At 59.8% G+C, this 114617-nt stretch carries 106 protein-coding genes and 1 tRNA gene (1 of these 107 only partly in view); 40 read left to right on the top strand and 67 right to left on the bottom strand.

Features of this window, described 5'->3' with window-relative positions:
• Window positions 1-65: the 5' end (the start) of a LysR family transcriptional regulator gene (locus DOU54_RS02640; RefSeq protein ID WP_004437488.1), read on the bottom strand. Its footprint begins 835 nt before the window's first position; only the first 65 of its 900 coding nucleotides appear in the window; its start codon is at window positions 63-65; its stop codon lies beyond the left edge, outside the window.
• 119 nt (window positions 66-184) lie between these two features.
• Here DOU54_RS02640 and DOU54_RS02635 point away from each other — a divergent pair, with 119 nt between their 5' ends.
• From DOU54_RS02635 to DOU54_RS02610, 6 genes are all read left to right on the top strand, one after another.
• Window positions 185-1117, top strand: coding sequence for a ring-cleaving dioxygenase (locus tag DOU54_RS02635; RefSeq protein WP_113730469.1), 933 nt, complete (start codon window positions 185-187; stop codon window positions 1115-1117).
• A gap of 140 nt (window positions 1118-1257) precedes the next feature.
• Window positions 1258-1947: a hydrolase gene (locus DOU54_RS02630; RefSeq protein ID WP_113730467.1), complete on the top strand. Its 690-nt coding sequence runs from the start codon at window positions 1258-1260 to the stop codon at window positions 1945-1947.
• A gap of 73 nt (window positions 1948-2020) precedes the next feature.
• A complete protein-coding gene (locus DOU54_RS02625; RefSeq protein ID WP_113730465.1) occupies window positions 2021-2311 on the top strand; it encodes a XapX domain-containing protein in 291 nt (96 codons plus the stop codon).
• Window positions 2311-4293, top strand: coding sequence for an amidohydrolase (locus DOU54_RS02620; protein ID WP_113730464.1), 1983 nt, complete (start codon window positions 2311-2313; stop codon window positions 4291-4293). The genes DOU54_RS02625 and DOU54_RS02620 overlap by 1 nt, the downstream gene beginning before the upstream one ends.
• A gap of 204 nt (window positions 4294-4497) precedes the next feature.
• The gene (locus DOU54_RS02615) at window positions 4498-4938 is read left to right on the top strand and encodes a DoxX family protein (protein ID WP_113730462.1); all 441 of its coding nucleotides are present in this window, start codon (window positions 4498-4500) and stop codon (window positions 4936-4938) included.
• Window positions 4935-6533, top strand: coding sequence for an MFS transporter (locus DOU54_RS02610; protein WP_113730460.1), 1599 nt, complete (start codon window positions 4935-4937; stop codon window positions 6531-6533). The genes DOU54_RS02615 and DOU54_RS02610 overlap by 4 nt, the downstream gene beginning before the upstream one ends.
• 49 nt (window positions 6534-6582) lie before the next feature.
• Here DOU54_RS02610 and DOU54_RS02605 read toward each other — a convergent pair whose 3' ends face one another.
• Both DOU54_RS02605 and DOU54_RS02600 read right to left on the bottom strand, forming a co-directional pair.
• Window positions 6583-7365, bottom strand: a complete 783-nt coding sequence (locus DOU54_RS02605; RefSeq protein ID WP_100911321.1) for a pyrroline-5-carboxylate reductase — start codon at window positions 7363-7365, stop codon at window positions 6583-6585.
• 119 nt (window positions 7366-7484) lie between these two features.
• Window positions 7485-8336: a LysR family transcriptional regulator gene (locus DOU54_RS02600; RefSeq protein ID WP_004437510.1), complete on the bottom strand. Its 852-nt coding sequence runs from the start codon at window positions 8334-8336 to the stop codon at window positions 7485-7487.
• Window positions 8337-8507: 171 nt separating this feature from the next.
• On the opposite strand from DOU54_RS02600, the gene DOU54_RS02595 reads away from it, so the two are divergent.
• Entirely contained in the window at window positions 8508-9986 is a 1479-nt protein-coding gene (locus DOU54_RS02595) for an MFS transporter (RefSeq protein ID WP_502695896.1), read from the top strand.
• Between the two features lie 8 nt (window positions 9987-9994).
• Here DOU54_RS02595 and DOU54_RS02590 read toward each other — a convergent pair whose 3' ends face one another.
• Both DOU54_RS02590 and DOU54_RS02585 read right to left on the bottom strand, forming a co-directional pair.
• Window positions 9995-11152 (bottom strand): ATP-binding protein, encoded by a 1158-nt coding sequence (locus DOU54_RS02590; RefSeq protein WP_113730456.1) that lies wholly within the window; start codon window positions 11150-11152, stop codon window positions 9995-9997.
• Window positions 11149-11847, bottom strand: coding sequence for a response regulator (locus tag DOU54_RS02585; RefSeq protein ID WP_004437520.1), 699 nt, complete (start codon window positions 11845-11847; stop codon window positions 11149-11151). The genes DOU54_RS02590 and DOU54_RS02585 overlap by 4 nt, the downstream gene beginning before the upstream one ends.
• A 298-nt stretch (window positions 11848-12145) precedes the next feature.
• Between DOU54_RS02585 and DOU54_RS02580 the strand changes: the two genes are divergently transcribed.
• Window positions 12146-12934, top strand: a complete 789-nt coding sequence (locus DOU54_RS02580; RefSeq protein ID WP_286079845.1) for a phosphatase PAP2 family protein — start codon at window positions 12146-12148, stop codon at window positions 12932-12934.
• Between the two features lie 8 nt (window positions 12935-12942).
• On the opposite strand, the gene DOU54_RS02575 is transcribed toward DOU54_RS02580, so the two are convergent.
• The 7 genes from DOU54_RS02575 to DOU54_RS02545 form a co-directional block, all read right to left on the bottom strand.
• Window positions 12943-13227, bottom strand: coding sequence for a copper-binding protein (locus DOU54_RS02575; RefSeq protein ID WP_113730452.1), 285 nt, complete (start codon window positions 13225-13227; stop codon window positions 12943-12945).
• A gap of 23 nt (window positions 13228-13250) precedes the next feature.
• Entirely contained in the window at window positions 13251-13727 is a 477-nt protein-coding gene (locus tag DOU54_RS02570) for a cupredoxin domain-containing protein (protein WP_004437529.1), read from the bottom strand.
• Between the two features lie 35 nt (window positions 13728-13762).
• Window positions 13763-15112, bottom strand: coding sequence for a multicopper oxidase family protein (locus DOU54_RS02565; protein WP_112555318.1), 1350 nt, complete (start codon window positions 15110-15112; stop codon window positions 13763-13765).
• A 14-nt stretch (window positions 15113-15126) separates the two neighbouring features.
• Window positions 15127-16605: a TolC family protein gene (locus tag DOU54_RS02560; RefSeq protein WP_113730450.1), complete on the bottom strand. Its 1479-nt coding sequence runs from the start codon at window positions 16603-16605 to the stop codon at window positions 15127-15129.
• A complete protein-coding gene (locus DOU54_RS02555; protein ID WP_022563386.1) occupies window positions 16602-16832 on the bottom strand; it encodes a hypothetical protein in 231 nt (76 codons plus the stop codon). Before DOU54_RS02555 ends, DOU54_RS02560 begins: the two co-directional genes overlap by 4 nt.
• Before the next feature lie 87 nt (window positions 16833-16919).
• On the bottom strand, window positions 16920-17348 hold the full coding sequence (locus DOU54_RS02550) for a hypothetical protein (RefSeq protein ID WP_113730448.1): 429 nt from the start codon (window positions 17346-17348) through the stop codon (window positions 16920-16922).
• A 267-nt stretch (window positions 17349-17615) separates the two neighbouring features.
• On the bottom strand, window positions 17616-18062 hold the full coding sequence (locus DOU54_RS02545) for an acetyltransferase (protein ID WP_113730446.1): 447 nt from the start codon (window positions 18060-18062) through the stop codon (window positions 17616-17618).
• Window positions 18063-18294: 232 nt separating this feature from the next.
• Between DOU54_RS02545 and bioB the strand changes: the two genes are divergently transcribed.
• Genes bioB through bioZ form a run of 5 tightly spaced genes read left to right on the top strand, consistent with a single transcriptional unit; the run spans window position 18295 to window position 23404 of the window.
• On the top strand, window positions 18295-19314 hold the full coding sequence (gene bioB, locus DOU54_RS02540) for a biotin synthase BioB (RefSeq protein ID WP_113730444.1): 1020 nt from the start codon (window positions 18295-18297) through the stop codon (window positions 19312-19314).
• Window positions 19311-20456 (top strand): 8-amino-7-oxononanoate synthase, encoded by a 1146-nt coding sequence (locus tag DOU54_RS02535; RefSeq protein WP_113730442.1) that lies wholly within the window; start codon window positions 19311-19313, stop codon window positions 20454-20456. Before bioB ends, DOU54_RS02535 begins: the two co-directional genes overlap by 4 nt.
• The gene (gene bioD / locus DOU54_RS02530; protein ID WP_113730440.1) at window positions 20453-21091 is read left to right on the top strand and encodes a dethiobiotin synthase; all 639 of its coding nucleotides are present in this window, start codon (window positions 20453-20455) and stop codon (window positions 21089-21091) included. The genes DOU54_RS02535 and bioD overlap by 4 nt, the downstream gene beginning before the upstream one ends.
• Window positions 21088-22380: an adenosylmethionine--8-amino-7-oxononanoate transaminase gene (locus DOU54_RS02525; protein ID WP_022563393.1), complete on the top strand. Its 1293-nt coding sequence runs from the start codon at window positions 21088-21090 to the stop codon at window positions 22378-22380. Before bioD ends, DOU54_RS02525 begins: the two co-directional genes overlap by 4 nt.
• Window positions 22381-22417: 37 nt before the next feature.
• Window positions 22418-23404: a 3-oxopimeloyl-[acyl-carrier-protein] synthase BioZ gene (gene bioZ / locus DOU54_RS02520; protein ID WP_113380760.1), complete on the top strand. Its 987-nt coding sequence runs from the start codon at window positions 22418-22420 to the stop codon at window positions 23402-23404.
• 14 nt (window positions 23405-23418) lie between these two features.
• Here bioZ and DOU54_RS02515 read toward each other — a convergent pair whose 3' ends face one another.
• Entirely contained in the window at window positions 23419-24312 is an 894-nt protein-coding gene (locus DOU54_RS02515) for a DMT family transporter (RefSeq protein WP_113380695.1), read from the bottom strand.
• Between the two features lie 44 nt (window positions 24313-24356).
• Window positions 24357-24758, bottom strand: coding sequence for a tautomerase family protein (locus tag DOU54_RS02510; protein ID WP_113730438.1), 402 nt, complete (start codon window positions 24756-24758; stop codon window positions 24357-24359).
• Window positions 24759-24848: 90 nt separating this feature from the next.
• On the opposite strand from DOU54_RS02510, the gene DOU54_RS02505 reads away from it, so the two are divergent.
• On the top strand, window positions 24849-25691 hold the full coding sequence (locus DOU54_RS02505; protein ID WP_113730436.1) for a LysR family transcriptional regulator: 843 nt from the start codon (window positions 24849-24851) through the stop codon (window positions 25689-25691).
• 58 nt (window positions 25692-25749) lie between these two features.
• Here the strand turns inward: DOU54_RS02505 and DOU54_RS02500 are convergent.
• A tRNA-Gln gene (locus tag DOU54_RS02500) sits at window positions 25750-25823 on the bottom strand.
• A gap of 122 nt (window positions 25824-25945) precedes the next feature.
• The gene (locus DOU54_RS02495; protein WP_035207623.1) at window positions 25946-26383 is read right to left on the bottom strand and encodes an Lrp/AsnC family transcriptional regulator; all 438 of its coding nucleotides are present in this window, start codon (window positions 26381-26383) and stop codon (window positions 25946-25948) included.
• A 130-nt stretch (window positions 26384-26513) separates the two neighbouring features.
• Between DOU54_RS02495 and rocF the strand changes: the two genes are divergently transcribed.
• Window positions 26514-27434 (top strand): arginase, encoded by a 921-nt coding sequence (rocF, locus tag DOU54_RS02490; protein ID WP_006698143.1) that lies wholly within the window; start codon window positions 26514-26516, stop codon window positions 27432-27434.
• Between the two features lie 13 nt (window positions 27435-27447).
• The gene (ocd, locus tag DOU54_RS02485; protein ID WP_034500187.1) at window positions 27448-28503 is read left to right on the top strand and encodes an ornithine cyclodeaminase; all 1056 of its coding nucleotides are present in this window, start codon (window positions 27448-27450) and stop codon (window positions 28501-28503) included.
• Between the two features lie 23 nt (window positions 28504-28526).
• On the opposite strand, the gene DOU54_RS02480 is transcribed toward ocd, so the two are convergent.
• The 5 genes from DOU54_RS02480 to DOU54_RS02455 all read right to left on the bottom strand — a co-directional run bounded on the left by DOU54_RS02480 (window position 28527) and on the right by DOU54_RS02455 (window position 33998).
• On the bottom strand, window positions 28527-29408 hold the full coding sequence (locus DOU54_RS02480) for a DMT family transporter (protein WP_044459498.1): 882 nt from the start codon (window positions 29406-29408) through the stop codon (window positions 28527-28529).
• Window positions 29409-29701: 293 nt separating this feature from the next.
• Window positions 29702-30694, bottom strand: a complete 993-nt coding sequence (iolG, locus tag DOU54_RS02475) for an inositol 2-dehydrogenase (RefSeq protein ID WP_113730554.1) — start codon at window positions 30692-30694, stop codon at window positions 29702-29704.
• A 232-nt stretch (window positions 30695-30926) separates the two neighbouring features.
• Window positions 30927-32177, bottom strand: coding sequence for an adenylate/guanylate cyclase domain-containing protein (locus DOU54_RS02465; protein ID WP_060942213.1), 1251 nt, complete (start codon window positions 32175-32177; stop codon window positions 30927-30929).
• Window positions 32178-32408: 231 nt separating this feature from the next.
• Window positions 32409-32639 carry a helix-turn-helix domain-containing protein gene (locus DOU54_RS02460; RefSeq protein WP_004437583.1) on the bottom strand — a complete coding sequence of 77 codons (231 nt, stop codon included), beginning with the start codon at window positions 32637-32639 and terminating at the stop codon, window positions 32409-32411.
• A gap of 249 nt (window positions 32640-32888) precedes the next feature.
• On the bottom strand, window positions 32889-33998 hold the full coding sequence (locus DOU54_RS02455) for an RHE_PE00001 family protein (protein ID WP_113730434.1): 1110 nt from the start codon (window positions 33996-33998) through the stop codon (window positions 32889-32891).
• Window positions 33999-34290: 292 nt separating this feature from the next.
• Here DOU54_RS02455 and DOU54_RS02450 point away from each other — a divergent pair, with 292 nt between their 5' ends.
• Window positions 34291-35595 (top strand): MFS transporter, encoded by a 1305-nt coding sequence (locus tag DOU54_RS02450; RefSeq protein WP_044459494.1) that lies wholly within the window; start codon window positions 34291-34293, stop codon window positions 35593-35595.
• A gap of 61 nt (window positions 35596-35656) precedes the next feature.
• On the opposite strand, the gene DOU54_RS02445 is transcribed toward DOU54_RS02450, so the two are convergent.
• From DOU54_RS02445 to DOU54_RS02425, 5 genes are all read right to left on the bottom strand, one after another.
• On the bottom strand, window positions 35657-36994 hold the full coding sequence (locus tag DOU54_RS02445; RefSeq protein ID WP_113730432.1) for a sensor histidine kinase: 1338 nt from the start codon (window positions 36992-36994) through the stop codon (window positions 35657-35659).
• Window positions 36995-37015: 21 nt separating this feature from the next.
• On the bottom strand, window positions 37016-37669 hold the full coding sequence (locus tag DOU54_RS02440) for a response regulator transcription factor (protein WP_004437591.1): 654 nt from the start codon (window positions 37667-37669) through the stop codon (window positions 37016-37018).
• A 66-nt stretch (window positions 37670-37735) separates the two neighbouring features.
• The gene (locus tag DOU54_RS02435; RefSeq protein WP_044459493.1) at window positions 37736-39403 is read right to left on the bottom strand and encodes a phosphoethanolamine transferase; all 1668 of its coding nucleotides are present in this window, start codon (window positions 39401-39403) and stop codon (window positions 37736-37738) included.
• A gap of 186 nt (window positions 39404-39589) precedes the next feature.
• Entirely contained in the window at window positions 39590-39853 is a 264-nt protein-coding gene (locus tag DOU54_RS02430; protein ID WP_113730430.1) for a spike base protein, RCAP_Rcc01079 family, read from the bottom strand.
• A 241-nt stretch (window positions 39854-40094) separates the two neighbouring features.
• On the bottom strand, window positions 40095-41006 hold the full coding sequence (locus DOU54_RS02425; RefSeq protein ID WP_112765955.1) for a LysR family transcriptional regulator: 912 nt from the start codon (window positions 41004-41006) through the stop codon (window positions 40095-40097).
• A gap of 170 nt (window positions 41007-41176) precedes the next feature.
• On the opposite strand from DOU54_RS02425, the gene DOU54_RS02420 reads away from it, so the two are divergent.
• From DOU54_RS02420 to DOU54_RS02395, 6 genes are all read left to right on the top strand, one after another.
• On the top strand, window positions 41177-43327 hold the full coding sequence (locus DOU54_RS02420; protein ID WP_279877455.1) for a TonB-dependent siderophore receptor: 2151 nt from the start codon (window positions 41177-41179) through the stop codon (window positions 43325-43327).
• 28 nt (window positions 43328-43355) lie between these two features.
• On the top strand, window positions 43356-44258 hold the full coding sequence (locus DOU54_RS02415) for an iron-siderophore ABC transporter substrate-binding protein (protein ID WP_022563410.1): 903 nt from the start codon (window positions 43356-43358) through the stop codon (window positions 44256-44258).
• Window positions 44255-46219 carry a Fe(3+)-hydroxamate ABC transporter permease FhuB gene (gene fhuB / locus DOU54_RS02410; RefSeq protein WP_113730426.1) on the top strand — a complete coding sequence of 655 codons (1965 nt, stop codon included), beginning with the start codon at window positions 44255-44257 and terminating at the stop codon, window positions 46217-46219. Before DOU54_RS02415 ends, fhuB begins: the two co-directional genes overlap by 4 nt.
• Window positions 46220-46253: 34 nt before the next feature.
• Window positions 46254-47063: an ATP-binding cassette domain-containing protein gene (locus DOU54_RS02405; protein WP_113730552.1), complete on the top strand. Its 810-nt coding sequence runs from the start codon at window positions 46254-46256 to the stop codon at window positions 47061-47063.
• A 249-nt stretch (window positions 47064-47312) separates the two neighbouring features.
• Complete coding sequence (locus tag DOU54_RS02400; RefSeq protein ID WP_004437608.1) at window positions 47313-47840, top strand: DUF992 domain-containing protein; 528 nt, start codon at window positions 47313-47315, stop codon at window positions 47838-47840.
• Window positions 47841-47938: 98 nt separating this feature from the next.
• On the top strand, window positions 47939-48337 hold the full coding sequence (locus DOU54_RS02395) for a c-type cytochrome (RefSeq protein WP_044459488.1): 399 nt from the start codon (window positions 47939-47941) through the stop codon (window positions 48335-48337).
• A 2-nt stretch (window positions 48338-48339) separates the two neighbouring features.
• Here the strand turns inward: DOU54_RS02395 and recX are convergent, their stop codons facing one another.
• The 6 genes from recX to DOU54_RS02365 all read right to left on the bottom strand — a co-directional run bounded on the left by recX (window position 48340) and on the right by DOU54_RS02365 (window position 54398).
• Window positions 48340-48930, bottom strand: a complete 591-nt coding sequence (gene recX, locus DOU54_RS02390) for a recombination regulator RecX (protein WP_112416433.1) — start codon at window positions 48928-48930, stop codon at window positions 48340-48342.
• A 62-nt stretch (window positions 48931-48992) separates the two neighbouring features.
• A complete protein-coding gene (locus DOU54_RS02385) occupies window positions 48993-49913 on the bottom strand; it encodes an SMP-30/gluconolactonase/LRE family protein (RefSeq protein ID WP_006698128.1) in 921 nt (306 codons plus the stop codon).
• 32 nt (window positions 49914-49945) lie between these two features.
• Window positions 49946-50893 carry an ABC transporter permease gene (locus tag DOU54_RS02380; RefSeq protein ID WP_113730424.1) on the bottom strand — a complete coding sequence of 316 codons (948 nt, stop codon included), beginning with the start codon at window positions 50891-50893 and terminating at the stop codon, window positions 49946-49948.
• Window positions 50890-51831, bottom strand: coding sequence for an ABC transporter permease (locus tag DOU54_RS02375; RefSeq protein ID WP_113730422.1), 942 nt, complete (start codon window positions 51829-51831; stop codon window positions 50890-50892). The genes DOU54_RS02380 and DOU54_RS02375 overlap by 4 nt, the downstream gene beginning before the upstream one ends.
• Window positions 51828-53291: an ATP-binding cassette domain-containing protein gene (locus DOU54_RS02370; RefSeq protein WP_100911341.1), complete on the bottom strand. Its 1464-nt coding sequence runs from the start codon at window positions 53289-53291 to the stop codon at window positions 51828-51830. The genes DOU54_RS02375 and DOU54_RS02370 overlap by 4 nt, the downstream gene beginning before the upstream one ends.
• Window positions 53292-53381: 90 nt before the next feature.
• Window positions 53382-54398 (bottom strand): ABC transporter substrate-binding protein, encoded by a 1017-nt coding sequence (locus tag DOU54_RS02365; protein ID WP_004437634.1) that lies wholly within the window; start codon window positions 54396-54398, stop codon window positions 53382-53384.
• 303 nt (window positions 54399-54701) lie between these two features.
• On the opposite strand from DOU54_RS02365, the gene DOU54_RS02355 reads away from it, so the two are divergent.
• On the top strand, window positions 54702-55937 hold the full coding sequence (locus DOU54_RS02355) for a GAF domain-containing sensor histidine kinase (protein WP_004437637.1): 1236 nt from the start codon (window positions 54702-54704) through the stop codon (window positions 55935-55937).
• 1 nt (window position 55938) lies between these two features.
• Window positions 55939-56661, top strand: a complete 723-nt coding sequence (locus DOU54_RS02350; RefSeq protein WP_113730421.1) for a response regulator transcription factor — start codon at window positions 55939-55941, stop codon at window positions 56659-56661.
• A gap of 4 nt (window positions 56662-56665) precedes the next feature.
• Here the strand turns inward: DOU54_RS02350 and DOU54_RS02345 are convergent, their stop codons facing one another.
• Complete coding sequence (locus tag DOU54_RS02345) at window positions 56666-57682, bottom strand: DNA topoisomerase IB (RefSeq protein WP_004437641.1); 1017 nt, start codon at window positions 57680-57682, stop codon at window positions 56666-56668.
• A gap of 86 nt (window positions 57683-57768) precedes the next feature.
• A complete protein-coding gene (locus DOU54_RS02340) occupies window positions 57769-58998 on the bottom strand; it encodes a PQQ-dependent sugar dehydrogenase (RefSeq protein WP_113730419.1) in 1230 nt (409 codons plus the stop codon).
• 184 nt (window positions 58999-59182) lie between these two features.
• On the opposite strand from DOU54_RS02340, the gene DOU54_RS27320 reads away from it, so the two are divergent.
• Window positions 59183-59368, top strand: coding sequence for a hypothetical protein (locus DOU54_RS27320; protein ID WP_004437649.1), 186 nt, complete (start codon window positions 59183-59185; stop codon window positions 59366-59368).
• Here the strand turns inward: DOU54_RS27320 and DOU54_RS02330 are convergent, their stop codons facing one another.
• The 3 genes from DOU54_RS02330 to DOU54_RS02320 form a co-directional block, all read right to left on the bottom strand.
• Complete coding sequence (locus DOU54_RS02330) at window positions 59369-59995, bottom strand: class I SAM-dependent methyltransferase (protein WP_113730417.1); 627 nt, start codon at window positions 59993-59995, stop codon at window positions 59369-59371.
• Window positions 59996-60002: 7 nt separating this feature from the next.
• On the bottom strand, window positions 60003-60671 hold the full coding sequence (locus DOU54_RS02325; RefSeq protein ID WP_113730415.1) for a pseudouridine synthase: 669 nt from the start codon (window positions 60669-60671) through the stop codon (window positions 60003-60005).
• Between the two features lie 137 nt (window positions 60672-60808).
• Window positions 60809-61396: an IMPACT family protein gene (locus DOU54_RS02320; protein ID WP_044459479.1), complete on the bottom strand. Its 588-nt coding sequence runs from the start codon at window positions 61394-61396 to the stop codon at window positions 60809-60811.
• A 68-nt stretch (window positions 61397-61464) separates the two neighbouring features.
• Between DOU54_RS02320 and DOU54_RS02315 the strand changes: the two genes are divergently transcribed.
• On the top strand, window positions 61465-62694 hold the full coding sequence (locus DOU54_RS02315; RefSeq protein WP_113730413.1) for a TIGR03862 family flavoprotein: 1230 nt from the start codon (window positions 61465-61467) through the stop codon (window positions 62692-62694).
• Here the strand turns inward: DOU54_RS02315 and DOU54_RS02310 are convergent.
• From DOU54_RS02310 to DOU54_RS02300, 3 genes are all read right to left on the bottom strand, one after another.
• Complete coding sequence (locus DOU54_RS02310) at window positions 62686-63747, bottom strand: quaternary amine ABC transporter ATP-binding protein (RefSeq protein ID WP_004437660.1); 1062 nt, start codon at window positions 63745-63747, stop codon at window positions 62686-62688. The genes DOU54_RS02315 and DOU54_RS02310 overlap by 9 nt on opposite strands.
• Complete coding sequence (locus tag DOU54_RS02305) at window positions 63740-64627, bottom strand: ABC transporter permease (RefSeq protein ID WP_006698119.1); 888 nt, start codon at window positions 64625-64627, stop codon at window positions 63740-63742. Before DOU54_RS02305 ends, DOU54_RS02310 begins: the two co-directional genes overlap by 8 nt.
• Before the next feature lie 212 nt (window positions 64628-64839).
• Window positions 64840-65838, bottom strand: a complete 999-nt coding sequence (locus DOU54_RS02300) for an ABC transporter substrate-binding protein (protein ID WP_113730550.1) — start codon at window positions 65836-65838, stop codon at window positions 64840-64842.
• A 364-nt stretch (window positions 65839-66202) separates the two neighbouring features.
• Between DOU54_RS02300 and DOU54_RS02295 the strand changes: the two genes are divergently transcribed.
• Window positions 66203-69166 (top strand): PAS domain-containing protein, encoded by a 2964-nt coding sequence (locus DOU54_RS02295; protein ID WP_113730411.1) that lies wholly within the window; start codon window positions 66203-66205, stop codon window positions 69164-69166.
• 17 nt (window positions 69167-69183) lie between these two features.
• Here the strand turns inward: DOU54_RS02295 and DOU54_RS02290 are convergent, their stop codons facing one another.
• From DOU54_RS02290 to DOU54_RS02245, 10 genes are all read right to left on the bottom strand, one after another.
• A complete protein-coding gene (locus DOU54_RS02290; RefSeq protein ID WP_113730409.1) occupies window positions 69184-70128 on the bottom strand; it encodes a 2-hydroxyacid dehydrogenase in 945 nt (314 codons plus the stop codon).
• A 245-nt stretch (window positions 70129-70373) separates the two neighbouring features.
• Window positions 70374-72722, bottom strand: a complete 2349-nt coding sequence (locus DOU54_RS02285; RefSeq protein ID WP_004437674.1) for a polysaccharide biosynthesis tyrosine autokinase — start codon at window positions 72720-72722, stop codon at window positions 70374-70376.
• Window positions 72723-72830: 108 nt separating this feature from the next.
• Window positions 72831-73736: a UTP--glucose-1-phosphate uridylyltransferase gene (locus DOU54_RS02280; protein ID WP_112637327.1), complete on the bottom strand. Its 906-nt coding sequence runs from the start codon at window positions 73734-73736 to the stop codon at window positions 72831-72833.
• A gap of 67 nt (window positions 73737-73803) precedes the next feature.
• Entirely contained in the window at window positions 73804-74799 is a 996-nt protein-coding gene (locus DOU54_RS02275) for a glycosyltransferase family 2 protein (protein WP_113730407.1), read from the bottom strand.
• A complete protein-coding gene (locus tag DOU54_RS02270) occupies window positions 74799-75743 on the bottom strand; it encodes a glycosyltransferase family 2 protein (protein ID WP_113730405.1) in 945 nt (314 codons plus the stop codon). Before DOU54_RS02270 ends, DOU54_RS02275 begins: the two co-directional genes overlap by 1 nt.
• Window positions 75740-76738, bottom strand: coding sequence for a glycosyltransferase family 2 protein (locus DOU54_RS02265; protein WP_113730403.1), 999 nt, complete (start codon window positions 76736-76738; stop codon window positions 75740-75742). The genes DOU54_RS02270 and DOU54_RS02265 overlap by 4 nt, the downstream gene beginning before the upstream one ends.
• Before the next feature lie 17 nt (window positions 76739-76755).
• Window positions 76756-77937, bottom strand: coding sequence for a glycosyltransferase family protein (locus DOU54_RS02260; protein ID WP_113730401.1), 1182 nt, complete (start codon window positions 77935-77937; stop codon window positions 76756-76758).
• A gap of 65 nt (window positions 77938-78002) precedes the next feature.
• Window positions 78003-78794: an endo-1,3-1,4-beta-glycanase ExoK gene (exoK, locus tag DOU54_RS02255; RefSeq protein ID WP_113730399.1), complete on the bottom strand. Its 792-nt coding sequence runs from the start codon at window positions 78792-78794 to the stop codon at window positions 78003-78005.
• A gap of 4 nt (window positions 78795-78798) precedes the next feature.
• The gene (locus tag DOU54_RS02250) at window positions 78799-79947 is read right to left on the bottom strand and encodes an acyltransferase family protein (RefSeq protein WP_022563429.1); all 1149 of its coding nucleotides are present in this window, start codon (window positions 79945-79947) and stop codon (window positions 78799-78801) included.
• 371 nt (window positions 79948-80318) lie between these two features.
• Complete coding sequence (locus DOU54_RS02245) at window positions 80319-81797, bottom strand: lipopolysaccharide biosynthesis protein (protein WP_108081710.1); 1479 nt, start codon at window positions 81795-81797, stop codon at window positions 80319-80321.
• Window positions 81798-81914: 117 nt separating this feature from the next.
• Between DOU54_RS02245 and DOU54_RS02240 the strand changes: the two genes are divergently transcribed.
• Both DOU54_RS02240 and DOU54_RS02235 read left to right on the top strand, forming a co-directional pair.
• On the top strand, window positions 81915-82880 hold the full coding sequence (locus DOU54_RS02240; RefSeq protein WP_004437703.1) for a glycosyltransferase family A protein: 966 nt from the start codon (window positions 81915-81917) through the stop codon (window positions 82878-82880).
• A 51-nt stretch (window positions 82881-82931) separates the two neighbouring features.
• A complete protein-coding gene (locus DOU54_RS02235; protein ID WP_006698107.1) occupies window positions 82932-83897 on the top strand; it encodes a polysaccharide pyruvyl transferase family protein in 966 nt (321 codons plus the stop codon).
• A gap of 183 nt (window positions 83898-84080) precedes the next feature.
• On the opposite strand, the gene DOU54_RS02230 is transcribed toward DOU54_RS02235, so the two are convergent.
• Together DOU54_RS02230 and DOU54_RS02225 are read right to left on the bottom strand one after the other, a co-directional pair.
• A complete protein-coding gene (locus DOU54_RS02230; RefSeq protein WP_113730397.1) occupies window positions 84081-85070 on the bottom strand; it encodes a glycosyltransferase family 2 protein in 990 nt (329 codons plus the stop codon).
• 109 nt (window positions 85071-85179) lie between these two features.
• On the bottom strand, window positions 85180-85458 hold the full coding sequence (locus DOU54_RS02225; RefSeq protein WP_113730395.1) for an exopolysaccharide production repressor protein: 279 nt from the start codon (window positions 85456-85458) through the stop codon (window positions 85180-85182).
• Between the two features lie 339 nt (window positions 85459-85797).
• On the opposite strand from DOU54_RS02225, the gene DOU54_RS02220 reads away from it, so the two are divergent.
• Window positions 85798-86064 (top strand): DUF6074 family protein, encoded by a 267-nt coding sequence (locus tag DOU54_RS02220; protein ID WP_004437715.1) that lies wholly within the window; start codon window positions 85798-85800, stop codon window positions 86062-86064.
• 71 nt (window positions 86065-86135) lie between these two features.
• Here the strand turns inward: DOU54_RS02220 and DOU54_RS02215 are convergent, their stop codons facing one another.
• Both DOU54_RS02215 and rpsU read right to left on the bottom strand, forming a co-directional pair.
• A complete protein-coding gene (locus DOU54_RS02215; RefSeq protein WP_006698105.1) occupies window positions 86136-87035 on the bottom strand; it encodes a tetratricopeptide repeat protein in 900 nt (299 codons plus the stop codon).
• Between the two features lie 133 nt (window positions 87036-87168).
• The gene (gene rpsU, locus DOU54_RS02210; RefSeq protein WP_003508541.1) at window positions 87169-87396 is read right to left on the bottom strand and encodes a 30S ribosomal protein S21; all 228 of its coding nucleotides are present in this window, start codon (window positions 87394-87396) and stop codon (window positions 87169-87171) included.
• Between the two features lie 316 nt (window positions 87397-87712).
• On the opposite strand from rpsU, the gene DOU54_RS02200 reads away from it, so the two are divergent.
• The 5 genes from DOU54_RS02200 to DOU54_RS02180 are packed head-to-tail and all read left to right on the top strand — an operon-like array spanning window position 87713 to window position 93206.
• Window positions 87713-88966 (top strand): sarcosine oxidase subunit beta family protein, encoded by a 1254-nt coding sequence (locus tag DOU54_RS02200; protein WP_003522141.1) that lies wholly within the window; start codon window positions 87713-87715, stop codon window positions 88964-88966.
• Window positions 88966-89376: a hypothetical protein gene (locus DOU54_RS02195; RefSeq protein WP_044459466.1), complete on the top strand. Its 411-nt coding sequence runs from the start codon at window positions 88966-88968 to the stop codon at window positions 89374-89376. Before DOU54_RS02200 ends, DOU54_RS02195 begins: the two co-directional genes overlap by 1 nt.
• Before the next feature lie 11 nt (window positions 89377-89387).
• Window positions 89388-89702: a sarcosine oxidase subunit delta gene (locus DOU54_RS02190; RefSeq protein WP_004437737.1), complete on the top strand. Its 315-nt coding sequence runs from the start codon at window positions 89388-89390 to the stop codon at window positions 89700-89702.
• Entirely contained in the window at window positions 89699-92659 is a 2961-nt protein-coding gene (locus DOU54_RS02185; RefSeq protein ID WP_113730393.1) for a sarcosine oxidase subunit alpha, read from the top strand. Before DOU54_RS02190 ends, DOU54_RS02185 begins: the two co-directional genes overlap by 4 nt.
• Window positions 92652-93206, top strand: a complete 555-nt coding sequence (locus tag DOU54_RS02180; protein ID WP_113730391.1) for a sarcosine oxidase subunit gamma — start codon at window positions 92652-92654, stop codon at window positions 93204-93206. Before DOU54_RS02185 ends, DOU54_RS02180 begins: the two co-directional genes overlap by 8 nt.
• Here DOU54_RS02180 and DOU54_RS02175 read toward each other — a convergent pair.
• The 10 genes from DOU54_RS02175 to DOU54_RS02125 form a co-directional block, all read right to left on the bottom strand.
• Window positions 93203-94246, bottom strand: a complete 1044-nt coding sequence (locus DOU54_RS02175) for a DUF2332 domain-containing protein (RefSeq protein ID WP_113730389.1) — start codon at window positions 94244-94246, stop codon at window positions 93203-93205. The two genes, DOU54_RS02180 and DOU54_RS02175, sit on opposite strands and share 4 nt — an antisense overlap.
• A 21-nt stretch (window positions 94247-94267) precedes the next feature.
• Window positions 94268-94756 (bottom strand): MaoC family dehydratase, encoded by a 489-nt coding sequence (locus DOU54_RS02170; RefSeq protein WP_004437750.1) that lies wholly within the window; start codon window positions 94754-94756, stop codon window positions 94268-94270.
• Between the two features lie 54 nt (window positions 94757-94810).
• Window positions 94811-96766: a glycogen debranching protein GlgX gene (gene glgX, locus DOU54_RS02165; RefSeq protein ID WP_113730387.1), complete on the bottom strand. Its 1956-nt coding sequence runs from the start codon at window positions 96764-96766 to the stop codon at window positions 94811-94813.
• A gap of 197 nt (window positions 96767-96963) precedes the next feature.
• Complete coding sequence (locus tag DOU54_RS02160) at window positions 96964-98592, bottom strand: alpha-D-glucose phosphate-specific phosphoglucomutase (RefSeq protein ID WP_113730385.1); 1629 nt, start codon at window positions 98590-98592, stop codon at window positions 96964-96966.
• 4 nt (window positions 98593-98596) lie between these two features.
• Window positions 98597-100039 (bottom strand): glycogen synthase GlgA, encoded by a 1443-nt coding sequence (gene glgA / locus DOU54_RS02155; RefSeq protein ID WP_113730383.1) that lies wholly within the window; start codon window positions 100037-100039, stop codon window positions 98597-98599.
• Window positions 100040-100044: 5 nt separating this feature from the next.
• Window positions 100045-101307 (bottom strand): glucose-1-phosphate adenylyltransferase, encoded by a 1263-nt coding sequence (gene glgC, locus DOU54_RS02150; protein WP_004437759.1) that lies wholly within the window; start codon window positions 101305-101307, stop codon window positions 100045-100047.
• 21 nt (window positions 101308-101328) lie between these two features.
• Window positions 101329-103536: a 1,4-alpha-glucan branching protein GlgB gene (gene glgB, locus DOU54_RS02145; RefSeq protein ID WP_004437762.1), complete on the bottom strand. Its 2208-nt coding sequence runs from the start codon at window positions 103534-103536 to the stop codon at window positions 101329-101331.
• Window positions 103536-105998, bottom strand: a complete 2463-nt coding sequence (locus DOU54_RS02140) for a glycogen/starch/alpha-glucan phosphorylase (RefSeq protein ID WP_022563443.1) — start codon at window positions 105996-105998, stop codon at window positions 103536-103538. Before DOU54_RS02140 ends, glgB begins: the two co-directional genes overlap by 1 nt.
• 491 nt (window positions 105999-106489) lie before the next feature.
• Entirely contained in the window at window positions 106490-107260 is a 771-nt protein-coding gene (locus tag DOU54_RS02130) for a class II glutamine amidotransferase (protein ID WP_112637316.1), read from the bottom strand.
• Complete coding sequence (locus DOU54_RS02125; protein ID WP_006698095.1) at window positions 107261-107974, bottom strand: aspartate/glutamate racemase family protein; 714 nt, start codon at window positions 107972-107974, stop codon at window positions 107261-107263.
• Between the two features lie 167 nt (window positions 107975-108141).
• Between DOU54_RS02125 and DOU54_RS02120 the strand changes: the two genes are divergently transcribed.
• A complete protein-coding gene (locus DOU54_RS02120; protein ID WP_003508584.1) occupies window positions 108142-108603 on the top strand; it encodes an Lrp/AsnC family transcriptional regulator in 462 nt (153 codons plus the stop codon).
• A gap of 17 nt (window positions 108604-108620) precedes the next feature.
• On the opposite strand, the gene DOU54_RS02115 is transcribed toward DOU54_RS02120, so the two are convergent.
• The 3 genes from DOU54_RS02115 to DOU54_RS02105 all read right to left on the bottom strand — a co-directional run bounded on the left by DOU54_RS02115 (window position 108621) and on the right by DOU54_RS02105 (window position 111488).
• Window positions 108621-109604, bottom strand: a complete 984-nt coding sequence (locus DOU54_RS02115) for an aldose 1-epimerase (protein ID WP_113730548.1) — start codon at window positions 109602-109604, stop codon at window positions 108621-108623.
• Between the two features lie 149 nt (window positions 109605-109753).
• Window positions 109754-110647: an NAD(P)-dependent oxidoreductase gene (locus DOU54_RS02110; protein ID WP_113730546.1), complete on the bottom strand. Its 894-nt coding sequence runs from the start codon at window positions 110645-110647 to the stop codon at window positions 109754-109756.
• A gap of 85 nt (window positions 110648-110732) precedes the next feature.
• Window positions 110733-111488 carry an SDR family oxidoreductase gene (locus tag DOU54_RS02105; RefSeq protein ID WP_112637378.1) on the bottom strand — a complete coding sequence of 252 codons (756 nt, stop codon included), beginning with the start codon at window positions 111486-111488 and terminating at the stop codon, window positions 110733-110735.
• A 214-nt stretch (window positions 111489-111702) separates the two neighbouring features.
• Here DOU54_RS02105 and DOU54_RS02100 point away from each other — a divergent pair, with 214 nt between their 5' ends.
• The 3 genes from DOU54_RS02100 to DOU54_RS27810 all read left to right on the top strand — a co-directional run.
• Window positions 111703-112734, top strand: a complete 1032-nt coding sequence (locus DOU54_RS02100; RefSeq protein ID WP_113730381.1) for an L-idonate 5-dehydrogenase — start codon at window positions 111703-111705, stop codon at window positions 112732-112734.
• A gap of 377 nt (window positions 112735-113111) precedes the next feature.
• Window positions 113112-113690 (top strand): GbsR/MarR family transcriptional regulator, encoded by a 579-nt coding sequence (locus tag DOU54_RS02095; protein WP_037090619.1) that lies wholly within the window; start codon window positions 113112-113114, stop codon window positions 113688-113690.
• A 13-nt stretch (window positions 113691-113703) separates the two neighbouring features.
• On the top strand, window positions 113704-114617 hold a 914-nt coding region (locus DOU54_RS27810; protein ID WP_502695885.1), incomplete at its 3' end, for an ABC transporter transmembrane domain-containing protein.

Below are 114617 nucleotides of genomic sequence, written 5' to 3'. Positions count from 1 at the left end.
ACCTGCGCGAAGTTGCGCTTTTCGGCCGCCATCAGGAAGGTTTTGAGAGCTTTGTGATCGTTCATCTCTATTATTTCAAAAATCGCAATTCATTCGAGAAAAATATTGCAATTCCGCGATGCAATCAAGCGGGTTACATCTTTCTCCATCGAAACGGGCATACCAACAGCGAAAGGCGCCGACGATGATCAAGGATATCAAGGGCCTGCACCACGTTACCTCGATGGCGTCGGATGCACGGCAGAACAACAGCTTCTTCACCGATACGCTCGGCCTGCGCCGGGTCAAGAAAACCGTTAACTTCGACGAGCCAAGCGTCTATCACCTTTATTACGGTGACGAAAAGGGAACCCCGGGCACCGTCATGACGTATTTTCCCTTCGCCAACATGATGGCCGGCCGTCCGGGCGTCGGCGAAGTGGGCGAGACGCAGTTTTCCGTTCCCAAGGGTTCGCTCGGCTTCTGGAAAGATCGTCTCATTACGAAAGGTGCCGCCGGCCTTCAGGCCGATACGGTCTTCGGTGCACAGCGCCTGCGTTTTACCGGTCCGGATGGCGATGGACTCGCGCTGATCGAAACGGATAACGATGCCCGCGCTCCATGGCTTGCCGAGGGCATCTCCGAAGACAACGCCATACGCGGCTTTACCGGTGCGCGCTTCAATCTGAATGATACGGCCGCGACCGAGGAACTGCTTCGCTTCATGGGATATGAGCGCGCCGATGTAGAAGGCGATGTAACCCGCTTCGTCATTCCCGGCGGCAACGGCGCCGATACGATTGATCTCGCCACACTGCCAAAGACGCCCTTTGCCCGTCCGGGAGCCGGTTCGGTTCATCACATCGCTTTCGCGGTTGAAAACCGTCAAAAGCAGCTGGACGTGCGCAAGGCGCTGACGGACACCGGCTATCAGGTCACCCCTGTCATCGACCGCGATTACTTTTGGGCGATCTATTTCCGCACGCCGGGCGGCATCCTGTTCGAAATCGCCACCAACGAACCCGGTTTCGATCGCGACGAGGATACCGCGCATCTGGGCGAAGCGCTCAAGCTGCCAAGCCGTTATGAGCCTTTCCGCAATCAGATCGAGGCGAACCTCGCTCCCCTTGCGGCATAAAGCGGGTCGTTGATCCGCATCCACTGAAGAAATCATATCCACGCTTTCAAGGCGGCTGCCCCTGCCGGGCAGCTGACCGGCGAAGCCTTGTCAATTTCACCGCCGTCGATCGGCAATCACCACCTGAACGGAGAACCACCATGTCGAAGCTTGAAGTCCTTACTCCCGCCAACAGCCAGATCATCTTCATCGACCAGCAGCCGCAGATGGCTTTCGGTGTGCAGTCGATCGATCGCCAGACCTTGAAGAACAATGTCGTCGGCCTCGCCAAGGCGGCAAAGATCTTAAACATTCCGACGACCATCACCACGGTTGAAACGGAAAGCTTCTCCGGCAACACTTTCCCGGAACTGCTGGCAGTATTCCCGGAAAACGACATTCTCGAGCGTACCTCGATGAATTCCTGGGATGACCAGAATGTCCGCGATGCCCTGGCGAAGAATGCTGCCAACGATCGCAAGAAGATCGTTGTTTCCGGCCTCTGGACGGAAGTGTGCAACACCACCTTCGCTCTTTCGGCGTTGCATGATGTCGCCGATTACGAAATCTACATGGTGGCGGATGCATCTGGCGGCACCTCTGTCGATGCGCATAAATATGCCATGGACCGCATGGTGCAGGCGGGCGTCATCCCCGTCACCTGGCAGCAGGTGCTGCTGGAATGGCAGCGCGACTGGGCCCGCAAGGAAACCTATGACGCCGTCACCTCGCTGGTGAAGGAACATTCAGGCGCTTACGGCATGGGCATCGATTATGCGGTCACGCATGTTCATGGCGGCGCAGAGCGCGTCAAGCACGGCAAGCGCATCGGCCCCAACCCCGCGAAATAAGCTTTCAACCCTGACGCGCCGGCGGGATCAATATCCCGGCCGGCGCGGCTTCATCCATCCAAAGGAGGTTTCCATGAAAGTCTATCTTCTGTCGCTTGGCGCCGGCCTGCTCGTCGGCATCGTTTACAGCCTGCTCAATGTGCGTTCGCCCGCGCCGCCCGTCATTGCGTTGGTCGGTCTGCTGGGCATCCTGGTCGGAGAACAGATCATCCCTTTCGCAAGAACGATCATCGACAGGGAACCGGCCGCCGTTTCGTGGTTCAACCAGATCAAGCCGCACATGTTCGGTCATATGCCCAGGGGTGGTGTCGAAACGGTAGATATCGCCAAGGGCACCGCACCCACCGAGAGGGAGAGAAGCTGATGCCGACACGACGCACTTTCCTCGGCGCGGCATCCAGTCTCGCCTTTCCGAATCTGTTTTCACCGGCTAAGGCCGCTGATCCCATCAAGAGCGGAGCTTCGTCCATGCATCCAGATACCATCCTTCACAATGGCCGCGTCACGACACTTGATCGTGGCAATCCGAATGCAACGGCAGTCGCCATCAAGGATGGTCTGTTTCTCGAGGTGGGAAGCGATACCGAGGTCATGGCCCTTGCCGGGCCGGAAACGAAGATCATCGACCTGAGGGGCAAGCGGGTTCTGCCGGGCCTGATCGACAACCACACCCACGTCGTGCGTGGGGGCCTGAACTTCAATATGGAACTGCGCTGGGACGGCGTGCGCTCGCTTGCCGATGCCATGGACATGCTGAAACGCCAGGTCGCGATAACGCCAGCCCCGCAATGGGTGCGCGTCGTCGGCGGTTTCACCGAGCACCAATTCGTCGAAAAGCGCCTGCCGACCATCGAGGAGATCAATGCGGTCGCGCCTGATACGCCGGTCTTCCTTCTGCATCTTTACGACAGGGCGCTGCTGAACGGCGCGGCGCTGCGTGCCGTCGGTTATACCAAGGACACGCCGAACCCGCCCGGTGGCGAAATCACCCGTGATGCCAACGGCAATCCCACCGGCCTGCTGCTCGCCAAGCCAAATGCCGGCATTCTCTATTCGACGCTTGCCAAGGGGCCGAAACTGCCGCTCGACTATCAGGTCAATTCCACCCGCCATTTCATGCGCGAACTGAACCGGCTGGGTGTGACCGGCGTCATCGATGCCGGCGGCGGCTTCCAGAATTATCCGGATGATTACGAGGTGATCCAGAAGCTGTCGGATGAGAACCAGATGACCGTTCGGCTGGCCTACAACCTCTTCACGCAGAAGCCGAAACAGGAAAAGGAAGACTTCCTCAACTGGACGCAATCGGTCAAATACAAGCAGGGCAACGATTATTTCCGGCACAATGGTGCGGGTGAAATGCTGGTCTTTTCCGCGGCGGATTTCGAGGATTTCCGTCAGCCGCGGCCCGATATGCCGCCGGAGATGGAAGGCGAACTTGAAGATGTTGTCCGGATTCTGGCGGAAAACCGCTGGCCCTGGCGTCTGCATGCCACCTATGACGAGACCATTTCGCGGGCGCTGGATGTCTTCGAAAAGGTCAATCGTGATATCCCGCTCGAAGGGCTTAACTGGTTCTTCGACCATGCTGAAACCATTTCTGACCGCTCCATCGACCGTATCGCCGCGCTTGGCGGTGGCATCGCCACCCAGCACCGCATGGCCTATCAAGGCGAATATTTCGTTGAACGTTATGGTCAGGGCGTGGCCGAAGCCACACCACCGATCCGGCGCATGCTCGATAAGGGTGTGAACGTTTCGGCTGGAACGGACGCAACGCGCGTCGCCTCCTATAATCCGTGGGTTTCGCTCTTCTGGATGGTGACCGGCAAGACCGTTGGCGGCATGCAGCTTTACCCGCGCGCCAATTGCCTCGACCGCGAAACGGCGCTGCGCATGTGGACGGAAAAAGTCACCTGGTTCTCGAATGAAGAAGGCAAGAAGGGCCGCATCGAGAAAGGCCAGTTCGCCGATCTCGTGGTGCCGGACAAGGACTTCTTCTCCTGTGCGGAGGATGAAATCTCCTTCCTTACCTCGGAACTGACGATGGTGGGTGGCAAGGTCGTCTATGGCGCCGGTGACTTCAAAGCACTGGACGAGAGCAATATTCCGCCGGCCATGCCAGACTGGTCGCCAGTGCGCAAGTTCGGCGGCTACGCCGCCTGGGATGAACCGGATGGCGCCGGCGCCCGCTCGCTGCGCCGCACGGCCATCTCCACCTGCGGCTGCGCCAGCGATTGCGGTGTGCATGGTCACGACCATGCCGGTGCCTGGACATCGAAGCTGCCGATTGCCGATCTCAAAGGCTTCTTCGGTGCCCTGGGCTGCTCCTGCTGGGCGGTATAAGCCTCATAGGCAAAAGAAGCCCACCCACGGGCGGCGCATGTGCCGCCCGTGGGATACGACCAACAGCCGATAAAAGAATATTACAGATTACGCAATTATATCGAAACTATTGATGCAATTGTTGGCGGTAATCCTTTGCGCCAATATCGCTCCATCAGATGAACGCCAGCGCCGCTCGAACCGAACGGCCAGTAGGAGCACATTATGACTGAGCCGTCTTCAACCCTTCGCCTTCGGGGCTTCCTTGCGGATATCATTGCCGCACCCGCCACAAAAACCCTTGCGCTTCTGGCGCTTTGCTCGGCCTATATTCAGGGACCGCTGACGAAGATTTTCGACTTTCCAGGGGCGATTGCCGAGATGAGCCATTTTGGCCTTCAGCCGGCGGTCGCATTCGCCGTCGTCGTCATCCTGTTCGAACTCACCGCCTCCGCTCTGGTTGTGTCGGGCTTCCTGCGCTGGGCCGGAGCTCTGGCACTGGCGGGCTTCACTCTTGTCGCCACCTTCATCGCTCTCCGCTTCTGGGAAATGGCGCCGGGCATGGACCGCATGATGGCCACCAATGCCTTCTTTGAATATCTAGGTCTCGCTGGCGCATTTGTCGTCGTCGCTGCAATCGATCTCACGAAAGGAACGGGCAAATGAGCGCCGCAAAATCCTCCGCAAGCAGTTTTGCTCCGCTTGCACAACCGGTCTTCGCCGTCCTCTGGGCTGCGACGGTGCTGGGCAATACCGGCAGCTTCATGCGTGATGTCGCGAGTTCATGGTTGATGACCGATCTTTCGGCCTCTCCGGCGGCTGTCGCCATGGTGCAGGCCGCTGGAACCCTGCCGATCTTTCTTCTGGCGATCCCGGCCGGCGTGCTGACCGATATTCTCGACCGCCGCAAGTTCCTGATCGCAGTTCAGCTGTTGCTGGCCTCTGTCAGCGTCACACTCATGGTTCTTGCGCACACCGGCCTTTTGTCCGTCAGCGCCCTGATCGGTCTCACCTTCCTCGGCGGTATCGGTGCGGCGCTGATGGGACCGACCTGGCAGGCCATCGTGCCGGAGCTGGTGAAGCGCGAGGATATCAAGAGCGCCGTGGCTCTGAACTCGCTCGGCATCAATATCGCCCGTTCCATCGGTCCGGCTGCTGGCGGCATCCTGCTTGCGGCCTTCGGCGCGGCCTTTACCTATGGCGCCGATGTCGCCAGTTACTTCGTCGTCATCGCCGCCCTTTTGTGGTGGCCACGGGTAAAGAACGCTGACGATGCGCTGGCCGAAGGTTTCCTCGGCGCTTTCCGGGCGGGCCTTCGTTACACCCGTGCCAGCAAGCCGCTTCATGTCGTGCTGCTGCGGGCCGCGATCTTCTTCGCTTTCGCCAGCGCCGTCTGGGCGCTGCTGCCCCTGGTTGCCCGGCAATTGCTCGGCGGAGACGCCAGCTTCTACGGTATCCTGCTCGGTGCTGTCGGCGCTGGCGCCATCGGCGGCGCGCTGGTCATGCCGAAGCTGCGCGAACGTTTCGATGCAGATGCCCTGCTTCTCGGTGCTGCCGTCATTACCGCACTCGTCATGGCCGCGCTTTCACTCGCACCGCCGAAGTGGCTTGCCATCATCGTCCTGCTGTTCCTCGGCGGCGCATGGATCACCGCTCTAACGACGCTGAACGGGGCCGCCCAGGCAGTTCTGCCAAACTGGGTGCGTGGCCGTGGCCTTGCTGTCTATCTCACTGTCTTCAACGGCGCGATGACAGCTGGCAGCCTTGGCTGGGGTGCTGTTGGTGAAGCCACAGGTGTGCCGGGTGCATTGCTGATCGGTGCTGCGGGACTGCTGGTTGCGGGCCTTGTCATGCACCGCCTGAAACTGCCTGCGGGTGATGCGGATATGGTGCCATCCAACCATTGGCCGGAACCGCTCGTTGCCGAGCCGGTGGCCCATGATCGCGGCCCGGTTCTGATCCTGATCGAATATAACGTCGAAAAGCATCACCGCTCCGCTTTCCTGCATGCACTCGACGAGCTTTCCCAGGAACGTCGCCGCGATGGCGCCTATGGCTGGGGTGTCACGGAAGACTCCGCCGATCCGCAGAAGATCGTCGAATGGTTCATGGTGGAATCCTGGGCGGAACATCTTCGCCAGCACAAGCGGGTCTCCAATGCCGATGCAGATTTGCAGGGCAGGGTGCTGGCTTATCATTCCGGGCTGGAAAAGCCTGTCGTGCGCCACTTTCTGACGATCAACCGTCCGGGCAAGGCATAAACAGAAGGGGCCGAAAGGCCCTTTTTTGTTCCTACCGTTGCACCGGCTGCTATCGCGCAATCCGCTCGAGCACGCGGCTCAATGCATCTTTCAAGGCCTTTGAACCGCCTTTGCCATCGAAGTCTTTGAGCACCTGTTCGTTGAGGCCGCCTTTGGTGGCGAATTCACGGCTGATCTCGTTAAAATCCGCCTTGCTTCCGGCCAACACCGCCACCTCGGAGAGGCCGCCAAAGAGGGGTGCAAGATAGGCGCGCGCCTTTTCTTCCGGCAGTCCGTTTTCGGCCAACCATTCCGTTGCTGTCTGCATGATGCCGAAATAAGTAGCCATCAGAGCGCTTCCGGCGGCCAGAAGGTCGTATTCGGCCTTGGTCTCGCATTCCACCGCATTGCCGAGCACGTTGAAGATTGCTGCCGTATCCCTATCGGCGGGATAAATGGCGGTGACGCCTTTGCGGCGGGCGACGAAGGGCAGCGGGATGGCCTGGGTGAGATGTACATCCGCATCGATCCAGTCGAGAAGGGCTTCCCGGCTGGTCGCAGCCACGACGCTGATGACTTTCTGTTCGTCCCTGAACCGTAGCGGCCGGATGACCTCCTCGGCAATCTGGGGACGGATTGCCAGCATGACGGTATCGCAGCCATCGACGATCGCCTGATTGTCGCTTGAGACGATCACCTGCGAAAAATCGGCAGCCAGTTCAGCCGAAACATCCGCGCTGCGCTGGGACACCATGACATGTGGTACGGCGGCGGGTCTGGCAAGCAGGCCGCGTACCATCGCGTCGGTGATGGCGCCTGTTCCGATAAAACCGATTTTTTGGGGCAGGGACATGAATACTCCACTGTGGCGGCTGGATCGAGAGATGGTCGGTCCTTCCAGTTTGGCGCGATGCTAGATTTTCCACCGGTAAATGTCGACAGGCGGTCGGGCTATCTGTGACGCCGCGGCACTTAGGTCGGCCGATGCTCGCGAAAAGCGGCAGCGAGCGTTCGCAACGCCTCACGCGATCTGCTGTCCGTCAGGGTCGAGAACATGATGATTTCGGTGGAAGGCAGGGAAGGCAGCCCAAAACGCTGGCTCACCTCCACGGTGCCGGGTGGGGCAAGACGGGAGGAGAAGGCGGAAATCGCAAGTCCCGCCGAAACGGCCGCGGTTACCATGGACGATGTGCCGCCGAGGAAAACCTCCGTCCAGGCTATGCCAGCCCCGTCCAGGGCGCGGGTGGCTATATCACGCACGCCACAGGCGGGAGACAGTGCCGCAAGCCGCAACGGTTCACCCTGACGATGTTCGAATTGCGGGGTTGCATACCAGCCGAAATGCTCCGGTCCGAGAACCTCGCCGTCGCGCCGGTCGTCCTCGCGTCTGATGATGGCCGCATCGATTTCCCCACGGTCGAACGCGTCGAGCAGGGAGCGCGAATGGTCCATCCGCACTTCAATCGTCAGGCCCGGGTCATGGTCGTTGAGGCGGGCCAGAAGGGTTGGCACCTCCGGTCCTGCCACGTGGGCGGCAATGCCGAGGCCAAAACGACGGCGCGGTGAGGAAAGGCCTGCCAATGCGCGATCGTGTGCGGCGAGAAATTCGCGGGCGGGCGCCAAAAACACTGCACCCTGCGCGGATAGCCGCACCGAACGCGGTGTGCGTTCGAGCAGCCGCTGGCCCAGCCTGTCTTCCAATCGCTTGAGCTTGACGCTGATCGCGCCCTGGGTGGTGCCGAGCGCTTCGGCCGCGCGGGTGAAGCTCTGCATATCGGCGATGGTAACGAAGGCTTCGACGGCCTCCACATCCAGCGTGCTCATGTCGACTATTCCAATTTGTTGTCTCTGAAATAGCCAATCATCCAATTCAGTTATGGTCAAGCTTTGTCTAGCCTGTCGCCTCCGTAGATCGGTTTCACAGTTGCGAGCCGAGCCAAGAAAGGCTGAAGAATGACCCTTGTTATTACCGAACAAACGGGTAGCAGAAGCGCCATGGCGCTCGCTGCCGTTTGTCTCTCCGCTCTTATGTTCGGACTAGAAATATCCAGCGTTCCGGCGATCCTGCCGACACTGGAACAGGTACTGCACGCGGATTTCCGGCAACTCCAGTGGATCATGAATGCCTATACCATCGGCGTGACCATGGTGCTGATGGCAACCGGTGCGCTGGCCGACCGCTTCGGCCGTAAACGTGTCTTTATTGCCAGTATTGCTGCCTTTGCCCTGTCTTCCCTTGCCTGCGGAATGACGCAGAATGTACCGGTGCTGATCGGCGCGCGCTTCTTTCAGGGCTTGAGCGGCGGAGCGATGCTGGTGTGCCAGATCGCCATTCTGTCGCAGCAGTTCCGTACGGCGCGGGAGCGCGGCATGGCCTTCGGCTGGTGGGGCATCATCTCGGGCGTTGGGCTCGGTTTCGGCCCGATCATCGGTGGTGCCATTGTTGCGCTGTGGAGCTGGGAATGGGTTTTCCTCGTTCACGTAGCGCTCGCCATCGTGACGTGGCTGCTTGCTTCGGGCGGTGTGAGAGAATCGCGTGACCCGGAGGCGGCACGTCTGGATATCGCCGGCATGGCCACGCTTTCGCTGTCCGTTTTTTGCCTTGCCTTTTTCATCACACAGGGACCCGAGCTTGGTTTTGCGAGCCCGGCGGCGCTTCTGATCCTTGGCGCCTCGGCTGCGAGCTTCATCGCCTTCCTGATTGCCGAAAAGCTTAGTTCAAGACCGATGTTCGACTTCTCAGTGTTCCGCATCCGGCCTTTTTCCGGGGCGATCATCGGTTCAGCGGCGATGAATATCAGCTTCTGGCCGTTCATGATCTATCTGCCGATCTGGTTTCAGGCTGGCCTCGGTTATGACAGCGTCACCGCCGGGCTCGGCTTGCTTGCCTATACGCTGCCAGCCTTGGTGGTCCCGCCTCTGGCGGAACGCCTGTCGCTGCGCTACCAACCCCGCCTCGTCATTCCGGCAGGACTGTTCACTATCGGCCTCGGCTTCATGCTGATGAAGCTGGGAAGCGGTATCGAAGCGGCGAACTGGGTTACAATGCTGCCCGGCTGCATCCTCGCCGGAATGGGGCTCGGACTTACCAATACCCCCGTTACCAACACGACCACGGGCGCGGTTTCGCCCGCCCGTTCGGGCATGGCTTCGGGCATCGACATGAGCGCACGCATGATCTCGCTTGCCATCAACATTCCGATCATGGGCTTTATTCTGGTCGAGGGCGTGGGGGCTTCGCTTCGGGCGAACCTGCCGATCGGGGCGGATGTGTCTCATGTGCAGTCGCTGGCGGAAAAGATCGCCGCGGGAACTGCTGGCGCCTCGGCGCAGGGCGTTTCGGAAGAGCTTGTCCACCGGGCGCTTGCGGATGGGTTCGGCCTGGTCATGCTTTATGCCGGCATCAGTGTATGGCTACTCGCCGCCATCAGCTTCATGATCTTCGGGCCGGCGCGAAAGCCTGCCCATGACTAGGGTGGAGTTCAGGATGCCTCCCGGAAAATGACGGTCACGATCGTTCCGCCCTCCGGGCGCGCCTTTATCTGCAGATCGCTGTCATGCGCCCGTGCGATTGCGCGGGCAATGGACAGGCCGAGACCTGTCCCGCCGGTCTTACGCGCGCGTGACGGTTCCATCCGCCAGAAGAGTTCGATGCCGTGCGCCTCGACGCCGGCGGGGAAGCCCGGCCCTTTATCCTCGATCGAGACGAAGGCGCGCCCGTCCTGAAGCCCGGTCGAACAACGCATAAATCCGCCGCTCGCCGCGTAGCGGCGAACATTGTCCATCAGGATCAGCAGCAGCTGCCGAAGGCGTTGACGGTCGCCGCAAACTGATGCTGCCTCCAGCGACATCTCGAGATCAATGCCTGCTTCGTTCATGAGCGGCCGTGCCGCCTCCGCCACGGCCGCGCATTCGGCGGCAAGATCAAGCGGCTCGGTGTCCTTGACGAGGCTGTTGGTTTCGGCCAGAGAAAGCGTGCGCAAATCATCCACGAGACGTGCCAGCCCCTCCACATGGACGATGAGGTGGCGAATGGCTTCCTTGTCGAGGGGAAAGAGATCATCGGCAATGCCGTGCAAACGGCCCTGCAGGATCGTGAGCGGGGTGCGCAGTTCATGGGCTACCGCCATCGTGTTGAACTTCAACCGGTGCTCCATCATCTGAAGTTCCCGGATCAAGCTCTCGAAACTGTCGACGAGAAATGCGACCTCTGCGATGTGGCTCCCCCTGATCTCTGCTCCTCCGCTGAAGTTGCCGGTCGCCATGCGCCGCGCTGCATCGGCAAGTTCGCCGAGAGGTGCCGCAATGCGCCGAGAGATGAAGTAACCAAGCAAGCTGCAGAGAAACACACCGAGCAATCCGAAAATGAACACGGATTTGATAAGCTCGTTATCGGCCTCGTCCTCGAGGCCCGGCAAAACCCTGACAAGGGCCTCAAGCTGACGCTGGTCCGGCATCACACCCCGGTCTATATCCGAGAAGGCCTTGGAGGCATCCGGCGATAGCTGGGCGATCATGCGCTCCTGAATATTGTCGGCATACCAGGAAACGCCGAAATAGACCAACGCAACCGCAAAGATGAGCATTGTAGTGATCGTGATCGCCGTCATCGTCCGCAGGCGGAGCCGCCAAGTCTTCATGGTTTTTGCTCCCCTGCCAGCCGATAACCGATGCTGCGCACCGAGACGAGATAACCGCAGGCGCCATGGTCCGTCAGTTTTTTGCGCAGATTGGCAATGTGTGTGTCGATGGTGCGCGCCAGCGCATCGCTTTCCGGCAGGCAGGCGTCAAGAATATCGGCGCGCTGAAAGGCGTGGGTGGGACGACGCGCCATATGGGCGAGGATCCTGAACTCGCTCAGCGTGAGCGGCAGAACGGCCCGCTGACCGTCGTTGCAGACGGCTGCGACATAGGCTTCGGTGTCCACCTCAATGGGCCCGAAGCGTAAAACCCCGCCAGAGCCCGGTTGCCGCGTGCGTTTCAGCACGGCATTCACCCGCGCGATCAATTCATGCGGATTGAAAGGTTTGACGATGTAGTCGTCAGCGCCGAGGCGAAGGCCCGTCAGCTTGTCCATGTCCTCGGCGAGAGATGTGACCATGATGACAGGCGTCTCCCGTTCCCGCCGGATGCGGTTCAAAACCTCGATGCCGTCGAATTTCGGCAGGCGAATGTCGAGGAGAACCAGATCAGGTCTCAACATGGAGAAATGGGTCAGCGCCGTTTCTCCGTCGCTGGCTCTGACGGTTCTGTATCCTTCGCGAACGAGATAGGCGTCCAGGATCTGAATAATATCGGGGTCGTCTTCGACGATTAGAATTAGTCCTTTGTCCATACTCAATCCGCAAATGTACTGGTGTCGGCCGTGGCAGCGCCGGGACGCTAAGCGGATGCGGAACATCGGGCAAGAGCCGCTGTGCCCGAATGGATGCCACCGGCACTCCTTTCCATACACTCTTGTGTCTTTCTCCGCAGAGCCTTGACATTTCTGCGGGAGAGAACTGGCCATGCACCAGTCTCTCACCCATAAAACCCACCCCAAAAAGCGGCGTTTGACCCAACGGTCGAAATTTCGTGTCAACTTTATTTCTGTCGTTCGTCAGGCATTTGCGCGTGCCTCCGGCAGTCCCTTTGTGCTGGCTCTTCTGGTCGCCCTTGCGATGATGATTGTCTTTACGATCAGGCCGGATATCGATCTTGGAGTAAGCCGGCAATTCTGGGCGGAAGGTTTCACACTCGGCGAGGACGAGTTCCTGATTTCCGTTCGCGATCTGAACCGCAGGCTTCCCTGGGTCTTGCTGTCCGGACTTGTGTGCATGCTTGTCGTAATGCCCTTCTCGCGCGGCTTGCCACGGCTTTTTCCACCACACAGGCTGCTGCTTATTATCGTCTTTTTTGCTCTGGGACCGGGCGCTGCGGTGCATGCCCTGAAAAACCTGTTCGGCAGGGCAAGGCCGCGGCATCTCGCAGAGTTCGGGGGAGAGCTGGTTTTTACACCGGTTCTTTCCCTCGGTGGCAGCTGCACCCGAAACTGCTCTTTTCCTTCCGGTGAAAGCGCTTCCGCAATCGCCCTTCTGGCCTTCATCATTCTCCTGCCAGGGAAATTTCGCCTGATCGGCACCGCGATATTGACGCCGTTCATCGTGATTTTCTCCCTGAACAGGGTGGCGATGGGAGCTCATTTCCTCTCGGATGTCCTGATTGCATGGCCTTTGATGTTTGCGGTATTTCTTCTGCTCCATCGGCCGTTCATCAACAATGGGCGTGCGATCGACGCGACTTTTTCGCGCAAGAGCGATGGTGCGCGGCGCTCCGACGAAACAAGACCGTTTGCCGAACAATATCGCCCGTCGGGCATCCGACCGCGAATATCAAAAGGGCAGCGGAAACCGCTGCCCCTTCCGTTTCTTCTGCGCAGATGATGGCAGCCTTATTTCACCTTTGCGACGACAAGCTTGCCGTCGGCGCGTTCGGCGATGAACTCGATATTGGCGCCTTCCTTGAGCTTTTCGAGCATCGCATCGTCCTTGACGCGGAACACCATGGTCATGGCTGGCATGTCGAGGTTCTTCAGTTCGTCATGGATGATCGTGACCTTCTTGGCGGCAGCATCGACTTTCTTGACTGTTCCCTTGGTGAATTCCTCTGCAAATGCGCTGAATGGAGCGGTGAGTAGAAGTGCGGCTGCGACGGTGATCTTAATGACGGTCTTCATGGTGAGATTCCTTCGGTTGTGGGTTACTTGGCGGATACTTTGAGATCGCCGCGCATGCCGGCCTCGTAATGTCCGGGTTTCAGGCAGGCGAATTCGAACATGCCGTCATTGGTGAATTTCCAGATGATTTCGCCGCTTTCTCCCGGCGCGAGGGTGATAGCGTTCGGGTTGTCGTGTTCCATCTCCGGCGCCTTGGCCATTGCAGCCTTGTGCTCCAGATTGGCTTTCTGCTCGTCCATGATGAATTCATGGTCCAGCTCGCCGGCATTCTTGACAGCGAAGCGAACCGTCTTGCCCTTCTTGAATTCGAATTTGGCGGGTGTGAACAGCATCTTGCCATCGGGTGTCTCTTTCATCGTCACCTGAATGGTCTGGGTTACCTTTGCCTTGTCGCCCGGTTCGCCCACCGCCATCGCTTCATGGCCGCCGCCGTGGGTGCCGGATGCGAGCGCTGGCGTGGCAAGAGTGGTGAGAAGCAGTGCAATTTTCAGTCTGGTCATGTCATTGTTCCTTGGTTTGTAAGGGTGGGTCATATTCAGCCGTGTTTCATCGGATGCGGCGTGATCTGCGTTTTGGGGTCGGTGTTTTTTTGGCTGTCCGGCAATTCGCCGGTCCATTCCCAGGCCTGCGTGCCGGGCGGATTTTCGTACCAGCCGGGGTCTGCGTAATCGCCCGCGGAAATGCCTTCGCGAACCTTCACGACAGAGAACATTCCGCCCATTTCGATCGGGCCGTGCGGGCCCCACCCCGTCATCATCGGAACGGTATTTTCGGGGATTTCCATTTCCATCGCGCCCATATCCGCCATGCCGGCGGTGCCCATCGGCATATATTCCGGCCGGACCTTGCGGATCTTTTCGGTGACGCTTTTTTTGTCGACGCCGATGAAGGTGGGGACGTCATGTCCCATGGCGTTCATCGTATGGTGTGACTTGTGGCAATGGATCGCCCAGTCGCCGACATATTTGGCGTCGAATTCATAAGCCCGCATGGCGCCGACGGGAATATCGATGCTGACCTCCGGCCAGCGCGCCTCCGGCCGCACCCAGCCGCCATCCGTGCAGGTCACCTCGAAATCGTAACCGTGCATGTGGATCGGATGGTTGGTCATGGTCAGGTTACCGACACGCACGCGCACCCGGTCGTCCCTGGAAACCACCAGCGGATCGATGCCCGGAAACACCCGGCTGTTCCATGCCCAAAGATTGAAATCCGTCATCGTCATGATTTTGGGGACGGAGGTGCCGGGATTGATGTCGAAGGCGTTGAGCAGGAACACAAAATCGCGGTCCACCGGCATGAAGGTGGGGTCCTTCGGATGGACAACGAAGAAGCCCATCATGCCCATCGCCATCTGCACCATCTCGTCCGAATGCGGGTGGTACATGAAGGTGCCCGACTTCAAGAGGTCGAACTCGTAGACGAAGGTCTTGCCGACGGGGATATGCGGCTGCGACAGTCCACCCACCCCGTCCATGCCCGATGGCAGGATCATGCCGTGCCAGTGGATCGTCGTATGTTCCGGCAGCTTGTTGGTAACAAAAATGCGTACCCGGTCGCCTTCCACGGCCTCGATGGTGGGGCCCGGTGACTGGCCGTTGTAACCCCATAGACGGGCAGTCATGCCCTCGGCCATTTCGCGTTCCACCGGCTCGGCGACAAGGTGGAATTCCTTGACGCCATTGTTCATCCGGAAGGGCAGGGTCCAGCCATTCAAGGTGACGACCGGATTATAATCGGGACCGGCGGTGGGCTTTACCGGCGCCTGCGTTGCCGCCGTTTCCATCACTGCCGCTTCCGGCAGGCTGCTGTTGGAGGTTTTCGCCCAGGCCGCCGAGGAGACCATAGCGGCGCTGACGCCCAGAAGTTGTCTTCTATTGAACATGGTCTTTCCCTTTCTCAATGTCCGCCACCACCGCCGCCGGAAGCGGCGGCAACCTCGGTCTCTCCGCCAGACTCGCCTGCGCCGCCGCCATAAATGGCAGGGGCGAGGCCGGCTTCGGCGAGCCAGAAGTCGCGTTTGGCATTGATGGCCAGCAGGTTTGAATTGACCTTCTCGCGGCTGTCGGCCAGCAGCTCGAACGTGTTGGTGAGCATGCCGTTATAGGTCAGCAGCGACTCTTCCTCGATCTTGGTGCGCAGGGGCACCACGCTGTTGCGGTAATGCCGGGCGATATCGTAATTCGAGCGATAGGCCTGATAGGCCGAGCGGGCCTCCGAGCGGATATTGACCGCCTTTTCCGCCAGCAGATTGGCTGCACGCATATAAGCGAGCTCGGATTCCCGCATGCGCGCCTGGCCGGAATCGAAGATCGGAATGACGAATTCCAGTTCCGCGTTGCCGGTCGTCTGCTTGTGCTTTTCGCCGTCTTCCAGCTCGCGCTCGGTCTCGAAACCGGAGCGCAACTCGAGATCGGTGACATAGCGGGTGGCTTCCGTGAGCTTGAAGGAGCGCGCAGTCGCCTCAAGGTCGAGTTTTGCCATTTGCAGATCGACGCGGCGTTGCAGCGCCTCCGCCTCGATCATGTCACGCTTGGCGAGTGTTTTTGGAAGCTGCGGCAGGCGGTTGGGAATGGCGTATTCGATATCCGCTCCCCATAGACCCATCAGCCGCGTCAGTTCTTCCTTGGCAAGGCGGGCTTCAAGCCGCGCCTTGGCGATCTGGCCCGTCAACTCGGCATAAAACACCTGCTCGCGGGCCTGGCCTTCCTTATTGAGCGAGCCCGCCTCGCCAAGCTTCTTGGCGAGTTCAGAGGCGGCGTCCGCCGCGGTCTGCGCCTGCGCCAGTTGGCCGACATTTTCGAGGGCGGCAACGGCGTTGATCCATGCCCGGCGCGTATCTGCCGCGAGTTGCAGCGTTTTCAGCGCGGCGGCAAGCTGCGCCTTGCGGAAGTTGGTATCGGCAATCGCCACGTTCTGCTTGAGGGTGGCGAGTGCCAGGATATTGGTGACGACCACGCCCTCGATTGACTTATAGGCCCTGAGGCCGGGGGTGCCGATCCCCGTCAGCCCGATGCCGACCCGCGGATTGACCAGCATGGTCGATTGCCAGGCGGTGGCAGCGGCTTCCCCCAGATCGGCATAGGCCGCCTGCAGGCCCTTGTTGTTCAGCAGCGCAACCTGTACGGCGGTTTCGGCATCAAGGACCTTGCTGGCCGCCATCAGCGTTTTGACGCGAGCTTGTGTTGCCTGCGCTTCGACCCGGTTCTGCACCCAGATGGCCTGTTTTCCGGTCGCTTCCGATGTCTTTGCCGAAACATTGATGAACCCAGCATCTGACGCCGCATATTGTGCGGCCGAGACACAGCCACTGAGAAAAACCGGCATGGATAGAACGGCTGCCAGTTTTGCGCCGAGTTTGAATGCACGTGGTGTCATGATGCGTCTCCTTTTGGAGCCTGCGCATCGTTCTGGTCACGCCAGGGTTTGGGATCGACCGGCATGCGGGCCGTGTAAGCCGAGACCGGGCTTTGGTAGCTGAGGGGGGCGACGGCAAGCGTCGGGTTTGCCGCGTCGTCATAGGAGGCGGCGTCATTCATCATCGATGTGGCTGTGCAGCCGCCCAGAAGCAGGGGCGCCGCAACCACAATATAAATTGGGTTCATGGGTCGTTTCCGAACAGGAGATGTAACGGCGTAGCGGCGTTACAGCCGCTCACGCACGGTCATTGCCCAAAGGCGGGCTTTGCCTGTTCAGATATTCGGGGGACGGTGAAGAAGCGGGGTCTGCCCCAGCGCCTTGCTGTCGTCGAGGAAGGAGCGGATGCCGCTGACGACGGGCGTGCCGACTGCGCCGTGATCGATCAGAACCGCCATGCCGAGACAGAAATCGCCGCAGCATTGTGGCTTCGCGGTTTTTTTGACACCACCGTCCTCGTCGGACATTCCCTGCAGGTCCTGGACGCCGTGGCGACCATGAGTGTCGGACATCATCGCCGAGCCGCCATGATCCATCATCTTGCCGTGATCCATCGTGGCGGATTGAGCGTGTTGCATTCCGCCGGCGTCGGGACCATGCATTGCGGCATTCACGGTGGAAACGCTGTAGCCAGCCAGTGATAGGATCATCACCAGTCTAAACATAAGGGCCAGCAATTTCGATGCTCGTAACGTTTCACGCATAGCCTTTAGAAAAGCCGCTGTCCCGTGATTTGTCAATGGATATGGTTCATAACCATTGATGAAGACCTTGATGTGAAGCTGATTGCCCTTCCGACTTAATGCGAAAGACCACAGCCCGATGCGGCCCCTTCGCCGACGATGCGGGTAATATCGGCCTCGGCGATGAAGTCGGGAGGAGGCAGCCCAAAGCGGCTCCGTCGCAGAAATTGCGGGCTCGGAAATGGGCGATGGTGTGCATGGCACTGTCATCCCCGCGCCGCCGGCGGTCTATTCTTCCGTCGGGCGAAATCGAAGATGGATGAGCGGATAGGGCCGCCCCTGTCCGTCGACATCGGAGCGTCCCGTCGGCTTGAAGCCCAGCCGGCGATAAAAGCCCAGTGCTTCGCCGTTTTGCTCGTTAACGTCGGTTGTCAGTGCCGGGTGAAGCGCAAGCGCACTTTCCACCAGGGCCTTGCCGATGCCTTTGCCGTGATGGTCCGGATCGATGAACAGCGCCTCCATATGGCCTTCATGCAGAAACATGAAACCCAGGGCGCGGTCTGTCTCGTCGACGGCAAGCGTCAACGGCGCCTGCGGCAAAAATGCCCTGACTTCCTCGCCGATCGCAACGCGATCCTGCGGAAGTAGAAAGCCATGGGTTGCGTCTACGGCCCTGCTCCATATGTCGAGGATGCGCGCCGCGTCGCCATTGGTGGAGGTGCGAAGTGATATCATTCCCGAGCTTTAGCAATTCGGACGGTTTCGCGCCATGGGCCTGCTCGATCTTTTCGTGGGCAAATATGTGGGGAATTGCCACCCTCGAAATGCGGCCTGATTGTCCCGATCGATCCTGTCTGCCTTTCGCGTCGAAAAAAAACTCTCAAGAAAAAAGTGCTTGCAAAATGCCATCGGTAAAAAATAGATAAAAACAAGTTCTATCTATTTATTTAAGGATTGGGAGTGACGTATGGATCAGATGGCACTGCGGACTAACGAAAAGCCGGCCGCCTTGAGCGATGCTGGAACGAATTCCGCCGTTGAGGAGGCAAAAATTATCTATAATTTACCCTTTAACGATCTTTTCTTTCGAGCGCAGCAGGTGCACCGGCGTCATTTCGATGCCAATGCTATCCAGATGAGCCGGCTTCTTTCGATCAAAACGGGCGGCTGCCCCGAAGATTGCAGTTACTGCAGTCAGTCCGCCCGAAATCCGACCGGTCTGAAGGCTTCCAAACTCATGGAAGTCGAGCGGGTGCTGGCGGAGGCGCGCAAGGCGAAAGAAGGTGGGGCGACGCGTTATTGCATGGGCGCGGCCTGGCGTAATCCCAAGGAGCGCGACATGGAGGCTGTTGTCGCCATGGTCGAAGGCGTGAAGGCGCTTGGCATGGAAACCTGCATGACGCTTGGCATGCTGACGCCGGAGCAATCCGAGCGGCTGGCCGATGCCGGGCTGGATTATTATAATCACAACGTTGATACGTCGGAGCGGTTTTATTCCGAGATCATTACGACCCGCACCTTCGAGGACCGGCTGGCGACGCTCGCCAATGTCCGCGATGCCGGCATCAAAGTCTGTGCCGGCGGCATTCTCGGCATGGGGGAGACGGTCGAGGACCGGATTTCGATGCTGGTGACGCTCGCGAACCTTCCGGCTCCGCCGGAAAGCGTTCCGATCAACATGCTGATCCCGATCCCCGGCTCGAAACTGGCCAATGCCGATCCTGTCGATCCGATCGAATTCGTCCGCACTATCGCGCTTGCCCGCATCCTGATGCCGCGTTCGCATGTAAGGCTTTCTGCCGGGCGTACCGAGATGAGCGATGAGATGCAGGCGCTCTGTTTCCTGGCCGGCGCCAATTCCATCTTCATCGGCGAAACGCTGCTGACGGCGGATAATCCGGGGGAAGATCACGATACGGCGCTCTTCCGGCGGCTTGGCCTCAAGCCAATGGAATTGCCGCCTGTGGAAGCAGGAGGCTGCCGGTGAACCTTGCGGCGCTCTCCCCCTATGAGGCGAAGCTTGCCGGCCTCAGCCGCAAATCGCGGCTTCGTGCGCTTGCACCGCGCGAGGGGGTCGATTTCACTTCGAACGATTATCTCGGCCTTGCCGAAGCGCCGCGCCTGAAGGCGGCAATCGTTGACGCCATGGCAAGAGGCGTGCCGGTGGGCGCCGGTGGCTCGCGATTGCTGCGTGGCAATCACCCCGAACACGAGGCGTTGGAAGCGGAAGCGGCGGCGTTCTTCGGGGCCGAAAAAGCGATCTATTTCAGCAGCGGTTTTGCTTCCAATGTCGCGCTTTTTTCCACCCTGCCGCTGCGGGACGATCTTGTCCTACATGATGCCCTTATCCATGCCAGCGTGCATGATGGCATTGCGGCGGGAAAGGCCAAGGCGGTGGCTGTGCCGCATAATGAGGTCGAGGCATTCGAGCGGGAAATAATCCGCTGGCGGCAGGCGGGCGGTAAGGGGCGACCATGGATCGCTGCCGAGAGCCTTTATTCCATGGATGGCGATTGCGCGCCGCTCGCGGCGCTTGCCGATCTTGCCGAACGGCATGGTGGTTTTCTGGTTGTCGATGAAGCCCATGCCACCGGCGTCTTCGGCCCCGGTGGGCGTGGACTTGCTGCGGCACTGGAAGGCCGTGGCAATGTGGTGGCGCTTCACACCTGCGGCAAGGCGCTCGGGGCCTCCGGCGCGCTTTTGAGCCTGCCTGCGGTTCTTGCCGATTACCTCGTCAACCGCGCCCGTGGTTTCATCTATTCCACCGCGCCTTCGCCGCTGATGGCGGCGGCGGTGCGGGAAGCCCTGCGCGTCGTCGCGGACGAACCCTGGCGGCGGTCGCGACTGGCAGAACTGGTCAGTTTTACCGGCGAGGAGTTACAGCGCCAACTCGGCGTGGCGCCAAGCGGTTCACAGATCCTTCCGGTGATGATCGGCGACAATGCACGCTCGCTGAAGATTGCCGCGCAGCTGCGGCAAGGGGGCTTCGATGTGCGGGCGATCCGCCCGCCGACGGTGCCGGAAGGCACGGCGCGGCTGCGCATCGCCATCACGCTCAATCTGGAGGAAAGCCAGATTGCCGCCATGATCGGGTTGCTTGCCCTCTCGTTGCGGGAGCATGCAGCATGAGCCCCCGTTTTGTCATCTCTGGCACCGATACCGGCATCGGCAAGACGGTTTTTGCTGCAGCGCTCACCCATGCCCTCAAGGCTCATTACTGGAAGCCCGTACAGTCAGGGCTTGAGGAAGAAACCGACAGCGAGACGGTTGCAAGGCTTGCCGGCGTCGCACCTACGCGCATCCTGCCGGAAGCCTATCGGTTGAAGACGCCTGCCTCGCCGCATCTTTCGGCTCGTCTCGACAATGTCATGATCGATCCCGCATTTTTACGGCCGCCGCGGCTGGATGGGCCGCTTGTCATCGAAGGGGCAGGCGGGCTTCTGGTGCCGCTGACGGAGAGCGTGCTCTTCGTCGATATCTTTGCCCGCTGGCAAATTCCGCTCATTCTGTGCGCCAGAACCGCGCTCGGCACCATCAACCACACGCTGCTGTCGCTCGAGGCGCTGCGGCAACGCGCCATTCCGGTGCAGGGCGTGGTTTTCATCGGTGAGGAAGACAAGGAAAACCAGCGCGTTATTTCGAATATAGGCGCGGTGCGTCCGCTCGGCCGGTTGCCACGCCTGGCGGATCTGACCAGCGACGCGCTGCATCAGGCCTTCGCCCAACACTTCAATCTCGCTGATTTTCTGGAGGCACCGGAATGAGCCGTTCCCCGGTCTGGCATCCCTTCACCCAGCATGGGCTGGAACCGCCGATGAAACATGTGGTCTCGGCGCAAGGGGCGTTTCTGGTGGATGAGGATGGCAATCGCCTGTTCGACGCCATTTCATCCTGGTGGGTCACCACCCACGGGCACCGGCATCCGGCAATCATGGCGGCCATCCGCGCCGCCACCGAGACATTGGACCAGGTTATTTTTGCCGAATTTTCCCATGAGTCCGCTGAGACGCTCGCCCGAGGGCTGATTGAGCTTGCTCCCGCAGGCTTAAACCATGTGTTTTATTCCGACAGCGGCTCGACGGCGGTGGAGGTGGCGCTGAAAATGGCGCTCGGTTATTTCCACAATCGCGGTGAAAAGCGCGACCGTATCGTGGTGATGGAGCATGGCTATCATGGCGATACGATCGGCACCATGTCGACAGGCGAGCGCGGTGTGTTCAATGCCGCCTATGAGCCGCTGCTTTTCGGCGTCGACCGTCTGGCCTTCCCGGAGGCGGACAGCGAGCAGCGCACACTGGATATGTTCGAGGTCTATTGCCGCTCGGGCCGCATTGCCGCCCTGCTGATCGAACCCCTGGTGCTCGGAGCCGGCGGCATGAAGATCTATGGCGCCCATGTTCTTGCCGGGCTGAAACAGATAGCCGAACGCCACGGCTGCCTCGTCATCGCCGATGAGGTGATGACCGGTTGGGGCAGGACCGGAACCCTGTTTGCCTGCGAGCAGGCGGCAATTTCGCCGGATATTCTCTGCACCTCCAAAGGGCTCACAGGCGGTTCCCTGCCGCTGGCGGCAACGCTGTGCAGCGCAGAGATTTTCGATGCGCATTTTTCGACCGACCGTCGCAAAACCTTTTTCCATTCGAGCTCCTATACGGCCAATCCGATCGCCTGCGCCGCTGCCGTCGCCAATCTTCAGGTCTGGCGGGATGAACCGGTTCTCCAGCGCATCGGGCAGGTGCAACAGGCGCTGGGCGATAATATCGGGCGATTTGCAGATGATGGCCGTTTCGCCAATATCCGGCAGGCGGGCACCATCGCCGCGCTCGATCTTGTGGTGCCTGCTGGGGGGTATCTTTCCGCAGCGGGGCCACGCATGCGCCAGTTGTTCCGCGAGCGCGGTTTCCTCATCCGCCCGCTCGGCAACGTACTTTACCTGATGCCGCCGTATTGTTCGACGCCTGACGACCTGACACGCGCCTTTGACGTCATCGGTGAGGTTGCCGGGATCGTTACTCAGGCTGCACCGGTAAATTCGCGCGCCGCCGGGAGCTAGAAATGGAGATGCCAGGACCGTTGCGAAAGTCATGACAATGCAGACACGCTCTTCCCGTATGGCTGGTTTCGGCCATGCCGTTCCTGCCCGTTGCGTCGGCAATGCCGAAATAGAGGCCAACCTCGGGTTGGAGGCCGGCTGGATCGAACGGCGCACCGGCATTCGCTCCCGTTATTGGGCAGAGAAGGACGACACGCTGAGTGGCCTTGCGGAAAAGGCGGGCCGGATGGCGCTGGCGGATGCCAAGATCGATCCCGATAACATTGCGCTTACGCTGCTTGCGACCTCCACGCCGGACCATCTTCTGCCGCCTTCCGCGCCGCTGCTGGCACGCAGGCTCGGTTTGACGCGCTCCGGTGCGATCGATCTTGCTGGCGCCTGTTCCGGTTTTCTTTATGCGCTCACCCTCGCGGATGGTTTTGTCCGTACCCATGGCCGCGCCGTCCTTGTTGTCGCGGCCAATATTCTCAGCCGTCGCATCAATCCGGCGGAAAGGGCGAGCGCCGTCCTGTTTGCCGATGCCGCCGGCGCTGTGGTGCTCACCCCTTGCCCTGAGGCGAAACGCGGGCTGTTGTCGGCCGATCTCGTTGCCGATGGAAGCGGTTACGATCTCATCCAGATTGCGGCAGGCGGCAGCAGCCGGCCCTTTTGCGCTGATATGTCCGCCGAAGATGCCCTGATGACGATGCGCGATGGCCGGGAGGTTTTCTCCCGCGCCGTGGCGCTGATGAGCGAGACCTCACAGCGCGTGCTGGAAGAGGCGGAACTGACCGCAGCCGATATCGGCCGTTTCGTACCGCATCAGGCCAATGCCCGCATGTTTGATGCCGTCTGTGGCAATCTTGGTATCGAGCGGGGAAAGACGGTTCGCACCATAGAAGGCTTCGGCAATTCGTCCGCCGCCACCATCCCGCTTTCGCTGTCCATGACCAACAGCGGACGACCTTTCGCGAGCGGCGAAAATCTGCTTCTGACGGCAGCCGGCGCGGGCATGACGGGCGGAGCGGTTGTTTATCGCATCTAACCCCGCGGCGGCCTTCAGCGCCAGAACACGAGCGCCATGCCGATAACGACAAGAGCGGCTCCCACCCACGCACCAGATGCGGGCCGCTCCCCGGTTCTGAGCCAGAGCAATGGCAGGATGATGACCGGCGTGGTGGCCGAAAGTGTGGAGACAATGCCGACCTTTCCGCCAGAAAGCGCAAACAGCAGCAGCGTCATGCCGAAGCCGAGCGCGATCGTGCCGGTCAGCGCCGTCTGGAGGAAAATGCTGCCCGTCAATGGCCCCTTGGGTTTTACGGCCTTGATGGGGAGCATTGTCAAGATCGTAAGGCAGATTGCGGCGGCGCCCACCCGCAGCATGGATGCGGCGATGGGATCGACACCTGCTGCCATCACGGGCCTCGCGATCAGCGAGCCAACGGCTTGGCTGAGAGCTGCGAGAAGGCCGACGAGGACGCCAAGCCAGAGCGGTCCCTTCACGCTTTCCCATGCGTGCAGCTGCGACTTGCGTTTGCCGAAAAGGATGGCCAGCAGAACGCCCGCAAGGGTGAGGCCTATGCCGGCTATGGCTGTCACGGAAAGCTGTTCCCCGAGAACAGCCCAGCCAAGCACGGCGGCGATGGGAGCGTTGAGCGCAAACAGGATTCCGGAGCGGCGTGGCCCGAGCCGGTTGAGGCAGGTGAAAAGCAGCGTGTCGCCAACGAAGATGCCGATGAAGCCGGAAAGCAACAGCGCCCACAGCGCATCCGGTTGCAGGTCCCGCCAGGTTCCTGATGCGATGACGTAAAGACCGAGCACCGAGGCGACAAAAAGCTGCCTTGTCCTGTTGAAGGCAAGCGCGCCAAGATGCCCCGCCGGGCGGGCGGCGAGCAGCCCCGTTATCGCCCAGCAGGTTGCAGCGCCCACGGCGGCCAGTTCATAGAGTACCATCTCGTTCCACTGCTCCGCGGGCTTTTCTTATTCACCCGCCCCCATCATGCGTGCTTGCGCGCCCACCGCTGGTTCTGCGTTTGCCCGCCATAACCATAGGTGTCGCCATCCACGGCGTGAACCAGCACATAGCTTGCTTCGTGCACGGGGCCAAGCAGCCTGTTCATCTCTTCATAAACACGGCGTACCCATTCGGTCGTCTCGTCCTTGCTGTTTGTGTGATCGGTAATCGAAACCTCGACATAAAATGTGCCGACCTTCTGTTCGGCGACGCTCGATCCGGCGACGATCCAGTCGGCGGGATCGGCACTTTCGACGAGAACGGCGGTAACCGCCGGGTCTTTGTGCAGGATGTCCGCAGTCAACCGGGACAGGAGAGCGGCGATTTCCAGCTTCGGATCGTCAGCGTCTTGAGGTTTGGTGTAGCGGGTTTTGATCATGGGCATGGTGTTTCTCCTTGTTGCCGAAAACCACCTTGCGTAAATTTCATCATAATGAGAAGATAATGAGTAACATTCTATTCATAGCGATTTTATATGATTGACCTTGAAAGCGTCCGCCTCTTCATTTTCGCCGTTGAACTGGGCAGCCTGACTAGGGCGGCCGAGGCTGCGGGAACCGTGCAGCCCGTCGTCAGCCAGAAGCTGAAGATGCTGGAGCAGCGTCTCGGCAGACGGTTGATCGACCGCTCGCCACGCCACCTTCGGCTGACGGAGGATGGGCAGGTGTTTCTGCCGAAGGCCCGCGAGCTGCTGGCCAAACATGAGGATGCGCTGAACTTCAGTGACGAGCCACCGTTGCACTTTGCACTGGCGGCCAGCGATCACGCGATCGGGACCCGCCTTTCGGCGGCGATAAGAGCAATGCGCGCGTCGCTGCCGGCTAATGCTGTGATTGATGTGACCTTGGGTTTTTCCCGGCAGGTGAAGGAAAACTTCGCTTCCGGACTGGCCGATGCCGCAATCATCCGTCGCAATGGCGGCGGGTCCGATGGCGAAGTGCTGCGCACTGACAGGCTGGGATGGCGTGTGGCCCCGGACTGGCGACCGCGCACCAACAGCGCCGTTCCGCTTGTCTCTCTTGGGGCGGGGTGTGGTGTCCGGGATATTGCGATAGCCGAGCTCGGAAAGGCTGGCGTCGCCTGGCGCGATGCATTCACCGCTGGAAGCTGTTCTGCGCTTCTGGAAGGAGTGCTTGCCGGCGCAGGCATCGCAGCCCTCGGCGAGATCAGCGCGCGAGGCTTGCCGGATCGCGGCCCCGAGCTGGGCTTGCCACCGTTGCCAATCTCTGACATCGTGCTTCTTTCCCGCGCGCGCACACCGGCCCATGCCTCAGCCATCAGGGCGCTCGCCGCCGCGACATCGGCCGCGGGTGAGTAGCGTCGGAATGATATCCGCTACGAGACAAAAATCGAGGATGTAAAGGGAGTTAAGGTGTTGGCTGGGGAACCTGGATTCGAACCAAGATCGACGGAGTCAGAGTCCGCTGTTCTACCATTGAACTATTCCCCAAAAGCCTGAAACGCGTTGTCGCGTTCGCTTTGGTGGGTCGTCATATAGATGATTTATTCCGGGGCGCAAGTCGAAAAAATCGAAAAATGCGTTTTATCCTGCTTTTGCCTTTCGTCTCTGTGTCAGAGCCTTGCGCGGGTGGAACGCGGGGTGGAGAGCAGCAGGCTGGTCTCGCTGCCGGTAATCCCGGGCACGAGGCGGATGCGGCGGAGCACGGCGTCGAAATCGCTAAGTGTCGCGGCATTCAGTTCCACGATCAGATCCCAGCGGCCGTTGGTGGTGTGGATTTCGGAGATTTCCGGAAAGCCGCCGAGCGTACGGATAACGCGGTCCGTCACATGGCCTTCGATCTCGATCATCATGATGCCGCGGATTGCGGCTTCAACGGCGTCGGCGCGCAGGATAACGGTATAACCGATGATCGTACCGTCATTTTCCATTCTTTCGATGCGCGAGCGAACCGTCGCGCGCGAGGTTTCAGTCTCCACGGCCAGGTCGGAGATGCTGCGCCGGCCATTATGCCGCAGAAGGGTGATGAGGCGTTCGTCGAGTTTGTCCATACCTGCCATTTCGATAAAATGATTTTACCAAAACGGTAGCTTATTTCGATAATATTGCCAATCTTTGATGTTCGTTCTGCCATGTCTCCGTGGTCTAGTGGAGTTATCGGTCGGGAAAATGAGGACGGGAATGGATATCAGGCTTGTTGGTGCGCCGTTGCAGATCGGGGCCGGGCAATTGGGATGCGAAATGGGGCCGAGCGCCTATCGCGTCGCGGGGCTTGCCCATGCCCTCGAAGAGCTGGGGCATCGGGTGGTGGATACGGGCAATGTGACGCCCGCGCCGCTTCGGGAATTTTGCCATCCGAATCCTGCCGTACACCATCTTTCCGAGACAGTGGCCTGGACAGAGGCGCTGACGGAAGCGGCCTATCGCGAAAGCGCGGACGCCGTGCCGATCTTCCTCGGCGGCGACCATGCGATTTCGGCGGGGACGGTTGCCGGCATGGCGCGCCGCGTGGCTGAGACGGGTCGGCCATTCTTCGTCCTCTGGCTCGATGCTCATACAGATTATCACACCCTTGAAACCACACGCAGCGGCAATCTGCATGGCACGCCGGTCGCCTATTTCAGCGGGCGTGACGGTTTTTCCGGTTATTTCCCGCCGCTTTCCCATGCTGTTCCGGAAGAGAATATCGGCATGATCGGCATCCGCAGCGTCGACCCTGCCGAGAGGGCCGCTCTGGAAAAAAGCGGCATCACCGTTCACGACATGCGTTCGATTGACGAGCATGGCGTTGCCGTGCTGCTGCGTGAATTCCTGGCGCGGGTTCAGGCGGCAAACGGGCTTTTGCATGTCAGCCTCGATGTCGATTTTCTGGAGCCGTCCATCGCGCCGGCTGTCGGCACCACGGTGCCGGGCGGCGCGACATTCCGCGAAGCCCATCTTGTCATGGAGATGCTGCATGACAGCGGGCTGGTCTGCAGCCTCGATCTCGTGGAACTCAATCCGTTTCTCGATGAGCGCGGCAGGACCGCGACGCTGATGGTGGATCTTGCCACCAGCCTGATGGGCAAGCGGGTCATGGACCGCCCGACGCGGGCCGGCTGAAAGGGGTGATGTGATGACCGTGATACCAAACCTCAATATCGTGCCTTTCGTAAGCGTCGATCACATGATGAAGCTGGTGCTCAAGGTGGGCATCGACACGTTCCTGCGGGAGCTCGCCGATGTGGTGGAGGAGGATTTCCGTCGCTGGCAAAGCTTCGACAAGACCCCGCGCATCGCCTCCCATTCGACGGAGGGCGTCATCGAGCTGATGCCGACCAGCGACGGCACGCTTTACGGCTTCAAATATGTCAACGGCCACCCGAAGAACATGAAGGAGGGCCGCCAGACCGTGACGGCCTTCGGCGTGCTTTCCGATGTCGGCAATGGTTATCCGCTGCTTCTGACCGAAATGACGATCCTGACCGCGCTGCGCACTGCCGCCACCTCCGCCGTCGCGGCGAAATATCTCGCCCGCCAAAACGCCCGTTCCATGGCCATTATCGGCAATGGCGCACAGAGCGAATTCCAGGCGCGGGCGTTCAAGGCCATTCTCGGCATCGATACGTTGCGGCTGTTTGACATCGACCGCTCCGCCAGCGAGAAATGCGCCCGCAATCTCGCCGGGCAGGGCTTTGCCATCAAGATCTGCGACAGCGCGGAAGAAGTGGTGGAAGGCGCGGATATCGTCACGACGGTCACTGCCGACAAGCAATATGCGACGATCCTGACTGACAACATGGTCGGCCCCGGCATCCACATCAACGCTGTTGGCGGGGATTGTCCCGGCAAGACGGAATTGCACCGGGATATTCTGTTGCGATCCGACATTTTTGTCGAATATCCGCCGCAGACGCGTATTGAGGGCGAAATTCAGCAATTGCCGCCGGATTACCCCGTTACCGAGCTGTGGCGGGTCATAACGGGTGAACAGCAAGGCCGGGCAAACGACAGGCAGATCACACTGTTCGACAGCGTGGGTTTCGCGACTGAGGATTTTTCGGCGCTGCGTTATGTACGCTCAAAACTGCCGTCCACCGGGCTCTATACGGAGTTGGACCTGCTGGCGGACCCGGATGAGCCGCGGGATCTTTTCGGCATGTTGCTGCGCTGCGAGGCGGCTCTCGTCTAGGCCGGCTCCGGCCGGCAAGCATATCAGCCTTGCCGGCGACCCTTCCTTGCGGTCATGTGTTCCCGCCAGATGGTGAAAAGACCTGCTGCTATGACGATGGCCGCGCCGATCACCATATTGGAAGTCACGACCTCGCCATAGATGGTGACGCCGATGATGGAGACGAGCACGAGCTGGTAATAGGAAAAAGGCTGCACGGAAGCCGCATCCGACAGTTCGAAGGCTTTAATCAGGCAGTAATGGCCGCTCATGCCGGTAATGCACAGGGCCAGCATCCATCCCCAGTCATGGGGCGCCAGACTGACCCAATAAAACGGGCCAACCAGCGTCAGGGCGGCCGCGCCCGCCACGCCGGTATAAAAGAAGCTTGTCATGGCCGTATCGCTCCGGCTGCCGAGCCGCGTCAGCACACCATAAAGCGCCAGCATGAATGCGGCGACGAAGGTGATCAGCAGGCTCTTGTCGAAACCTTCGCCATCGGGTTTGAGAATAACGAGAACGCCGATGAAACCGACAAAAATAGCGCACCAGCGCCGCCAGCCCACTTTTTCTCCCAGCAGCGGCACGGAAAGCGCCGCGACGATGAGCGGGGCGGAAGCGATGATGGAATGGCTGTGGGCAAGGCCGACGATTGCGAAGGAGAAAATCGAAAAGACGATCTGTACGGCAAGGAGGACACCACGGCTGATCTGCAGCCAGGGGCGATTGGCGATGGCGGCACCGCGAATGCCGCCTGAAGACTTTGCCGCCATCAGCAGAACGAAAACGGCAAAGGCCCAATAGCGCAACATGGCGACGAAGACCGGTGGGTAGGCGCTGCCCAGATGTTTCGATATGCCATCCTGCGCCGCAAAGATCGTGAAAGCGACAAGCGCATAAAGAAAACCGGTCTTGGCTGATGGCATGGAAAAACCGCTGTCCGGAGTTTGCCGGCAAAAAAAGGATTCGGCGTGAATGAGATGGATATGGCCATATGTTATGGCCGCACCTTGTCAGACAACCTTATTTTCCGAATAGCAGCCATGCAAGCCCGGAAGCAGCCTGTTGTGGATTTGAGCGCCGCGGATCAATGTGGGATCTGGACGATGTGCCCGATATGCCCGCTGGCGAGGCCTTGGGAAAGGCACGGCTGTCCGCCGTCGACAATTGCGCGGCGGACAGAGAGTTCGGCAAGACGCGCGGCGCTACGGCCGCTACCTCAGGCGATCGTCACGACCGTTTTCGACGTTGCGGATTTCAGCGCCGCATCGGCGAGCTTCAGCGCGATCAAACCGTCCTTGATGGAAGGAGAGGGCGCGGTGTTATTTTCAATGCTGTCAATGAAAGCAGTGATTTCCGCAGCATAGGCTGCCGTGTAACGCGTCATGAAGAAATCATGCAGCGGTGGCCGGGTGTAACCATCCGCATTGGCGATTTCGATGGAAACCGGGCGCTGGTTTTCTGCCGCTGCCGAACCGAGCGAACCGTGCACTTCGATGCGCTGGTCGTAACCATAGGTCGCGCGGCGAGAGTTTGAAATAATCGCCTGCCTGCCGCTTTTCGTCGTCAGAACGATGCTGGCGCTGTCGAAATCACCGAGTGTGCCGATCTCCGGATTGACCAGAACGGAACCGGTGGCGAACACGCTTTCCACTTCCTCACCGAGCAGGAAACGGGCCATGTCGAAATCATGAATGGTCATGTCGCGGAAAATGCCGCCGGAAACCTTGATATATTCGGCCGGGGGCGGGCCGGGATCGCGACTGGTGATTGTCACCATTTCGACCTTGCCGATGCGGCCGTCGTCGATCGCCTTGTGAACAGCCTGAAAATGCGGGTCGAAACGCCGGTTGAAACCGAGCATGACCTTCGCACCGGTCTCTTCCACCACCTTGGCGCAGGCTTCCGCGCGGGCAACATCGAGATCAACGGGCTTTTCGCAGAAGATCGCCTTGCCGGCGCGGGCGAAACGCTCGATCAGATCCGCATGGGTGTTGGTCGGCGTGCAGATGATGACCGCGTCGATCGTTTCGTCGGCCAGAACCTCCTCGATCGTGCTGACCTTGCAGTGGGCCTCCCGCGCGATTGCTTCCGCAGCGCCGGCCATGGCGTCCACGACAGCCACCAGCTGCGCGCGGCTGTCGGTGGTGATCGCCTTTGCATGGACCTTGCCGATCCGTCCGGCGCCAAGCAGGGCCAATTTCGTAACCATTTTTCCTCCGGTTCCTTCACACGTCCGCCCGTCACTCCCGGACAGGCAGAATATGAATGCAAACAATGTTTCGATATAGAATATATGTTCCATTTTGCTAGATCGACAGGCATGGCGTGTCAAGCGATTTGACGTCGCACAGGGCAGCCGAAATCACGGCTCCGGAGGGTGTCGGGGAGATGCCGTTCGGCTTAAAATGCGCCGTTACAAGCTGGGCAGCAGGCGCAGCCCATCAGGCGGCAACGGGCGCCGATGCGGGATTTTGCGGAAGAGCGTAAACTTCGACCGGGGTTTCGAGGCCGCGCAACAGCCAAGGGCCCAGACTTTCGAACCCGGTCCCGTTGCCAGCCATGCGCACGAATTCTTCGGAGAAGAGAACGTTGCGCCCTGTTTCCTTGGTCAGCGTCTCAAGCCGCGATGCGATGTTGACGGCGGGTCCGATGACGGTGAAATCGAGCCGGGTTTTCGAGCCGATATTGCCGTACATGACATCGCCGACGTGAACGCCGATGCCATAACCCAAGGGGTCATGGCCTTTTTGCCGGTTGATCTCGTTGAGTGCGATCAGGCTCCGTTGCGCCCTGGCAATGGCCTTCAGGAGGTTTCCGCAAGCATCCGGGTTGCTGAGCGGGAAGATCGCCAGCAACCCGTCGCCCATGAATTTCAGGATTTCCCCGCCAAATTCCTCGATCGGATCACACATGGCGTCGAAATAACCGTTCAGAAGCTCGATCACATCGTCACGCGGCCATAGATCGGAAATATGGGTGAAATTGCGCAGGTCGCAGATCAGGATTGCTGCTCCCACCGTCATGCCGCTGCCGCGTGTCGTGGCGCCGTTCAGGATTTTTTCGCCCGCATGTGGTCCCACATAGGTTTCCAGAAGGGTGCGTGTCATCCTGTTCTTCAGGCGTATCTCGCTCACCAGCGCGAGCGCGGGCAGGAGGTTTTTCAGCGCGACGATCTCTTCGTCGGAAAAGCCGCCGGGGCGATCGCTGGAAAACGATGCGACGTGGCGTTTGCCGAACGTGTGCTCAATAGGCCAGGCGCAATAATCCGTCAGCCCTTCCGACCGCAGCTCCTCATAGATCGTGTAACCTGCTTCGTCGATGGCGTCGACGTTCAGGCGATGACGGATTTCGCTGGCGCCCTGGTGAATGTCCCTGATCGGGCTGTTGAGATATTCGGGGGTGTTTTCCGAGCCGTAGCCATAAGTGACGATCTCGGCTTCGGACATGCCGGCTTTCCATAAAATCCGCGCGCCCAGCCATTGCGGATGGCGGATACGGAAAGCCAGAACGCCGCGCGCCACCGAAATTCCGCTTGCCCGCAAGCGGTTGCAAAGTTCCACGAAGATTTCGTCGATGAAGCGTTCGTCCTTGGTGCCGGTGACCAGCCAGTCGAGAGTCTCGGTTTTCTCCGCCGGCCACAATTCAGCCAATGCTGAAGAAACCCGTTCTTCGGTGTCGAGCGTAAATGTCATGGCGGGATTCCGGAGGTTGTTGCTGCTCTCGGCGGGCGGGATACATGTCGAATGTCGCTGAACGTCCCCGCTCGCGAATTGCATGTGGTGCCGGATAACGAAAATGTTAAGGGAGCGGATGCGGAAAATGTTCCGAAAGAACCGGCAGCCTCCGGGCTGCGTGCGCCGCCTCGATGTTCCCGGGAACATCTTCCCGGCGGCGCTGAGATTTTTCGTGATCGATATGAAAGATCAGATAACGGTTTCGACCGGAATATGCAGCGCGGCGGCAACACGCCGGATGCGCAGGGGATCGCTGTCAGTGCCGTCTTCCAGGGCACGTATTTCGCTCGTGGTGAGGCCACAGGTCACGGCAAGCTGCTCGATCGTATAGCCGGCAAGATTACGCGCTGCCAGGACCTTTTTGGCGAAAGGAGCATCGGTTTCGTGATCGGAATCGGGTTGTGAAACTGAAATTGTCATTATTGCATCTCCCTGATGATGGACACTTAAATGCGGGCGGCAGAGAAAAGTTGCCGGGCCGAATGCGACCGCGTTGCCGGAGAAGAAATCGGTGTTGCAACGCAGCGAGGAACATAGCCGCTTCGTTGACCTACGCAATAGTTAAATTTTGTTAAGATTCGTGATCGCCGAATTGACGAGGCACGTTTCCATGCGAAAGCGGCTGCGAAACGGTCCTTTTTTACCTTCCGGATAGTCTGCAAGGGGCCGCTACAGCATGCCCCAGGCGCGGAAACGGCCGCGACCGGTAACTTCCCGCAATTCCAGCTGGTTTGCGAGGCCGATTGCGCCCTGTGGCGTGGTGCCGAGTTCCTTCACGATCATGGCTGCCGAGACCACGGGGCGGGAAACGACCAGTTCCACGAGTTCGGGCAATCGCGAAGAGGAACGGCGGCCGGCCAACTTGCGCATCATCCGCTCCCGCGCGTGGCTCAGCCGGTCGTGTTCCTTCATGCTGGCCAGCGCCGCCTCATAAAAACTGTCGAGAAGTGCGAGGATGCGCTGTGTCTGGTTCCTGGCGTGCCGCCGCTCCCGCGGGATGGCACGAAGACCGGCGCTCAGGGCCGGCAGGTGATCGGGCGTGACAGCGCCATCGCGCAGAAAAGCCGAGGCCAGAAGCCGCCCAAGCCAGGGGCTGCGCTGGAGCACCTCTATCATGTTCCAGGAATCAAGCAGGATGGCGGTGCGCAGAATTGCCGGCAGTTCCTCCGTCCTCGACTGCACGTCCCACCATTCTTTCAGCCGTTCGTCTTCGTCCCAGTCAGGCTCGTTGATGAGCGCATGGCTTTCCTCCCTGTGCATCGACGGAAGCGCGTTTCCCGTGGTGATCGCATCGAGCGTGGCTGCGCTTCGCGCCAGAAGGGCGTCGAGTTCGGAAAAAGCGCCGTCCAGCGATGTCTCAGCCTCATGTGCCTCCTCACCCGCAGGCTGATCGATGGTCTGCCGTGCGGGCAGCATCTCTTCGGCGGCGGGCGACGCCCTGCCGCGCAGCCGGGAAAGACCCGGTGCAGTGAAAGCCCAGCCGGCCGCATTGGCAAAGATCAGCCGCCGCGAGCGGAGGATTCGGTGTGCCGCCGTCATTTCATGGCTTGGCGCACGCACATCCATATGGGCGTCATGCAGCACGAGGTCTTCCATGTGCACGAGTTCGCCGTCCACCCACATGGCGGAGATGGCGTCGGTGAAATCCTGCCTTTCGATGAAGCCCTGTTTCATCGGCGATCTGCTTATCCGCTCGTCCAGCCGCGCCAGCGCTTCGCCCGCGCGGGCGGCGGCGATGAGGAGCTTTTCGAGCTGGATGTCGGATATGTCGTAAATCATTGATATATTTTAGTTTGAGCTGGCGCGGCTTACAAGGCGGTTCAAGGTCGTCCAGTTTTCCTTCGATGGTTTCTGCCCAGCAATCGTGATAAAAACGGGTGGCGAAAATGCCGGGGAGGAGGAAGTCTTTCAGACGCCACAGCTGCTTTTTCAGCAATATTGCAACGCGGTATAAACTTGCGCATCGCAACATGGCGGGTATATACCCTCGACAGGAGCGACAAATTATCACACCTTCCGTTCGCCCTTCCATCTCCAGACGAAGATGAATTGGAGTCAACCCGTGAATATTATGGCAAATGGTCCCGCCGCCGCGCCGGACCAGAAAACCCGTTTGAAATCCATTATCGGCGGATCGGCGGGTAATCTCGTCGAATGGTACGACTGGTATGTCTATTCGGCTTTCACCCTTTATTTCGCGCCGGTGTTCTTCCCCTCGGGCAATCAGACGGCCGAACTCTTGAGTGCCGCTGCCGTTTTTGCCGTCGGATTTCTGATGCGGCCCATCGGGGCCTGGTTCATGGGCACCTATGCAGACCGCAAGGGCCGCAAGGCGGGTCTGACCCTGTCCGTCACCTTGATGTGTCTCGGTTCGCTGCTGATCGCGATTACGCCCGGCCACGAAACGATTGGCATTGCCGCCCCCGCCATTCTGGTATTTGCAAGGTTGCTGCAGGGCATCAGCGTCGGCGGCGAATATGGCGCAAGCGCGACTTACCTCAGCGAAATGGCCGGCAAGAACCGCCGTGGTTTCTTCTCCAGCTTCCAGTATGTGACGCTGATTTCCGGCCAGCTCCTTGCGCTTGCCGTTCTTCTGGTATTGCAGCGGGTTTTGACCCCAGAGCAGCTCGGTTCCTGGGGCTGGCGGATTCCCTTCTTCATCGGCGGCCTTCTGGCCATCGCGGTATTTTATATCCGACGGGGCCTCGCCGAGACCCAGTCGTTCGAAAACGCCAAGACTGGCGCCGCCGACAAGCCGAAATCCAGCGGATGGGCGCTTTTCAAGCATTATCCGAAGGAAGCGCTGATGGTCATGGCGTTGACGTCGGGCGGCACGCTCGCCTTTTACGCCTACACCACCTATCTGCAGAAGTTCCTCGTCAACACCTCGGGCTTCAGCAAGGAAAGCGCCACGGAAATTACCACGGCGGCGCTTTTTGTCTTCATGCTGTGTCAGCCGCTTGCCGGTGCGCTGTCGGACAAGATCGGCCGTAAACCGCTGATGGTGGGCTTCGGCATTCTGGGAACGCTGTTCACCTATGTCATTTTCAGCACGCTTTCGACCACAACCGATCCGATCATGGCTTTCGGCCTCGTGCTGATCGGCCTGCTGATCGTCACCGGCTATACCTCGATCAATGCGGTGGTGAAGGCGGAAATGTTCCCGGCCCATATTCGCGCGCTCGGCGTGGCGTTACCTTATGCGCTGGCAAACACCATATTCGGCGGAACGGCGGAATTCGTAGCCCTGAAGTTCAAGCAGATCGGCCACGAGAACTGGTTCTTCTGGTATGTGACGATCATGATCGCGTTGTCGCTGGTGGTTTACGTGAAGATGCGCGACACGCGCGACCACAGCCATATCCACGAAGACTGATCGGCTTACACAAAAACCAGCATAGCCCCGCCCTTCCGGCGGGGCTTTTTCTTTTTTGCGTTCAGGCGGCTTCGCTGGGAATGATCACGCGGGCTTCAAAACCGTCCTGCTGACCTTCTGCGGGAGAGGAAAGCACCAGTTTTCCGCCGGTCTGTTCCACCAGGCTTTTGACGATGGCCAGACCGAGCCCGGTGCCGTCAGCCGTAGACTGGCCTCTGGTGAAACGTGTCGTCAGCTTGGGCAACAACACCGGATCGACGGTCGGCCCGGCATTTACGACGCGGATCGCGCCGTCTGTTTCCGCAATCACCTGCACGGGGCTTTTCGGCGGGCTGTGAATCAACGCATTTTCGAGAAGGTTGCGGATGATGATACCGAAGGCATCCGGACCGATCCTGCCGGACAGGGCGCCTTCACAGCGATTGGTGAAGCGGATGCGAGACGCTCCTATCGCCGTCCTGCTCATATCGTCGATAACGAGTTCGAGCACGGGGATGAGATCGCTTGTCTTATCCGTGAGCCCGATCCTGGCTTCAGCCCGGGACATCTGAAGCAGTTTCTCAGCGAGGTGGGCGAGGTGCTGCAGGGATTTTTCGATGTTTTCAACGCGTGGCGCAAGCTCCGGGGGGATATCGGCGTGCAGCCGCTGCGCCTGCGCCAGCGCACCGGCAATCGGGGTTCGCAATTCGTGGGCGCTATTGGCGGTGAATTCCCGCTCGGCGTCGATTGTCGAGCGCAGCCGCCCAAGCAGCAGGTTGACCGATCGCGCAATGGGGTGAAGTTCGGGCGGGAAGGGTTGAGTTGCAAGCGGAGCGAGATTGCCGCCGTCCTTCTTGCCGATTTCGTCGCGTAAGGTTTGCACCGGATGAAGCGTTCGCCGCACGACGAGGATGACCGCAAAAATGCTGGCAGGAATGAGAATGAGCACGGGCAACACCAGCGCCGTGCCTGCCTCCACGATTGCCTCGCGGCGATTTGCGAATGCATCGGCGACCTGCAGGAAATAGTTGCCGTCGGGTGAGGCGACCGTGAAGATGCGCTGCGACGATGTTTCTGAAAAACCGGGGTCGAGAGAGACTTCGAAAGGCTCCGTCGAACTGTCATGCGAATGCAGCACGACCTGGCCTTCTCGGTCGCGAACCTGATAGGTCAGATATTCCGCTCCCTCCGCCGACTGGTTGAGCTTCTGCGCGGCCGGCGCGGTATTGTTCTCACGCAGGTCGTCGAGCAGAAGCGGCAGCAGTCTTTCCGCGGTTTCCTCGAGACCGGCATCGAAAATCTCAGCGAACTCGTCCTGCATCACCATGACGCCCAAACCGCAGGCGAGAAGCCATGATATGGCGACAACGCTGGTCAGCGCCATCACGAGTTTGCGGGTCATGCTGGTCGGTCTGGCCATCTGTATCTGCCTGGGGTTCGTCTATTTGATCGTGTAGCCAACGCCACGCACCGTCTCGACGCGGTCATGGCCGATTTTCTTGCGCAGCCGGCTGATATAGACTTCGACCGTGTTGCTCTCTATTTCCGCGCCGAATTCGTACAGGGTGTCGTGCAGCTGCGCTTTCGAGACGACTGCGCCGGGATGCTCGACCAGTTTCTCCAGCACGGCCCATTCGCGGGCGCTGAGCGTCTGCGCCGTGCCATCGACCGTGATGTTGCGCGCTACCTGGTTGATCTCGATGCCGGGCAGGCGGATGACGGGGGCGGAACGCCCCTCGTAACGACGCGAGACCGCCAGCATGCGTGCTGAAAGTTCGTTGAGATCGAAAGGCTTGACCAGATAATCGTCCGCGCCGGCATTGAGCCCGGCAATCCGGTCGGAGACCTGGTCATGCGCCGTCAGAATGATGACCGGCGTGGCGTCGTCGCGCTTGCGCAGGCTTTGCAGAAGGGTGATGCCCTCGCCGTCAGGCAGTCGCATGTCGAGCAGGATCAGGCCGTAACCCATCGTCAGCGTCGCCGCCATGGCGTCGCCCAGCGTCTTGAACCAGTCGACAGCGTGACCCGCCGCGGCCACATGGTCCCGCAGCGCCTCCCCCAGCACATGATCGTCTTCAACAAGCAGAACCCGCAAGACAGCTCCCTCTATCGCGTCGTCTTGCGTATCTTGTTCTCCGGATAAGCGTCAAGCACTGTCTGTTCAGCTCGTCCGGCGTTGGGTACAGCCGCTGAAGACATCGAGCGAGGGATCGTAGACCGAGGTGGAGACGTTCATCATTCCAAGGATGCTGTGGAAATAATTGTCGTGCGAGCGCCCGCCCTCTGCCGCGCTTTTCGCAAGGCAGGCCTTGTCCAGTCCCATGGATTTGGCAAAATCGTCATCGAACCACACGAGAAACGGCACATGGGTCTGCTGGTCGGGCGCGAGGAGATAGGGCGCGCCATGCAGGTAGACGCCGTTTTCGCCAAGTGACTCGCCGTGGTCCGAGGCGTAGATCATGCCTGTTGCCAGCTTGTCGGAACGCGCCTTCAGCTTGTCGATCACGGTCGAGAGGAAGTGGTCGGTATAAAGAAGCGTGTTGTCGTAGGAGTTGACGATTTCGGCGTCGCTGCAATTGCCAAGCTCGGCGGTGCGGCAGTCCGGCGTGAACTTGCGGAACTCGTCGGTGTAACGCAGGTAGTAGGTCGGACCATGGCTGCCCATCTGGTGCAGCACGATGACACTATCCTTCTTGACGTTATCGAGCCAGGCGTCGAGCTTGTCGAAAAAGATGTCGTCGCGGCATTCCCCGCCGGTGCAGAAGCGGCTGTCGTTGGTGGAGGGCAGGTCGAAATAGGGGATACGGTCGGCGACGTCCTTGCTGCCGGTATTATTGTCCAGCCAGGTCGCGCTGACCCCTGCATGGACGAGGACATCCATGACATTTTCATTCGCAAGCGCCTTCTTGTGGCTATATTGCGAGCGCGTGAATTGCGAGAACATGCAGGGAATGGAAATCGCCGTCGCGGTGCCACAGCTCGTTGTGCTGGGGAAATAAACCACATCGCGCTTCTTGAGCTCCGGATTGGTTTCCCGCCCGTAGCCATTCAGCGAAAAATTCGCCGCGCGGGCAGTTTCGCCCGCAACGATGACGGTAATGCGTGGCTTATGCACGTTACCCAATGCGGGCAGGACTTTGGCGTCCTTGCCGATTGGGCTGACTTGAATATCGACTTCCTTGCCGGCCTGCGTGAAATAATGCACCGTCGACATGATCGGTGACAACGGATTGACGCTCTTGACGATATCCTTGTGCTGGCGAATGGCGGTGGTGAAGGTCTTGGAGTTGGCGAAGCTGATGATGCCGGTTATGGCAAGGCAGACCAGGATGCTGATCGTGTTCCACAGAAGCTTGTCGAGGATCGGCCGATGCCGGATGCGGACGGCGACGACGACGAGGGACGGCACCAGCCCGTAAATCGCCATATGCCAGAGAAAGCCGGGCGTGATCAGATTGCCCGCTTCCGCCTGCGTCGTCTCCATGGCGTTGCGGATCATGTCGCTGTCGATGACGATACCGTAGCGATCCATGAACCAGGACGCCGCCGCCGCCGCGAAGATCAGGACGATCAGAAACGGCCTGAGGAGATATTTGGCGGAGAAAATCGTGATGAGCGCGCCGAAAAAGGCGATCATGGCAACATAGAGCGCGACGATGGCGACCGGATAGGCGGAAAGATAGGTATGAACCTTCGACCAGAATGTCCGGTTCGTGAAAAACAGAAGATAAGCCGCCGTTAGCAGGCTCAGCGCCACGCTGCCGATTTCCGGACGATAAGTTGTTGTTCCCGTCGCTTTCGCGGTAAAAAGAGCCACTGCCAGATCCACCAAATTTTCGATAGGCCGGCGGCGATGACAAGCGAGCGCAAACGCCCCTTTCCGGTTTGCCGCATGGGCCGGTCAATGGCGCATGCAGGATTTTGCTGACATCAACCTGAAAGCTTGTCATGAAAGTGTCATGTTGCATGGCATTGCCTCCATAGTGTGTGTGGCGCTGTTGCCGCGGAAAGACCATCAGTTGAGCCCGACAATGCCGGTTGCGGTGGTGCGCGTCGAAAATATCCGCGTTGCGCGGACCGGCAGCAGGCTGCCGGCGGGCAGGTTCTGGAAGGTCACGGTTGCCCCGGAAAGCACAGTCAGGCAAAGATGTCCGCCATTGCCCACATAGATCGCGCGTGTGGACGAAGGAAGCGGCTTTGCATCGTCCGGAACGACGTCAAAAGCGTGGGAAGCCGGTGATTCGAGGCCGGCGGCGTAGTGGTCGTAAATCTCAGCCATTGCTGTCTCCCATAAATCGAAATCTGTCGCGATTATGCAGTGGGCCGGGGCGGCGGGGAGATGCGGGGAAGGAGATTTTTGCCCCGGTCCCCGGAACGACGTCCGGCAGGCAGCCATCTGCCCGGCAATTCCGGGCATTGCGGCGCACCGTCGTCGCTCGATCAATGCCGCGCGACGGAGGGCGGCCGATTTTTCGTCCCCGGCGAACAAGGTGCGACACGGATATTTCCCTCCACGCGGCTCAATTGCGGGCGTGGAGAATGAAGGCCCTGACGGCGGGGGAGGCTTCGGTTTTCCGGTGGGCGATAGCGAGGTCCGACGTCGTGGCGCTTGCCACAAGCGGCACATAGCGCACGCCGGGCAACCGCAGGCAATCAAGCGAGCGCGGCACCAGCGCAACGCCAAGGCCAACGGCCACCATGCTGACAATGGTCGTGTAGTCCCTGCCTTCCGGGCTGATTGCCGGCTGGAACCCGGCTTCGTTGCAGGCCTCGATGGTGTTGTAATGAAAGCCGACATCCGGCGGCTGCCTCGGCGTGATGAAGGTTTCATCGGAAAGATTTTTCAGATCGACCTGCGGGGCAAAAGCCAAAGGATGGTTTTCCGGCAGCGCTGCCATCAAGGGCTCCCGCAACACCACGTGGGTTGTCACACCTTCCGGAACAGGGGCGGGCGGGCGGATAAAGGCGAAATCCAGATTGCCGTCGGCAATCCTGGCCAGTTGCAGCCGCATTTCCATCTCGATCAATTGCAGCTCCACATCGGGATGGGAGGCGCGGAAACTGGCGATCGACTGTATCATCAACCCGGAATAGGCGGCGGAGGCGACATAACCGATGGAGATGCGCCCGGTTTCGCCGCGGCCGACACGCTTTAGCGTTGCAAGCGTCGCTTCGGCATTCGAAAGGATTTTCCGGGCATCCTCATAAAGAAGCTGGCCGGGCATGGTGAGCTTCACCGACCGCCTTGTGCGATCAAGCAACGGCATGCCGACGATCTGTTCAAGCGCCATGATCTGCTGGCTCAAACCCGGCTGGGCAATGCCGAGGCGGGCAGCGGCGCGCTCGAAATTGCGCTCGTCCACCAGCGTGGTGAAATAGCGCAGATGCCGCAGCTCGAACGCGTCAGCCCGGTTCGCCGGTTTTCTGCCCATTGTCAGCGCCTTTTTTGGCAGGTTTTGAATAATTCCAAACTATTATGGAGAGAGATTTCATAATCAAAAATTATGAAAAAATCCAGTTTCACTTATTGGATCGAAATCCACACCTTGCGTAATAAGATGACTTTAATTCTCCAGTAAATGACCGCCTATGGTGGCTGCGGGTGACGAGGGATTTTGGCGTGCAGGGAAAAACCAAACACATTTCCATTCTGGCTGGTGGCTGCGCCGCCATTGCTTATGTGGCGTTCCTGGCCCCGGCTTCCGCCCTTGCTCAGGACGCCGGAACCACGGTGCTGCAGACCATCACCGTCGACGGCGCGAAAAATCAGGACCCCAAGGCGCCCGTGAAGGGTTATGTGGCGAAAACCAGCGCCAGCGCCACCAAGACAGGGCGATCCCTGATCGAGACGCCGCAATCGGTATCCGTCATCACCAGAGATCAGATGGATGCGCAGGATGTCCGCAATCTCGGCGAGGCGCTGAATTACGTCCCGGGGGTGGTTGCGCAGCCGTTCGGCGCCGATCCGCGTTTCGATGCGCCGCGCATTCGCGGCTTTCAGGGGAATCAGCTGCAGTTCCTCAATGGTCTGCGGTTGATGCGGACGGCCGGTGCGCCTTCTTTTGAGGTCTACGGTCTAGAGCGCGTGGAGGTCATTCGCGGGCCCGCTTCCGTGCTCTACGGGCAGGGCAATCCCAGCGGCCTTATCAATCTCAGCAGCAAACGGCCGACCTTCGAACGGTTCGGTGAAGTCGGTGCGCAGATCGGCAGCTTCGATTATTATCAGTCGATGTTCGATATTGGCGGCCCGGTGGCGGATAGCGACAGTTTCGCCTATCGCCTGACCGGCCTTGCGCGCAACGCCCATGCCCAAACGGACAATTTGCAGAACGACCGTTATTTCATCGCGCCGGCTCTCACATGGCAGCCGGACGAGGATACGAAGCTGACTGTTCTTGCCTCCTATCAGCACGACAATCCGAGTTCGCCCTCCGGTTTGCCGCCGGCGCTGACCTATTTCAGACCCGGCAATATGCTGGACCGCAGCTTTTATGTCGGTGATCCGTCCTTCGATACATCAAACCGCAAGTTCACCAATATCGGTTATGAATTCGAACACCGCTTCGATGAGACTTTCACCTTCCGTCAGAATGCGCGTTATTCCAATTTCGACTGGTCCTACCGCGCGCTCGGCATGTCTTCGACCAGCGGCGGCATGATAGGCAATCTCATCCGTCGCAATGCGACGTTCCAGGACGAGCTGCTGAACACCTTCAACATCGACAACAGCCTCCAGGCGGATTTTTCCACGGGGCCGATCGATCATACCCTGCTTGTCGGGCTGGATTACCGCTATTTCGACAATAACGTCAAAACCGAGTTCTGGGCCGCAACGCCGCTCAATCCCGTCAATCCTGTTTATGGCGGGCCGATCAGCCTTACCGCGCGCACGCTTTATGCCGATGTGAAGACCGATATTTCCCAGATCGGCCTTTATGCGCAGGACGAGATGGCGATCGAGAACTGGCGCATCACTGCCGGCCTGCGGCAGGACTGGGCAAGCACCAGCGGCACGACCTTCAATGGCACCACCTATCGCACGCTCGACAAGGATGACCACAAGCTGACCGGTCGTGTCGGCGTCAGCTATCTGTTTGATGGCGGGATCGCGCCCTATGTCAGCTATGCAACCTCCTTCGAGCCGGTGCCGCAGCCGGCTGTCGGTGATGCGCCAAAACCGACCACCGGTGAACAATGGGAAGCGGGTGTCAAATACCAGCCGGAAGGTTTCGACGGTTTCTTTTCGGCGGCGATCTACGATCTGAAACAGAAGAACGTCACAACGACGGTGGGTGGCGTGACGCAGCAGATGGATGAGGCGCACGTGAAAGGCCTAGAGCTTGAAGGCGTTGCAAGCCTTGTCGACGGGCTCGACCTGCGTGCGGCCTATACCTACATGGACAGCGAGGTCTCCGGCCGTGTGAATAATGGGAACGAGCTTGATAGCACCCCCCGGCACGCCGCCAGCCTTTGGCTCGATTACACCTTCCCGGAAGATACCGCGCTCGAAGGTTTCGGCATCGGCGGCGGTGTTCGTTACGTTGGAAAACGTTATGGCGATGCCGCCAATACCTTTGAGATGAAGGGGCTCGCCCTGCTCGATCTCGGCGTGCATTACGAGAAGAACGGCTACCGCGCCTCGCTTATGGTGCAAAACTTGACTGATAAAGAATATATTTCTAGTTGCTCCACTTTCGGATGCTATTACGGTGACGGAAGAACGGTCATGGGCAAGCTGACCTATCGTTGGTAACGCCACATCTAAGTGAAGCAGCAGGGGCATGACGCGCAAGGATCGATGGATGTCTCCCGTTTGGGGACGGCGGGAGTTTTTGGCCCTGCTCGCTGCTGCGGCCTTTGCTGGCGCGACGCGGGCACAGTCGACCCCGCGCATTGCCGCCATTGACTGGGCGATGCTCGAAACAGCCGTGGCCCTTGGCGTCATGCCGGTGGCGGCGACCGAGCTTATCCAGTTCCGGGCGGGTGCGCTGGAGCCCGAAATCCCGGAAACCGTCGCCGATCTCGGCCTGCGCGGCGCTCCGAATTTCGAGCTCCTGCAACTGACCCGACCCGATCTCATTCTGATCTCGCCCTTCTACACCCGCTACACCGGCAGGCTTGAAGCTATCGCGCCGGTCTTCTCGTTGCCCTTTTACGTAAAGGGCGAGCCGCCTTTCGCAAAGGCGCTGGCGGCAGTCACGGCGCTTGGTGAAAAGCTCGGGCGGGCCGAAGAGGCGCGCAGGGTTCTGGGTGAAACGGAAGCGGCGCTGCACGCCATGCGGACCCGCCTCGCCGGATTTGCGGCGCGGCCGACCTATGTGATCAATATCGGCGACGCGCGACATTTTCGCGCTTTCGGCGCGGACAGCATGTTCGGGGATGTTCTTGGCCGGCTGGGGCTCGCCAATGCCTGGGTGGATCGTTCGCAATTCACTTTCGCGGCTCCGGTCCCGATTGAAAACCTCGCGGCCTCGCCGGATGCCCGCATCGTCGTCGTCTCCGATATTCCGGTCGAGGCACGGGAAACGTTGCGCAACAGCGCAATCTGGCGGGCACTGCCTGCCGTGCGGGAAAACCGCGTTGTGACGCTTGCCAATGTCGCCCCCTATGGCGGCATCACCGCCGGCATGCGTTTTGCGCGGCTTCTGACCGAAGCGCTTTCGGTGCGGGGGGAAGCCCTGTGACGGCGCGCCCTCTCCAGATTGTCCTGGGGCTGCTGTTCGCTCTCGCATGCGGGCTCTCCCTGCATGCAGGGCTGCTCCGGCTGCCGTTCAGCGCATGGCCCAGTCCACCGTTCGATGCCGCCAACCTGTCGATGGATCAGGTGATTTTCGCCTTCAGCCTGATGCCCCGCGTGGCGGTTTCCGTTCTGGCGGGCGCAATGCTCGGTCTGTCCGGGGCGCTTTTCCAGCAATTGCTGCGCAATCCGATTGCCGATCCTTCGACGCTCGGCATCTCGGCCGGCGCGCAACTGGCCATCGTCATCGCCACCCTGTTTTTTCCGTCTGTTCTGGACGGTAACCGCGCCCTGGTGGCGCTTGCCGGGGCCGCTGCGGCCGCGGGTATTGTCTTCCTGCTTGGCTGGCGGCGCTCCTTCGAGCCGGTGACCATGGTGGTGTCAGGATTGCTGGTCGGCATCACCGCCGCTTCCGTTTCCGCGGCGCTGACGCTCGCGCAGGGCGAATATCTGATGTCTCTGGTGGTCTGGAACGGCGGCTCGCTTAGCCAGCAGGACTGGTCGAACGCCCTGTCTCTCACCTGCCAGCTTCTGGCGGGGCTCGTTCTGACCGGCCTGCTGATAAGGCCTTTGACGGTTCTCGGTCTCGGCGATTCTGGTGCTCGATCGCTCGGCGTATCGCTGTTTTCGATCAGGCTCGCGGTTGCGGCCGTCGCCGTCATGCTGGCCGCCTTCGTTGCTTCTGCGGTCGGTCTCGTCAGCTTTATCGGTCTTGCCGCACCGGCACTCACCCGGGCGCTGGGCGTGCGGCGCTCGTCTTCCGTTCTGTTCGTTTCGCCGCTGCTCGGCGGCCTGCTTCTATGGTTCTGCGATAGTCTGGTCCAGCTTCTGGCAAGCACGACGGCGGAAGTTTTTCCAACGGGAGCGGTGACGGCCCTGATCGGCGGTCCACTGCTTCTGTGGCTCCTGCCGAAAATCCGGCCGACAGACGTGCAGCGCGGTGAAGGCGTCGAGCTTGCGACAAGACGCCGGCTTGCGTCCCTGCTGCCTGCACTGGCCATCATGGCGGTGCTGGTGTTTGCCGCACTCGCCGTCGGCAAGGGACCGGATGGCTGGGAAATGCTGAAGGCGGACGATCTGCAAAGCCTGTTGCCGTTCCGCTGGCCCCGGCTGCTGGCCGCCATGGCCGCTGGCGGTCTTCTCGCGATGGCGGGTGCTCTTTTGCAGCGACTGACAGGCAACCCGATGGCGAGCCCGGAGGTGATCGGCGTCAGCGGCGGTGCGGGCCTCGGTTTTGCCGTCGCCATCACCATTTTTCCGGCAGCAGGCCTGCTGGAACTGTTTTGCGGCGCCGGCATCGGCTCGGCGGTCGTCATGATCCTTGTGCTCTTCTTCGCCGTGCGCAGACACCTCCCGCCGGAAAAGATACTGCTCGCGGGCATTGCCGTCAGTTCGTTCTGCTCGGCGGTGCTTTCGGCGCTGCTTGCCATTGGCGACCAGCGGGCATGGCAGATCCTCGCTTGGCTCAGCGGCTCGGGTTCGACGGCAACGCCGGCTTCGGCGATCTTTCTCGCCGTTCTTTCCATCGTGCTTCTGGCGGGAGCGTTATCGGCCACGCGCTGGCTGACGATCCTGCCGCTTGGGCGGGATGTGCCGCTCTCCCTCGGCCTGCCGCTCGGCGCTGCGCGAACCGCCGTCATCGCCGTGGCCGGCATTGCCACCGGTGCCGCCTCGCTGCTGGTTGGTCCCTTGAGTTTCGTCGGGTTGATGGCGCCCCATATTGCGCTGCGCTCCGGTTTCACAACGCCACGTGACCATTTCTTCGCCTCCTTCCTGTTCGGCGCGGTGCTGATGGCGCTTTCCGATCTTGGCGCGCGGACGGTGACCTTTCCCTATGAACTGCCGCTCGGACTTTTTGCGGCGCTTGCCGGCGCGCCCTATCTGATCTGGCTTTCAGGCAGGCGATGATGAATTTTTTGAAAGATGTATGGAGATGAGAAGCATGGGTCAGGCAGTGCCTGCGGCCGGTTACGATGACATGCCGCTTTTTTCTCTGGATGGCGTCACCATGGAAGTGCCGGGCAGGACATTGCTGCAGCCGCTGACGGCCAGTTTTGCGACCGGCAAGACCATCGGCCTGATCGGCCATAACGGTTCGGGAAAATCCACGCTGCTGAAGATTCTCGCACGGATACAGGAGCCGACGGCGGGCCGGGTGTCCTTCGAAGGGAAGGCGCTTGCCGCCTGGGGCGATCGGGAATTTGCGCGAAAGCTCGCCTATCTGCCGCAATACACGCCGGCCGCTTCCGGCATGCTGGCCAAGGAACTGGTTGCACTTGGCCGTTATCCCTGGCACGGCGCGCTGGGCCAGTTTACGAAGGCGGATCAAGAAAAAGTGGACGAGGCGATCCAGCTTACCGATACCGTTGCCTTCCGCGACCGGCTGGTGGATACGCTTTCGGGTGGCGAGCGTCAGCGCGTCTGGCTTGCCATGCTGGTGGCCCAGAATGCCGAAAGCCTGCTTCTCGATGAACCCATCTCGGCACTCGACCTGGCGCACCAGATCGAGGTGCTTTCGCTGGTGCAGAGACTGTCGCGTGAAAAAGGCCTTGGCGTCATCGTCGTGCTGCACGACGTCAACATGGCGGCACGCTTCTGCGACGAGATCGTCGCGCTGCATTCCGGCCGATTGATTGCCCGGGGAACGCCGGAAGAGATCATGACGCCGGAGACGCTGGAGCGCATCTATGGCGTGCGAATGGACGTGATGACCCACGCCGCCACCGGCCTTCGCGTGGCCCTGCCGCTCTGATGTTGTTGCTGCAGAACCACGCCCGCCAAACGCTTGCTGTTGATGGTGATTCCGCACGCATTTCCCGCCCTAACAATGTCTTAATGGCATCCTACCGCCATCAGACATTGTTAACCGTTCGGCTTTCATCGCCTCCAATTAAGTTGTTTTGGATCGATTTCAGGGAACAAACGTTAACAGTGCGGAATTCAATATCCGGAGAGGGCAAGAAGGGCTGCTGCGGGTAGGAATAAAACAGGAGATAATCAGATGAAAAAGGCTGTTGCCGTAACTTTTGCCGCATTGACGATGGGCCTTGGCGGAACCGCATCCGCACTCGCTGCCGACCTTGCACGATACGAGCCGGCTCCGCAGGAGCAGGACGATCGCAACGGCGTCAAGATCGGTTACCTCACCTGCGATATCGGCGGCGGCGTCGGTTACGTTCTCGGCTCGGCCAAGGAACTGGATTGCACCTTCCAGTCCACGATCGGCGCACGTCGTACCGACCATTATAGCGGCGCTATCCGCAAGATGGGCGTTGACCTTGGTTTCACCACGCAGGGCCGTCTGGTCTGGGCCGTTTTCGCCCCGACCGCCGGTTACCACCGCGGTTCGCTTGGCGGCCTCTATCAGGGCGCAACGGCTGAAGTCACCGTCGGTCTCGGCGTTGGCACGAACGTTCTCGTCGGCGGTACTTCCGGCTCGATCCAGCTGCAGACAGTGAGCGTGACCGGCCAGGTTGGCCTTAATCTCGCCGCCACCGGCACCTCGGTGACGCTGACGGCCATGAACTGATCCGGCTGATGCCCGGAGGCTAGAGCCGGGCATTAGGTCGCATGACAAAACACGCCCTCTTCGTTGTCAGACGCAGAGGGCGTTGTATTATCAAGGGTATGATGTCCCCGATCAAAAAAGTCGCGGCCGCGGTCGCGTTCATCCTCCTCCCGGCGTCGGGCGCTTTCTCCGAAGGCGATGCTGCGCATGGCGAGAAGGTTTTCAGTCGCTGCTCCACCTGCCACAGCATCGACGCGCCGCGCACCCGCATGGGGCCGCATCTGATGGGCGTGGTCGGAAGACCGATCGCATCTATCGCTGACTACAGCCACTATTCACAGGCGCTGAAGGATGCTGGAGCGGCAGGCAGGGTTTGGTCGGAGGAGGAGTTGCAGAAATTTCTGTCCAGTCCGAAGAAGGCGCTCCCGGGAAATGCAATGCGCTTTTTCGGCCTCTGGAGCGAGAGTGATATCGCCGATCTCATTGCTTATCTGAAAACCCGTCCGCTGCCGCAATAACGTCAGAGCGGTGCTTCCGATAAAATATCTTCCGCTTCTTTCGTCGTCATCGACATAACCTTCGACCCGATTTCGAAACCAAAACCATTGCGGGCAAATGCCGAAAACTCCTTTGCCTTGCGCTTCTCATCAAGCTCGACCCGACGGTAAGGGCCAAAAGCCCGTTTTCGCGCGAAATTGATGGCTGCGACCAGATCGTTGGTTTCCTGAAGGGCGACGGCTGCGGTCTCCCGGTCTATCCCCTTAAGCTGCAGCTTTTGCGCCAGCCCCCGTTTCGATTTGCCGCTGCGCTGCCCGCTTCGCACGGTGATTTCCGCAAAGGCTGTATCGTCAAGCGCCTTGATCTCATAAGCGAAACGCACCGCGAAATCGCCAAGCGCCTTTATCTGCGCGGCGCCGATATCCTCGAATTTTTCCCGTGCCTTGCGCATGATGGCGTCGCGCAGCTGCTTTTCCGTCATCATGCGCTGTTCCAGCCGGTATAGAGCGGAATTGCGTGCCCAGGAGAGCATGCGGCTGGTTGGTTCAACGGCCGGGGCTTTGCCGTCGAACTCCATATCGTCAGTCAGGAAAAGGTTGGAATCGTCACTCATGGGCCAATTATAGCGCTCTGAAGCGATCTTGCCACTTCCTGCCAGACCAGCGTTTTCGGATTTCAGGGTGTCTGTGCACCGGTTGCGGCGACATAGACCGAATAGAGCGATTTTGTCGCGGTGATGAACAGGCGGTTCTTTTTCGGCCCGCCGAAGGTGAGGTTCGCCACTGTCTGCGGCACCTTGATCTTGCCGATGAGTGTGCCGTCAGGCGCAAAGCAGTGCACGCCGTCACCGGCGCTCGTCCACAGATTGCCGGCCGTGTCGAGGCGAAAGCCATCTGGCAGGCCATTGTCGATATTGCAGAATTCCCGGCCGTTGGCGAGTTTTACGCCATCCACGACGTCGAAGACGCGGATATGGCGGGGTCGGGTGACATCGTGGCTGTAGGAACTGTCGGCAATGTAGAGCTTCGTTTCGTCAGGCGAAAATGCGAGGCCGTTCGGCTGCACGAAGTCGTCGATGGCGATGTCGATCTTTCCGGTAGCGGGATCGAGCCGGTAGACATTGCGGGTCTTCTGCTCCGGCTCGGCCTTGTAGCCCTCGTAATCGGACAGAATGCCGTAGGTCGGGTCGGTGAACCAGACGCTGCCATCTGATTTCACCACCACGTCATTGGGTGAGTTCAGCCGCTTGCCGTCGTAGCTATCGGCAAGGACGGTGATCGAGCCGTCGACCTCGGTGCGGGTGACGCGGCGGCCTCCATGTTCGCAGGACACAAGACGTCCCTGCCGGTCGCGGGTGTTGCCGTTGGTGAAGTTGGAGGGCTGGCGATAAACCGAGATTCCGCCATCCGGCACCCAGCGAAGCATGCGCTCATTGGGGATATCGCTGAAAAGCAGGCAGTTCAGGTCGGCGAACCACACCGGTCCCTCTGCCCAGCGGCAGCCCGAATAAAGCTCTTCCAGCTCGGCATTGCCGACGATCAGGTGGCGGAAACGGTCGTCGTGAATTTCGTAAGGTGAAGTCTTGTCTGTGGTCATGAGCGTGGTCCGCTTTGGCTTGTCGTTCGGGGTCAGCGCGTGGCCTTCGGGCCGCTCGCCAGAAGAATGACGGAGATGATGATGAGACCGGTGAGGATGAGGCGGATGCCCGCGCCGAAACCATAGGTATTCAGCATCGAGACCACCAGGAACATGAAGAGCGATGCACCCCATATGCCGGGCACGTTGGAATCCCCTCCCGCCACCGCCGTGCCGCCGATGACAACGACGGCGATGGACATCAGCAGATATTCCGAGCCCATGTTGAGCGCCGCACCGCCGGAGAAGCTGGCGAGCAGGTAACCGGCAATTGCCGCCAGCACCGCACAGAGGACGTAGGTGACGAAGCGTGCGCCATCCACGGGAATGCCGGTCATGCGGGCAGCGAAGGTGCTCTGGCCGATGGCGGCAATCCAGCGTCCGTAGAAGGAGCGGTCCAGCAGCAGCCATGCAATGACGGAAAGCAGCAGGGCGACCAGGGCGACGTTGGGAATGCCGAGAAAACTCGATGTGGCGAATGTGGCCAATGTTTCCGGCGGCTTGATGCGCAGGCCGCGGTTCGACCAGATGGCGATGGACTGCACGATGAAGCTCATGGAGAGCGTCGCGATGATCGGCGGGATGCGCAGGAGCTTGATCAGGGCATAATTGCCGATGCCGATGGCGATACCGATGAGGATGGCGATCAGCAATCCCGGCAGAATGAGTCTGTCCGATACATCCATGAACTTCAAGGCAAGCGTCCCCGACAGCGTCATCGTCGCGGGAACGCAGAGGTCGATATTTCCGGGCCCGAGCGTGATGACGAACATCTGGCCGATGCCGACGATGACAGAAAAGGCCGCGAAGGTGAGTGCTGCGTGCGACAGGCCGAATGAGCTTGCGCCGCCAGTGAAGAGCACGGTAATGATCCACACCGCAATGGTTGCGGCGAAGGACCATATCCACGGTTTTCTGGTGAGGGAAGAGAGCCCGTTCATTGGTTTTTCTCCCGCTTTTCGAGACGGTTGAGCAGGATGCGCAATGCCAGCACGATGATGAGGATTGCCCCTTGCGCGCCAATCTGCCAGTCCGGCGAGAAGCGCATGAAGGAGAGGAAGGAGCCTGCAAGCGTCAGCGTCAGCGCGCCGATGACGGCACCGATGGGCGATACTCTTCCGCCGACGAATTCGCCGCCGCCGAGGATGACGCCGGCAATCGACAGTAGCGTGTAGCGCAGCGCGATATTGGCGTCGGCCGATGTCGTCAGGCCCACGAGGGCGATACCGGAGAGCACCGCGAAGAAACCGGCCAGCGCAAAGGTAGCGGCGCGGATGCCGATGACTGACCAGCCGGAACGCTCGACAGAGCGGAAATTTCCGCCGACGCCGCGCATCAACACGCCGAACGAGGAGCGCATGACGATATAATGGGCGATTACCGCAATCAGGATACTGGCGACGATCGCGATCGGCACGAAAGGCGGTTTCGCCGTCATCAGCGTGCGGATGAAGGCAGGCGCCTGGCCGCCGGGCGAGGGGAGAATGAGCACGGCGAGGCCGCCCCAGACGAAACTCATGCCCAGTGTGACGACGATGGAGGGCAGGGCGCGGATATGGATGATGGCGCCGAGCAGTGCATAAACCGCGATCGACCCAGCAAAGATCGCAATACCGAGGAATGGCGTCGTTTGCAGGAAGGTGGCGGTGACGCAGGCGCAGAAACTGACGAAAGTGCCCATCGACAGGTCGAGATCGTTGACCGACATGATGAGCATCTGCGCAATGGTGGCGAGTGCAATCGGCACTGCCAGATTGAACAGTAGGTTCAAGCCGGTATAGCTCATGGCACGCGGCTGCATGTAGAAGACCGCGGCGAGCAGGAAGGCGAGCGAGGCGGCGGGAATGATGAGGCGGAGCGCGTTTGCCGAAAGTTTCATGCGTGGTCTTCTCCGGCAAAGGAAGCGGCCAGCACATTCTGCTCGGTAATGTCGTCGCCGACGAGTTCGGCCTGAATGGCGCCGTCGCGGAAGACATAAACCCGGTCACAGAGACGGATCTCATCCATCTCGGTCGAGTACCAGATGAAGGTGCGGCCGTGAGAGGCTTCAGTTCTCAAGATATCGTAGACCTCCTGTTTGGTGCCGATATCGACGCCGCGCATCGGATCGTCCATCAAAACGGTGCTGGCGGTGGTGGCGAGCGCACGGGCAAAAAGCACTTTCTGCTGGTTGCCGCCGGAGAGAGACAGGATCTTGTTGCCCATGTCGGGCGTGCGAATTTCGATGCGCTTTTTCCACTGCGCGCCCAGTTCGCTCTCCTTGCTCCTGTCCACAATGCCCGCGGATGAAATATCCCGCAGCGACGCGATGGAGAGGTTCTTCAGGATGCTCCACAGCGGGAAGGTGCCGTTGAGGCCGCGGTCGCCCGCGACGAAAGCGATATCGGTCTTGCGCGTCGGCAGCCAGCTGCTGTTGCGGGCAAGATAGAGGTCGAGAAGCGCTTCGGTCTGGCCATGTCCGCCGAGGCCGGCAAGGCCGATGATCTCTCCGCGGAAAGCCTCGAAGGCAAGGCCTTCGCCCCGGCGCGCCGGCATGGAAAGCACCTTTTCGCCCGCCTTGCGGCTCTCACCCTTTTGCCTGTCCTGCGGCTTGACGACGCTGCCCATGGCCTCCACCAGCGTCCGCGTGGTGAATTCGGCGGCGGGCCGGTTGGCCACCACGCGGCCATCCTTCATGACAACGATGCGGGTGGCGGTTGAAAGAATTTCACCGAGAATATGCGAGATCAACAGAACGGAGCCGCCGGTGCGCACAAAACGCCGGACATAATCCATCAATTGTTCGGCCAAGCCGGCGTCGAGCGAAGATGTCGGCTCGTCGAGAATGACCAGCCTCGGGGCTTCGGGTGTGCGGCAGAAATTGATGGCGATTTCCACCATCTGCCTCTCTGCAATCGATAGCTCGGCAATCGTCAGTTCGCAATCGATGCCGTGGCCGGGAAAAATCTCGTCGAGCGTCTGGCGGATCATGGAAAGAGCGCGCCCGCGCCAGTTCCGCCCGTTCATGGCAGCATGCATGATGCGGACGTTTTCGCTGATTGTCAGATTGGGGCAGAGCGAGAGTTCCTGAAAGACGCAGCGCACGCCGCTCGCACGCGCAGCGGCTATGCCGTGGCGGTTCTGGTTCCCACGATAGGAAATGGAGCCTTCATGCGGTGTGAGCCCGCCATTGATGACATTGACGATGGTGGATTTGCCTGCGCCATTGTGGCCAACGAGCCCGAGGCATTCCCCGGCGCGGATGACGAGATCGGCCCCATCCAGCGCCCTGACCGCGCCGAACACGACCTTCACGCCGCGCGCGGCGACGACTTCTTCCGCCTCGATGATGTCATTCATGAGCAATTACGCCAGTGATCTGAAATTGAATGTAGGCATCACTGCGGCGCTTCCTTCGAAAGCGCCGCAGGATCAGGTAGGAACCGCGGGTTACTTCGCCGCGGAAATCACCTTCTGGGCATCCTCAAGCGAATATTCCACATTCGCCACGCCACCCTTCTGGGTGTTCTTGAGGTTGTCCTCGAGATTGGCCTGGTCGATGCGCAGGAAGGGCACCGTCAGGTCCTTCTTCACATCCTTGCCGTCGAGAATTTGCTGCGCCACCCAGAAAGCCAGCGTCGAAACACCGGGTGCGATGGAGACGGACATGGTCTCATAGCCGCTCGCATCCTTCTGCTGTTTCCACCATTGCAGCTCGTCTTCGCGGTTGCCCATGACGATGGTCGGCGTCGGGCGCTTGGCGGCGGCAAAAGCCTGGGCCGCACCGTAACCGTCACCACCCTGCGTTACGACGGCCGCGATCTCGGGAAGGCTTGGCAAAATGCCGGCAACGGCGCGCTGGGCGACATCCTGCGCCCAGTCGCCATTGACCGAACCAACGATCTTGAATTGCGGGTTCTTGGCGACGGCGTCGACAATACCAGCATGGATTTCGTCATCCACGGAAACACCGGCCAGGCCGCGAATTTCGAGCAGGTTGCCGCCCTTCGGCATGGCCTTGGCAAGGTAGTCGATCTGGCTTGCGCCCATGGCCTTGAAGTCGACCGCAATGCGCCATGCGCAAGGCTCGGTGACGATGCCGTCGAAGGATACGACGGTGATGCCCGCATCGCAGGCTTCCTTAACCGCGCCGTTGAGTGCAGTCGGCGAAGCGGCGTTGATGACGATGGCGTCGTAACCCTGCAGGATCAGGTTCTGGATCTGCGCCGCCTGTTCGGTCGCCTGGTTTTCGGCTGTCGTGAAGGCGTCAGCTGCGGCCACCTGCTTGTCGGCAACCGCCTGCTTGGTGATCTTGTCCCAGCTGGTCAGCATCGCCTGACGCCAGGAATTGCCTGCGTAATTGTTTGAAAGCGCAATCTTTTTTGCCGACGTATCGGCATGAGCGGTGATCGGCAGCGCTGCACATGCGACAGCGGCCGATGCCAGAAGCATCTTCCTGAAAGCCATTTGATTTCCTCCCTCGTGGCTTGCCCTTTTCGAGCCCGGAATTCTCGCACGCCGCAAATCTCCTCGGCGGCAGGCGGAATTCCTTTGCACTGGAGCTCCTTTCCCCAGTAGAAGCGAGAATGACCAAGAAGATTTGGCTTGTATAGGCGGATCGCGGCAATCTTCCTGCGGATTTCCGCATAAAGCTTGCGGGAACCCGCAGGACGAAAGGCCACTGCCGGGCGCAGAATGAAGAATGCGGACCCGATGGGTTAAATCTTCGCCGCAGGGATTGGAGGCAGACGCTTGGGAGGGCGTCCGCACATGCTGGATACGCCGAAAAGCGCTCTTTTTCATCACTATATGGGCATTTCGAGGCTGCTCGCCGGGCAGCTGGAGTTTAATGCCATCATTCAGGCGGTCGCAACCGAGATCAGCCATATCATCCCGCATGATCACATGGATGTCTGCATCAAGCAGCTGGATGACAAGTATCACATTGCCTATGAGAGCGGTCTGGTCAGCGCCTGGAGCCGACAGCCGCCCGCACTTCTCACCGGAAGCCCGATCCGGTCGCTGTTGTCGGGCTCGGTCGAATATCTTTTAAGCGGCGACGCCTGTTCCGATCCGCGCTTTCATTTCGAAGGGTCATTTTCTAGCCCCATCATCGAACTTGGCCTGCACAGCCGCCTGCATGTCCCCATGAAGGTGCATGGCGACATCATCGGTGCGCTCAGTTGCTCCTCGCACCAGTCGAACGCCTATACGATGGAAGATGTCACCAATGCCCGCGCCGTTGCGGATTTGCTGGCGCCCTATTTCTACGCCATTCGTGCGGCTGAACAGGCCAAGCGCTCGGCCATCGAGGAGGCGCGCGCCAATGCCCGCGAAGAAGGCCTGCGCCTCGGCGCGCTGCAATTGACGGAAGCGTTGGAGGCCGAGCGGCAGCGCATCGGCATGGACCTGCATGACCAGACCCTAGCCGACCTGACGCGGCTTGCGCGGCGTATCGAGCGCATGAGCCACACTCCCGATATTTCCGGCGAGATGCTGGAGCCGGTGGTGCGCAGCCTGCAGCATTGCATGCAGGATCTACGCGAGATCATCGAGGAGGCGAAACCCTCGATCCTGCAATTGTTCGGCGTCGTTGAAGCCATCGAGACCTATGTGGACCGCTCCGTGCGCGACAGCGGATGCGCTATCGACTGGTCAGTGAAGGACGAGACGGAGGGGCTGGTTGAAAGGCTGGACAAGACGGTGGCCATATCGCTCTTCCGCATCGTGCAGGAGGCCGTGAACAATGCCATTCGCCATGCCCAGCCCGAAACGATTGCCGTGAGACTGGCCGCAATCGACGGCGGGTTGCGGGTGACCGTGAGCGATGACGGCAATGGCGGCGGTGACAGTGGTGCCCCCGGCGGTCTAGGCATGGGCAACATGAAGACGCGGGCGCGGCTGATCTCTGCCCGGTTCGACAGAGGCGGCAACCGTGATGGGGCGGGTACCTGCATCACCGTCACCCTGCCTGCGGGCGCTTTCAATTTTCGGGAGGAGATGTGACATGGACGTGCTCATCGTTGAGGATGATGCCCTGCACCGGGCCTATCTGAACGAGGCGGTAAGAGCCGCCCTGCCGGAATGCGACAAGGTGCTGGAGGCGGCAAACGGCAAAACCGGCGAAAAGCTGGCGCGGGAAAATCGCGCCGCCCATATCGTCATGGACTTGCAGATGAACGAGCGCAACGGCATCGAGGCGGCCCGCACCATCTGGAAGGAAAGGCCGGATACCCGCATCCTGTTCTGGTCCAATTATTCCGACGAGGCCTATGTACGTGGCGTTTCCCGCATCGTGCCTGAGGGTGCCGCCTATGGCTATGTGCTGAAATCCGCCTCCGATGATCGCCTGCGGCTGGCCCTTCGCAGCATCTTCATCGAGGCGCAATGTGTGATCGACCGGGAAGTGCGCGGCCTGCAGGAGAAGAGCCTCGGCAAGGCGCATGGCTTTACCGATTCCGAATATGAAATTCTTGTCGATGTCGCGCTTGGACTTACCGATAAGGCGATTGCGCGCCGGCGGAACCTGTCGCTGCGCAGCGTGCAGAACCGTCTGCAAAGTCTCTACGAGAAGCTGAACGTGCATCAGGCGGCCGGCGATGACGAGGCGGAAGGCCGGTATAATCTTAGAACCCGCGCCGTTACCGTCGCATTCCTGCGCAAGCTTTTGAATTACAGCGCGCTGGAAAAGGCCGAACGCGAACTGGCGGAATGGGTGGGAGGCCGCTGACCTGTCAGGGTAAAAAGGCCAGCAGACGTCGTTCATCCGCCCTGAGGCCGGAGACGGGTTTTGCCCCGACCTTCAAGATGCGGCTGAGCTTTTTCTGGGCCTTTTCCTCCGTGGCGATATCGAGAACAGCGGGGTGCACATAGCTCTTGCGGCAGATGGCAGGCGTATTGGAAAGCTCGGTCGCCGCAGCCTGGCACATGCCCTTTATGCTCGGTTTTTCACCGGCTGCCACATGCTCCATGGCGTTGCAGAAGGCCGCGAGCGTTCCGCCCCAGGTGCGGAAGGTCTTGGCGGAAATGCCCTGGCCGCCGATGCGTGAGAGATATGCGTTGAGATCGCTGGAATCGACGGAGTGAACCCTGTTTTCACTATCCTGCCAGACGAAGAGTTCCTTGCCGGGCAGATCGGCGATCTCTTCAAGAATTTTCTGGAGGCGGGGGTGGCGTAATTGCCGTTTCACCTTCTGCCCGCCTTTGGCGGCGAAGCGCAATTCGATGGTTTCACCGAAGGAAACGTGCCGCTTGAGCAATGTCGTTGCGCCATAGGTGCCGTTACTCTCAAGATAGGAGCGATTTCCGACGCGCAAATAGGCGGCATCAAGCAACAGGGTGAGGGCTGCAAGCGTCATTTCCTGCCCGTGGTCCTGTTTACCGACGTCGGCCATGGCGCGACGGCGGATGGCAGGGAGCGCCCTTCCGAAGCTTTTGAGCTGGAAGAACTTCGTTTCTCCCCTGAGCGTATGCCAGTCGGGATGATAACGATATTGCTTTCGGCCGCGGGCATCAAACCCGGTGGCCTGCAGATGCCCCGACGGGTCGATGCAGATCCAGACATCCTTATACGCGGGCGGTACACCGAGCGATTTGATGCGCTTCAGCTCATCACTATCGCAGAGGAGTTCGCCGCCCGGCAGCCGATAACAGAAACCGCGCCCGCGTTTCTCGCGGGAAATACCCGGTTCCTGATCACTGACATAGGCAAGTCCGATTTTGGCAAGAAGGCGGGTTGGCGGCTGTGGCATTGTTTTTCCCGGCAGGTTTCACGCTGCGGCAAACGAAAAACAGGCCGCCTTCGTTCCGGCGGCCTGCTGTTCCTGTCATGGCTTTCTCAGGTGGCCTTGGCGATCCGTAAAATTTGCGAGTTGCCGCCGCCGCGTTCTTCAGTCACGGCATAAACAGCGCCATCCGGACCCACTTTCACATCACGAATGCGCGCTTCCAGCGGCAATCGGCTTTCCGTCGCAACCCTGTCGCCGTCTATGTGCAGAATGACGAGGCCCTGACTTACCAGACCGCCGACGATGAAGGCTCCCTTCCACTCGGGAATCCCGTCACCGTCGTAAAAGGCCATGCCGGACGGGCCGATGACGGGGTCCCAATAATAAACCGGCTGTTCCATGCCTTCCCTCGCGGTGGCGCCTTCGCCAACGGACCGGCCGCTATATTCGACGCCGTAGGTGATCACCGGCCAGCCATAATTGAGGCCCGCCTTCGGCAGGTTCAGCTCATCGCCGCCTTTCGGGCCATGTTCCACTGTCCAGAGCCTGCCCTGTCCATCCAGCGCTGCCGATTGGAGGTTACGGTGGCCATAGCTCCATATCTCGGGGAGGGCGTTCTGCTGGCCGGCGAAGGGGTTGCCCTCGAAGGCCTTGCCTTCGGCATCAATGCGGAAGACCTTGCCGAGCCCGCTCGAGAGGTCCTGCGCCTGCACACGCGGCGTTGCGTCTGAACGTTCACCGACAGTGACGTAGAGCTCATTGTTCTGGCCGAAAACCAGCCGTGATCCGAAATGCTTGTCGCCATCATAGGTCGGCATCTGGCGGAAGATCACCGAGACGTCTTCCAGTTTCGCCGCTCCACCGTCTTCTGTCAGTTTGGCCGATGCGACGGAGGTGCCGTTACCGCCCTCACGCGGCTCGGAAAAGGAGAAGAAGATTTTACGGGAGGTTTCGAAATCGGGCGCCAGCGCTATGTCGAGAAGCCCGCCCTGTCCATCGGAAGCCACCTCCGGCACGCCTTCTATCGCCGGCCCGGCCTTGCCGTCAGCGACGATATGCATGGCGCCCTCCTTGGCAGCGACGATCATGCGACCATCGGGCAGGAATTCCATGGACCACAGATGCGGCAGACCATCGGCGACGACGGTTTTTTCGATGCTCGGCTGGGCAGCAGCCTGCGGCGCGCGCGTCTGGCCCTCAAAAGCCGGTTTCTGATCCGGCGCATTGGGCCGTTTCGTTTCGGCAGCCGGGGCGGTCTGTGCGTTGGCTGCGCCGGCCGAAGGAACGGCAAGCATCGCGCACAGGATCGTCGAATTCAGAAATCGGTTGTTGTGGAACATGGGTCTCCCTTCCGTCGTTTAGGTCACGCAGGAAACCATTTGGGGAGGATTTCGTTTCCTTCGACAGTTTCAAGAAAACTTGATCATTGCGTGTGCAGGCGTCACGCTCTTTTCTCATCCATGCGAATTCATAGGGAACCGCGAGCCGTGCGCTGCGTTTGGCCTCTGTTATACGGAGGGCGCCATGCAAATCATCGACAACAAGACCATAGACGCGAACAGAACCAAGCCGATCCTCAACGTGGCGGAGTTCTGCCGCCGTTATCGGCTCGACAAGGCTGAGGAAGTCAGGCTCAGAAAGCTGTTCGGTGAGTTCGCCTCGCGGCATGAGCTTCTGATGAACGCGCAGCGAAAGCCGAACTTCCGCTGATCATTCATCCTCGTCGTGGGATTTTCCGAAGATCATGAAGACATCATAGCGGGTGTTCTTACCGAGTATCTGATGTGATGGCTTGCGAACACCCGGCATCGGGTCGGCGCGGAGCGGCCACTTCAGAACCACCCGCTTCGTCGCATTCTCCAGCGCAGCCTCCATCAGCTCAACCTGGTCCGGGTCGGCGCCGACCAGTTCTCTCAGAACCCGCATCTCTTTTTTCACCAACGCCGTGTTGTGGCGCGGCGGATGCATGGGGTCGACAATCACGACCTCCGGTGACAGCTCTTTCAGCAAATGCCGGGAGTCGCCATGGAGCAACGTCATGCGCGCCGCCGCCTCGGCATAAGCGCCGCCCGCTTCCAGTGCACGACGAATGCCGTCAGCGAGGTGGGCGTGCATTTCCGGCGAGCGCTCGATGAGGGTGACGTCAGCCCCGAGCGATGCGAGCAGGAAGGCATCCCGCCCGAGGCCAGCCGTGGCATCGACGATTTTTGGCGTGCGGCCCTTGGTGAAACCTGCGGCCTTGGGCAGTGCCTGTCCGCGCCCCTCGCCGGAACGAAAACGGTGCCCCACCGCGCCGCCGACGAAATCCACCACGAAACTATCGTTTTGTTCCTTCATATCGACCTCAGAACGGAGAGGGCACGGTATAGATGACATCCCGGCCGTCCGGATGACGGAATGCCACTTCCTGCGCATGCAGCATCAGGCGGGGCGCGGCGGAAAGCGCCTCACCTTCGGCATAAAATTCATCGCCGAGAATGGGATGGCCAAGCGCCTTCATATGCACCCGCAATTGATGGGTGCGCCCGGTGAGGGGAGTGAGCGCCAGCCGCGTCGCTGGAAGCGGCAGTCGTTGCAGCACCTGCCACAGGCTCTGCGCGGACTTGCCATTTTCGTGGTCGACCCGGTGGCGGGGCTTGTTCTCGGGATCGATGGCGAGCGGCAGGTCCACTTCTCCGGCCTCTCCCTCAACCTCTCCCCAGACAATGGCAACATAGGATTTGCGCGTCTGGCGGTTTTCAAACTGCGACGCAATTGCCGCGTGCGCCTTGCGGTTCAGCGACATCAGCACGATGCCCGAGGTGTCCTTGTCCAGCCGGTTGATCATCAGCGCTTTCGGGAACTGCTTCTGCACACGCGTCATGAGGCTGTCGGAAAGCGCCGGATCGCGCCCCGGCACCGATAACAGCCCGCTCGGCTTATCAAGCACCAGCAGATCGTCATCGCGGTGCACGATGGTGAGCCAAGGGTCGAGTGGCGGATTATAGATAGGGTTGGAAGGCTCGGATGACATGTCGCTTCCTTAGCACGAATTGCGCATTCGGACAGGCGGTAGAGCATTTCCAGGAAAGGTGGCCCCGGTTTTCCGACCGGAAATGCGCCAAAATAAAGAGTTAGAGTGTTTCCGCGATTCGAAGAAAAGCGAAAACTCTAGTCGGGAATATGGAGATTGACGCGTCCGCTGGTCAGGTCGCTAAGGAGCCGGGTCAGTCGTTCGGTTTCCTCGGCCGGAACCGAGAGCACCATATCCGCGCCGGTGCCGGTAAAGTCCTCCCTCTCAAGCCGCAGGTTCGGCGTGGCGGAAAGGCGTGATTTCACCAGTGCCAGGTCTGAGAAAGGGCAACTCAGCGTGGCGCTGACATAAGCGATGACCGGTGACGTCTCGCCGAGGCGAAGACAGGCCGCCGCCGTGCCGCCATAAGCGCGCATCAGCCCGCCGCTGCCGAGCAGAATGCCGCCAAACCAGCGGATGACGAGAACCGCGACATTGTCGAGTGCCTGACCGTCGATAGCCTGAAGGATCGGTTTACCGGCCGTTCCCGAGGGTTCGCCGTCATCGCTAAAACGATAGGTCTGACCGCTTCGCCAGGCCCAGCAATTATGGTTTGCATCGGGATCGGAATGTGCCGCGAGGAATGTTTTCGCATCCTCTTCACCCGTCACCGGCGCGGCAAAGGCGATGAAGCGGCTTTTCTTGATATCCTGCGAAAAGGTGACGGGGCGGTCGAGCGTGAACATGGGCGCTTCAATATCGCATATATTCGCCTGCGGAAATCGCTATAAGGCTTTCAACGGTGAAGATGGCAATGGAGAGGGTTTTGGGCGAGGCGAGGCAGGTCGCAATTATCGGCGGCGGACCGGCGGGGCTGATGGCGGCAGAGATGCTCTCGGCTGCAGGCCATGCCGTGACGGTGTTCGAGGCGATGCCGACCGTGGCGCGCAAATTGCTGATGGCCGGAAAATCCGGTCTCAACATCACCCACGCCGAAGACTACGACAGTTTCCGCCACCGGTTCGGCGATGCGGAACCGAGGCTGCGCGCCGCTCTCGATGATTTCACGCCGGATATGCTGCGCGACTGGGCGCAGGGGCTGGGGCAGGAAACTTTCGCCGGCACTTCGGGCCGGGTGTTTCCCACCGTCATGAAGGCTTCGCCGTTGCTCCGGGCATGGCTCGCCCGGCTGGAGGCGCAGGGTGTCACCATCAGGACGCGGCATCGCTGGACGGGTTTTTCCGGCGAGCACCTGGTTTTCGCGACACCGGAGGGCGAGATCATCATCAAGGCCGATGCCGTTCTTCTGGCGCTCGGTGGCGCAAGCTGGCCGCGTCTCGGTTCGGACGCCGTATGGGTTCCGGCGCTGGCGGAGAGAGGCGTGGCGCTTTCCCCGTTCCGCCCCGCCAATTGCGGTTTCGACGTTGACTGGAGCGATGTCTTCCGCTCGCGTTTTGCGGGGGAAGCGGTGAAATCCACCATCACCATTTCGCCAGCCGGAGCCTTTCAGGGCGAATTTGTCATCACGAAGCATGGTATTGAGGGCAGCGTGATCTACGCCCATTCCGCCGCGCTGCGCGACCGGCTGGACGAGGCGGACAAAGCGTCGCTCGCAATCGATCTTGCGCCGGGACGTACGGTGGAACGCCTCAGCGGCGATCTGGCGAAACTCGGACGGAAAGAGAGCTTTGCAAACCGCATGCGCAAGGCGGCAGGCTTATCGGCCGTGAAGGTCGGGCTTCTGCGGGAAATATTTCCCGATATCGCGGGCATGCCGGATGAATTCGTCGCCGCGAGAATAAAACATGCGGAGATTCCGCTTCTGCGGACGAGGCCGATTGCCGAGGCAATTTCGTCCGCCGGTGGTATCGCGTGGAGCGGCCTTGATGAAAACTACATGCTGGAAAAGCTCCCCGGCATATTTGCTGCCGGGGAAATGCTGGATTGGGAAGCGCCCACCGGCGGTTATCTCCTGACCGCCTGTTTCGCCACCGGCAAGGCGGCCGCAAAGGGCATGGCCGCGTGGCTCGAAGGCTCAGCCTGACAAACGTTCAGCCATGCCTGCTTCCTCACCATGTGCGGTTCGGACGAGGCAGCGCATGATGGCATCGGTGGTGATTGCACCAAGCGCCTTGCCGTTTTCTCCGACGACCGTGGCGCTGCTGACATTTTCCCGGACCAGCGCGCGCAGGCCCTCTTCAACCGTCATATCCGCATCGAGCTGAAGGCGGGACTGGCCGGCAAATTCCGGCTGCACCACGGCGCCAAGGCGAATGACGCGGCCGCGATTGACCTCTTCCACGAAGGCCTCGATATAACTATCCGCCGGCGACATGACGATTTCGGCGGCCGTTCCCTGCTGGATGATTTCGCCGTCGCGCAGAATGGCAATCTTGTCACCCAGCCGCAGCGCTTCGTCGAGATCGTGGGTGATGAAGACCACGGTCTTCTTCAGCTCTTTTTGAAGTTCCAGCAGCACCGTCTGCATGTCGACGCGGATGAGCGGATCGAGGGCCGAATAGGCCTCGTCCATGAGCAGGATTTCGGCATTGTTGGTGAGCGCCCGAGCGAGACCCACACGTTGCTGCATGCCGCCGGAGAGCTGGTTGGGGTAATGGTTGGAGAAGCCCTCCAGGCCGACCCGCCTGATCCAGACCTCTGCCCTTTCTTCGCGCTCGCGCTTGTCGACGCCCTGCACCTCAAGGCCGTAAACTACATTTTGCAGCACGTTGCGGTGGGGCAGGAGACCAAATTTCTGGAACACCATCGCCGTCTTGTGGCGGCGAAATTCCAGAAGATCCGCTTCGTTGAGGCTGCACACGTCTGTGCCGCCATAGAGGATTTCACCGGCGGTCGGGTCGATCAGCCGGTTGACATGGCGGATCAGCGTGGATTTGCCGGAGCCGGAAAGGCCCATGATAACGGTGATCTGCCCGCCCGGCATGGTGATGTTGATGTCACGCAGGCCGAGCACATGGCCGTGCTTGGCGTTGAGTTCCGATTTGGACATGCCGGCTTTGACGGCTTCGACATGATCCCCCGCTTTGGAGCCGAAAATCTTGTAAAGACTGCGAATTTCGATCGATTGACTAGCCATGCGCCACTTCCCGGTGTTTTTGCAGGCGAAGGCCATAGGCCTGGCTGATGCGGTCGAAAATGATGGCGATGCCGACGATGGCAAGCCCGTTGAACACGCCGAGCGTGAAATATTGGTTGGCGATGGCCTTCAGCACCGGCTGGCCGAGGCCCTGCACGCCGATCATGGAGGCGATGACGACCATGGCAAGCGCCATCATGATGGTCTGGTTGATGCCGGCCATGATGGTGGGCAGCGCGAGCGGCAGCTGAACTTTAAAAAGTTTCTGGCGTTTGGAGGAGCCGAAGGCATCGGCCGCCTCCAGAACGTCACGATCGACCATGCGGATGCCGAGATTGGTGAGCCGGATCATCGGCGGAATGGCATAGATGACGACGGCGATGACACCTGGCACACGGCCGATGCCGAGCAGCATGACGACCGGAATAAGATAGACGAAACTCGGCATCGTCTGCATCACGTCGAGAACGGGGTTGATCACGTTCTGCAGGCGGTTGGACCGTGCCATGGCGATGCCGATGGGCAGGCCGACGATGATGGACAGCACGGCGCAGACGAAGATCATCGAAACCGTCTTCATCGTGTCTTCCCACATGCCGAACCAGCCGATGGCGAAGAGAATGCCGCAACAGAGCGAAACAATGGTGGCGCTGCGGCTGCCGAACCAGGCAAGAGCGCCGACAATAAGAATAACAACCGGCCAGGGGGCGCCGATCAAAAGCCTTTCCGCCCAGATGAGGAAGCTCTGGAGTGGGGTGAACAACCCCTCGATTGCGCCGCCATAGGTTCGGGTGAACGCCCGGAACCCCTCGTCGATGACTTTTTTCAGCGCGCGCAGAGCATCGTCATTCATGGTCGGAAATTTGAAAAGCCATTCCATATCCTGTTCTCCATGACGAACCGGAGGCGGGGATCGATGTCCTCCGCACTCCGGGAGTAAAATCGCCAGAGCGCCGCGCGGCCAACTGGACGCATGGGCGGAACGCTCTGTTGAACCGGCGCATCGTTATCAGCCAAAGCCGGGTAGCCGATGCGGTTCGGCGTCGCCGCGGGAGACGCCGGTTGCCGGGCAGATATGTCAGGACGCGCTTTTTAAAGGGCGGCCTTGACCTTTTCCGCGACCTCGGGCGAGACCCAGCCCTTCCACAGGGCTTCGTTTTCCTTCAGGAACTGCTTGGCGCCGTCTTCACCGGTGGCCTGGTTATCCGTCATCCAGGCGATCAGCTTGTTGACGGTGGCGTTGGTCCAGGCGCGCTTGTTGAGATAATCCATTGCCGGACCGGCACGATCGGCAAAGGATTTGCTGACCAGCGTCTGTACGTCATCGATCGGCCAGGCGTTCGGCTTCGGATCGGCGCAATCGGCAACGGATGTACAGCGTTTCCATTCGGCCGCGTCATAGTCGGTGCCGAATCCGAGCTTTACCATCTCGTATTTGCCGAGCAGCGAGGTGGGCGCCCAGTAATATCCGACCCAAGGCTGCTTGGCTTCATAGGCCTTCGCGATGGAGCCGTCGAGACCTGCGGCAGAGCCGGTGTCCACGAGGGTGAAGCCGGCCTTCTCGCCGCCAAACGCCTTGAACAGCTGCGCGGTGACGACTGTGCCGCCCCAGCCCTGCGGGCCGTTGAACACAGCACCCTTGGACTTGTCTTCAGGCGACGGGAAGAGCTCGGGATGCTTGAAAAGATCAGGAATCGTTTTGAGATCGGGGTTGGCTTCAGCGACGTATTTCGGAATCCACCAGCCCTGAACAGCGCCATCGGAAAGGATTTTTGCGGCCGCGACCACTTTGCCGCCTTCCAGACCCTGCTTGACGATTTCCGGCTGCAGGCTGACCCAGGCCTCAGGTGCGATATCCGGCTGGCCTTTTTCGGCCATGGAGGTCAGTGTCGGCACCGTATCGCCGGTAACGATTTCGGCGGAGCAGCCATAGCCTTTTTCGAGAATGAATTTGTCCAGGTTGGCGGCAACTTCAGCGGATTGCCAGTTCATGCTGGCGATTGTTACGTTTCCACAGTCGGCGGCATAGGCTGCGCTGCCTGAAAAGGCGAAGCCGGCGGAAAGAATTGTGGCACCCAAAAGTATTTTCATTGTTGTTCCCTCTGGTCGCGGTGTGGCGATGACCCGGGCGCTGACGGCACCGCGACCGCCAGCACCCTTATTGAGGCTTAATAAATCTTTTGTCGCCATCCCGTTTGCGGCAATTTCTGGCGTATTGAGGATGCCATTCGCCGGACGAAGGCGCGATCGCAGGGCCATATTAGCGAAAATTTCGGAATTAAGATATTGAAACATATAGTTGTTTAGCGGCGCATCAACGATATTTCACAAGCGAGGGAACTTTTTCATTTTTTTGAAAAGTCCGGGAACAATCAGGAGAAGTTTCTGTTCTCTTGGACTTTTATCCCGTTCTGTATTACGGGAGATTTCTTCTCGATTTTTGTGGTGATTTTGAATGACCAATCTTCGTGCTGCCCCGGTATGGCCCATCGGCGGCGGTGAAACGGGTGAGCTTGTGCGCCGCTTCGACTGGTCGAAGACATCGCTTGGTTCGATTTGCGACTGGCCGCAAAATCTGAGGCAAAAAGCCAATTCCGTCGTCAATTCACCTATTCCGCAGGTGCTGATGTGGGGCCGCGATCATGTGATGATCTACAATGACGGTTATGCGGAGATCGCCGGTAATTACCATCCGCAGGCGCTGGGCGGCACGGTGCCCGGCATCTGGCCGGAAATCTGGGACTGGAACAGCCGCATTCTCGAAGCCGGTTTTCGCGGTGAAGTGTTGGCCTATCGCGACCAGCCAATGACGCTTATGCGACATGGCATACCGGAAGAGGTGATCTTCGACCTATTTTACACGCCGATCTATAATGAAGGTGGCACGGTTGATGGCGTATTGTGCACCGTGCTCGAAAATACCGACAAGGTGAAAGCCGTTGAGGCTATGGAGCAGAGCCGCAAGGAATTGAGCCGGCTCACCAACGCCCTGCCCATTCTGGTCGGATATGTCGATCGCGATTACATCTATAAATTTGCCAATGACGGTTATCTCGAATGGTTCGGCCGAAGTGGTGAAGACGTCATCGGCCGCAGCGTTCCCGAGATTGTCGGCGAGGCATTTTTCGATGCGCGAAAGGCCTATCTCGACCGGGCGCTTGCCGGTGAGAAGATCGTTTCGGATACCGTCATCAGCAGACCGGATGGCACCAAGCGCGCCGCTGAAATCCGGTATGTTCCGCGCTACATTGCCGACGGCTCCGTCGACGGCATCTATGTCCTGATCATCGATATCGAAGAGCGGAAGCGCTCGGAGCAGGAAATCCTCATCAGCAACAACCGTTTCCGCGCGGCGGTGGAGGCCGTGCACGGTGTGCTGTGGACCAACAGTGCCGAAGGCAGGATGCTGGGTGAGCAGCCGGCATGGGCGGCGTTGACGGGCCAGACGCCCGAAGAATATCAGGGCTTTGGCTGGGCGGACGCCGTTCATCCGGAAGACAGGCAGGGTTCAGTCGATAGCTGGAACAAGGCGGTCGCGGAAAAATCGACCTATATCTGGGAACATCGCGTGCGCAGACATGACGATGTCTATCGTACTTTCGCGATCCGCGGCGTGCCGATTTTCGACAAGTCAGGTGCTATTGCCGAATGGGTCGGCGTTCACACCGACATCACCGAGCAGCGGTGTGCCGAAGATACCCTCAAGGAACATGCGAGCAACCTTGAGCGTGAAATTCGCCATCGCATCCGGGCGGAAGAGCAGCTCCGGCAACTGAATGAGGGGCTGGAAGCCCGGGTCGAAGCTGAAATGGCGGAGCGCCGTCAGACCGAAAAGGCCCTTCAGCAGGCGCAGAAAATGGAATCGATCGGTCAGCTGACCGGTGGTGTGGCGCATGATTTCAACAATCTACTGCAGGTGATCGCCGGCAATCTGCAATTGCTGTCGAAAGATGTGATCGGCAATGAACGTGCGGAGCGCCGGCTGGAGAATGCGCTCGCGGGCGTCCAACGTGGCGCGAAGCTCGCGAGCCAGCTTCTGGCCTTCGGCCGCCGTCAGGCGCTGGAGCCGCGGGTCATCAATATTGCCCGTTTCGTAACCGGCATGGATGACCTGCTTCGCCGCTCGCTTGGTGAGGCGATCGAGGTGGAGGTCATCACGTCAGGTGGCCTCTGGAACACCTACGCCGACCCCAACCAGGTGGAAAACGCGCTTCTCAATCTCGCGATCAACGCGCGCGATGCCATGGAAGGGCACGGAAAGCTCACCATCGAGGTAGCCAATGCTGTTCTCGACCGCGATTACGCCCGCAAACATTCCGAGGTCACGGCCGGGCAATATGTGATGCTCGCGGTCACCGATACGGGTTCGGGCATGTCGCCGGAGATACTCGAAAAGGTCTTCGAACCGTTCTTCTCGACCAAGCCCGAGGGCAAGGGCACGGGCCTTGGCCTTTCCATGGTCTATGGTTTCGCCAAACAGTCCAGCGGGCATGTGAACATCTATAGCGAGGTGGGGCAGGGCACCACGGTGAAAATGTATCTGCCGCGTTCCGCAGCCGATGAGGACAGGGAGGTTGTGGTGCATAACGGCCCTGTCGAAGGTGGGACGGAGACGATCCTCGTGGTTGAGGACGATGAAGAAGTGCGCGGTACGGTCGTCGAAACTCTGAGCGATCTCGGTTACAGGGTGCTGACCGCACGCGACGCACAGGCGGGTTTGACGGTGGTGGAAAGCGGAATTCCGATCGATGTCATCTTCACCGACGTCGTGATGCCAGGCCCCTTGAAAAGCCGGGAAATGGCGCGTCGCGCACAGGAGCGGTTGCCCAATCTCGCCGTTCTTTTCACCTCGGGTTACACCGAAAACTCCATCGTGCATGGCGGCAAGCTGGATGCAGGTGTGGAACTGCTATCCAAACCCTATACGCGTGAAGCGCTGGCGCGGCGCATCCGCCACGTCATAGCCAACCGCAAGCAGGTTTCGCTGTCGAGGGCGCGGCCTGGTTCTTCGAAAATCCCCGAACCCGCCATGGCGGTCGACAACCGGGAGCGGTCAATCCAGGTTCTTCTGGTCGAGGATGACGAGCTGATCCGGATGAATTCCATGGAGATGCTTTCGGAGAGCGGCTTTGCCGTTGTTGAGGCTGGCAACGCGGCGCAGGCGCTGAAGGTTATCGAATCGGAGCAGATCGACGTTCTCGTTACAGATATCGGCCTGCCGGACATGAAGGGCGGTGAACTGGCGGTGGAGGCCCTGCGCCGCAGGCCGGGTCTTGCCATCGTCTTTGCGACGGGCGACAGCCATCTGCCGGAGGGGGCGCCGGAAAGCGCAGTCCTGCTCACCAAGCCCTACGATGAACAGCAGATCATTGCCGCCGTAGAAAAGGCCCATACGGCCAGGCCGGTGGCGGCCGAATAGGCCGCCTTGGCGCCGGTTCAGTAACCGCGGTCCATGTCGACGGTTTCCGGCAGCTTGCCTGTTTCCCGCCATGTGCGGACGTTGCCGGCCACGATCTGCGCCGAACTCTCCCGGCTTGTCGGCGCGGAAATATGCGGCAGGACGGTAACTTTGGGGTGCTGCCAAAATGGCGAAGCCGCAGGGAGTGGCTCGTGTTCGAAGACATCGAGGACGGCATGCGAGAGCTTGCCGGAATCGAGCGCCGCGATCAACGCATCGGCGACGATGACGGCGCCGCGGGCGAAATTGATGACTGACGCGCCCTGTTTCATTGCGGCGAGACGGCGGGCATCGAGAAGACCGCGCGTCGCATCGGTAAGCGGCACAAGGCAGATGAGAATGTCGCTTTTTTCCAGCAATGCCTGAAGCCCTGCATCGCCGGTCAACGTTTCCACGCCTTCGATTGTTTTGGCCGAACGGCTCCATCCTGCGACGTTGAAGCCGGCATGGATAAGGCGCTCCGCCGCGGCCGCGCCGAGTGCTCCGAGCCCCAGGAGACCGATGGTCATCTCGCCGGGGTGGCGGTAATCCAGTTCCTGCCAGAGCGCCTTTCGCTGATTTTCGCGATAGGCGGGCATGTCACGCTGCAGATAATAGGTCCATGCCAGCACCGCTTCGGCCATGACGCGGGAAAGTTCCGGGTCCTTCAGCCGAACGATGGGGGGAGCCTTGCTGCCCAGTTCCAGCACCAGCCGCTCCACGCCCGCCCACAGGCTGTGGATCCATGAGAGGCCCGGAAGAGCGGCGATATCGGCCGGATCGGGATTGGCGACAATGGCAAATTCCACTGCCCGCCGCTGCTCATCCGTCAATTCGGAAAAGGAGAGGATCTCCTCCTCCGGCATGGCGGCGCGCAGCGCCTGTTTCCAAACGGCCTCCGTCTCTGCATTCATCCGTGAAACAAAGGCGATTGGTGAAGACATGGCATTGGTCCTGCTTGCGATTTTTGCGTGACGCCATCAATGCGCAATTTCGGCGGGTAATGCCATGGGTGGAATGGGGGAATTTGTGATTCTTCCGCCATGCCGGACTAGATCCGGTATCCAGCCGCCGCGCGTCTGCGCGGCGCCAAGACTTCTTTCAGCTCAAGGACTTGGGCTGGCTGGACTCCGGCTCGGGGGCCGGAGTGACGGAGTGTGGATGCAACCGGCCTGTTAAATCTCTGCCACTACGCATCTTCTTTCACCGGCGGCTTTGCATCGCCGTAATAGGCCGAGAACGACTCGTGGTAATGCTCCGAACCGCCAGGTCCGGCATAACGCTGCAGTTCCGTCATGTCCGTCTTGTTGAGCACGATGCCGAGCGTCTTGTTGGCGATCTGCGGTTCGTTGGCCATCAGGTTCTGCACCATCTGGATCGGTGTCTTGCCCCATTCGGTGACGAAGACGAAGCCGTCCACCTGCGGCGCAAAGGCCTTGGCGTCGATGACGGGCACAACGGGTGCAAGGTCAACGATGATGTAGTCGCAGGCCTCGCGAGCCGAGTCGATAAACTTGCGCATGCCGGAAGAGGAGAGCAATTCGCTTGAATGGGCGAACTGGTTGCTGGTCGAAACCGGCAGAATGCCCATCTTGGTGCGCGTGTCCACTTTCACCGCCTGCGTCCACGGCACCTCGTCAAGCACGACCTCCACCAGACCGGCGGATTGGCGCGTGGTCAGCATGCGGCTGAGACCCGGATTGCGGATGTCGGCATCCACCACAAGCGTGCGCTTGCCGGTGGAGGCGATCAGGCCCGCGAGGTTGAGCGCAACGACCGATTTGCCCTCATTCGGCAGGCAGGAAATGACGCCGATGACCCGGCACTGGCGCTCCTGAATAACGACATCGGCCGTCAGTTTCACGTTGCGCAGCGTTTCCGCGAAACTGGAGCGCGGACTGTCAACGGCAAGGCGCAGCATTTTCTGGAACGAAACCTGGCCGCTGTCCTCAAGCGTGGCATTCTCGCCGCCGGGGGTTGCGGCGCTGTTTCCGGTCTTGGCGTTTTCCACACCCCTTTCGCCGATGAAGGGGAGGTAGCCGAGAAAGCGCATGCGCAGGTTATCACGCACATCGTTGCCGGTGTGGAAGAAGCGGTCGCGGAATTCGAGAAGTGCCGCAATGCCCCCACCCAGCATCAGGCCCAGTACGACCGAAAGCGCCATTGTCATGGTCTTTTTCGGGCTGGAAGGCGATGTGGGAAGACCAGCCTCGGAGATGATGCGGGCTTTGGCGATCGGCAGCGACTGCTTCTGCGAAGCCTCTTCGAAGCGTCCGAGATAGGACTGGTAGAGGGTGCGCAGGGCCGTCGCCCGCTGTTCGAGCTCGCGTAGCTGCACCATGGTGATATTGGCTTCCGAATTACGGCCAGCCACCTTGTCGATACTGTCGCGCAACGACTGTACGCGCGAATTGGCGACGTCGTATTCGTTCTTGAAGCTGCCGGTCAGCTGCTGCAGTTCCTGGAAGATCTGCTGCGCCACTTCTTTTTTCTCGGCGTCCAGCGCGGCTGCCTGCGGATGGTCTGCTCCGAACTGCTGCACAATGCCCCGTTGCCGGTCGGAAATGGTGATGTAGCGCTTGCGCAGATCCTGAATAACGGAATTGTCGGTGTCCCGGGCCGAGACGACGGCGTTGTCGACGGCCGTTTCCGGGCCGCGGTCGATGATGGATTTATACTGATTGTAACGGGCGGAGGCCGTCGCGGCATCCGCCTGTGCCGCAATCAGCTGGCCATTGAGATCGGCAAGCTGGCCTTCCGACATCAGTTCGCCGCGCGAGGACACGATATTGTTGTCGGACCTGAATTTCTGCACCGCAAGCTCTGCCGCCTGGGCGCGCTGGTTAAGGTCGGTCAGGCGTTCCTGCAACCAGACAGATGCCCGCTCGCTGGCGTCGAAATTGGCGTTCAGCTGCTCGGTGAGATAGGCCTGCGCGTAGGTCTTGGCGATGTGTGCGGCCAGCTGGCGGTCAGTCGAACGGGTGGAGATTGCGATGACGGAACTGCGACCGACCCGCTCCACAGTCAGCGACTGCTGCAGCACGGCAGCGGCCTTTTCGCGGCGTCCGGCGCGGATTGCGGCTTCGGAGACCGGCGGATCGCCCGGCAGGACGAGATCGAGGATACCGCGCACGGAGGATTTGACGAGCTCGACTGGCGACATCGGCGGATTGACGATGGTGTCGTTCTCGTCAAGCTTGGCCTTGTCCACCACGGTCAGCGCCATTTCCTTGGATTTGAGGATTTCCACGGCGCTGGCAATGCGGTTGTCGACGATCTGGGCAGCGGGCACAGGCGATTCCTCTTCCGCATAACGGGAGAGGCTTTCATCGAGCAGCACCTGCGTCATCGCCGTATAAACGGGGGTCGCAAGCACCAGGTAAAGTCCGGCCAAAACTACGGCGGCAATGACGGAGGCGGCAATGACGTTGGCACGGCGCACCACGGCGGCCCACAGGCGGTCGAGGTCGATGAACGTGTCGGAATCCTTGCCGGATTCCGGAAAACCGATATTGGATTTAAAGGTCTTGTGGTGCATGGACCTACCTTGTGAATTAAAAATGGTACGCGGGAAGCCGAGCAACTCTCGCCTTCCCGCCTCCCGTTATTGGTGCGCCGGCCGCCTCCCCCGGCGGCGCGATGAAAGTCAGGCCGCCTGCACGCGGCTTTCGTGGTTTGCCACCAGTTCCTTCACCGAAGCGAGAACCTGCGCTTCCATGTCGGCGCGCAGCAGCGAGAAGGCGACGTTGGCGGCGATGAAGCCCTGCTTGCTGCCACAGTCAAAGGTGCGGCCGCTATATTTCTGCGCATGGAAGGCCTGCTTTTCGGCGAGCCGCTTCATGCCGTCGGTCAGCTGGATTTCGTTGCCCGCGCCGCGCTCCTGCTTGGCGAGAATATCGAATATTTCCGGCTGCAGAATATAACGGCCATTCAGGTAATAATTCGAAGGCGCCTTGGATGGTTCCGGCTTTTCGACCATTTCGGTCACGGCGAAGCCGTGATTGACCTTCTGGCCGACGCCGACGACGCCATAGGACGAAACTTCTTCCGGCAGGCATTCCTCGACACCGAGAATATTGCCGCCGACTTCATCGTAAAGCTCCATCAGTCCGGCAATGCAGCCGCGCGCGCCATAGGAGACCATGTCAGGCAGCAGCAGCGCAAAAGGCTCCTTGCCGACCAGCTCACGCGCACACCAGACGGCATGGCCGAGGCCAAGCGGCACCTGCTGGCGGGTATAGCTGACGGTGCCGGCAACCGGCAGCATCTTTTCCAGCTGCAGCACCTGCACGGTCTTGCCGGAGCGGGTCAGCGTGTTGATGAGTTCAGGTGCGCTGTCGAAATAGTCTTCGATGGCGGTCTTGTTGCGGCTCGTGACGAAAATAATGTGCTCAATGCCGGCCTGCATGGCTTCATCCACGGCATATTGAACGACCGGCCGGTCGACGATCGTCAGCATTTCCTTTGGCATCGCCTTGGTGGCGGGCAAAAACCGCGTGCCGTTGCCGGCTACCGGAATGACGGCTTTTCTGACAGTTCTCTTCAGGTCCATCGCGTTCTCCTTCATCAAGGTTTGATCTGTCCCCAGTCCCCGCGCAGACATGGTCCGCGCGCAAATTTCACGAAATCTGCCTTTTCACCCCTGTATTCGCTGCGGGCGCAAACACGGCGTCCCGCAGCCTCCTCAGCCGCACTGCAATCGGCATTCTCAGGTGCCCCAGCACGGCAGGATCTCGGATTGTGGTCTTCAAGGCGCCGAGTACCGAGCGGCGCTTGATGTTGTCCACCAAAGTCAAAAAATTATGCGCCAGCCGCAGGCTGCGGGCTCTCGCCTGCTGCGCGTCCATGGCGGCCGGCAGCAAGGTGTAGTGGCTCAGAAATTCTTCGTCCGCTCGCATCATCGCTTCGACGTGATGAAGTTCGAGGACGCGGGAAATCGAACCTTCGCGGATATTGTAGATGTAACCCGGCTTCGGTTCGATGACGCAGAGGCCGCCAGCGGCAAGCGCCGAGGCGAGAAGAATATAGTCTTCGCCGATGCGGATATCCTCACGGAAGCGCAGTGCTTCGTTATTAAGGAAATCGCGCCGGAACATCGGTTTCATGTAGCCGAAGTTAAAGGTGGAGCGGAACAGGATGTTGGAGGAAATGAAGTCCTCCAGCGTGAGAACAGGCCGTTCCTCCAGAAACTCTTCGGGAAACATCGTCTCCATCGGCCGGCCATCGGTGTAGACGACATCGAGATTATCGACAGCGATGTCAGCGTTGGCGGCTTCTGCCCGGCACATCATGCAGGCGGAGCGCTCCGGGCGGATGACATCGTCGGAGTCGAGCACGGCGATCCAGCGCCCCGTCGCGGCCTCGATGCCGGCGTTGCGGGCGCCGCCTGGACCGCGGTTTTGTTCGAGCGCAAGCAGCCGCACGCGCGGATCGATTGCGGCGATCGCTTCAACGAAGGGAATGGTATCGTCTGCGGAGCGGTCGTCGACGACGATTACTTCCAGCGTCACGCCCTGCTGATCGAGCGCGCTTTGAACCGCGGCCTCAATCGTATCGGCGGCATTATAGGCGGCGATAACGAAGCTGATGTCTGGCGGAGAGGTGAGGTTTTCCATCAGGTCGCCTCCACGGCACCATATTGCCGGATTTCGCGCACACCGAAGGCGCCGCTCATCGAACCCATATGCAGCGCGCCTCGCAACGCATAGCGGTTGCGGCGTACGGCATTGAAACCGCTCAAGGCGGCAAAAAGAGCGCAATAAAGCACTTTCGAACCAGCTTTCACCACCTGGACGACGCGGCGCGCACCGGGTTTCTTTTCAGCCAGCACCCGTCCATGGGTCTGGCCGGAACGGAACCGGCGCTTGGCAAGCCATAGAAAGCTTGCCCGATTTTCCGGAACCGGCTCCGACAAGACAGCGTCTTCCGAAAAGACGATACGGCCGCCGGCGGCGTGGAGATGCGAGAAGAAATGTGTGTCTTCGCCGCCGCTCTGGCCAAGCGCCAGCGCGAAGCGCCGGCCCTTTACCGATGGCGCTTCCATCCTGAGCAGCGTGTTGCAGGTATAACCGGTGATGATCTCGCCATTGACCCAGACGGGAACGGTCGAGTGGAAATCTCCGCGTTTCATCCAGCCCGGCGCGTTGTCCCGGTAAACCGCAGTGACGGGGCCGAGAACGGTTTCTGCACCGGTCTCGTCGGCCTTTTCCAGAAGCGCGGCCAGCCAGTGTGGCGGCGCCGTTTCGTCGTCATCGATAAAGGCGAGATAATCCGCCTTGCATTCCGACAGGCAGGCATTGCGGGCAATCGAAATATTAGATTTCGGGCAATGCACATAGGTGATCTCGAAGGGGGCGGTTTCGCGCAGGCGATCGACGCTTGCCTTTGCGCTGGGCTCCTCGTCATTATCGGCGACAATCAGCCTAACTTTCACGCCTTCAGGCACATCCAGCTCGAAGAGTGACAGAAGTGTGGCGACAAGCGCCGGGCGTCTGTAGGTGCAGATGCCGATATCGACGGTCTTGAGATATTGCGTGCCGGTGACGGTGTTGTCGGTCATGAGACAGCCTTTCTTCCCCGGAATTTCAGGAGTTCCAGCCAGAAGCCGGTGGACCAGGCCAGATGCATCACCATTGCCGAAAAAGCGGCGAGCGGGCCGTATGGATTTTTCTGACCTATTGCCATCCACAAGCCATAACCCACACATGCGGCAATCCAGAGGCCGAGCGGAATAAGGGCTGCCCAATGCACCAGCGACAGCAGCGCGAAGATGAAGACCGGCAGCACGGCGAGCGGAATCATCTGGCGGATTTTCGGGATTGAGCGATGTTTCAACAGGTTCTTCGCCCGGCCGCGGCCATAGGCGAGATATTGCTTGAAGAGCGGCATGACGCTGGCGCGCGGATAATAGGTCATGCGGGTCTTGTCGGTCATCCAGATGCGGAACCCGGATTTGCGCAGCCGGAAATCCAGCTCCGCATCCTCGTTGTGGCTGAAGCTCTCATCATAACCGCCTACCGCATCGAAAGCTGCGATCCGCATCAGCGCGTGGTGGCCGTGGTCGATCCAGTGGCCTTTTGCGCCTTCGCGGTGCTTGGAACCGCCATTGCCGAGCTTGGAATTCTGGGCAATGGCAGTCGCCTTCTGGAACAGGCCGTGGCCGACCGTATCCATCGCAACGACAACGGAGTCCGCACCCGTCCGTTCCGCATCCTCGATCAGCCGCTGGCAATAATCATCGGGATAATCGCCGTGGGCGTCGATCCGGATGAGATAATCGAAATCCTCGCCGAAGGTGGCGACGGCGAGATTGATGCCGGCGCTCTGGATGCGCTTCGGATTGGCGAGAAGCGTCACGCGGTCATCCGCCGCCGCAAAGGCGGAAACGATATCGCGGGTTCCATCCGTGCTGCCGCCATCGGCAACCACGATGCGGAACAGGCGCCCCTGCATCGCGCCGGTGAATTTGACGAGCAGCCCCTCGATCGTCTTCGCCTCATTGAGGCAGGGTATGACGATCAGCGTTCTGATGCCGGAATGACCTGGACCTTCCATAATTTGCCCCCTACGCACTACACGGGTGAAAACTGCGCTTCACGGGCGTGGCCGGAAGCGGATTTGGCGAGTGAGGACAATTGCTGCACCAGCAGACGGCAATCGTCGCGGTCGGTCAGCCATTGTTTCCTGTCTGTTGCCGACAGGGTGTGGAAGGCATCCGCATAGGTTTGCGGGGTCATCCGGTTGAAGAGGGCGGCAAGATCGTCAGCGCCCGCCTGTTGCAGCACGAAGCCGATATTGCGTTTTTCAATGAAGCGAGCCGTTTCCGTGCCGGAAAGTGCAATCGGCAGAGTGCCGTAAAGGCAGCCCTCGTAAAGCCGGTTGGGCAGCAGCCAGCTGGAATTCTGGCCTTCCTCGAAAAAGTCGATCGCCCAGGTGAATTGCACCTCGCTGTAGATCGCGGCTAGGTCCTCGGGGTTTTTATAAGGTCCGTGGAAATGCACATGTGGAGCAGCCGCCACGAAGCCATCGAAATCAGCAAACTCCGAATAGGCCGGCCGGCCACGCAGGATGATTTCGACCCTGCCTTCCATGCGGCGAGCGAACTCAGCGAGAATTTCAAGCGATTTGCGGCAGCGAAGCGCGCCGAACCAGCCGATTTTCCATGGTTCGCCGGGCGCGGGCGCCCGTGGTCTTGGCGTGGCGGCAACGGTGTCGTCGAGCGCCAGCACCTTGTTTTCCTGCAACAGGACAGGAAGGTCGAGGCCCGACACGGGCTTGAAATAATGCTCCACGAATGCCGGGGAGCTTGTAACCAGAAGCTTTGCGTCGCGTGCGAAATAACGCTGCGCGGCATTCAGCATCTGTCCGGGCTTGCCTTCGTTGAGCAGCAGGCGGTGAATATCGAGACATTCGTAAACCAGCGCCGGGCGGCTGGAATAGATCGACATGGCGCGCTTTGCCAGAGCCAGCATTTCGAGGTTTCTGGCAAGAATGACGTCGGGTGTCGGGATGCCGCTCAGGACCTTTCCAAGAGAAAGGCTGGCTTTTGCAACCGCCGCCATGCGCTGCAGAAACTGCCCGTCGGCGGTCTCTCCGAGCACGACGGGCACGACGCCCTCGATTTCCGCCAGCCGGTTCTGCCCGCGCCGGAAACCGGCCAGCGTGACCCGCGCCCCGCCTGCAAGCAGCGTCAGCACCCGCCGACGAATGGCGGGGTCTGACAGATCATGCGCGAGATAGAGAATATGGATCATGCAGGGTTCCGGTCGGTTCGCGGGTCAAAGACGCCGCAGCACAGGATTTGGTTCAAAAAAATCGGTCAATTCAGAGCGCAGGCGATGCTTTCCGGGAACTGGCATTTATCGCCGAGCGCGGTGAAGGCGAAGCGGTCAACGACCATCTGCGATGGCCCGGCATAAGCAAACTTGCCCATCCAGTCCTTCAGCGTGTCGGTTCCCCACAGGCTGAAGAAGATTTTCTGAGCGTTCTGCGGAATTTTCGTCGCGTCCGTCACCTCATGAACAAGCTTGCCGTTGACGTAATAACGCAGGCGCTGCGGTTCCCAGACGAAGGCATAGTCGTTGAAGCCGGCATCGGCCCCGCCTTCCACCGGCACCAGCTTCTCATTGCCGCCCTTGGCGGACACATATTGGTTGAGCTGCACCTGACCGGTATTTTTGCCAAGAACCTCAAAGTCGATTTCGTCGTGCGGTTTTTTGTCGGTCGGGCCGATATAGGTGAAGAAGGCGGAGTTCAGGCCAGGGCCGGTGGCGGCCTTCATGCGCGCTTCATAGGTGCCGTAACGATAACGGCCCTTGGTCTGGATTTCACCGCAGGCGAAGTTGCGGTCGCCGGCCTTGGCTTCCTCGAAGCCCAGCGTCAGCTGGCCGTTCTCCACCGTTGCCAGCTTCTTCGACCAGGTGCAGTTCTGGTGCGCGCCGTTGTTCCAGCCGTCAGAAACGTACCAGAAGCTTCTGTCCATCTGGTCGAAATTCTCCATGAAGGACGTGCCATTGCCCTCTTGGGCTTTGACGGGGGCCGTGAATGCCGTTGCAGTGAGGGCGGCGGCAAGAAGAATGCGTGTCTGAACGCGGGTGACAAATGTTGTCATTGGTTCACCTCTGTCGTTGCGAATAAAGTGTTTCGGATGTGGGTGGGCCTATCGTGGAAGCCCGTTTGGCCGCGAATTCGGCCTTTGCCTTGCCTTTGCCGCTGCGGCTTCCGGTCAATACGGCATAGACGGCCGGCAGGTATTTGCGGGTCTGGGCATTGCTGATCACCAAAATGACGAAGGCGCAAAGCGTCGCGCTGATGTAGAAAGCGGGATAGAAATCCGGCCCGCCCTTGTTCCAGACCATCCACATGATGACCAGCAGCGGGTAATGGGCGCAGAATATCCAGAAGCTGAGACTGCCGGTCTCGGCGAGCCTCTGACCAAGCCGGCTGCGGATCAAGATCGATGAAGACACCCAGAAGCCGAGCGCGCCGAAGACCGCGAGCAGATTGCGCGACATATTCAGCCAGAATGTGAATTCAGGGCCAGTAAAATAGAGACCTGTGGCGAGAATGGCCGACGCGGCAAATGTCAACAACATGATCGGCAGGGCATAAGGATCAAGTGCCTTGACGTCGACCCGGTGCAGGGCAAGCGCGATGCCGAGCGAAAAGCTGAAGAGGATGGATTTTTTCTGGACAATGAAGATCTTCAGGTCCGGCATGGCCGTGACGATCAGCAGGATTACGAGCGTCGGCAGCGCAAAGCGGCGCATCAGAAATGCGAGCACAGGCGACAGCAGAATGCAGACAAAAAGGTCGCGCAGGAAATAAAGCGGCACATTCACCGGCAGCTCTTCCAGCGCCGTACCATGGCTGAGTATTTCGCGCGGGCTGGCGTTCCATAGGTCGGGAAAATATCCGACGCCAACCTCGAACAGCTGGATCAGCAGCACGGCGGCAAACAGTGCGCCATTCCACAAGAGGAATGGCAGCAGCACGGTTTTCGTCTTGGAGCGGATCGTCGCCGGATAATCGAAAGCGCTCATGCCGCGGCGAAACAGCAGATAACCGGAAATGGCGCTGAGACAGGGCACGCCGATGCGAAACAGCGCGTCGCCCAGGAAAACCCGCAGCCAGTCGAAAAAGCCGTAAAGGCCAAGAAAGGGGCTGGTTTCGGCATTGTGCGGCACATGCACGAACACGATTCCTGAAATCAGCAATATGCGCATCAAGTTGATACGGGAGGATAGGTTCTGATCGACAGTCACATCAGTCACCCCTATTGGGCGGCGTCTCCCCACGCCGCGTTGCAACCAGAGCGAACTTAAGCCCGCACTGGGAAGTCTGGTTTCGACTTTGGGATAAAATGTGGCGACGCGGGAAAAACACAAGATTAGATTTTGCGGGTGAATGTCTGGCGTCAGCACAGTTTCTATCGCGTGAAAAAATTAAACGATTGAAATAAATGAATTTTATCTAAACTCACGCTTCATTAAAAATCTCTGAAGCGTGCGAATTTGTCATTTGCCGTGATGTTGCGCTGCAAAAAGAGCGCCGAACCCACCTTGCCACGGCGAGAAAAATCACCGTGGCAAGGCCCCTTAACGGCAGAAATGAGGCGCATTTTTCTGTGACATTTCTAACCTTGAGTTGCGGTATTTGGCATGCGCCGTGATTTGACCATGCCCAGGATTTTTCCCAGCAGGGCACGTTCAGTCAGCAGGATCAGTATTGCATAGATGGCGCCGCCCACGGCAGCACCGATAAGAACCTGAAGGGTGGCATTGGGAATGCGATCGGCGAGAAGGTGAAGCAGATAGCGCACCGCAACGGCCATCACGAAAGCGGCTATCATCGGTCGACTGCTGACATAAAGGCCCCGGAAGAAAGGCGTGTCGCTAGCCTTGAACACGGCCCAGGAGTAAGCGACCAGTGTGACCGCGTTGACGATGCAAAGCCAGACCATGGCGTCTATCAGCGTACCATAAAGTGCCGCGAGCCACACTGCCACCGTGGTGACGATGGCGCGGATCGTCGCCGACCAGAACAGTACGCGGCCGTAACCAGCACCCTTCAGATACGGGATGAAGGTGCTGCACGGTGTGAGAATGGCCTTGGACAGGGCGAGGAGCCCGAGGACAGGCCAGGCATAGGCCCAGTTCTGGCCGAAGATGACAAGCATGGCCGGCTCGGCCACGGCCCAGAGACCGAACATCATGGGCGCGAGCAGTACGGTCAGCACCTGCGTGCTGAACATCAACGCATCACGACGGCGCTGCGGGTCGTCCATCATGCGGCTGAAGGCGGGAAACAGAACCCCCATGACGGCGGATAAAACCACCTGGTTGGGAATGCTGGCGAAACGGTTGGAGGCGGAATAGGCGCCGGCATCCGCCAGACCCAGGTGACGGGCAATGACCACCATCGGCGACTGGAATGTGACAAAATTGGCGATTTCCGAGCCCATCAGCCCCGAACTGAAGCCGAGAAGCGGCACCAGCCGGCGTGGCTTCATGACGAAACGCGGGCAATAGCGGGAAACCGCATAAAGCCCGACAAGACGGATGAGAGCTGCGGCAAAAAGCTGGATGATAAGCGCCCAGACGCCGAACCCCATGAAGGCGAGCGCGACCGCGACAATCGCTGCGATGCTCTCCGAGGCCATGCTCCATAGCGCATCCTTGCTGAAGTTCATCCGTCGCGCCAGCAGCGAATAGGCGACATCGCCGGCAAGCTGCAATGGAATGAGGAAGGCCATGATGCGCAGCAGGTATGCGCTTTCCACCGCCCCCAGCAGTCCGCCGAAAAATTCCGCCCAGATGTAGAGCACGGCTGCCATGGTGCAGGAGATCGCCAGATTAGCCCAGAAGACGGTATGGATCGTTTCCATATCCTCTTCCTTCTCAACGATGAGAGCGGAGGTGAGCCCCGCGCCAGCAATCATGGTCAGGAACTGTACAACCGTTAGTCCTACCGCTACCACCCCGAATTCCTCCGGGGAAAGCAGCCTTGCAAGAATAGGGACCGTGACAAATTTAAGCCCGAATGTCCCTGTTTTTGATAAAACGCTCCAGCCGACATTCGTGGTGATGGTCTTTACATTTGGCGCTGGGGGCATACAAGCATCCTGTTTCTGGAGGCCGGCGGGAGGAAGCCGGTTGGGAGTTGCCGATACCATCGGGGCCGCTTTTAGGATCGGGCCCGACACTTCTTGATCAACGCAAGGGGCGAAACAATGGCAAGATTTACTGTCGTCATTCCCTACTATCAAAAGCAGCACGGTGTCCTGGGACGTGCACTCGCATCGGTTTTTGCGCAGACTTACCAGGACTTCGATCTTGTCATCGTCGATGACGAATCGCCATACCCGATCGATCAGGAACTTGCGGAACTTTCGCAGGAACAGAAAGACCGGATTCTTGTCATTAAGCAGGCCAATGCCGGCCCGGGCGGCGCCCGCAACACCGGTCTGGACAATGTGCCTGACGGCACCGACTACGTTGCCTTTCTTGATTCCGACGACATCTGGACGCCCGATCATCTGCGGAATGCGGCCTTTGCGCTCACGACCTATGGCGGCGAGTGCTACTGGGCGTCCATGCAGGCAAGTGACGAATTTTATTATCATTTCGCCATTTCCGAGCTGGAGAAGAATGAGGGTGCGGCACGGCTTTCGGAGAAGCCGCTGGTGATCGAACTGCCGGATCTCGCAAGCGTCATGCTGCGGAACTGGAGCTTCCTGCATCTCTCCTGCATGGTGATCGGTCGTCCTCTTTTCGAGAAGATCCGTTTCGATCCGGCGCTCAGACTGGCGGCGGAAGACGTGCTGTTTTTCTGCGATTCCATCCTTGCATCGAAGCGGACACTGCTCTGTGACGACGCCGGCGCGATGCGCGGCATGGGCGTCAATATCTTCCACAGCATCGACAATACGTCGCCGGAATTCCTGCGCCAGCAGTTCAATACCTGGGTGGCGCTCGATACGCTGGAGGGACGTTTTTCTCGCCGGCCGGCCGATGTGGCGTCCATCGCTTCCTATAAAAACACGGCGCGCAAACAGGCTCTCTGGAGCCAGGCTGGCAACCTGAAACGGCGCAAGGCTCCCGAATTCGGTTTGCTCCTGAAATGGGCAATGCGCGATCCGGCACTGCTGCGCGCCGCTTTCGAACTCGGCGCCGGAAAAATCGTCCGATCCAGATGAGCGAATTTTCGCCCGCAACAATTTATATGTTTTTCACCCAGGAGTGACCTCATGAAACCTTACCACTGGGAATCTCATCACGGAAATTTCGGTGACGATCTCAACCTGTGGCTGTGGGATTTTCTGCTTCCGGGCCTGCGCGATGTGCATGACGATGTCATGCTCGTGGGCGTCGGAACGGTGCTCAACGACGTTCTTTTGCCCGCCAAGCAGCGCAAGCTGGTGATCGGCAGCGGCTATGGTTATGGCGCGGTGCCGGATACCAGCACCGAGTTCTGGGATATCCGGTGTGTGCGCGGCGAAAAAACCGCCGCCAAGTTGGGGCTCGCTCCCGAAAAAGGCATTGTCGATCCCGCCGTGATGGTCACCGAGATGCCTGATTTCAAAGGGCTGCCAAAGCTCCACAAGAAGACTTTCGTCCCCCATTGGGAATCGGCGGAATTCGGCATGTGGGAAGCCGTCTGTGAACCGGCAGGACTCACCTATCTCGACCCGCGCGGCGAGGCAAAAGCGGTCATCCGCGCCATTGCCCAATCGGAATTCATCGTGGCTGAATCCATGCATGGTGCAATCCTTGCCGATGCCTTCCGCGTGCCGTGGGTCGCCGTCAGCACTTCACCATCGATCAACAGCTTCAAATGGAGCGATTGGGCCGGCAGCGTCGGAGTCGAATATCAGCCGCGCTATGTGCCGGTTTCAACCCGCGCGGAAGCGGCGAAAAAGGGCTCACGCTTCTGGGGCATGAGCTTCCCGCCACCGCCCGCCCCCGTTGTCACCGCCGATTCCGTCTCTGCGCTTGAGGGCCGGGCGCATGAGGGCGATGTAATGGTGCGTCCGCAGGAAACGCAATCCCGCTCGTTGCGGAAGCTCGCCAAGCAGGTGCTGGCCGCACCTTCCACACTGGCGCTCTGGCAGGCAAGCCGAGCGGAACCGCGTCTTAGCCCGGATGGCAGACTGGAGGAACGCAAGGAGCGTTTCGCCGCCGTTCTGGAAACGGTGAAGCGGGATTATCTCTAGAGGTGAGGAGCGGATGCCGCAGAGAATTTTCTGCGGCTTTTGCTTGAGGACACCGTTGCCGCATCGCCATGCTTGGGCCTGTCCCGAGCATCTGCGACTGAGCGCTTAGAGGATACGTGAGCAAATCCCCGGGACAAGCCCCGGGGGCGGACGGCAGAGATTTGTCGTGAGTTGTCTTTTCCCTTAGGAAACCGGCGTGCCGTCCAGCAGATAACGCACGTCCCGCACCGGCGCCGCTTTGCGGAAGCGGGCGGTCTTGTCGCTCCAGATACCGCGTGTAATGGCGGGCAGGGCGGGCAGACGCGCAAGGGCGTGGCTCAGCGCTCCGCTCACACCCTTCTGTTTTTTTGTATCGAGAAAATGGCGAAGCTCGAATTTGGCGCGGATGTGTTTCTCGTGCTCGCGCAGGATCGCCGTTTCCTCTGCCGAGAGCCGGCAACCGGCGAGAATCGTCCTGTCTGCTTCGTAGAGAAGACGGAGATCTTCGGTTCGGTGGCGGCCACTCAGCGAGTTGCCGCGAACGATCGCACCGTAACCGCAATGACGGATGACCTTGTAGCGCGCGCCGGCCGCCAGCGCGCGCACGTAAAGTTCGTAATCCTCGCCAAGTCGCAGAGCCTCGTCATAACGCAGCGCATGTTTGTCGAGAAAGGCGCGGCGTATCACCGGTTTCAGGAAGCCGGTTTCCCCGCGCTCCACACCCGGCCTGGAAATATTGCCTTCCACGAATTCCGTCAGCGACAAAAACCGCGCCTGGGGCTTAAAGCGGGCCGGCTGCATGGAGGACGCGCCTGGAACGGATTGCTGGATGAAGGCGATATTATCGGCCACGAGGTCCCAGTCGTCATCGGCCAGCATGGCGGCGAAACGGCCGCGGAAGAAAAAATCGTCCGCATCGAGAATGCTGATGAGGGGAGCGGAGGAAATCGAGATGGCATGATTGCGCGCAGCCGATGGCCCGCGGTTGACGTCGAATCGCACCACCCGCAGGCGGCCCGTGCCGTCATCCGCCGCATGCGCCACGTCGCTCGTTGTATCGGTGGAACCATCGTCGATCACGACGACTTCGCCGACCTCTGGCTCCGCAAGGGCGGAACGAATGGCGATATCGATGGTATCAGATGCATTCTTTGCAGCGATGATGACGCAAATGGGCTGTGAACCGCTGACCATGGGGTGTCCTTCTGCTTTGACGAACCTTCAGGATTTGGCCAGCAGAAAGTGTCAGCGATATGGATGCAAGCGATTTTTTGCGATGCAATAAAAGCGGATGCGAAAAAACTTACATATCCGTCAGCTTTGCCCCATGCGGCGGTGCGCTTTTCGCGGTGTCTGCCGCAATTGTTTCAGCGCTGAGGTCCCGGGCAAAGGTCTCCCGCATCCGGCGTTTTTCACGGGCGACCAGAACCAAAATCGCCACGAAGTAACCGACTTGCAGAATGACTGCGCAAATGAGGGTCTGAATGAATGCCGTATAGAAGGAGCCGTGGATGAAATATGTCGCAACCGCAAAAGCAAGCAAAGCACCGATCATGCTGAAAAAAACACGAGGTGCATACATGTTGCTCTCCTCCCGAGAACGATTTCTCCATTTTTGACTGCGCTGCGGCATTTTTCTTCTTTGCAGGAAATATACGATGAGACCGGTGCTGTTTCAACACACATATACTTCTTCTACCTCCCGCGGCATGAAATTTCGGTAATCTTGATTGGTAAATTCCTCAGTAACTGCCGATTCGCATCGATGACGTCGGCCAGACAACAGCGATGCCTGCTTCTGATAAGTCTAAAACCGCCTCCGGTGCAGGCCTTGCGGAGTGTCTGGCCCGCTCTGCAGACTTCGTTAACCATCTCGCCTTTAAAAAGTCGGTATTGATTCCTCGAAGAGCAGGGTGCCCGCGTGACGACGAGTTCAGAAGTAATCGCCTTTCCGGCAAAGAACCGCATTGCCGACGTAAAACGATGTGCAACCATGCTCGACCGGCTGCATGGTGTGGAGGCGAATGATTTCTGGCGCAGGGAGTGCCGTGAACTGGCCGCCCGTCTGACGGCGCTTGGCTATGAGGACGCCGCGATGCGGCGCGAGGTCATGGAATTTCAAAACGCCGTGCAGGCTGAATTGTGGGCGGTGGATGCCGCGCCCGAGGCACGCCGCGACAGCCATTGATGGTTCTTTTTCTTCATTAAAAAAGCCGGCGGATTATAAACCAGCCGGCTTTTTTATTGGTTCCGGACGCCTTAGGAGGCGCCAGCGGCGCCGCGCGTGCGGGCAACGCCATCCAGTGCGGGCTTGTATTTGGGATCGAGTCGCGCCGCATGCGCATAGGACTTGGCCGCCTTGGCCATCTCACCGCGTCGCTCATAGACCAGCGCCTGGTTGGCCCAGGATTCCGCCACATTCCCGTCAAGCGAAATGGCGTGGTTGAAATCCGCGAAGGCGTTTTCGTCGTCATTGAGCGCGACGTAGGAAAGGCCGCGACCGTTATAGGGCTCCGGTGACGTCGATGACAACGAGATTGCCTTGGAGAAGTCCTCGATGGCCTGGGCATGCTGGTTACGCAGCTGGTAGATCAGGCCGCGATTGTGCCAGGCGCGACCGTCGGTGGTTTCCAGCTCGATGGCGCGGGAGAAATCGTTGAAGGCTTCGTTGACGCGTCCGGACTGCCGGTAAAGATTGCCGCGACCGATCAGCGCCACATCGTAGCTCGGATTGATCTGCAGGGCGGCGTTGTAGTCCTGAAGGGCCTGCTGCTGCTGGCCGCTATTGCGGTAAACCAGCGCGCGGTTGGCATAGGCCTGGTAAAAGCGCGGGTTGAGCTGCAGGGCCTTGTTAAAATCTTCGATGGCGCGGCGCGAATCGCCGGCGCGGCCGTAGGCCGAGCCGCGGACGTTGTAACCCTCAGGATCCTGCGGATTGGCGTTGATGACCGAGGTGAGCGAGGCGATGTTTTCCTGCGAGCCCTGTGCGCGGTCGATCCTGAACACATCTTCCGTCTGGTTGGATGTCGCGCAGCCGGAAAGACCGGCAAGCACGGCGCAGACGACCAGAGAAGCGCGGAACCCTCTGTTGTTTTTTAATGGCAACCGGCGCGTGGAGGCATCGGCGTTTTTCACAACACAGGTGTCGACAGCGATCATTCGGTGTGGGTTCCCTCGCAGGCCGGTCTCACGGTCGTTTTCAAGAGCGTTCTCCGGCCACAAACACAAAGAGCGGCGGCGAATTGATCGCCCCCGCCCAACAAGCATTCAAAAACGTCCAAAAGACGGCCTATTAACGGCCTGCGCGGGGGCCAGCAACCAGACCTTCGCGCTGTGCACGCTTGCGTGCCAGCTTGCGAACGCGGCGAACGGCTTCAGCCTTTTCGCGAGCGCGCTTCTGGGAGGGCTTTTCGTAATAATCACGCATCTTCATTTCACGGAAAATGCCTTCGCGCTGCATCTTTTTCTTCAGGGCGCGGAGCGCCTGATCAACGTTATTGTCGCGGACTAGTACCTGCACGTTAAACCCGTTCCTTTAGTTTGGTTATCTTGCTGTGTGAATAAAGGCATTCGCACGCAAACAAAAAGTGGTTCATCCGGCTGTTGAGCCGGGCGATTGGTGACGTGCAATAACAGATCATTTGCAGCAAGTCCAGCCGGTAGCGCATATTCAGCCACAAAATGCGCGCCGTCCCGCAATCTTTCGGCCATGTCGAAACAAAACCATTGCCGCGTCGCAAAATGGATATTGCCTCCCATCCCGATTTGCCATGTGTATGATACGGGCCGGGGCTATGTTCCAGGCCTCTGGCCGGTTCTCGAGGAGCAGATTGCGAATGCGCAAATATTCCGTTTTTGCCGTGGCGCGTGAGGCGCTCAGGGGTCATAAGGGCTGGGATGCGCAATGGGCCTCACCCGAGCCGCGCAAGGACTATGATGTCATCATCATTGGCGGGGGCGGCCACGGTCTCGGAGCGGCATATTATCTTGCCAAGGAACATGGCATTACCAATGTCGCGGTTCTGGAAAAAGGCTGGCTCGGCGGTGGCAATACCGGCCGCAACACCACCATCATCCGCTCCAATTATCTCTATGAAGAGAGCATGGATATTTACGAGCATTCCCTGAAACTGTGGGAAGGCTTGAGCCAGGATCTCAATTATAACGTCATGTATTCTGCGCGCGGCGTAATGATGCTGTCGCACAATATCCATGACCGGCAGTCCTTCAGCCGTCATATCAATGCCAACCGTCTTTATGGCATCGACAATGAGTGGCTGACGCCGGAGCAGGCAAAGGCGTACTGTCCGCCGCTCGACATATCCGGCAATGCGCGTTACCCGATCAATGGCGCAGCCCTTCAACGTCGCGGCGGCACGGCACGCCATGACGCTGTCGCCTGGGGTTATGCGCGCGCGGCCTCCGACCGCGGCGTGCATATCATCCAGAACTGCGAGGTGACCGGCATTCGCCGCGGGCCTGATGGCGCGGTGACGGGTGTCGAGACAAATCGCGGCTTCATCGGCGCAAAGAAGATCGGCGTATCGGCCGCCGGTCATTCCTCCGTCATCATGAAGATGGCAGACGTGCGCGTTCCCTTGCATTCCAACCCGCTGCAGGCGCTGGTTTCGGAGCCGCTGAAGCCGATTTTCCCCTGCGTCGTCATGTCCAACACGGTGCATGCCTATATTTCGCAGTCGGACAAGGGCGAGCTGGTGATCGGAGCTGGCACCGACCAGTATAATTCCTACTCCCAGACCGGTGGTCTGCAGATCATCACTCACACGCTCGACGCTATCTGCGAGCTGTTTCCGATCTTCCGGCGGGTGAAGATGATGCGCCAGTGGGGCGGCATCACCGATAACACACCTGATCGTTCCGCCATCCAGAGCGTGACGCCGGTGCCAAACCTTTTCGTTAATTGCGGCTGGGGCACCGGCGGCTTCAAGGCGACGCCGGGCTCCGCCAATCTCTTCGCGCATCTCATCGCCCGCGGTGAACCGCATCGCCTGGCGGCCGGGCTGACGCTTGACCGGTTCCGCACCGGCCGCCTGATTGATGAGGCTGCCGCTGCCGCGGTGGCGCATTGATGCTGGCGGCGGCCATGCTTGCGATCAATATATCAGGCGCGGCCGAGGCCGTGCCCGCCGGTAGCGTCATTCCCGGGGCCGAGGATTTTCGCAGCCAGAAGATTGCGAAGATGCAGGGTGAGAAAGACTGGCCCTTCACGGCGGAAAAAGGCCTGCTTTTGTGTGCTCCCAGCCTCGCGGACAAGATGGTCTATTTTGTCGGAGAGAATGAGGATGGCGAGCAGGATTATCCCTTCGCGATCGACACCGACATGATGGCGGTCGCCATCGTCAATATGGGCCGGGCCTCGGCGTTGCGCCCCTTCGATAATTTTGAGCAGCTTTTAAAGCGGCTTTCCCCTTTTGTAGCCATGGGGAAGCGGCTGTGTGACCAACCCGCCGGAACAGCGCTTCCGGAAAATTCTCTCTAGGTGGAGCGACGATGCTTCTGATCCATTGCCCCTATTGCGGGGAAGACCGTTCCGAACTGGAATTCCGCTGGGCGGGCGAAGCCCATATCGCCCGGCCGGAAAACATCGCCGATATCTCCGACGAGGCCTTCGCGGAATATTTCTTCATCCGCGACAACGACAAGGGCCTCGTTTTCGAGCGCTGGCGTCACATTCACGGCTGCGGCCGCTTTTTCAACGCCGCCCGCGACTCGGTGAGCGACAGATTCCTGATGACCTATAAGGCGGGTGAACCCAAACCCGATATTGAAACGGTCCTTTCGGCAGAAAAGGGAGCCGGGCAATGAGCGGCGATTATCGTATCAAGGGCGCAGGCCGTCTCACGCCGGCGAGAACCGCGCGCTTTACCTTTGACGGCAAGATCTATCCGGCGCTGGAGGGCGATACGGTTGCATCAGCCCTTCTGGCCAATGGCGTGCATCTGATCGGCCGCTCGTTCAAATATCACCGCCCGCGCGGTTTCCTGTCCGCCGGGCCGGAGGAGCCGAATGCGCTGATCGACGTGTCGCGCGACAGCCTGCGCAAGCAGCCGAATGTGCGCGCCACGGTGCAGGAAGTCTTCGACGGCGCGATTATCGCCTCGCAGAACCGTTTCCCGTCGCTGTCCTTCGATCTGAGCGCTATCAACGATCTTCTGTCGCCGATGTTCGCGGCCGGTTTCTACTACAAGACGTTCATGTGGCCGAAGGCCGCCTGGCATAAGATTTACGAACCGCTGATCCGCCGCGCCGCCGGCCTCGGCAAGGCGCCGAGCGAGCCGGATGCGGATCATTATTCCGGCCGTTATGCCCATTGCGACGTGCTGGTGGCCGGCGCTGGTGTCGCCGGTCTCACAGCTGCGCTTTCTGCCGCGAAAACTGGCGCCAGCGTCATTCTGGTGGATGAGAATGCGGAAGTCGGTGGTGCGTTGCGCTTCGACACTGGCGCTGTAATCGACGGCCTGCCCGGTTATGAATGGGCGCAGAAGGTGCTTGCCGAACTGCAATCCATGCCCAACGTCCGGGTTCTGACCCGCACGACGGCCTTTGGTTATTACAACCACAATTTTGTCGCGCTCGCCGAACGCGTCACCGATCATCTCGCGACGCCGGCCAAACATCAGCCGCGCGAGCGCCTTTGGCAGGTCCGCGCCAAAAAGGTCGTGCTGGCGGCCGGTGCGATCGAGCGCCACATGGTCTTCGCCAACAATGACCGGCCTGGCATCATGCTGGCTTCGGCCGCCCGCACCTATCTGAACCATTACGGCGTCGCCGTGGGCCACAATGTCGGTGTCTACACCGCTCATGATTCCGCCTATGAGACTGCCTTTGATCTGAAGAAGGCCGGGGTGAAGATCGCCGCCATCGTCGATTGCCGCGAAAATCCGGACCAGCGTCTGCTGGACGAGGCCCGGGCGCTCGGCATCGAGGTGCTGGCGGGTCACAGCGTTTACAACACCGCCGGCCGCCTGCGCGTATCTTCCATGACGGTCGGCCGCAATGGCGGGTCGAACAAACGCAAGATCGCCATCGACGCGCTTGTTGTCTCCGCCGGCTGGACGCCTTCAGTGCATCTGTTCTCGCAATCGCGCGGCAAGCTCAAGTTTGACGCGGCTAACCAGCGTTTCCTGCCTGACATTCATGTGCAGAACTGCGTCTCCATCGGCGCCTGCAATGGCACGGATGATCTTTCGGCGCTGATCGCCGAAGCCGCGGCTGCGGGTGGCGGCGCGGTAGCGTTTTCCGGCGAAAATGCGCGGACCTGGACCGGCGGCATGATTGGCGCTGCCGAAGGCGCAGGTGAGGGCACCGGCGTCAAGGCTTTCATCGATTTCCAGCACGATGTCTGCGCCAAGGATATTCGCCTTGCCGTGCGCGAGGGCATGCATTCGGTCGAACACATCAAGCGCTTCACCACCAATGGTATGGCGTCCGACCAGGGCAAGATGTCGAACATGCATGGCCTTGCCATTGCATCGGAAGCGCTCGGCCGGGATTTGCCCAAGGTCGGCCTCACCACCTTCCGCCAGCCCTATACGCCGGTTACTTTCGGCACGCTCATCAACCATTCACGCGGCGCGCTGTTCGATCCCGCGCGCAAGACGCCGATGCACGACGAAGAGCTGGCGGCTGGCGCGGTATTCGAGGATGTCGGCAACTGGAAGCGTGCCTGGTTCTTCCCGCGGGCGGGCGAGGACATGCATGAAGCGATCAACCGTGAATGCAAGACGGTTCGTGAGAGCGTTGGCGTGTTTGATGCCTCAACCCTCGGCAAAATCGAGGTGGTTGGCCCGGATGCGGCGAAGTTCCTGAACCTCATCTACACCAATGCCTGGGATACGTTGAAACCCGGCCGCTGCCGTTATGGCATCATGACCCGCGAAGACGGCTTCGTTTACGACGACGGCGTTGTTGGGCGCCTGGCCGAAGACCGTTTCCACGTGACGACGACCACGGGCGGCGCGCCGCGCGTTCTCCAGCACATGGAGGACTATCTCCAGACCGAATTCCCCGATCTCAATGTCTGGCTGACATCGGCAACCGAACAATGGGCCGTGATTGCCGTGCAGGGGCCGAAGGCGCGCGAGGTTATCGCGCCTTTCGTCGAGGGTATCGACCTTTCGCCGGAGGCCTTTCCGCATATGGCGGTGGCGGAAGGCAAGTTCTGCGGCGTGCCGACGCGGCTTTTCCGCGTCTCCTTCACCGGCGAACTCGGTTTCGAAATCAATGTGCCTGCCGATTACGGCGCGGCCGTCTGGTCTGCAATCCGGGAGAGGGCTGAAGCCGTCGGCGGCTGCCTCTATGGTACCGAGACAATGCATATCCTGCGTGCCGAAAAGGGCTATATCATCGTCGGGCAGGATACGGACGGCACCGTGACGCCCGATGATGCCGGGCTTGCCTGGGCTGTCTCCAAAAAGAAAACGGATTTCGTCGGTATTCGCGGTCTGAAACGCCCCGATCTAACGCGCTCCGGCCGCAAACAGCTTGTTGGCCTGAAGACGAAGGACCGGCTGACCGTTCCGGAGGAGGGCGGTCAGATCGTTGCCGATCCAAACCAGCCAAAGCCAATGACCATGCTTGGCCACGTCACTTCAGCCTATTGGTCGGAAAATCTCGGCCACTCCATTGCTTTCGCCTTGGTGGCGGATGGCAGGGCGCGCATGGGCGAAACGCTCTATATTCCGCTTGCCGATAAAACCATTGCCGTCGAAGTGACCGACATGGTCTTCCTCGACAAGGAAGGAGCCCGTCTCAATGGCTGATATGCTGCACGCAAAACGCAAATCCGTGCTTGAGGATTTTCACGGCGGTTCCCCCTTCGTATCGCTGAAGCCTGCGGCTTCTGCCTCGCGGTTGTCGCTGCGGGCACGCGAGAGCGCCGTGCCGGCGCTGTCCGAAGCGCTCGGTCTTGCCCTGCCGACCAGCCCGAAAAGCTCGGTCACCTCTGGTCTGCGATCCGCTCTGTGGCTCGGCCCGGATGAATGGCTGGTGATCGATCAGGGCGAAAGCGATCTCATGGTGGCGCTTGCCGGCGTTTCCGGCCTGTTTTCGGCAACTGATATTTCCCACCGCAACACCGCCATCATCGTTTCCGGCGCTGGCGCGGAAGCAGCTCTCAATGCCGGCTGCCCGCAGGACCTTTCTCTTGCGAGGTTCCCGGTAGGTGGCTGCTCACGCACTATTTTCGGCAAGGCGGAAGTGGTCCTGCTGCGCACGGCGGATGACACATTCCGGGTGGAGTGCTGGCGCTCATTCGCGACCTATGTCGGCGGGCTGCTGCAGGAGGCGGCTGAGGACGTGGCGGTTTAACTCTCTGTCCAACCCCGCCATTCCACCCATCGCCCATGGAAATCGGCGCGGCCGATTTCCTGCTTTTCGCCGCCCGGCCAGATTTGAAGCGTCATTGCAGCACCGCCGGGCGTCGCATCCGCTTCCATTTGCAGCCGGGCAAGCGGGGCGTCCGGCGTGGCGCGGGCGCCGGCCTCGGCAATCACAGTCTCGCCGGCCTGTTTCAGGTCATCGGGCAGATATTGCCAGGCGACGGAATGATAGATGACATGGGCAGCGCCCGGATATTGCGTGGCAAGGCGGCGTTGCAGCCAGTCGACAGCGTCGGCCTTCTCGACATGCAGAGCGTGTTCCATCGCTATGCGCAGGGCGGCGGCCGTTCGTTCGAGCCTGTCCGTCTGGTCGGCCCAGACATAGGACATCAGCCGCAGACGATCTTCCGCGGATGACGGATCAAGTGGGTTGATATCGCAGCCGGCGCGCTCGATAACGTCGATCCGCTCATGGGGGGGTGTGTCGCCGCGCCATTCCGGTGACAGGAAAACATCGGACTGTTCACCCCAGGCGAGATCGCCGAGGCGATATCGGTAACGGTCAAATTGCAGGTTGAGGCCAGCGCTGGCCCCGACTTCGGAAAGCACCAGCGGCTTGCCCGTCATTTTCGCAATCGAAAGAAAGCCAGGCAGCAGAACGGCAGAACGGCGAACCTCGTTGGTCTGCGGCGGTGATTGCAACCTTTCGAGGATGAAGGCGGAATGAAAACGCAGGGCGTTTGCACATGCCTGCCAGAGCGCTTCTTCGTTTTCCGGCGGAATATCGGCGAGCGGCGCAATCTTTTCCTCTATGGCAAGCGCATGCAGGGCGCCGGCCAGCCGTAGCGGTACGGAATCTCCGGATGGGCCGACATCGCCGGACCAGGACAAAATTCGCTCGCCGACCTCTGTCTGTCGGTCGAGCCTTGTTGCCATGGCGCGGCAAAGCCGTGCCGTGAAGGGAGAGCCGAGGCTGTCGCAGGCTCTTGCCTGAACGAGAAACGCATTCCTCACGGCTTCGTCATGCATGCGGTCTCTCCCTCGTGGGTTTCAGGCGTCCTCCGGCCTGTCCTCCGGATTGAACTGGCTGATGGTGGTCCAGCGCGCGGTTAGCGCCGGCTTTTTCTCGTTTTCGATTTCCACCGTCACATCGTAGGTGGTCATCAGCATGGAGGCTCCGCGAAAGCGCGTCTCAGCCAGGGTGAAACGGCCGCGCACGCGAGCACCGCTTTTGACCGGAGCGACGAAACGAATGGCGTCGAAGCCGTAATTGATGCCCATGGTCTGCTCGCGAATGCGCGGCAGGGCGTCGTAATTCAGGGCCGAAAGCAGAGACAGCGTCAGGAACCCATGCGCAATGGTGCCGCCAAAGGGACTTTCCGCTTTGGCGCGTTCCGGGTCTGTGTGGATGAACTGGTCATCCAGTGTTGCTTTTGCGAAGCTGTCGATCATTGTCTGGTCTACCGTGATCCAGTCGGAAACGCCCATTTCTGTGCCAACGTGGTTTTTCATCTCGGCCAGCGCAATTTCTTTTGTCATGTTACCTCGTCCGCATTGTCTCCCGCGACTTATACGGCTCGTGACGCGACGGGATCAACCGCGCAGATAAAACACCACCGAACGGGCTGGAAGGAAGGCGGGGTTACCGAAATCCGTGCCGATGGCGGACCAGCCATCGCCCGGCAGGGTGAAAGGCACGATCTCACGGCTGCGGTTTATCAGCACGGCAAGTTCAGCGTCGGCGCCAGTTTCCCGGTCGAGGGTGGAAAGCACCATGGCAAAAGCCTGCGCAATTGGCCTTTCCCAGTCTGCCGTCGTCATCGGCTCGCCGGCGGGGGCGAGCCATGTCACATCGCCATGGCCAGAGAAGAAGCCTGTCCCCGAAAACACGTCGAAACGTTTGCGCAATGAAGCGAGAAAGGCCGTATGGTCGATCAATTCGCGGGAAAGCGATGACCAGTCGACCCAGCTTATCTCATTGTCCTGGCAATAGGCGTTGTTGTTGCCTTGCTGGCTGCGGCCGCCCTCGTCGCCCGCCGTGAGCATCAGGGCGCCGCGAGAGACGAAAAGCGTGGAAAGCAGCGCCTTCACATCTGCAATCCGGGCTGCTCCAATGACGGGATCGTCTGTCAGCCCCTCAAAACCATTGTTCCAAGAATGGTTGTCATTGTGGCCGTCGCGATTGCTCTCGCCGTTTTTCTCATTGTGCTTATGTTCGTGGCTGACGAGATCGTACAGGGTGAAACCGTCATGGGCAGCGAGAAAATTGACGCTGCGGGTGTTCTGGCGGCCATGGCGGGAAAAGATCGGCGAGGAACCGGAAAGCGCATCGGCCAGCGCCCCGGTCGTGCCGGCGTCCCCACGCCAGAACCGGCGCATGTCATCGCGGGCGCGATCGTTCCATTCAAGGAAGCTTTCCGGAAAATTGCCGAGCTGGTACCCGCCGGGGCCGATATCCCACGGTTCGGCGATTAGCAGGCGGTCATAAAGCAATGGGTCCGAATGCATGGCCGAGAGCGTTTCGCTTGCCATTTCGAAGCCATTGGCCGTTCGTCCGAGCACTGGGGCCAGATCAAAGCGGAAACCGTCCACGCCGGCACTCAGAACGAAATGCCTGAGAGAATCGATAATAAGCTGCCGGATATAGGGATGGTCGCAGGCGACCGTGTTGCCGGTGCCGGTATCGTTGACCAGAACCCCCGGTTTGCCCGGCGGGTGACGAAAGGCGGTGAGATTGTCGAGCCCGCGCAGCGACAGAACCGATCCTTCGATATCGCTTTCACCCGTGTGGTTGAAGACCAGATCGAGAATGACGCCGATTCCCTGCGCATGCAGCGCTGCAACCGTCTCGCGCAGTTCGCGCACGCCACCGGGACAGAGTCGAGGATCAAGCGCCATGAAGCCGACGGGATTATAACCCCAGGCATTGGAAAGGCCGAGAGGCGGCAGGTGACGCTCGTCGATCCACGCGGTAATCGGCATCAGCTCCACCGCGTCGACGCCGATTTTTTTCAGGTGGGCGAGGATGGCGGGATGGGCGAGCGCGGCGACGGTGCCCCGGATGTCTTCCGGCACCTCGGGATGCAGCTGCGAAAAGGACTTCACGGAAAGTTCGTAAATCAGCCCACCTTCGGCGAAAAGCGGGGGTTGGCGCTTGAGCGGCTCATGGCTGGCAAGAATTGCCTTGGGCACGATGTGGCCCGTTTCCTGACCAAAGGCAAAAAGGGCTGGATCATGCCGGAAGGAACGGTCTATCTCGGTGGCATAGGGGTCGAGCAGCAACTTTGCGGGATCGAACCACAGGCCATGTTCGGGCGAATAAATACCGTGAGCGCGAAAGCCGTAACGCGTACCCGGGCCAACGTCGGAGACGATCAATCCGTGAATGTCGCCTTCGCCGCGCACCATTGGCAGGCGCGCCATCTCTTTTTCCCCGGCCGTATCGAAAAGACAAAGATCGATCTGGGAGGCGTGCCGGGAATAGACCGTGAATTCCGTTCCGTTTTCCGTCTGCAGCGCGCCTTTGGGGAAAACGGAAGGTGTCTGCATTATCTGTCTCCGCTAGATAATATCTCTTCTGAAAGGTATCGGCAGAATAGGAGGGTTGGAAACCCTCCTCCATCATCCTCGAGCAAGCCCGAGGATGACGCCGAGCAGGGTGGCGGACGTGTCACTCCAACGAGTTGCCTTGTGAACTCATCGTATTGTGCCCGGCTCTCTCAGGAGAAAGCAGCGCCGCAGCCAGCTTATGTGATAACGCTCGGCGCGCTTCGTCCCGTATGGGCCTTGATGCCGGCGATCGTATCGGCAACGGCAATCAGGTCGGCGAGCGCTTCCTGCGTTTCGATGCCGTGACGCGCCGCGTCCGGCTCGTAACGCTCGACATAGAGACGAAGTGTGGCACCTGCCGTACCGGTGCCGGAAAGGCGCAGCACGATGCGCGAACCGCCTTCGAACAGGATGCGGATACCCTGGTTCTTGCTGACGGACTGATCGACCGGATCGTGATAGGCAAAATCATCTGCCGCGGCGGCCTTCAGATTGCCGTAGCTGGTGCCGGGAAGCGTCGCGAGCTTTTCGCGCAGGGTCGCCACCAGCGTGTTGGCGGCGTCCGAATCCACTTCCTCATAGTCGTGGCGGGAGTAATAATTGCGGCCATATTCGGCCCAGTGCTTGGTGACGATGTCCTTCACGCTTTCCTTGCGGGCGGCGACGATGTTCAGCCAGTAGAGCACGGCCCAGAGACCATCTTTCTCGCGTACATGATTGGAGCCTGTGCCGAAGCTTTCTTCGCCGCAGATCGTCACCCTGCCGGCATCCATGAGGTTGCCGAAGAACTTCCAGCCGGTTGGAGTCTCGTACATGCCAAGGCCGAGCTTTTCGGCGACACGGTCAGCTGCCGCACTTGTCGGCATGGAACGGGCGATGCCGGAAATGCCTGCCGCGTAACCGGGCGCCAGTCTGGCATTGGCGGCGATGATCGCCAGACTGTCTGATGGCGTGACGAACATGCCCTTGCCGACGACCATGTTGCGGTCGCCGTCGCCATCGGAAGCAGCGCCGAAATCGGGGCCTTCCGGGCTCATGACATCGTCATAAAGCTCCTTGGCGTGGACAAGGTTAGGGTCGGGGTGATGGCCGCCGAAGTCCGGCAGCGGTGTAGCATTGCGGACCGAGCCCTTCGGAGCGCCAAGCCGCTTTTCGATGATCTCAACGGCATAAGGGCCTGTGACGGCGCTCATGGAATCGACCACGACCTTGAAGCCGCCGGCGATGAGGGCACGGATGGCATCGAAATCGAACAGCTCTTCCATCAGGGCGGCATAATCGGCGACCGGGTCGATCACCTCGACCGTCAGATCGTCCACCTTGAAGCTGCCCACCTTGTCGAGGTCGATATCGGCGGCGTCTGAAATTTTGTAGCTGTCGATGACCTTGGAACGGGCGTAGATCGCGTCGGTGATCTTTTCCGGGGCGGGACCGCCATTGCCGATATTGTATTTGATGCCGAAATCTTCGGTGGGGCCGCCGGGATTGTGGCTAGCGGAGAGCACGATACCGCCGAAGGCCTTGTATTTGCGGATGATGTTGGATGCGGCCGGCGTGGAGAGAATGCCGCCCTGACCGACCAGAACCTTGCCGAAGCCGGCGGCGGCGGCCATCTTGATCGCCTTCTGGATGACTTCGCGGTTGTAGTAACGGCCATCGCCGCCGATCACCAGCGTCTGGCCTTCAAAGCCCTCAAGCGCGTCGAAGATCGACTGGATGAAGTTCTCGGCGTAATTTTCCTGGGCGAAGACGGGCACCTTCTTGCGCAGGCCTGAAGTGCCCGGCTTCTGGTCCTGATAGGGCTTCGTCTGAACAGTCTTGATCATTGGTTCAATGGCCTTTCGAAATAAGCTGGCTGTAAAGCGCGGCGTAAAGGCCGGCGCTCTTTTCCCAGGAAACATCGGATTTCATCCCGAGTTTCTGCATTTGTGTCCATAGTTTCGGGTCGTGATAATAACGGATGGTCCGGCGGATCGCCTGTTTGAGTCCATCAAGCGTGACGGGGGAAAATTGCACACCGGTCGCCGACTTGTTGGCGATAGCGGCATGGTTGGCGTCGATCACCGTGTCTGCAAGGCCGCCGGTGCGGGCGACGACCGGAATGCAGCCGTAACGCAACGCATAAAGCTGGGTGAGGCCGCAGGGTTCGAAGCGCGAGGGGATGATGATCGCGTCGCAGCCCGCCTGCATGAGATGTGACAGGGGTTCGTTGTAACCGATGGCAACGCCGACGCGGCCATGGTGGCGGGATGCGGCCGCCAGGAGCGCACCTTCCAGCGCCACATCGCCCGCGCCCAGCACCACCAGACGGCCGCCGAGGGAAACGATCTCGTCCACGGCTTCGGCCATGAGGTCGATGCCCTTCTGCCAGGTGAGGCGTGAGATGACGCAAAACAGCGGGCTGTCATCGTCATCGATGCGAAAATGTTCGGCGACAGACTTCTTGTTCAGGGCCCGGTTTCTGAGATTGGCGGCGGAATAATTGTCATGAATCAGATGATCCGTTGCCGGGTTCCAGACGTCCGCGTCGATGCCGTTGACGATGCCGTGCAGCACATGGGCTCGGCTGCCGATAACGCCGTGCAGGCCCATGCCGAATTGCGGGGTGAGGATTTCCTCGGCATAGGAGGGACTGACGGTGCTGAGCGCCGTCGCCGTCTGCAGTCCACCCTTGAGGAAACTCACATCGTTATAATATTCCACGCCCTCCATGCCGAAAGCATGGGCTGGTAGCCCAAGCTTGCTGAAGATGTTGGCGCCGAACTGCCCTTGGAAGGCAATGTTGTGAATGGTGAGCAGGCTCGGAATTTCAGGCGTTTCGGCATAACGCATGTAGACTGGCGCCATGGCAGCCTGCCAGTCATGAGCGTGCAGGATATCCGGCCGCCAGTCGGGAAATTCGCCGGCTGCAATGCGGGCCGCCGCCAGCGAAAGCGCCGCAAAGCGCTTCCAGTTGTCGGGATAATCCTTGCCCGTCTGGTCGAGATAGGGCCCGCCGGAGCGCTCGTAATAAGCGGGCGAATCGAGGATGAGGAGATCCAGTCCCTCGTGCCGGGCTTCGAGCAGATCGGCCTTTTCGCCCAGCAGGTCGGTGAATTCGTAACATTTCACCGCGTTCGTCACGGCAGCTTTCACCGCTGGGTACCCGGGTATCAGCGTGCGCGTCTGTACGCCATAGGCTTCGAGCGCGATGGGGAGCGCGCCGGCAACATCGGCGAGCCCTCCGGTCTTGATCAGGGGGTAGATTTCGGATGAAACCGAAAGGACATTCATCGGCGCTACAGGTCCAGCTTGTCGATCATCGATTGGGTGATAAGGCAGATGCCGTTTTCGGTACGGCGGAAACGTTTGGCATCCAGTTCTGGGTCTTCTCCTACAATCAGTCCTTCCGGAATGACCACGCCATGGTCGATGACGACATTGCTGAGCTGGGCATGACGCCCGATCTTCACACTCGGCAGTACTACGGCATTCTCAAGGCGGGAGTATGAATTGGCGCGCACGCCTGTGAACAGAAGGCTGCGGTTGAGCGACGCACCCGAAATGATGCAGTCACCGGAAACGACCGAAGACACGGCCGAACCACGGCGGTTCTCGTCGTCATGGACGAATTTTGCCGGCGGGGTGATTTCCGCATAGGTCCAGATCGGCCAGGATTTGTCGTATATATCGAGGTCAGGCACCACATCCGTCAGGTCGATATTGGCCTGCCAGTAGGCGTCGATGGTGCCGACGTCCCGCCAGTAGGGGCCATGCTCGAAATCCGAACGCACGCAGGAGTCTGCGAAGCGGTGGGCGACGGCTTTGCCGTGTTTCACGATATAGGGAATGATGTCCTTGCCGAAATCGCGGCTGGAGGTGGGGTCTGCGGCGTCGCGGCGCAGCGCTTCCATCAGGAATTTCGTGTGGAAGACGTAGATGCCCATGGAGGCGAGCGCAAAACCCTCATTGCCGGGAATGCCGGGCGGATCGGCGGGCTTTTCAATGAAATCGATGATCTCGTCTTTTTCATTCACATGCATGACGCCGAAGCCGGTTGCTTCCATACGCGGCACTTCAAGGCAGCCGATCGTCACATCCGCACCGGAATCGACATGCTGCTGCAGCATGTATTCGTAGTCCATTTTATAGATATGGTCGCCGGCGAGGATGACCATGTATTCCGGCCCATAGGGCTCGATAATGTCGATGTTCTGGTAAACCGCGTCTGCCGTACCTTCATACCATTGCGTTTCGGAAACGCGCTGGGAGGCGGGCAGGATGTCGAAGCTTTCGTTACGTTCGGGGCGGAAGAAGTCCCAGCCGCGCTGCAGGTGCCGAATGAGGGAGTGCGCCTTGTATTGCGTGGCGACGCCGATGCGGCGAATGCCGGAATTAAGCGCGTTGGAGAGCGCAAAATCAATGATGCGCGCCTTGCCGCCGAAATAAACGGCGGGTTTTGCCCGGCGGTCCGTGAGTTCCTTCAGGCGGCTGCCTCTGCCGCCCGCGAGGACATAGGCCATTGCATCACGCGCCAAAGGCTGAACTCTTTTTTCCGACATGGTGTCCTCCCTCTCTGTCTGTCAGTTTTCCGGCTCGAGCATAATCGTGGCGAGCGGCGGCAGGACGAGCATCGCCCCGATATCGCCGCCGGCATCGACCGCCTGAACGCGTCCGCCATTTCCCTTGCCGCTGCCGCCATAAATTTCGGCATCGGTGTTGAGAATCTCCCTCCACCGCCCCGCCTGGGGCAGCGGCACATAATAGTTTTCCCGATAGACCGGGGTGAGGTTGCAGATGACCGCGACCGGCTTTTCGCCGGGCGCCGTGCGCAGCCAGGCGAAGACGGAATTCTCGTGATCATCGACCACAAGCCAGCGGAAGCCGTCGGGTTCGCAGTCCCGGGCATGCAGGGCGGCTTTGGATCGGTAGGTGAGGTTGAGATCACGCACGAGGCGGCGCATGCCCTCGTGCATCGGATATTGGCGCAGGTTCCAGTCGAGCGCGCCCTTTTCGCTCCATTCGCTCCACTGCGCAAATTCCTGACCCATGAACAGCAGCTTCTTGCCGGGATAACCCCACATGAAGCCGTAATAGGAGCGGAGATTGGCGAATTTCTGCCAGTCATCGCCGGACATTTTGGCGATCAGCGACCCCTTGCCATGCACGACCTCGTCGTGGGACAGCGGCAGCACGAAATTTTCGGTGAAGGCGTAAAGCAGGCCGAAGGTCAGTTCCTGATGATGGAACTTGCGATGCACAGGCTCCCGCGAGAAATAACTCAGCGTGTCGTGCATGAAGCCCATATTCCACTTGAAACCGAAACCGAGACCGCCCTCATGAACGGGCTGCGACACTTTCGGCCAGGAGGTGGATTCCTCGGCAATCGTCATGACGCCCGGATGGGTGCCATAAACGAGGGAATTCATCTTCTGCAGGAAGCGCACGGATTCGAGATTTTCGCGCCCGCCATATTCGTTCGGGATCCACTCACCTTCCTTGCGGGAATAATCGAGATAGAGCATCGAGGCGACTGCATCGACGCGCAGGCCGTCGAGATGGAATTTTTCAGCCCAGTAAAGCGCGTTGTTGATGAGGTAGGACATGACCTCGACGCGGCCGAAATTATAGATCGCCGTGTTCCAGTCGGGATGGAAACCCTGACGCGGATCGGCGTGCTCATAGAGCGCCGTGCCATCGAACCAGCGAAGTCCATGTTCGTCGGTCGGAAAATGCGCGGGAACCCAGTCCAGCAAAACGCCGATGCCAACCTTGTGAGCGCCATTGACGAAGCGGGCAAACCCTTCGGGATCGCCAAAACGTGCGCTTGGGGCGTATAGACCCGTCGTCTGGTAACCCCAGGAAGGGTCATAGGGATGTTCCGTAATCGGCAGGAACTCGATATGGGTGAAGCCCATATCCGTACAATAGGGAATGAGCTGGGCGGCGAGCTCGTCCCAACTTAGGAAGGTGCCGTCCTCACGACGCTGCCAGGAGCCGGCATGAACCTCATAGATGCTGATCGGCTGGCGGCGCTGGTCCACCTGCGCCCAATGCTCCCTATGGGCCTGATCTTCCCATTTTTGCGTCAGTTCGGACGTAGTGACGGAAGCGTTCTTCGGCCGCAACTCGGCGCGGCGGGCATAGGGGTCGGCTTTCAGCGGCAGCAGCTCGCCGTTTGCACCGAGAATCTCGAATTTGTAGGCGCAGCCGGCATAGACGTCGGGCGCGAAGATTTCCCAGATGCCCGTATCCTTTCGGAAACGCATCACATGCCGGCGGCCGTCCCAATTGTTGAAATCGCCAACGACGGAAACGCGCCGCGCATTCGGCGCCCAGACGGCGAAGTGAAAACCTTCAACGCCTTCGAGCTTCAGCGGGTGCGCGCCCATCTTGTCGAACAGCCGCAGATGCGATCCTTCCCGGACGAAATAATCATCCATGGGGCCGAGAACCGGGCCGAAGCTGTAGGGGTCTGTCACAGCCCACTCGGCATCATCGCGGCAGGCGCGGTAACGCACCGGCTGGCGTTTGGAAATATCGATCGGGCCTTCAAAAAAGCCGTCCGGGTCCAGCTGCTTCAATTCGCCCACGAAATTTCCGTCCAGCGTCAGGACGGAAACCTCCTCGGCACCCGGAATGAAACAGCGGGCAGAAAACCCTTCCGGCGTTTCGTGAACGCCGAGAAGGGCAAAGGGATTGGAATGCAAACCGCTCTTGATCGCCTCGATTTCAGCCTTCGTGATGTCGCCAGTCTTTTTCTCGTCGGCCGAATTGAGCGGTTTTTTCATCAGGCTCTCCAGATCTCGGTGGCATATTGGCGGATCGTCCTGTCGGACGAGAACCAGCCCATGCGCGCCGTATTGCGCACTGTTTTGGCGTACCAGCTATCCGGATTACTCCAGATCGCATCTACTTCTCGCTGCGCACCGGCATAGGCGTCGAAATCGGCGGCAACCATGAACCAGTCGCTGTTGTAAATACCGTCGATCAGGCCGGCGAATCGTGAGCGGTCATCCGGCGAGAAGACGCCTGATGCGATGGACGAAAGGGCCTGCGACAGTTCCGACGATCCTTCGATGATCGCGCGGGGATTGTGACCCTCTGCACGGGCTCTGGCCACCTCATCGGCCGTCATGCCAAAAATAACGATGTTGTCTTCACCGACATGATCGCGCATTTCAACGTTGGCGCCATCGAGCGTGCCGATGGTCAGTGCGCCGTTGAGGGCGAATTTCATGTTGCCGGTGCCGGAGGCTTCCATGCCGGCCGTCGAAATCTGTTCGGAGAGATCGGCGGCGGGTACCATGATTTCCGCGAGCGAGACGTTATAGTTCGGAACAAATACCACTTTCAGAAGCCCGCGCACGGCCGGATCGTTGTTGATGACCCGGGCAATATCGTTGGCAAGCTTAATGATCAGCTTCGCGTTGTGGTAACTCGGCGCCGCTTTGCCTGCAAAGAACTTAACGCGCGGAACCCAATCCAGTTCCGGGTGAGAACGAATCTGGTCGTAAAGCGCGACGGTTTCCACGAGGTTCAGAAGCTGGCGCTTATATTCATGGATACGTTTGATCTGGATGTCGAACATGGCCGACGGATCGACGCGAATGCCCATGCGCTGCGCCACCGTATTGGCAAGGCGCACCTTGTTCAGACGCTTCACCTCGGCGAATTTCTCGCGGAACGCGGCATCGTCGGCGAAACGGTCGAGCGCTGTCAGCTTTTCCGCATCGTCGAGGAAATCGTCGCCGATCGTTTCGCGAAGCAGGCTGGTGAGGCCGGGATTGCACTGCATCAGCCAGCGGCGCGGTGTGATGCCGTTGGTCTTGTTGTTGATACGGTCAGGATAGAGGCCGTGGAGATCGGCAAAGACCGTCTCCTTCATCAGCTCGGTATGGAGGGCAGAAACGCCGTTGATCGAATGAGAGCCGATGAAAGCGAGATTGCCCATGCGCACGCGGCGCTCGCCGCCTTCATCGATGAGCGAGATGGAGCGGATCTGCTGATCCGCCATCTTCTTTTCCTTGCGGGCAAAGAGCAGCGTATTTGCGTTGATGGCGTAGACGATCTGCATGTGCCGGGGCAGAAGACGTTCGAGCAGCGGCACGGGCCAGCTTTCCAGCGCCTCCGGCAGCAGCGTGTGATTGGTGTAGGAGAAGGTACCCTGGGTGATCTTCCAGGCCTCATCAAATTCCAGCCCGTGCACATCGCATAGAAGACGCATCATCTCCGCAATGGATATGGCCGGATGTGTATCGTTTAGCTGGATCGAGACCTTTTCCGGCAGCGAAGTAAAATCCGGATATTGCTGCAGATGGCGGCGCAGAATGTCCTGCAAGGAGGCGGAGGAGAAGAAGAATTCCTGCCGCAGGCGCAGTTCCTGACCGGCAGGCGTCGCGTCAGCAGGATAAAGAACCCGCGTCAGGCTCTCCGCCTTGTTGCTTTCACGCAGCGCGCCGATGTGGTCGCCAGCGTTGAAGGCAGCCAGCAGAATGGGATCGATCGGCTGTGCCGACCAGAGGCGGAGCGTATTGACGCGCGTGCCGCGCCAGCCGACGACCGGCGTGTCATAGGCCATGGCGATGACGCGTTCGGCCGGTTTCCAGACGAAACGCTGCGGATCTTCATAACCGCCGATTGTCTCCACCGATCCGCCGAAGCCGATTTCATAGGAGCTTTCGCGGCGTTCGAATTCCCAGGGGTTACCGTGGGCAAGCCATGTTTCCGGCAGTTCCACCTGCCAGCCATCTGCCATCTGCTGGCGGAAGAGGCCGTGCACGTAACGGATGCCGTAACCATAGGCGGGGATATCAACGGTCGCCATGGATTCCATGAAACAGGCGGCGAGACGGCCAAGGCCGCCATTGCCGAGCGCGGCATCCGGCTCCAGCCCGGCGATGACGTCAAGATCGACGCCGAGGGAGGACAGCGCGTCGCGGATTTCATGCATCAGGCCGATATTGGAGATGGCGTCGCGCATCAGGCGGCCGATCAGGAATTCGAGCGACAGGTAATAAACGCGCTTGGAATTGTTGGCATAGGCCTTGCGGGTGGATTCCATCCACTTGTCGATGATGCGGTCGCGTACGACGAGAATGGTCGCGGTCAGCCAGTCATGCGGCTTGGCAACCTTGACGTCCTTGCCGATACGGTAGGTGAGGCGTTCGATGATTTCCGACGCCATGATTTCCGGGTTGGAACTGCGCGGCGCGGGACGGGGGAGATCGGCGGCGTTGAGATTATTGATCATTGGTCGGTCAGCACCTTGGTGGGAGGAGAGGGTCTGATGAGGTCGATCCGTGTTGCCTTTGCTGATGCCAGTTTATGCATCGATATGGAGGTGTGGCAACAGCAATTTTTTCGGAAAGTTGAACGGCTTAGGGTAATGAAAAATAAGAATTTTTACTCTGCGTTCCGAGGATCGCCGAAGGGATTGCCGGCCCATTACGGGTCGTTCCTGAACGGGTTTGCACGGTCGTCGCGATGGTGGGCAACGTGCAAGAAAGGGAGAGGCTGCAACACTTCTAAATGGTTCACCGGTCCTGAAATCTGTTTCGCTCTAATATTCCGTTTTGCGCGTCGAGCCGAAAATCGTGCTTATTCCGATCCGACGCCATGGACCACACACTAGCCTTCGCGGCTGCAAAAATTCAATGAAAATAAACGAGGCATCGCGGCAGCCGCACCGGTCGACGGAAGCGACGCCGCGAAACCGGGAAAATGCGGCCAGCAAAGCCGGGATTACGGAAGGAAAAAAGCCTGTGTCGTCATTTTTCCGGCGCGGATCGTCACGCTGGTATTTGGTGGAACGGCGCACCAGGGAGCACAATCGAAGGAAAAGGGTTCCGAACTCAACGCAATGCCTTCGTCCAGGCCGCGCCAGTAAAGTGTGGGCGGCTTGTCATCGCTTGACCAGCGGAAGGCGTGAACGCAATCACCATCCATCAGAACGGCGCTGAATCTCAATGCGGAAGAGACACCTGCCGCCATCATCTTTTCCTGGCAAAGCCGCAGCGCGGTAGAGATGGCATTGACCGGGTCCACCTCAAGGCCATGGCCGGCGGCAATCAAGAAGATCGCTTCGCTATCGCCCGTGCCGCGTCGGGATGCATAGATGTCATCGGGGATAAGGGAATCGATATCGCGCCTGATCTGCTCATAGCCACCGATCTGGCCGTTATGCATGAAAAGGTATTTCCCATGCGCAAAGGGGTGGCAATTGGCGCGCGAGACTTCGCCCGACGTGGCGGATCGCACATGCGCCATGAACATGCCCGATCGAAGCTGGTGGCAAAGTGCCGCGAGATTGGCGTCTGACCAGGCGGGGCGCGTGTCGCGAAAGACGCCGGGCGTTGCGCGTTCGCCATACCAGCCAAGGCCGCAACCATCACCATTAACGACGGTCTTGGCTTCCCTTGCTGCCATGGACTGGCTGACAAGCGAGGCTTCCGGCTCGATCAGCAGGCTGTCGAGCCAGACCGGTTTACCGGAATAAGCAAAGAGGCGGCACATTCATGCAGCTCTGTCGAATGCCTTGTCTCCGAGCGCAAAGCCGACGGCGGCCTTCGCGTGAATGGCGGTCGAATCGTAACCCGGCAGCGGCAGGGCGTCGGGATCGATCAGCAGGGAAATTTCGGTGCAACCGAGAATGACGGAATCAACGCCGAGTGCGCGGGCCTTCTCGATGACCGCAAGATAGCGGTCACGCGAGCAGGACTTGATCTCGCCCTGGCACAATTCACCGAAGATGATGTCGTGGATGGCGGCCCTGTCTTCGGCATCCGGCACGACCACGTCGACGCCGTGGCGGCGCATCCGGTCCGTGTAGAAACCGTGTTCCATCGTGTAGCGGGTGGCGAGCAGCAGCGGCTTGCGGCGTCCATCCGTTTTCAGGGCGGCTGCGGTCTCGTCGATGATGTCAATCAGCGCCACGCCGGACATTTTCGCAACGGTGTCGGCAACGAGATGCATGGTATTGGTGCAGATCAGTACACAATCGGCGCCGGCATTGGCAAGGCGCGCGCCTGCTGCACCCAGAAGCGCGCCGGCCTCATCCCAGCGGTCTGCCTTCTGAAGGGCGACGACCTCGGAAAAATCGAGCGAATGCATGACGATATCGGCCGAGACCAGACCGCCGCGGCTGTCGCGAACCGCCTCGTTGATCATGCGGTAATAGGTTGCGGTGGATTCCCAGCTCATGCCGCCGATCAGGCCGATCCGTTTCATAAGAGTTCCCTTTTCAACTTTGATTGAAAGTAAGAATGCCATCGTCGCAACGAAAACGGCATGCGTTTTTGCGCAGTTTTCGCGGCCTGGATGCAAACTCGGCGCGGTTTCTGTCCTGATGTCGCAAATTTCTTGCGCGCTTGCGTTAACCTGTGCATTGTTCACTGATGATTGATGACCGCGACCGCCGAATCCTTGCGATTCTCCAGGAAAATGCCGAAACCCCGCTCGCCGATATCGCAGAGGAAGTTTCCCTGTCGCTATCGGCCTGTTCGCGCCGCATCACGCGGCTACGAACGGAAGGTTATGTGACAGGCACCATGGCGCTGCTCGACCGGCGGAAGATCAATCTTCCGACCACGGTTTTCCTGCTGGTAAGAACGGGCCTTCATGCGGAGGACTGGCTGGACCGGTTCCATGCCGCAGTCAGCACCATCCCTGAAATCGTCGAGGTTCACCGGCTCACCGGCAATTTCGATTATATTCTGAAGCTCGTCCTGCCGAATGTTGAATATTACGACACGGTCTACAAACAGATTCTGCGCCGCGTGCAGCTTTACGACATGTCCGCCTATATCTCCATGGAGACGGTGAAACTGTCGTCTTCGCTGCCGACGACGCATATCTGAGGGCTATCGAACCTTGATCAGCGTGCTGCCTTGAAACGGACGCCAAAGCGGAAGCTTCGCGTCTCGCCCGGTTGCAGCGTAATTGCATCCGCGAGTTCCGCCTGGTTGAAGGCGTTGGTCGGCGTTTCCACGGGTTCGAGCGCGATGGAGCGCCGCCTGTCGCGTGCGAGCGTATCCCCGGTAAAGACATGCATGTGCCCACGCTCCTGCCAGACCGTCAGGCTTGAACCGTCATGCGGGTTTTCGAGCCTCGTCTCGTAAAGCCCGTTTGCGGAAGCAATCAGATCGGTGAAACAGGCATCGACCACATGCCCGGCCAGCGGGGTATGGAGAAAAAGGGTGTCGTTCCGTTTGAGTAACCCGCCCTGTGGGTTTCGCAGGGGGATGAGATACTCGTTTGTTTCAATTGCTGTTCGCGAAGGCAGGGTGAGGAGAAGGTCGTCGATAGACGTGGTGCCGGGCAGGCGGAAATAGGGATGCCAGCCGGCGGCGAAGGGCAGGGGCCGGTCGTCGCGGTTGATGCCGCGTATGTCGATGGTAACGTCATGGCCGACGAAGCGATATTCCACTTCGATGGCGAGACGGTAAGGGTAACCGCTGAAATCCGCAGGCGATATTTCGGCACGGAAGATGAGAGTATGAGCGCCGTTTTCCTCCGATGACTGGGCGAGGACGAAGGGCAGGGCTCTGGCAAATCCGTGGAAGACTAGGGCTTCATGGGCAAGCACCGGCTCAATGCGGTGCGTCTGCCCGGCAAAACTAAACCGACCATCCGGGATGCGGTTGGAGAAGGGCGCGAGAATGCCGTTCCTCACGCCATTTTGGGACTGCATTTCGGCGGGCGTCGAATATCCGTCGACGAGATTTTCGCCTCCGCTGCCATCGGCAGAGACCGGCCGCCAGCTCAGAAGCGTCGCCCCTTGATAGGCGATTTCGGCAATGAAACCGGTTCCGGAAACGGTCAGACTGGCAATTCCCGTGCCTGTCGCGGAGGTGGTCATCGGGAAATTGTCCTTTGCATACATGCGTCTGCTGTCATCGCGGCCACTGCCGTGCCGATTCGCCTGATCATCTTCCCTGAAAGACAATTTCGCAATGGCTCGCAGGGACTGTATCAACAGGCTCCTGCCATCCCCTGTCTGCCGGTCAATCAGTCCGGAAAGCTTCGCTTTGCGCCGCTGAAAAACTCCATAAGCGCTGCCTGGTCCTCTCCACCGAGCCCTGCTGCCGTGAGCATCCGGTGCACCTCGGCGCAAACAGCCGTCAGCGGCATGGCCGTGTTGGTGCGTCGGGCGAGATCCTGCGCGCCGTTCAGGTCCTTCACCATATTGTCGATCCGGCCGGTGCGGCGGTAATCCCTTGCCACGTAACGCGGCATGTACTCCTGCAGGATGGCGCTGTCGGCGCGGCCGCCCCTCAGTGCCTGCGGAATTTTTGCGGCATCGACGCCGGCGTCCAGCGCCAGTTGCGTCGCTTCCGCTACAGCAAGGAAGTTCAGACCGCACAGAACCTGGTTGATGAGTTTTGTGGTCTGCCCTGCGCCGCAGGGTCCCATATGAGTGTAATTGCTGGCCACATGTCGCAGCACGCGATGCGCATCGGCCACATCCTTTTCGCTGCCCCCCGCCATAAGCGTCAGTTGGCCGACAAGCGCCTTGGGCGCGCCGCCCGAAAGCGGGCTGTCCACCCAGCGCAGGTCCTTTTCGGCGGCATCGGCTGCCAGTTCCTTTGTGGCTTCCGGATCGATGGAAGACATGTCGATGATGAGCGTGCCGGGCTTCGCCCCCGCCGCGACGCCATCCTTGCCGAAGACGGCGATGCGAACGATTTTGGGCGAATTGAGGCTGAGAATGACCACATCGGAAATCGACGCTGCTTCCGCCGCTGTGCTCGCGCTCTGCGCGCCGAGGCTCGTCAGTGCCGCCACCTTTTCCGCATCCAGATCGAAAACCGTCAGCTGATTGCCGGTCTCTATGAGCCGTGTCCCGATCGCCCCGCCCATGGCGCCTGCGCCGATCAGTGCAATTTTGTTCTTCTCGGTCATGGTGGTCACGGCCTCCTCCCAAAGCGTCGTGGTGTCGTCGTTCAAGCCCGGATGGCGGTGCAGCCGGCCATCCGGGCCTGGGGTGTCAAAGCGAAGCGGTAATGCCGCCGTCGACGTAGAGAATGTGGCCGTTCACGAAGGATGAGGCATCGGACGACAGGAAAATGCAGGCGCCGACGAGTTCTTCGACCTTGCCCCAGCGACCGGCCGGCGTGCGCTTTTCAAGCCATGCCGAAAAGGTCTCGTCCGAAACAAGGGCGGCGTTGAGCGGGGTGTCGAAATAACCGGGCGCAATGGCGTTACACTGCAGTCCATATTTGGCCCAGTCCGTTGCCATGCCTTTTGTCAGGTTGCCAACGGCACCCTTGGTGGCGGTGTAGGGGGCGATGCCGGGGCGGGCAAGGGCGGTCTGCACGCTGGCGATGTTGATGATCTTGCCACGGCCGCGGCCGATCATGTGGCGCGCGGCAGCCTGCCCGGCGTGAAACACCGAGGCGACGTTGGTTTGCAGCAGGCGCTCGAAGGCATCCGCCGGAAAATCCTCCAGCGGCGTTCGGTGTTGCATACCGGCATTGTTGACGAGGATATCGATGGCGCCGACCTCCGCTTCGAAACGGTCGATCGCCTCGCGCACCGCGCCGTGATCGGTAGCATCGAAGGCAAGCGTTCTGGCACCCTTGATGCCCGCTGCCGCCGCCTTCAGCTTCACCTCATCGCGCCCGTTCAGCACCACTTCCGCCCCTGCTTCCGCCAGCCCGTGCGCCAGCGCCAACCCGATGCCCTGGGACGAACCCGTGATCAGGGCGCGGCGGCCGGAAAGATCGAACAAATTAAGGCCCACTGTTTCCTCCAGTCTCTCGACATTGCATTCTTGAAAGAATATGTTACCGATAACATTCATCCGTTTGAGGGCGGATGTCAAGGCTGATGCGCCCGCTTTCGGTACGTATCGGGCGGGTGGCGAACTGACAAGGTGCATCGAGGCGCATCTTGCGGCAGCAATGGGATGAAGAATTTTATGCGCCATAATGGCGCGCGCTTGAACGGGAGTTGTCATGAAAGCGATTGTCGCCCACGGGGCAAAGGATGTGCGCATCGAAGACCGGCCGGAGGAAAAGCCGGGACCGGGTGAGGTGCGGCTCCGTCTGGCCAGGGGCGGAATCTGCGGCAGTGATCTGCACTATTACAATCATGGTGGTTTCGGCGCCGTGCGGTTGCGTGAACCCATGGTGCTGGGCCATGAGGTCTCCGCCGTCATTGAGGAACTGGGCGAAGGCGTCGATGGGCTGAAGATCGGCGGTCTGGTTGCGGTTTCGCCATCCCGGCCGTGCCGAACCTGCCCCTTCTGCCAGGAAGGCCTGCACAACCAGTGCCTGAACATGCGGTTTTATGGCAGCGCCATGCCTTTCCCGCATATTCAGGGCGCCTTCCGCGAGGTCCTGGTGGCCGACGCCCTGCAATGCGTGCCGGCCGATGGCCTGAGCGCCGGTGAGGCCGCCATGGCGGAACCGCTGGCGGTAACGCTGCACGCCACCCGCCGCGCCGGTGATATGCTGGGAAAACGTGTGCTTGTCACGGGCTGCGGCCCGATCGGTATCCTCTCCATTCTGGCCGCGCGCCGCGCCGGTGCAGCTGAGATCGTCGCCACCGATCTCTCCGATTTCACGCTTGGCAAGGCGCGTGAGGCGGGTGCGGATCGCGTCATCAATAGCAAGGACGAGCCCGACGCGCTTGCCGCCTACGGTGCGAACAAGGGAACCTTCGATATTCTCTATGAATGCTCAGGCGCCGCCGTGGCGCTTGCCGGCGGCATCGCGGCGCTTCGCCCGCGCGGCATCATCGTCCAGCTTGGCCTTGGCGGCGATATGAGCTTGCCGATGATGGCGATCACCGCCAAGGAACTCGATCTGCGCGGTTCCTTCCGCTTCCATGAGGAATTCGCAACCGGCGTTGAATTGATGCAAAAGGGCCTGATCGATGTCAAACCTTTCATCACCCAGACCGTTGATCTCGCCGATGCCATCTCGGCCTTCGAATTCGCTTCCGACCGCAGCCGCGCCATGAAGGTTCAGATCGCTTTCTCGTAAGCAAGGTTTCTACGTGCGAATACGCCGACGTTTCGATTGGCGGCGGGTTATCCCGCCGCCAATTTTTTTGGGCTGATTGTTGGTCGTAGCGACTCGCGTAGATGTTATCGATATCATCGACTGCTTCGGAGACTTCATTCCGGCTCAAGACCGGAATGACGGATGGAAAGTGACGGACGCCAGCAAACGCTCCAGCCTGTCATACCCCCCAACGCGACTGCCGCATATTTTGCCCGGACTGCACCCAGGACCGTCTATACCAGCGTCGTCTCTGCCCATTTGCACATTTTGACGCAGGTCAAAAAGGTGATTTGCCGCCAGTCGTTTTTTGCGTTATCGAAATTTCAGAAAGTACTGAAAATTCAGAAAGAAGAGAAATGTCTTCCAGTCTCTCCCCGCTCGTTCAGTCCTTCGTGCTGCATTTCGGTGAGATGGGCAGCCGCTGGGGCATCAACCGCACTGTCGGCCAAGTCTATGCTCTGCTTTACATATCGCCACAGCCGCTCTGCGCGGACGATATTGTGGAGGCGCTCGGAATTTCGCGGTCCAACGTGTCGATGAGCCTCAAGGAACTGCAAGCCTGGAACCTGGCAATTCTCAAGCACTTCCCCGGAGACAGGCGTGATTTTTTCACGACGCCTGAGGATGTCTGGCACATCCTGCGAACGCTTGCTGAGGAGCGCAAGAAACGCGAAATCGATCCGACCCTCAGCGTGCTTCGGGAAATCCTGATGGAAACGCCGGAAAACGAAGATGAGCGTCATGCGCAGAGGCGTATCGATGAGATGAAGACGCTGATCGAGCAGCTGACGGGTTGGTATGACGATGTGAAAAGGCTGGAGACGGAACGGCTGGCTTCTCTTCTGGCGCTCGGCTCCAAAGTCACCAAGCTTCTGGAGGCCAAGGACAAGATCGTTTCCCTTGGTCGGCCCCGCGTCGCGAAAAAGGACGGCTAAGGCGATCATGACCATGTCAGCCCAGACCCCTCCCTTGGCCGACAGCCGCGATGACGGCTGTTCCGCGCCGGTTGCACTGTCGCTCGGTACGCGGCGGGTCTTTTCCATTCCTGGCCGCAAGCCCCGCGCCGATAAAGCGCCCACCCCGCAAAAAATGCACGCACCGGCGGCGGCAAGGTCGGCTTCCCTGCTGCATGTTCTCGTTTCGCTGTTCTGGTTGCCACAGGCGGGTCTGCTTGCCTTTTCCGTCGGAAAAATTGCTGATGGTGCGCCAATGATGGCGCTCATGCCGCCGGCTGCGGCCATTTTTCTTCTCGGTATCCTCAAGGCCCTTCTGGAAAAAACCGCAGCGCGCATGTCGTTCCGTATGGCGCGGGCGGCTCTTTCGCAGCGGCGGCTGGAAGCGCTCCACGCCCTGGCCAGGGTCTCCCCGCTCGACCTCTCGCGAACGGCTTCCGGTGAGGTGGCAGCTGTCGTTGCCGAAACGTCGGAAGCACTGGTGCCTTATCTTTCCCGTTTTCAGCCGGCAAGGATGAAGGCAACGATCGTTCCGGTGGCATATGCCCTCGTCATCCTTCCGTTCAGCTGGATCGCGGCGCTGGTGCTTTTGCTTGCCATGCCGACCATTCCGCTGTTCATGGCTTTGATTGGCTGGCAGGCCAAGGCCGCCAGTGAAAAGCAGCTTGCCGAGGCCGGCAATATGAACGCTTTCCTGCTCGACCGGCTGCGCGGGCTGGAGACGATTCGGGCGCTGGAAGCGGTCAATCTAACGGCCACACGCCTGAGCGCCGATGCGCAGAATCTCAAGAAGAGAACGATGGCGGTGCTCAGGATCGCCTTTCTCTCATCGGCAGTGCTTGAGCTTTTCGCGGCGCTCGGCGTCGCCATGACGGCCGTTTACATCGGTTTCCATCTGCTCGGCTTTCT

Source organism: Agrobacterium sp. MS2, from assembly GCF_003261015.1.
GTDB lineage: Bacteria > Pseudomonadota > Alphaproteobacteria > Rhizobiales > Rhizobiaceae > Agrobacterium > Agrobacterium pusense.
This window is presented reverse-complemented; position numbering and strand designations above follow the sequence as displayed.

Bases quoted from the DNA above. Each gene is read 5' to 3' on its own strand.
- DOU54_RS02240 (WP_004437703.1), top strand. From the start codon at position 81,915: ATGGCAAGATTTACTGTCGTCATTCCCTACTATCAAAAGCAGCACGGT.
- DOU54_RS02200 (WP_003522141.1), top strand. From the start codon at position 87,713: ATGCGCAAATATTCCGTTTTTGCCGTGGCGCGTGAGGCGCTCAGGGGT.
- DOU54_RS02425 (WP_112765955.1), bottom strand. From the start codon at position 41,006: ATGGGCAGAAAACCGGCGAACCGGGCTGACGCGTTCGAGCTGCGGCAT.
- DOU54_RS02355 (WP_004437637.1), top strand. From the start codon at position 54,702: ATGCTGGATACGCCGAAAAGCGCTCTTTTTCATCACTATATGGGCATT.
- iolG (WP_113730554.1), bottom strand. From the start codon at position 30,694: ATGGTTACGAAATTGGCCCTGCTTGGCGCCGGACGGATCGGCAAGGTC.
- rocF (WP_006698143.1), top strand. From the start codon at position 26,514: ATGGATATCAGGCTTGTTGGTGCGCCGTTGCAGATCGGGGCCGGGCAA.
- DOU54_RS02140 (WP_022563443.1), bottom strand. From the start codon at position 105,998: ATGATCAATAATCTCAACGCCGCCGATCTCCCCCGTCCCGCGCCGCGC.
- DOU54_RS27320 (WP_004437649.1), top strand. From the start codon at position 59,183: ATGCAAATCATCGACAACAAGACCATAGACGCGAACAGAACCAAGCCG.
- DOU54_RS02400 (WP_004437608.1), top strand. From the start codon at position 47,313: ATGAAAAAGGCTGTTGCCGTAACTTTTGCCGCATTGACGATGGGCCTT.
- DOU54_RS02480 (WP_044459498.1), bottom strand. From the start codon at position 29,408: ATGCCATCAGCCAAGACCGGTTTTCTTTATGCGCTTGTCGCTTTCACG.
- DOU54_RS02620 (WP_113730464.1), top strand. From the start codon at position 2,311: ATGCCGACACGACGCACTTTCCTCGGCGCGGCATCCAGTCTCGCCTTT.
- DOU54_RS02330 (WP_113730417.1), bottom strand. From the start codon at position 59,995: ATGAAGGAACAAAACGATAGTTTCGTGGTGGATTTCGTCGGCGGCGCG.
- DOU54_RS02310 (WP_004437660.1), bottom strand. From the start codon at position 63,747: ATGGCTAGTCAATCGATCGAAATTCGCAGTCTTTACAAGATTTTCGGC.
- DOU54_RS02395 (WP_044459488.1), top strand. From the start codon at position 47,939: ATGATGTCCCCGATCAAAAAAGTCGCGGCCGCGGTCGCGTTCATCCTC.
- DOU54_RS02495 (WP_035207623.1), bottom strand. From the start codon at position 26,383: ATGGACAAACTCGACGAACGCCTCATCACCCTTCTGCGGCATAATGGC.
- DOU54_RS02505 (WP_113730436.1), top strand. From the start codon at position 24,849: ATGATTGACCTTGAAAGCGTCCGCCTCTTCATTTTCGCCGTTGAACTG.
- DOU54_RS02115 (WP_113730548.1), bottom strand. From the start codon at position 109,604: ATGACCACCTCCGCGACAGGCACGGGAATTGCCAGTCTGACCGTTTCC.
- DOU54_RS02455 (WP_113730434.1), bottom strand. From the start codon at position 33,998: ATGATTTACGACATATCCGACATCCAGCTCGAAAAGCTCCTCATCGCC.
- DOU54_RS02460 (WP_004437583.1), bottom strand. From the start codon at position 32,639: ATGACAATTTCAGTTTCACAACCCGATTCCGATCACGAAACCGATGCT.
- DOU54_RS02385 (WP_006698128.1), bottom strand. From the start codon at position 49,913: ATGACCACAGACAAGACTTCACCTTACGAAATTCACGACGACCGTTTC.
- recX (WP_112416433.1), bottom strand. From the start codon at position 48,930: ATGAGTGACGATTCCAACCTTTTCCTGACTGACGATATGGAGTTCGAC.
- DOU54_RS02450 (WP_044459494.1), top strand. From the start codon at position 34,291: ATGGCAAATGGTCCCGCCGCCGCGCCGGACCAGAAAACCCGTTTGAAA.
- DOU54_RS02195 (WP_044459466.1), top strand. From the start codon at position 88,966: ATGCTGGCGGCGGCCATGCTTGCGATCAATATATCAGGCGCGGCCGAG.
- DOU54_RS02270 (WP_113730405.1), bottom strand. From the start codon at position 75,743: ATGACCGACAACACCGTCACCGGCACGCAATATCTCAAGACCGTCGAT.
- DOU54_RS02120 (WP_003508584.1), top strand. From the start codon at position 108,142: ATGATTGATGACCGCGACCGCCGAATCCTTGCGATTCTCCAGGAAAAT.
- DOU54_RS02245 (WP_108081710.1), bottom strand. From the start codon at position 81,797: ATGCCCCCAGCGCCAAATGTAAAGACCATCACCACGAATGTCGGCTGG.
- DOU54_RS02565 (WP_112555318.1), bottom strand. From the start codon at position 15,112: ATGTTCAATAGAAGACAACTTCTGGGCGTCAGCGCCGCTATGGTCTCC.
- exoK (WP_113730399.1), bottom strand. From the start codon at position 78,794: ATGACAACATTTGTCACCCGCGTTCAGACACGCATTCTTCTTGCCGCC.
- DOU54_RS02595 (WP_502695896.1), top strand. From the start codon at position 8,508: ATGGCGCTCGCTGCCGTTTGTCTCTCCGCTCTTATGTTCGGACTAGAA.
- DOU54_RS02635 (WP_113730469.1), top strand. From the start codon at position 185: ATGATCAAGGATATCAAGGGCCTGCACCACGTTACCTCGATGGCGTCG.
- DOU54_RS02465 (WP_060942213.1), bottom strand. From the start codon at position 32,177: ATGACATTTACGCTCGACACCGAAGAACGGGTTTCTTCAGCATTGGCT.
- DOU54_RS02625 (WP_113730465.1), top strand. From the start codon at position 2,021: ATGAAAGTCTATCTTCTGTCGCTTGGCGCCGGCCTGCTCGTCGGCATC.
- DOU54_RS02370 (WP_100911341.1), bottom strand. From the start codon at position 53,291: ATGAATGACATCATCGAGGCGGAAGAAGTCGTCGCCGCGCGCGGCGTG.
- DOU54_RS02380 (WP_113730424.1), bottom strand. From the start codon at position 50,893: ATGAACGGGCTCTCTTCCCTCACCAGAAAACCGTGGATATGGTCCTTC.
- DOU54_RS02185 (WP_113730393.1), top strand. From the start codon at position 89,699: ATGAGCGGCGATTATCGTATCAAGGGCGCAGGCCGTCTCACGCCGGCG.
- DOU54_RS02305 (WP_006698119.1), bottom strand. From the start codon at position 64,627: ATGGAATGGCTTTTCAAATTTCCGACCATGAATGACGATGCTCTGCGC.
- DOU54_RS02600 (WP_004437510.1), bottom strand. From the start codon at position 8,336: ATGAGCACGCTGGATGTGGAGGCCGTCGAAGCCTTCGTTACCATCGCC.
- DOU54_RS02340 (WP_113730419.1), bottom strand. From the start codon at position 58,998: ATGTTCCACAACAACCGATTTCTGAATTCGACGATCCTGTGCGCGATG.
- DOU54_RS02100 (WP_113730381.1), top strand. From the start codon at position 111,703: ATGAAAGCGATTGTCGCCCACGGGGCAAAGGATGTGCGCATCGAAGAC.
- DOU54_RS02095 (WP_037090619.1), top strand. From the start codon at position 113,112: ATGTCTTCCAGTCTCTCCCCGCTCGTTCAGTCCTTCGTGCTGCATTTC.
- DOU54_RS02190 (WP_004437737.1), top strand. From the start codon at position 89,388: ATGCTTCTGATCCATTGCCCCTATTGCGGGGAAGACCGTTCCGAACTG.
- DOU54_RS02345 (WP_004437641.1), bottom strand. From the start codon at position 57,682: ATGCCACAGCCGCCAACCCGCCTTCTTGCCAAAATCGGACTTGCCTAT.
- ocd (WP_034500187.1), top strand. From the start codon at position 27,448: ATGACCGTGATACCAAACCTCAATATCGTGCCTTTCGTAAGCGTCGAT.
- DOU54_RS02365 (WP_004437634.1), bottom strand. From the start codon at position 54,398: ATGGCTTTCAGGAAGATGCTTCTGGCATCGGCCGCTGTCGCATGTGCA.
- DOU54_RS02110 (WP_113730546.1), bottom strand. From the start codon at position 110,647: ATGACCGAGAAGAACAAAATTGCACTGATCGGCGCAGGCGCCATGGGC.
- DOU54_RS02545 (WP_113730446.1), bottom strand. From the start codon at position 18,062: ATGATATCACTTCGCACCTCCACCAATGGCGACGCGGCGCGCATCCTC.
- DOU54_RS02415 (WP_022563410.1), top strand. From the start codon at position 43,356: ATGACGCGCAAGGATCGATGGATGTCTCCCGTTTGGGGACGGCGGGAG.
- DOU54_RS02160 (WP_113730385.1), bottom strand. From the start codon at position 98,592: ATGATCAAGACTGTTCAGACGAAGCCCTATCAGGACCAGAAGCCGGGC.
- DOU54_RS02405 (WP_113730552.1), top strand. From the start codon at position 46,254: ATGGGTCAGGCAGTGCCTGCGGCCGGTTACGATGACATGCCGCTTTTT.
- DOU54_RS02560 (WP_113730450.1), bottom strand. From the start codon at position 16,605: ATGACACCACGTGCATTCAAACTCGGCGCAAAACTGGCAGCCGTTCTA.
- DOU54_RS02575 (WP_113730452.1), bottom strand. From the start codon at position 13,227: ATGAAGACCGTCATTAAGATCACCGTCGCAGCCGCACTTCTACTCACC.
- DOU54_RS02265 (WP_113730403.1), bottom strand. From the start codon at position 76,738: ATGGAAGGTCCAGGTCATTCCGGCATCAGAACGCTGATCGTCATACCC.
- bioZ (WP_113380760.1), top strand. From the start codon at position 22,418: ATGCAGACACGCTCTTCCCGTATGGCTGGTTTCGGCCATGCCGTTCCT.
- glgX (WP_113730387.1), bottom strand. From the start codon at position 96,766: ATGCAGACACCTTCCGTTTTCCCCAAAGGCGCGCTGCAGACGGAAAAC.
- DOU54_RS02180 (WP_113730391.1), top strand. From the start codon at position 92,652: ATGGCTGATATGCTGCACGCAAAACGCAAATCCGTGCTTGAGGATTTT.
- DOU54_RS02315 (WP_113730413.1), top strand. From the start codon at position 61,465: ATGGAGAGGGTTTTGGGCGAGGCGAGGCAGGTCGCAATTATCGGCGGC.
- DOU54_RS02605 (WP_100911321.1), bottom strand. From the start codon at position 7,365: ATGTCCCTGCCCCAAAAAATCGGTTTTATCGGAACAGGCGCCATCACC.
- DOU54_RS02590 (WP_113730456.1), bottom strand. From the start codon at position 11,152: ATGAAGACTTGGCGGCTCCGCCTGCGGACGATGACGGCGATCACGATC.
- DOU54_RS02570 (WP_004437529.1), bottom strand. From the start codon at position 13,727: ATGACCAGACTGAAAATTGCACTGCTTCTCACCACTCTTGCCACGCCA.
- DOU54_RS02280 (WP_112637327.1), bottom strand. From the start codon at position 73,736: ATGGACCTGAAGAGAACTGTCAGAAAAGCCGTCATTCCGGTAGCCGGC.
- DOU54_RS02225 (WP_113730395.1), bottom strand. From the start codon at position 85,458: ATGTATGCACCTCGTGTTTTTTTCAGCATGATCGGTGCTTTGCTTGCT.
- DOU54_RS02235 (WP_006698107.1), top strand. From the start codon at position 82,932: ATGAAACCTTACCACTGGGAATCTCATCACGGAAATTTCGGTGACGAT.
- DOU54_RS02555 (WP_022563386.1), bottom strand. From the start codon at position 16,832: ATGAACCCAATTTATATTGTGGTTGCGGCGCCCCTGCTTCTGGGCGGC.
- DOU54_RS02125 (WP_006698095.1), bottom strand. From the start codon at position 107,974: ATGAAACGGATCGGCCTGATCGGCGGCATGAGCTGGGAATCCACCGCA.
- DOU54_RS02430 (WP_113730430.1), bottom strand. From the start codon at position 39,853: ATGGCTGAGATTTACGACCACTACGCCGCCGGCCTCGAATCACCGGCT.
- DOU54_RS02610 (WP_113730460.1), top strand. From the start codon at position 4,935: ATGAGCGCCGCAAAATCCTCCGCAAGCAGTTTTGCTCCGCTTGCACAA.
- DOU54_RS02510 (WP_113730438.1), bottom strand. From the start codon at position 24,758: ATGCCCATGATCAAAACCCGCTACACCAAACCTCAAGACGCTGACGAT.
- DOU54_RS02325 (WP_113730415.1), bottom strand. From the start codon at position 60,671: ATGTCATCCGAGCCTTCCAACCCTATCTATAATCCGCCACTCGACCCT.
- DOU54_RS02445 (WP_113730432.1), bottom strand. From the start codon at position 36,994: ATGGCCAGACCGACCAGCATGACCCGCAAACTCGTGATGGCGCTGACC.
- DOU54_RS02230 (WP_113730397.1), bottom strand. From the start codon at position 85,070: ATGGTCAGCGGTTCACAGCCCATTTGCGTCATCATCGCTGCAAAGAAT.
- glgC (WP_004437759.1), bottom strand. From the start codon at position 101,307: ATGTCGGAAAAAAGAGTTCAGCCTTTGGCGCGTGATGCAATGGCCTAT.
- glgB (WP_004437762.1), bottom strand. From the start codon at position 103,536: ATGAAAAAACCGCTCAATTCGGCCGACGAGAAAAAGACTGGCGACATC.
- DOU54_RS02300 (WP_113730550.1), bottom strand. From the start codon at position 65,838: ATGAAAATACTTTTGGGTGCCACAATTCTTTCCGCCGGCTTCGCCTTT.
- DOU54_RS02170 (WP_004437750.1), bottom strand. From the start codon at position 94,756: ATGACAAAAGAAATTGCGCTGGCCGAGATGAAAAACCACGTTGGCACA.
- DOU54_RS02375 (WP_113730422.1), bottom strand. From the start codon at position 51,831: ATGAAACTTTCGGCAAACGCGCTCCGCCTCATCATTCCCGCCGCCTCG.
- bioD (WP_113730440.1), top strand. From the start codon at position 20,453: ATGAGCCCCCGTTTTGTCATCTCTGGCACCGATACCGGCATCGGCAAG.
- DOU54_RS02275 (WP_113730407.1), bottom strand. From the start codon at position 74,799: ATGGAAAACCTCACCTCTCCGCCAGACATCAGCTTCGTTATCGCCGCC.
- DOU54_RS02615 (WP_113730462.1), top strand. From the start codon at position 4,498: ATGACTGAGCCGTCTTCAACCCTTCGCCTTCGGGGCTTCCTTGCGGAT.
- DOU54_RS02550 (WP_113730448.1), bottom strand. From the start codon at position 17,348: ATGCGTGAAACGTTACGAGCATCGAAATTGCTGGCCCTTATGTTTAGA.
- DOU54_RS02320 (WP_044459479.1), bottom strand. From the start codon at position 61,396: ATGTTCACGCTCGACCGCCCCGTCACCTTTTCGCAGGATATCAAGAAA.
- DOU54_RS02525 (WP_022563393.1), top strand. From the start codon at position 21,088: ATGAGCCGTTCCCCGGTCTGGCATCCCTTCACCCAGCATGGGCTGGAA.
- DOU54_RS02215 (WP_006698105.1), bottom strand. From the start codon at position 87,035: ATGATCGCTGTCGACACCTGTGTTGTGAAAAACGCCGATGCCTCCACG.
- DOU54_RS02285 (WP_004437674.1), bottom strand. From the start codon at position 72,722: ATGCACCACAAGACCTTTAAATCCAATATCGGTTTTCCGGAATCCGGC.
- DOU54_RS02130 (WP_112637316.1), bottom strand. From the start codon at position 107,260: ATGTGCCGCCTCTTTGCTTATTCCGGTAAACCGGTCTGGCTCGACAGC.
- bioB (WP_113730444.1), top strand. From the start codon at position 18,295: ATGGATCAGATGGCACTGCGGACTAACGAAAAGCCGGCCGCCTTGAGC.
- DOU54_RS02630 (WP_113730467.1), top strand. From the start codon at position 1,258: ATGTCGAAGCTTGAAGTCCTTACTCCCGCCAACAGCCAGATCATCTTC.
- DOU54_RS02515 (WP_113380695.1), bottom strand. From the start codon at position 24,312: ATGGTACTCTATGAACTGGCCGCCGTGGGCGCTGCAACCTGCTGGGCG.
- DOU54_RS02290 (WP_113730409.1), bottom strand. From the start codon at position 70,128: ATGTCTTCACCAATCGCCTTTGTTTCACGGATGAATGCAGAGACGGAG.
- DOU54_RS02175 (WP_113730389.1), bottom strand. From the start codon at position 94,246: ATGCATGACGAAGCCGTGAGGAATGCGTTTCTCGTTCAGGCAAGAGCC.
- DOU54_RS02295 (WP_113730411.1), top strand. From the start codon at position 66,203: ATGACCAATCTTCGTGCTGCCCCGGTATGGCCCATCGGCGGCGGTGAA.
- DOU54_RS02350 (WP_113730421.1), top strand. From the start codon at position 55,939: ATGGACGTGCTCATCGTTGAGGATGATGCCCTGCACCGGGCCTATCTG.
- DOU54_RS02260 (WP_113730401.1), bottom strand. From the start codon at position 77,937: ATGATCCATATTCTCTATCTCGCGCATGATCTGTCAGACCCCGCCATT.
- glgA (WP_113730383.1), bottom strand. From the start codon at position 100,039: ATGAATGTCCTTTCGGTTTCATCCGAAATCTACCCCCTGATCAAGACC.
- DOU54_RS02585 (WP_004437520.1), bottom strand. From the start codon at position 11,847: ATGGACAAAGGACTAATTCTAATCGTCGAAGACGACCCCGATATTATT.